The organism is Micromonospora sp. WMMD712, from assembly GCF_029581295.1.
Classification (GTDB): domain Bacteria; phylum Actinomycetota; class Actinomycetes; order Mycobacteriales; family Micromonosporaceae; genus Micromonospora; species Micromonospora carbonacea.
Genome location: NZ_CP120743.1, coordinates 287,985 through 403,327, shown reverse-complemented (window position 1 = coordinate 403,327; position 115,343 = coordinate 287,985). Strand labels below are relative to the sequence as shown.

Annotated in this window: 96 protein-coding genes (2 of these 96 cut by a window edge); 48 read left to right on the top strand and 48 right to left on the bottom strand. The window is 74.5% G+C overall.

Annotated elements, in window-relative coordinates:
* Positions 1-500, top strand: partial view of a LacI family DNA-binding transcriptional regulator gene (locus tag O7633_RS01640; protein ID WP_278134867.1) — the 3' portion only. It extends 517 nt beyond the left edge of the window; the window shows 500 of its 1,017 coding nt (coding positions 518-1,017); the start codon falls outside the window, past its left edge; the stop codon is at positions 498-500.
* Between the two features lie 191 nt (positions 501-691).
* On the opposite strand, the gene O7633_RS01635 is transcribed toward O7633_RS01640, so the two are convergent.
* From O7633_RS01635 to O7633_RS01600, 8 genes are all read right to left on the bottom strand, one after another.
* Positions 692-1,306, bottom strand: coding sequence for a bifunctional 4-hydroxy-2-oxoglutarate aldolase/2-dehydro-3-deoxy-phosphogluconate aldolase (locus O7633_RS01635; protein ID WP_278134866.1), 615 nt, complete (start codon positions 1,304-1,306; stop codon positions 692-694).
* Positions 1,303-2,496: a sugar kinase gene (locus O7633_RS01630; protein ID WP_282325585.1), complete on the bottom strand. Its 1,194-nt coding sequence runs from the start codon at positions 2,494-2,496 to the stop codon at positions 1,303-1,305. Before O7633_RS01630 ends, O7633_RS01635 begins: the two co-directional genes overlap by 4 nt.
* Positions 2,493-3,398 (bottom strand): PmoA family protein, encoded by a 906-nt coding sequence (locus O7633_RS01625; RefSeq protein ID WP_282325584.1) that lies wholly within the window; start codon positions 3,396-3,398, stop codon positions 2,493-2,495. The genes O7633_RS01630 and O7633_RS01625 overlap by 4 nt, the downstream gene beginning before the upstream one ends.
* Positions 3,395-4,012 (bottom strand): hypothetical protein, encoded by a 618-nt coding sequence (locus O7633_RS01620; protein ID WP_282325583.1) that lies wholly within the window; start codon positions 4,010-4,012, stop codon positions 3,395-3,397. Before O7633_RS01620 ends, O7633_RS01625 begins: the two co-directional genes overlap by 4 nt.
* Positions 4,009-4,770, bottom strand: a complete 762-nt coding sequence (locus tag O7633_RS01615) for a carbohydrate ABC transporter permease (protein WP_282328718.1) — start codon at positions 4,768-4,770, stop codon at positions 4,009-4,011. The genes O7633_RS01620 and O7633_RS01615 overlap by 4 nt, the downstream gene beginning before the upstream one ends.
* A gap of 122 nt (positions 4,771-4,892) precedes the next feature.
* Entirely contained in the window at positions 4,893-5,876 is a 984-nt protein-coding gene (locus O7633_RS01610; RefSeq protein WP_074476149.1) for a sugar ABC transporter permease, read from the bottom strand.
* Between the two features lie 32 nt (positions 5,877-5,908).
* Entirely contained in the window at positions 5,909-7,243 is a 1,335-nt protein-coding gene (locus O7633_RS01605; protein ID WP_178064686.1) for an extracellular solute-binding protein, read from the bottom strand.
* 19 nt (positions 7,244-7,262) lie between these two features.
* Positions 7,263-8,387 carry a LacI family DNA-binding transcriptional regulator gene (locus O7633_RS01600; protein WP_282325581.1) on the bottom strand — a complete coding sequence of 375 codons (1,125 nt, stop codon included), beginning with the start codon at positions 8,385-8,387 and terminating at the stop codon, positions 7,263-7,265.
* 238 nt (positions 8,388-8,625) lie between these two features.
* On the opposite strand from O7633_RS01600, the gene O7633_RS01595 reads away from it, so the two are divergent.
* From O7633_RS01595 to O7633_RS01570, 6 genes are all read left to right on the top strand, one after another.
* Positions 8,626-9,954: a Gfo/Idh/MocA family oxidoreductase gene (locus O7633_RS01595; RefSeq protein ID WP_282325578.1), complete on the top strand. Its 1,329-nt coding sequence runs from the start codon at positions 8,626-8,628 to the stop codon at positions 9,952-9,954.
* A gap of 116 nt (positions 9,955-10,070) precedes the next feature.
* Positions 10,071-11,501 (top strand): glucuronate isomerase, encoded by a 1,431-nt coding sequence (uxaC, locus tag O7633_RS01590; RefSeq protein WP_178064683.1) that lies wholly within the window; start codon positions 10,071-10,073, stop codon positions 11,499-11,501.
* Complete coding sequence (locus O7633_RS01585; RefSeq protein ID WP_282325573.1) at positions 11,498-12,802, top strand: enolase C-terminal domain-like protein; 1,305 nt, start codon at positions 11,498-11,500, stop codon at positions 12,800-12,802. Before uxaC ends, O7633_RS01585 begins: the two co-directional genes overlap by 4 nt.
* Positions 12,793-14,283 carry a mannitol dehydrogenase family protein gene (locus O7633_RS01580; RefSeq protein ID WP_282325571.1) on the top strand — a complete coding sequence of 497 codons (1,491 nt, stop codon included), beginning with the start codon at positions 12,793-12,795 and terminating at the stop codon, positions 14,281-14,283. Before O7633_RS01585 ends, O7633_RS01580 begins: the two co-directional genes overlap by 10 nt.
* Before the next feature lie 13 nt (positions 14,284-14,296).
* On the top strand, positions 14,297-15,517 hold the full coding sequence (locus O7633_RS01575; protein WP_282325569.1) for a Gfo/Idh/MocA family oxidoreductase: 1,221 nt from the start codon (positions 14,297-14,299) through the stop codon (positions 15,515-15,517).
* Positions 15,518-15,745: 228 nt separating this feature from the next.
* Complete coding sequence (locus O7633_RS01570) at positions 15,746-17,098, top strand: pectate lyase (RefSeq protein ID WP_282325567.1); 1,353 nt, start codon at positions 15,746-15,748, stop codon at positions 17,096-17,098.
* Between the two features lie 129 nt (positions 17,099-17,227).
* Here O7633_RS01570 and O7633_RS01565 read toward each other — a convergent pair whose 3' ends face one another.
* Positions 17,228-17,857, bottom strand: a complete 630-nt coding sequence (locus O7633_RS01565; RefSeq protein ID WP_282325565.1) for a DedA family protein — start codon at positions 17,855-17,857, stop codon at positions 17,228-17,230.
* A gap of 173 nt (positions 17,858-18,030) precedes the next feature.
* On the opposite strand from O7633_RS01565, the gene O7633_RS01560 reads away from it, so the two are divergent.
* Entirely contained in the window at positions 18,031-18,789 is a 759-nt protein-coding gene (locus tag O7633_RS01560) for an HD domain-containing protein (protein ID WP_278134840.1), read from the top strand.
* A gap of 96 nt (positions 18,790-18,885) precedes the next feature.
* Here O7633_RS01560 and O7633_RS01555 read toward each other — a convergent pair whose 3' ends face one another.
* Both O7633_RS01555 and O7633_RS01550 read right to left on the bottom strand, forming a co-directional pair.
* Positions 18,886-19,299, bottom strand: a complete 414-nt coding sequence (locus tag O7633_RS01555) for a barstar family protein (protein ID WP_282325563.1) — start codon at positions 19,297-19,299, stop codon at positions 18,886-18,888.
* 170 nt (positions 19,300-19,469) lie between these two features.
* The gene (locus O7633_RS01550; RefSeq protein ID WP_282325561.1) at positions 19,470-20,711 is read right to left on the bottom strand and encodes a cellulose-binding domain-containing protein; all 1,242 of its coding nucleotides are present in this window, start codon (positions 20,709-20,711) and stop codon (positions 19,470-19,472) included.
* A gap of 429 nt (positions 20,712-21,140) precedes the next feature.
* On the opposite strand from O7633_RS01550, the gene O7633_RS01545 reads away from it, so the two are divergent.
* Together O7633_RS01545 and O7633_RS01540 are read left to right on the top strand one after the other, a co-directional pair.
* On the top strand, positions 21,141-22,370 hold the full coding sequence (locus O7633_RS01545; protein WP_282325560.1) for an MFS transporter: 1,230 nt from the start codon (positions 21,141-21,143) through the stop codon (positions 22,368-22,370).
* Between the two features lie 331 nt (positions 22,371-22,701).
* Positions 22,702-24,330: a glycosyltransferase gene (locus O7633_RS01540; RefSeq protein WP_282325559.1), complete on the top strand. Its 1,629-nt coding sequence runs from the start codon at positions 22,702-22,704 to the stop codon at positions 24,328-24,330.
* A gap of 51 nt (positions 24,331-24,381) precedes the next feature.
* Here the strand turns inward: O7633_RS01540 and O7633_RS01535 are convergent, their stop codons facing one another.
* From O7633_RS01535 to O7633_RS01495, 9 genes are all read right to left on the bottom strand, one after another.
* Positions 24,382-25,356, bottom strand: coding sequence for a 2-oxoglutarate and iron-dependent oxygenase domain-containing protein (locus O7633_RS01535; RefSeq protein WP_282325557.1), 975 nt, complete (start codon positions 25,354-25,356; stop codon positions 24,382-24,384).
* Positions 25,353-26,639, bottom strand: coding sequence for a glycosyltransferase (locus tag O7633_RS01530; protein WP_282325556.1), 1,287 nt, complete (start codon positions 26,637-26,639; stop codon positions 25,353-25,355). The genes O7633_RS01535 and O7633_RS01530 overlap by 4 nt, the downstream gene beginning before the upstream one ends.
* A 126-nt stretch (positions 26,640-26,765) precedes the next feature.
* Positions 26,766-27,818 carry a VOC family protein gene (locus O7633_RS01525; RefSeq protein WP_282325553.1) on the bottom strand — a complete coding sequence of 351 codons (1,053 nt, stop codon included), beginning with the start codon at positions 27,816-27,818 and terminating at the stop codon, positions 26,766-26,768.
* A complete protein-coding gene (locus O7633_RS01520) occupies positions 27,815-28,390 on the bottom strand; it encodes an NUDIX hydrolase (protein ID WP_282325552.1) in 576 nt (191 codons plus the stop codon). The genes O7633_RS01525 and O7633_RS01520 overlap by 4 nt, the downstream gene beginning before the upstream one ends.
* Positions 28,387-29,283, bottom strand: a complete 897-nt coding sequence (locus O7633_RS01515; RefSeq protein ID WP_282325551.1) for a sugar nucleotide-binding protein — start codon at positions 29,281-29,283, stop codon at positions 28,387-28,389. Before O7633_RS01515 ends, O7633_RS01520 begins: the two co-directional genes overlap by 4 nt.
* The gene (locus O7633_RS01510) at positions 29,261-30,328 is read right to left on the bottom strand and encodes an ROK family protein (RefSeq protein ID WP_282325549.1); all 1,068 of its coding nucleotides are present in this window, start codon (positions 30,326-30,328) and stop codon (positions 29,261-29,263) included. The genes O7633_RS01515 and O7633_RS01510 overlap by 23 nt, the downstream gene beginning before the upstream one ends.
* A complete protein-coding gene (locus O7633_RS01505; protein WP_282325547.1) occupies positions 30,325-31,440 on the bottom strand; it encodes a sugar phosphate nucleotidyltransferase in 1,116 nt (371 codons plus the stop codon). The genes O7633_RS01510 and O7633_RS01505 overlap by 4 nt, the downstream gene beginning before the upstream one ends.
* Complete coding sequence (locus O7633_RS01500; RefSeq protein WP_282325546.1) at positions 31,437-32,717, bottom strand: sedoheptulose 7-phosphate cyclase; 1,281 nt, start codon at positions 32,715-32,717, stop codon at positions 31,437-31,439. The genes O7633_RS01505 and O7633_RS01500 overlap by 4 nt, the downstream gene beginning before the upstream one ends.
* Positions 32,717-33,055, bottom strand: coding sequence for a DUF4286 family protein (locus tag O7633_RS01495; protein ID WP_282325545.1), 339 nt, complete (start codon positions 33,053-33,055; stop codon positions 32,717-32,719). Before O7633_RS01495 ends, O7633_RS01500 begins: the two co-directional genes overlap by 1 nt.
* 307 nt (positions 33,056-33,362) lie before the next feature.
* Between O7633_RS01495 and O7633_RS01490 the strand changes: the two genes are divergently transcribed.
* The 8 genes from O7633_RS01490 to O7633_RS01455 all read left to right on the top strand — a co-directional run bounded on the left by O7633_RS01490 (position 33,363) and on the right by O7633_RS01455 (position 42,892).
* Positions 33,363-34,880, top strand: coding sequence for a S8 family peptidase (locus tag O7633_RS01490; protein WP_282325544.1), 1,518 nt, complete (start codon positions 33,363-33,365; stop codon positions 34,878-34,880).
* Positions 34,881-34,988: 108 nt separating this feature from the next.
* Entirely contained in the window at positions 34,989-37,715 is a 2,727-nt protein-coding gene (locus tag O7633_RS01485) for a hypothetical protein (protein WP_282325543.1), read from the top strand.
* Between the two features lie 214 nt (positions 37,716-37,929).
* A complete protein-coding gene (locus O7633_RS01480; protein WP_256095694.1) occupies positions 37,930-38,055 on the top strand; it encodes a hypothetical protein in 126 nt (41 codons plus the stop codon).
* A gap of 218 nt (positions 38,056-38,273) precedes the next feature.
* Positions 38,274-39,347, top strand: coding sequence for a TauD/TfdA family dioxygenase (locus O7633_RS01475; RefSeq protein ID WP_282325541.1), 1,074 nt, complete (start codon positions 38,274-38,276; stop codon positions 39,345-39,347).
* Between the two features lie 26 nt (positions 39,348-39,373).
* Complete coding sequence (locus O7633_RS01470; RefSeq protein ID WP_282325540.1) at positions 39,374-40,141, top strand: ABC transporter permease; 768 nt, start codon at positions 39,374-39,376, stop codon at positions 40,139-40,141.
* A 4-nt stretch (positions 40,142-40,145) separates the two neighbouring features.
* On the top strand, positions 40,146-40,967 hold the full coding sequence (locus O7633_RS01465) for an ABC transporter permease (protein ID WP_074476174.1): 822 nt from the start codon (positions 40,146-40,148) through the stop codon (positions 40,965-40,967).
* A 25-nt stretch (positions 40,968-40,992) separates the two neighbouring features.
* Entirely contained in the window at positions 40,993-41,772 is a 780-nt protein-coding gene (locus tag O7633_RS01460; protein WP_282325539.1) for an ABC transporter ATP-binding protein, read from the top strand.
* A gap of 142 nt (positions 41,773-41,914) precedes the next feature.
* Positions 41,915-42,892, top strand: a complete 978-nt coding sequence (locus O7633_RS01455) for an ABC transporter substrate-binding protein (protein WP_282325538.1) — start codon at positions 41,915-41,917, stop codon at positions 42,890-42,892.
* 52 nt (positions 42,893-42,944) lie between these two features.
* On the opposite strand, the gene O7633_RS01450 is transcribed toward O7633_RS01455, so the two are convergent.
* A complete protein-coding gene (locus tag O7633_RS01450) occupies positions 42,945-43,154 on the bottom strand; it encodes a hypothetical protein (RefSeq protein ID WP_282325537.1) in 210 nt (69 codons plus the stop codon).
* 794 nt (positions 43,155-43,948) lie between these two features.
* Positions 43,949-44,188, bottom strand: coding sequence for a winged helix-turn-helix domain-containing protein (locus O7633_RS01445; RefSeq protein WP_282325536.1), 240 nt, complete (start codon positions 44,186-44,188; stop codon positions 43,949-43,951).
* Between the two features lie 308 nt (positions 44,189-44,496).
* Here O7633_RS01445 and O7633_RS01440 point away from each other — a divergent pair, with 308 nt between their 5' ends.
* Genes O7633_RS01440 through O7633_RS01430 form a run of 3 tightly spaced genes read left to right on the top strand, consistent with a single transcriptional unit; the run spans position 44,497 to position 45,733 of the window.
* Positions 44,497-44,790 carry a DivIVA domain-containing protein gene (locus O7633_RS01440; protein ID WP_282325535.1) on the top strand — a complete coding sequence of 98 codons (294 nt, stop codon included), beginning with the start codon at positions 44,497-44,499 and terminating at the stop codon, positions 44,788-44,790.
* A 2-nt stretch (positions 44,791-44,792) separates the two neighbouring features.
* Positions 44,793-45,110, top strand: coding sequence for a hypothetical protein (locus tag O7633_RS01435; protein WP_282325534.1), 318 nt, complete (start codon positions 44,793-44,795; stop codon positions 45,108-45,110).
* Between the two features lie 59 nt (positions 45,111-45,169).
* Positions 45,170-45,733, top strand: coding sequence for a GNAT family N-acetyltransferase (locus tag O7633_RS01430; protein WP_282325532.1), 564 nt, complete (start codon positions 45,170-45,172; stop codon positions 45,731-45,733).
* Between the two features lie 7 nt (positions 45,734-45,740).
* Here the strand turns inward: O7633_RS01430 and O7633_RS01425 are convergent, their stop codons facing one another.
* Together O7633_RS01425 and O7633_RS01420 are read right to left on the bottom strand one after the other, a co-directional pair.
* A complete protein-coding gene (locus O7633_RS01425; RefSeq protein ID WP_282325531.1) occupies positions 45,741-48,449 on the bottom strand; it encodes a hypothetical protein in 2,709 nt (902 codons plus the stop codon).
* A 198-nt stretch (positions 48,450-48,647) separates the two neighbouring features.
* Complete coding sequence (locus tag O7633_RS01420; RefSeq protein WP_282328717.1) at positions 48,648-50,366, bottom strand: ABC transporter ATP-binding protein; 1,719 nt, start codon at positions 50,364-50,366, stop codon at positions 48,648-48,650.
* Positions 50,367-50,526: 160 nt separating this feature from the next.
* On the opposite strand from O7633_RS01420, the gene O7633_RS01415 reads away from it, so the two are divergent.
* Positions 50,527-50,976 (top strand): MarR family transcriptional regulator, encoded by a 450-nt coding sequence (locus tag O7633_RS01415; RefSeq protein WP_278134785.1) that lies wholly within the window; start codon positions 50,527-50,529, stop codon positions 50,974-50,976.
* A gap of 121 nt (positions 50,977-51,097) precedes the next feature.
* Here O7633_RS01415 and O7633_RS01410 read toward each other — a convergent pair whose 3' ends face one another.
* The 3 genes from O7633_RS01410 to O7633_RS01400 all read right to left on the bottom strand — a co-directional run bounded on the left by O7633_RS01410 (position 51,098) and on the right by O7633_RS01400 (position 53,657).
* A complete protein-coding gene (locus tag O7633_RS01410) occupies positions 51,098-51,877 on the bottom strand; it encodes a hypothetical protein (protein WP_282325529.1) in 780 nt (259 codons plus the stop codon).
* A gap of 176 nt (positions 51,878-52,053) precedes the next feature.
* Positions 52,054-53,301 (bottom strand): RNA polymerase sigma factor, encoded by a 1,248-nt coding sequence (locus O7633_RS01405; RefSeq protein WP_282325527.1) that lies wholly within the window; start codon positions 53,299-53,301, stop codon positions 52,054-52,056.
* Positions 53,302-53,306: 5 nt separating this feature from the next.
* Complete coding sequence (locus O7633_RS01400) at positions 53,307-53,657, bottom strand: YciI family protein (protein WP_074476191.1); 351 nt, start codon at positions 53,655-53,657, stop codon at positions 53,307-53,309.
* 151 nt (positions 53,658-53,808) lie between these two features.
* Here O7633_RS01400 and O7633_RS01395 point away from each other — a divergent pair, with 151 nt between their 5' ends.
* The 7 genes from O7633_RS01395 (at position 53,809) to O7633_RS01365 (ending at position 59,898) form a co-directional block, all read left to right on the top strand.
* Positions 53,809-54,267, top strand: coding sequence for a metalloregulator ArsR/SmtB family transcription factor (locus O7633_RS01395; protein ID WP_282325525.1), 459 nt, complete (start codon positions 53,809-53,811; stop codon positions 54,265-54,267).
* Positions 54,264-54,911, top strand: coding sequence for an SRPBCC family protein (locus tag O7633_RS01390; RefSeq protein WP_282325524.1), 648 nt, complete (start codon positions 54,264-54,266; stop codon positions 54,909-54,911). Before O7633_RS01395 ends, O7633_RS01390 begins: the two co-directional genes overlap by 4 nt.
* Before the next feature lie 86 nt (positions 54,912-54,997).
* Complete coding sequence (locus O7633_RS01385; RefSeq protein WP_282325522.1) at positions 54,998-55,549, top strand: NADAR family protein; 552 nt, start codon at positions 54,998-55,000, stop codon at positions 55,547-55,549.
* 157 nt (positions 55,550-55,706) lie between these two features.
* Entirely contained in the window at positions 55,707-56,222 is a 516-nt protein-coding gene (locus O7633_RS01380; RefSeq protein WP_282325520.1) for an NUDIX domain-containing protein, read from the top strand.
* A 220-nt stretch (positions 56,223-56,442) separates the two neighbouring features.
* On the top strand, positions 56,443-57,849 hold the full coding sequence (locus tag O7633_RS01375; RefSeq protein ID WP_282325518.1) for a selenium-binding protein SBP56-related protein: 1,407 nt from the start codon (positions 56,443-56,445) through the stop codon (positions 57,847-57,849).
* Positions 57,846-58,502 carry a hypothetical protein gene (locus O7633_RS01370; protein WP_282325516.1) on the top strand — a complete coding sequence of 219 codons (657 nt, stop codon included), beginning with the start codon at positions 57,846-57,848 and terminating at the stop codon, positions 58,500-58,502. Before O7633_RS01375 ends, O7633_RS01370 begins: the two co-directional genes overlap by 4 nt.
* 79 nt (positions 58,503-58,581) lie before the next feature.
* Positions 58,582-59,898 carry a molybdopterin-dependent oxidoreductase gene (locus O7633_RS01365; RefSeq protein ID WP_282325515.1) on the top strand — a complete coding sequence of 439 codons (1,317 nt, stop codon included), beginning with the start codon at positions 58,582-58,584 and terminating at the stop codon, positions 59,896-59,898.
* Between the two features lie 125 nt (positions 59,899-60,023).
* Here O7633_RS01365 and O7633_RS01360 read toward each other — a convergent pair whose 3' ends face one another.
* The 8 genes from O7633_RS01360 to O7633_RS01325 all read right to left on the bottom strand — a co-directional run bounded on the left by O7633_RS01360 (position 60,024) and on the right by O7633_RS01325 (position 73,448).
* Positions 60,024-61,877, bottom strand: a complete 1,854-nt coding sequence (locus O7633_RS01360) for an ABC transporter ATP-binding protein (protein ID WP_282328716.1) — start codon at positions 61,875-61,877, stop codon at positions 60,024-60,026.
* Positions 61,878-62,351: 474 nt separating this feature from the next.
* On the bottom strand, positions 62,352-64,109 hold the full coding sequence (locus tag O7633_RS01355) for a M28 family peptidase (protein WP_282325514.1): 1,758 nt from the start codon (positions 64,107-64,109) through the stop codon (positions 62,352-62,354).
* Positions 64,110-64,328: 219 nt separating this feature from the next.
* Positions 64,329-65,987: an FAD-binding dehydrogenase gene (locus O7633_RS01350; RefSeq protein WP_278134766.1), complete on the bottom strand. Its 1,659-nt coding sequence runs from the start codon at positions 65,985-65,987 to the stop codon at positions 64,329-64,331.
* Positions 65,988-65,996: 9 nt separating this feature from the next.
* Complete coding sequence (locus tag O7633_RS01345) at positions 65,997-68,933, bottom strand: DUF5682 family protein (RefSeq protein WP_282328715.1); 2,937 nt, start codon at positions 68,931-68,933, stop codon at positions 65,997-65,999.
* Positions 68,934-69,010: 77 nt separating this feature from the next.
* The gene (locus O7633_RS01340; RefSeq protein WP_074476200.1) at positions 69,011-70,123 is read right to left on the bottom strand and encodes an AAA family ATPase; all 1,113 of its coding nucleotides are present in this window, start codon (positions 70,121-70,123) and stop codon (positions 69,011-69,013) included.
* 12 nt (positions 70,124-70,135) lie between these two features.
* Complete coding sequence (locus O7633_RS01335; protein WP_282328714.1) at positions 70,136-71,482, bottom strand: VWA domain-containing protein; 1,347 nt, start codon at positions 71,480-71,482, stop codon at positions 70,136-70,138.
* A 101-nt stretch (positions 71,483-71,583) separates the two neighbouring features.
* Complete coding sequence (locus O7633_RS01330; RefSeq protein WP_282325511.1) at positions 71,584-72,990, bottom strand: hypothetical protein; 1,407 nt, start codon at positions 72,988-72,990, stop codon at positions 71,584-71,586.
* Positions 72,990-73,448 (bottom strand): hypothetical protein, encoded by a 459-nt coding sequence (locus O7633_RS01325; RefSeq protein WP_282328713.1) that lies wholly within the window; start codon positions 73,446-73,448, stop codon positions 72,990-72,992. The genes O7633_RS01330 and O7633_RS01325 overlap by 1 nt, the downstream gene beginning before the upstream one ends.
* 356 nt (positions 73,449-73,804) lie before the next feature.
* On the opposite strand from O7633_RS01325, the gene pgi reads away from it, so the two are divergent.
* The 6 genes from pgi to O7633_RS01295 all read left to right on the top strand — a co-directional run bounded on the left by pgi (position 73,805) and on the right by O7633_RS01295 (position 82,166).
* A complete protein-coding gene (gene pgi / locus O7633_RS01320; protein WP_282325510.1) occupies positions 73,805-75,442 on the top strand; it encodes a glucose-6-phosphate isomerase in 1,638 nt (545 codons plus the stop codon).
* A gap of 218 nt (positions 75,443-75,660) precedes the next feature.
* Positions 75,661-78,297, top strand: a complete 2,637-nt coding sequence (gene lanKC, locus O7633_RS01315) for a class III lanthionine synthetase LanKC (RefSeq protein ID WP_282325509.1) — start codon at positions 75,661-75,663, stop codon at positions 78,295-78,297.
* Between the two features lie 6 nt (positions 78,298-78,303).
* Entirely contained in the window at positions 78,304-78,423 is a 120-nt protein-coding gene (locus O7633_RS01310) for a SapB/AmfS family lanthipeptide (protein WP_074476205.1), read from the top strand.
* Between the two features lie 38 nt (positions 78,424-78,461).
* Positions 78,462-78,581 (top strand): SapB/AmfS family lanthipeptide, encoded by a 120-nt coding sequence (locus O7633_RS01305; RefSeq protein ID WP_043963346.1) that lies wholly within the window; start codon positions 78,462-78,464, stop codon positions 78,579-78,581.
* Between the two features lie 76 nt (positions 78,582-78,657).
* Positions 78,658-80,379 carry an ABC transporter ATP-binding protein gene (locus tag O7633_RS01300; RefSeq protein WP_282325506.1) on the top strand — a complete coding sequence of 574 codons (1,722 nt, stop codon included), beginning with the start codon at positions 78,658-78,660 and terminating at the stop codon, positions 80,377-80,379.
* Positions 80,376-82,166: an ABC transporter ATP-binding protein gene (locus tag O7633_RS01295; RefSeq protein WP_282325505.1), complete on the top strand. Its 1,791-nt coding sequence runs from the start codon at positions 80,376-80,378 to the stop codon at positions 82,164-82,166. Before O7633_RS01300 ends, O7633_RS01295 begins: the two co-directional genes overlap by 4 nt.
* Positions 82,167-82,197: 31 nt before the next feature.
* Here O7633_RS01295 and O7633_RS01290 read toward each other — a convergent pair whose 3' ends face one another.
* The 7 genes from O7633_RS01290 to O7633_RS01260 form a co-directional block, all read right to left on the bottom strand.
* Positions 82,198-82,794, bottom strand: coding sequence for a response regulator transcription factor (locus O7633_RS01290; RefSeq protein WP_282325504.1), 597 nt, complete (start codon positions 82,792-82,794; stop codon positions 82,198-82,200).
* Between the two features lie 124 nt (positions 82,795-82,918).
* Positions 82,919-83,524, bottom strand: coding sequence for a response regulator transcription factor (locus O7633_RS01285; RefSeq protein ID WP_074476269.1), 606 nt, complete (start codon positions 83,522-83,524; stop codon positions 82,919-82,921).
* A gap of 202 nt (positions 83,525-83,726) precedes the next feature.
* Positions 83,727-85,103, bottom strand: coding sequence for a hypothetical protein (locus O7633_RS01280; protein ID WP_282325501.1), 1,377 nt, complete (start codon positions 85,101-85,103; stop codon positions 83,727-83,729).
* A gap of 220 nt (positions 85,104-85,323) precedes the next feature.
* Complete coding sequence (locus O7633_RS01275; RefSeq protein WP_282325499.1) at positions 85,324-89,823, bottom strand: HAMP domain-containing protein; 4,500 nt, start codon at positions 89,821-89,823, stop codon at positions 85,324-85,326.
* Positions 89,824-89,998: 175 nt separating this feature from the next.
* The gene (locus tag O7633_RS01270; RefSeq protein WP_246384601.1) at positions 89,999-90,457 is read right to left on the bottom strand and encodes an ATP-binding protein; all 459 of its coding nucleotides are present in this window, start codon (positions 90,455-90,457) and stop codon (positions 89,999-90,001) included.
* A gap of 58 nt (positions 90,458-90,515) precedes the next feature.
* Positions 90,516-91,229, bottom strand: a complete 714-nt coding sequence (locus tag O7633_RS01265) for a DUF305 domain-containing protein (RefSeq protein ID WP_282325497.1) — start codon at positions 91,227-91,229, stop codon at positions 90,516-90,518.
* On the bottom strand, positions 91,214-91,957 hold the full coding sequence (locus O7633_RS01260; RefSeq protein ID WP_282325495.1) for a lytic polysaccharide monooxygenase: 744 nt from the start codon (positions 91,955-91,957) through the stop codon (positions 91,214-91,216). Before O7633_RS01260 ends, O7633_RS01265 begins: the two co-directional genes overlap by 16 nt.
* 798 nt (positions 91,958-92,755) lie before the next feature.
* Between O7633_RS01260 and O7633_RS01255 the strand changes: the two genes are divergently transcribed.
* The 8 genes from O7633_RS01255 (at position 92,756) to O7633_RS01220 (ending at position 101,049) form a co-directional block, all read left to right on the top strand.
* Positions 92,756-94,129 (top strand): aminotransferase class I/II-fold pyridoxal phosphate-dependent enzyme, encoded by a 1,374-nt coding sequence (locus tag O7633_RS01255; RefSeq protein WP_278134736.1) that lies wholly within the window; start codon positions 92,756-92,758, stop codon positions 94,127-94,129.
* A complete protein-coding gene (locus O7633_RS01250; protein ID WP_282325493.1) occupies positions 94,126-95,367 on the top strand; it encodes an MFS transporter in 1,242 nt (413 codons plus the stop codon). Before O7633_RS01255 ends, O7633_RS01250 begins: the two co-directional genes overlap by 4 nt.
* Entirely contained in the window at positions 95,364-96,305 is a 942-nt protein-coding gene (locus tag O7633_RS01245; RefSeq protein WP_278134731.1) for a sulfotransferase, read from the top strand. Before O7633_RS01250 ends, O7633_RS01245 begins: the two co-directional genes overlap by 4 nt.
* A gap of 5 nt (positions 96,306-96,310) precedes the next feature.
* Positions 96,311-97,141 carry an SDR family oxidoreductase gene (locus tag O7633_RS01240; protein ID WP_282325492.1) on the top strand — a complete coding sequence of 277 codons (831 nt, stop codon included), beginning with the start codon at positions 96,311-96,313 and terminating at the stop codon, positions 97,139-97,141.
* A 57-nt stretch (positions 97,142-97,198) separates the two neighbouring features.
* Positions 97,199-98,044, top strand: a complete 846-nt coding sequence (locus O7633_RS01235) for a methyltransferase domain-containing protein (protein WP_282325490.1) — start codon at positions 97,199-97,201, stop codon at positions 98,042-98,044.
* Positions 98,045-98,119: 75 nt separating this feature from the next.
* A complete protein-coding gene (locus O7633_RS01230) occupies positions 98,120-98,995 on the top strand; it encodes a family 3 encapsulin nanocompartment shell protein (protein ID WP_282325488.1) in 876 nt (291 codons plus the stop codon).
* 9 nt (positions 98,996-99,004) lie between these two features.
* Positions 99,005-100,315: an FAD-dependent oxidoreductase gene (locus O7633_RS01225; RefSeq protein WP_282325486.1), complete on the top strand. Its 1,311-nt coding sequence runs from the start codon at positions 99,005-99,007 to the stop codon at positions 100,313-100,315.
* A gap of 35 nt (positions 100,316-100,350) precedes the next feature.
* A complete protein-coding gene (locus tag O7633_RS01220) occupies positions 100,351-101,049 on the top strand; it encodes an aspartate/glutamate racemase family protein (protein ID WP_282325484.1) in 699 nt (232 codons plus the stop codon).
* A 21-nt stretch (positions 101,050-101,070) separates the two neighbouring features.
* Here O7633_RS01220 and O7633_RS01215 read toward each other — a convergent pair whose 3' ends face one another.
* The 4 genes from O7633_RS01215 to O7633_RS01195 are packed head-to-tail and all read right to left on the bottom strand — an operon-like array spanning position 101,071 to position 107,314.
* Entirely contained in the window at positions 101,071-103,458 is a 2,388-nt protein-coding gene (locus O7633_RS01215) for a GNAT family N-acetyltransferase (RefSeq protein WP_348776313.1), read from the bottom strand.
* On the bottom strand, positions 103,455-104,747 hold the full coding sequence (locus O7633_RS01205; protein WP_282325482.1) for a lysine N(6)-hydroxylase/L-ornithine N(5)-oxygenase family protein: 1,293 nt from the start codon (positions 104,745-104,747) through the stop codon (positions 103,455-103,457). The genes O7633_RS01215 and O7633_RS01205 overlap by 4 nt, the downstream gene beginning before the upstream one ends.
* Positions 104,748-104,793: 46 nt before the next feature.
* Positions 104,794-106,281 carry an aspartate aminotransferase family protein gene (locus tag O7633_RS01200; RefSeq protein WP_282325481.1) on the bottom strand — a complete coding sequence of 496 codons (1,488 nt, stop codon included), beginning with the start codon at positions 106,279-106,281 and terminating at the stop codon, positions 104,794-104,796.
* A 4-nt stretch (positions 106,282-106,285) separates the two neighbouring features.
* Positions 106,286-107,314 carry an ABC transporter substrate-binding protein gene (locus O7633_RS01195; RefSeq protein ID WP_278134713.1) on the bottom strand — a complete coding sequence of 343 codons (1,029 nt, stop codon included), beginning with the start codon at positions 107,312-107,314 and terminating at the stop codon, positions 106,286-106,288.
* 68 nt (positions 107,315-107,382) lie between these two features.
* On the opposite strand from O7633_RS01195, the gene O7633_RS01190 reads away from it, so the two are divergent.
* The 3 genes from O7633_RS01190 (at position 107,383) to O7633_RS01180 (ending at position 110,424) form a co-directional block, all read left to right on the top strand.
* Complete coding sequence (locus O7633_RS01190) at positions 107,383-108,492, top strand: iron chelate uptake ABC transporter family permease subunit (RefSeq protein WP_282328711.1); 1,110 nt, start codon at positions 107,383-107,385, stop codon at positions 108,490-108,492.
* Complete coding sequence (locus O7633_RS01185; RefSeq protein WP_074476225.1) at positions 108,489-109,514, top strand: iron chelate uptake ABC transporter family permease subunit; 1,026 nt, start codon at positions 108,489-108,491, stop codon at positions 109,512-109,514. The genes O7633_RS01190 and O7633_RS01185 overlap by 4 nt, the downstream gene beginning before the upstream one ends.
* 97 nt (positions 109,515-109,611) lie before the next feature.
* Positions 109,612-110,424 carry an ABC transporter ATP-binding protein gene (locus tag O7633_RS01180; RefSeq protein WP_282325475.1) on the top strand — a complete coding sequence of 271 codons (813 nt, stop codon included), beginning with the start codon at positions 109,612-109,614 and terminating at the stop codon, positions 110,422-110,424.
* 91 nt (positions 110,425-110,515) lie between these two features.
* Here O7633_RS01180 and O7633_RS01175 read toward each other — a convergent pair whose 3' ends face one another.
* A complete protein-coding gene (locus O7633_RS01175) occupies positions 110,516-112,006 on the bottom strand; it encodes a fatty acid--CoA ligase family protein (protein ID WP_282325473.1) in 1,491 nt (496 codons plus the stop codon).
* Complete coding sequence (locus tag O7633_RS01170; protein WP_282325471.1) at positions 111,996-113,543, bottom strand: NAD(P)-binding domain-containing protein; 1,548 nt, start codon at positions 113,541-113,543, stop codon at positions 111,996-111,998. Before O7633_RS01170 ends, O7633_RS01175 begins: the two co-directional genes overlap by 11 nt.
* Before the next feature lie 63 nt (positions 113,544-113,606).
* Here O7633_RS01170 and O7633_RS01165 point away from each other — a divergent pair, with 63 nt between their 5' ends.
* Together O7633_RS01165 and O7633_RS01160 are read left to right on the top strand one after the other, a co-directional pair.
* Positions 113,607-115,115, top strand: coding sequence for an aromatic amino acid ammonia-lyase (locus O7633_RS01165; RefSeq protein WP_282325470.1), 1,509 nt, complete (start codon positions 113,607-113,609; stop codon positions 115,113-115,115).
* Positions 115,105-115,343, top strand: partial view of an NAD(P)-binding domain-containing protein gene (locus O7633_RS01160; RefSeq protein ID WP_282325469.1) — the beginning only. It continues 1,327 nt past the right edge of the window; only the first 239 of its 1,566 coding nucleotides appear in the window; the start codon lies at positions 115,105-115,107; the stop codon falls past the right edge of the window. The genes O7633_RS01165 and O7633_RS01160 overlap by 11 nt, the downstream gene beginning before the upstream one ends.

Sequence of the window (115,343 nt, the reverse complement as noted above, 5' to 3'; positions counted from 1 at the left end):
TGATCGGCCGGGAGCTGCTGCGCCTCGGGCACCGGCGGGTCGGTGTCGTCGCCGGGCCCCGGGTGCTCACCACCATCACCGACCGGCTGACCGGGCTACGACGGACCCTCGCCGAGCAGGGCGTCGAGCTGCCCGACGAACGCATCCGGTACGCCGACTTCGACCGCGACGGCGGGGCCCGGGCCACGGCCGAGCTGCTGGACGCCAGCCCCGCGCCCACCGCGATCGTGGCGTTGAACGACTCGATGGCCGTCGGCGCGCTCGCCCTGCTGCGGGAGCGCGGCGTGCGGGTGCCCGAGGACGTCTCCGTCCTCGGCTTCGACGACATGCCGATCGCCGCCGACGTCACCCCCGCGCTGACCACGGTGCGGCTCCCCCTGGTCGAGATGGGGGTGCGGGCGATGACCCTCGCCCTCGACCCGGCCAGCGGCAGCCCCCGCGTCGAGACGCTGCCGGCGGAGCTGGTGCGCCGGGGCAGCACCGGCCCGGCCCCCGCCTGACCCGGCCCCCGGGTCCCCGCCCCGCCTGACCGGGCCCCGGCGCGGCCGGCGGGCCGGGCGGGCTCGGGCCCGGGCCCGGCCGCCATGTCGGCGACATCGCGCGATCAACTCGCCAGGATACCGCCATGTCGCCGACATGGAGTCGATCACCCGGCCCCGCACGCCCCGCCCCGCCCGCACGCCCCGGGCGGTCAGGCCGCCCGGTCGCCCCGGGCCAGCTCCGCGAGGCGGTCGATCTGGGCGGGATCGGACAGGGCCGATCCGACCGCCACCACCTTGACGCCGGCCGCCAGGAAGTCGGCCGCGTTGCCGGCGTCGATGCCGCCGGTGGCGACGAAGCGCAGCTCGGGCAGCGGCCCGGCGACGGCCTTGAACCACTGCGGCCCGAGGCTCACCGCCGGGAACGCCTTGAGCCAGGTCAGCCCGTGGTCGCGGGCGCGTTGCGCCTCGGTCGGGGTGGCCACGCCGGGCAGGTGCGGGATCCCGTAGGTCAGGGCCACGTCGGCCACCGCGAGGTCGAGCCCGGGGGCGACGGTGAACGCCGCGCCGGCCGACGCGGACTGCCGGACCTGCGCCGGGGTGAAGACGGTGCCCGCCCCGACGATCCGGTCACGTTCCCGCCCCGCCTCCACGGCCGCGCGCAGCGCGGTCACCGCCTCGGGGGTGCGTACCGGCACCTCCACGACGTCGATGCCGAGGTCCCAGGCCCGGTTGGCGAGCCGGACCGTCTCCTGCGGCGGCAGGTCACGCAGGATCACCATGACCCGCGCCCCGGCGAAGATCGGTGTGAAGTCGTGCGCCGTCACCGGCTGCCCCTTCCGTCTCCGGGGCCGGCCGCGCCGGTCCCCACGTGTGCGCTCCCGTCATCGGCGGCGGCCGTCCCGCCACCGCCGACCGGTCCGTCGGCGGCTGCGACGACCGCTCCGTCGGCCTGCCAGACCACCGCAGCGGCGACCGGGTCCGAAGCCGATCCGCCGACCGGTCCATCAGCCGGTCCGTCGGTCAGGCCGTGGAGCAGGCCGGCCGCGACCGGGTCGAGCGCCGCCCACCGGTCGGCGGTCAGGGCCACGACCCCGTCGAGGTCCCGCCGCCGCGGCGGGGGCGCGCAGTCCCCGGGCACCGCGAGGGCCCGGACCGCGACGACGTGGCCGCAGCGCAGCGCGGCCGCCTGGTCCAGCCCGCGCAGCGCCGCGGAGAGGTAGCCTGCGGCGAACGCGTCGCCCGCGCCGACCGGCTCGACCACCGGCGCGCGCAGCGCCGGCACGAACACCGCCGGTCCGGTGCGCGGCAGCGCCGTCGCGCCGACGGCCCCGTCCTTCACGACGACCGTCGCGGGGCGGGGCAGCAGCCGGCGTACCGCCTGCGGGTCGGCGGCGCCCCACAGCCGCTCGGCCTCGTCGAGCCCGACGAGAACGATGTCGGCCCGGTCGGCGAGGTCGCGCAGCACGTCGGCGGCCCGGTCGGCGGACCAGAGCCGGGGCCGGTGGTTGACGTCGAAGCTGACCAGCGCGTCGCCCAGCGGCCGGTCGTCGACCGCGTGCGCCACGAGGGCGCGGCAGGACTCCGACAGCACCGGCGTGATGCCGGACAGGTGCAGCAGCCGCGCGCCGGCCAGGCGCGGGTCGTCCAGCGCGCCGGGGCCGAGCCGGGACGCCGCCGAGCCGGCCCGGTAGTAGTGCACGCCGGTGGCCTCCGGCCGGGGGTCCTTGAAGTAGACGCCGGTCGGCGCGTGCGGGTCGAGCGCCACCGAGCCGACGTCGACGCCCCCGCCCGCGACCTCGCGCAGCACCATCCGCCCGAACGGGTCGTCGCCGACCCGGCTGACCCAGGCCACCCGGTGACCGAGGCCGGCCAGGCCGATCGCCAGGTTGGACTCGGCGCCGCCGACGCCGAGCCGGAGCCGGTCGGCGCGGTCCAGGGGCGCGGCGTCCGCCGGCGACATGACCACCATGGTCTCGCCGACGGCGACCACCTCGGGGCCGGGCGCGCCGGTCACGCGCGTTCCGTCGGGGTGGCGGCGAGGGCGGCGGCCGTGTCGCGGTCGAGGGCCCCGTCGGCCACGACGACGCCGTGCCGGCCGTGCCGGCTGCCGCCGGCGGGCACCACGGCCGGGGCCTCGAAGGCGAACGCCACGCAGACCCCCGGGTACATCGCCGTCCGGACGAACCACCGGTCGCCGGGCCCCAGGCCCGTGAAGACCAGGGTGTACGCGCCGCCGCCCGGCCCGGTGCCGGTCAGCGCGACCCACGGCTCGGCGCTGCCGTTGACGTGTTCCTCCCCGTCGGCGGAGGCGGTGAAGGCGTGCGGCGGCTCGGCGGCGACCGCCCGCCAGAAGAACCCGCCGTAGCCGGCGCCGCCGGGGCGGCCGTTGGTGGCGGGGCTGCCGAGGGGGACGTCCCGGGCGGCGGGGGCGGTCAGGGCGTAGCGCAGGTCCAGCCGCCAGGCGTCGGGGCGGCCGGGCACCGGCGCGGCGGCCAGCCGGCGGCGCTCGGTGAGCAGCACCGCGCCGGCCGGGTCGCGCCACTGGAGCCGGTGGGCCAGCACGTCGTCGCCGCGCTCCTCCCATCCGGTGTGGACGATCCGGCCGTGGTCGTCGCGCCAGGTGTAGCCGGCGTCGCGCACGTAGGTGCGCCCGCCCCACAGGTTGGTGCCGGCGACGTCCTGCACGGCCAGGGACGCGCCGAGGTGCCACACGTGGTCGGCCGGCAGCTCGTCGGTCACCACCGTCCCGCCCAGCGTCCGCACCGGGTGCAGGTAGGGGCGGGGGCCGTGGGTGGCGTCGAGCTCGGGGGCGAGCACGTAGCGGGCCACCTCGACGCCGCCGACGCGCAGCCGGGGGTCGTCGGGGCTGCCGGGGCCCGCGTCGTCGGTGCGGGGGCGGGGGCGGGGGTCGGTCACGAGGGCTCCACGGCGACGGCGGGGCGGCGGGCGACCGCGTGCAGGGCGGCCAGAGCGTACCCGGCGAGGATCGGCAGCGCGACCGGGATGACCAGCGCGGTCAGGACGCCGGCCACGCAGCACACGCCGCCGGCCGCCGCCCAGCCGCCCGGCCGGGCCAGGCAGGAGCGGGCGGCGGACCGGGCCGCGGACCGCCAGCCCCGCCCGCCGGCCCGCCCGACCTCGACGACGACGAGACCGGCGTACCCGGCCAGGGCCGCGGTGACGACGCCGGTGACCAGCAGGGCGGGCGCCCCGCCGGGGACCCGGCCGGTGGCCAGCGCGGCCAGGTCCGCCCCGAGCAGCACCGCGCCGGCCAGCGCGGCGAGGGTGACCGGCACGCCGGCCGGCAGCCCCCGCACGTACCGGCGCAGCGTGGTCCGCGCGTCGGGCCAGCCGCCGTCGGTGACCCGGTCGTGCACGGCGGCGCTGGCGGCGGCGAGCGCGGCGCCGGCGGTGACCACCGGCAGCGCGCCCACCACCAGCGCGAACCCGACCAGGGCCAGGTCGGCGGCGTCGCGGAGCACGTCCCGCCAGTCCCGGCGGGCCGGCGCGTCCTGCGGCACGGCGCTCATCCCTTGAGGCCGCTGGTGTTGATGCCCTCGACGAGCATCCGCTGGAAGGCCAGGAAGAACAGGAACACCGGCAGCAGGGACAGCACCGACATGGCGAACATCGGGCCGACCGCGCTCTGGCTGGTCGAGTCGATGAACAGGGTCAGCGCCACCGGCACCGTGTAGTCCTCCAGGCTGGACAGGAAGACCAGCTGCCGGAAGAAGTCGTTCCACGTCCAGATGAACGAGAAGATCGCGGTGGTGACCAGCGCGGGGCGGCTCAGCGGCAGGATGACGTGCCGGAAGATGCCGAACGCGCTGGCCCCGTCGATCTTCGCGGCCTCGTCCAGCTCGCGCGGGATGCCCCGCATGAACTGCACCATCAGGAAGACGAAGAACGCCTCGGTCGCCAGGAACTGCGGGATCAGCAGCGGCAGGTACGGCCACTCGCCGCCGACCAGGTTGAGGCTGCGGAACAGGATGTACTGCGGCACGATCAGCACGTGCCCCGGCAGGAGCAGGGTGCCGATCATGATCGCGAACCACATCCCGCGCAGCCGGAACCGCAGGCGGGCGAAGGCGTACGCGGCGAGCAGGCAGGAGACCGCGTTGCCGACGACGGTCAGCAGGCTGACCATCGCGCTGTTCAGGAAGAACCGGCCGAAGCTGAGGTCGAAGTTGGTCCACCCGTCGACGTAGTTGCCGGGGGTGAACTCCTTCGGCAGCAGGCCGATGTTGCTGACGATCTCCTGCTGGCTCTTGACCGAGGTGCCGATCATCCAGAACAGCGGGTAGAGCACGACCACCACGATCGCGATCAGGACGAGCAGGCGGACGGCCTGCCCCCGTCCGGCGCGCGGGCGGCGCGGCCCGGTCACCGGCGGTTCCGCGGTAGCCGTCGTCACCGGTCCTCCCCGTCGGAGTAGTGCACCCAGAACCGTCCGGTGCTGAAGAAGACCGCCGTGATGACGCCGATGGCGATCAGGAAGACCCAGGCCATCGCCGAGGCGTAGCCCATCTCCAGGTCGGTGAAGCCCTTGATGTAGAGGTTCAGCGTGTACATCAGCGTGGAGTCGACCGGGCCGCCGGTGCCGTTGCTGAGCACGAAGGCCGCGGTGAAGCCCTGGAAGCCGTTGATGGTCTCCAGCACCAGGTTGAAGAAGATGACCGGGGAGAGCATCGGCAGGGTGACGGCGCGGAACTGCCGCCACCTGCCGGCCCCGTCCACGGACGCGGCCTCGTACAGCTCGGTCGGCACCTGCTTGAGCCCGGCCAGGAAGATCACCATGGGCGCGCCGAACTGCCAGATGGCGAGCACCATCAGCGTCTCCAGTGCCCAGTCCGGGTCGTTGACCCAGGGTTTGCCCTCGATGCCGAACAGGGCCAGCATCGAGTTGAACGCGCCGTCGCGGTTGAACATGTTGACCCAGACGATGGCCAGCGCGACGCTGCCGCCGAGCAGCGACGGCAGGTAGAACAGGCTGCGGAACAGCCCGACCCCGCGCCAGGCCCGGTTGAGCAGCAGCGCCACGCCGAGCGCGGCGGCCAGCTTCAGCGGCACCGCCACCAGGGCGAAGGTCAGGGTCACCCGCACCGCGTGCCAGTACGAGGGGTCGCTGGTGAACATCCGCTCGTAGTTGGCGAGGCCCACCCACTCGACCTCGGAGAACGGGGTGAGGATGTCGTAGTTGGTGAAGCTGAGGTAGAGGGACAAGAGCATGGGAATCGCCGTGATGGCCATCAGTCCGACGAGCCAGGGCGAGAGGAAGACGTACCCCGCGAGACCTTCGCTTTGCCGGATCCGCCCGCCCGCGCCGTGGCGGGCGCGGGCGCGGGCGGATCCGGTGCCGCGTCGGGTCGGGTCGGGCACCGTGGTCAGGGCCACGAGCCGGCTCCTTTCCGAGCGTGTGCGGCGGTTCAGGCGATGGCGGACTTGCAGGCGTCCATGAACAGGGCCGCCGCGGCGGCCGGGGCGAGCCGGCCGTACTGCGCCTCCTCGGCCGCCTTGATGAGCTCGGCGCGGACCTTGCTGTGGCCCTTGATCGGCACCTGCGGCGACTGGCCGAACTTCTGGGCCAGCTCGGTCTCGACCGCGATGGACTGCTTCATCGCGGGGTCGGTGGTGTCGTCGCTGACGACGCGGCGCAGGTCCAGGTTGGACGGCAGCCCCCGGTCGGTGCCGAGGATCTTGACGGCCTCCGGGTCGTTGGCGAGGAAGTTGAGCACGTCGACGGCGATGTCCTTGTGCTTGCTGCCCTTGAACACCGACCAGTACATCGCGGCGCGGGCCCACTGGGCGCTCGGGTCACCCGGGTAGGCGACCACGCCCAGCTCGTCCTTGGTGTTCTTCTTCAGCTCCGGCATCTGGTTGACCCAGACCCAGGAGGTGCCGGCCTTGCCGGTGACCACGAGCTGCTTGGTGATGTCGGTGGCGTTGCCCTCGTGGATCACGTCCGGGGTCGGGGTCGCGCCCCGGTCGCGGGCGCCCTTCCACAGCTCGAACCACTTCGTGACGTCCTCGACGGTGAAGCCGAGCTCCGTGCCCTTGTACATGTCCTTGCCCTGCTGGCGCAGCCACACCCAGAACGCCTTGTAGTCGGCGCTGGGGTCCATGGTGCCGGGGACCTTGGCCTTCTTCGCCACCTGCTCGGCCCAGGCGATGTGCTCCTCCCAGGTCATGCCGGTGGTCGGCTCCGGGAGGCCGTTCTTGGTGAGCAGGGTCTTGTTGTAGACGAGGCCCTGGGTGTTCTCGCCGGCGGCCAGGCCGGCGAGCTTTCCGTCGACCACGCCGTACTGCCACAGGCTCTTGGGGAACTTCGACACGTCGAGCTTGCCGGAGTCGGAGTAGCTGGTCAGGTCGAGGGTGGTGTTGCGGGCCGCGTACTCGGCGAGGTAGTTGTCGTCGATCTGGAAGATGTCCGGCGGGTTGCCGCCGGCGGTGAGGGTGGCCAGCTTGTCGAAGTAGCCCTGGTTGGCCTGCCAGGTCTTCTCGAACGTGACGTTCGGGTTCTTCTTGGTGTAGAGGGCGAGGGCGTCCTCGGTCAGCTTGGCCCGGGCTTCGCCGCCCCACCAGAAGATGGAGAGCTTGATCTTGCCGTCGTCGCCGGCGGAGTCGTCGCCGCAGGCGGCGGCGCCGAGGACCAGCGGCGCGGCCACGGCGAGGGCGACGAGCCCGCGCAGCAGCCTACGGCGGGGGGTACGGTGGGAACGCCCGGCGGGTGCGCCGGCGGTGGGGGGTGTGGCGGGGTGCATGTGCGCTCACTCCTCGGCGTTAGGAGGCGACAGCGCCACCGGTGGCCGCCCTCGGGCGGCCCGGGTCCGCAGTGCGATGCGGATCCGGGCCGACACGGACGGCGTCGGGGCTACCGGTCCCAGGAGCGGGTCCGGTGGAGTCGCGGATGACCAACTCGGTCTGGAGCATTACCTGTGCGGTGGTGCGACGGGCGCCGACTGCCGTGCCCCTGCCGACGCCCCGGGGTCCCCGCGGCGCGTCGGTGTCCTGTTGCAGCAGCATGTCGACGGCCGTCCGGCCGGCGGCCGCGGTAGGCGTGGCCACCGTCGTCAACTTGGGCCGGGTGAGCCGGCTCAGGGCGATGTCGTCGATGCCGACGACGCTGACGTCCTGCGGCACCCGGGCCCCGAGGGCGTCGAGGCCCTCGATCAGCCCGATCGCCATCAGGTCGTTGTAGGCGAGCACGGCGGTGACGCCGCTGCGCTGGACGTGTTCGGCCAGCGCGAGGCCGCCGTGCTCGGTGGGCGGGTTGGGGCCGAGGACGGTCAGCTCCGCGCCGCCGGCCCGGGCCGCGGCGGCGGCCGAGCGGCGGATCTCCCGGCTGGTCCACGAGCCGCGCGGCCCGCTGAGCAGGCCGATCGCGGTGTGTCCGAGGCCGACCAGGTGCTCGATGGCCGAGCGGGCGCCCTGGCCGACGTCCATCATCACGCAGGGCAGGCCGGTCACCTGGCGGTTTATCACCACCAGCGGGACCTCGCGGCTGAGCTGCTCGATGAGGCTGTTGCTCATCCGGGGGCTGCACAGCAGCACCCCGTCGACCTGCTTGGCCAGGGCGTGGACCAGTTCCTCCTCGGCCGTCGGGTCCTCGTTGGTGTCCGCGACGAAGATGTGGTAGTCGCGGTGCCGGGCCTGCCCCTCCGCCGCCTTGATCAGCGGCGGGAAGAACGGGTTGGCGATGTCGGCGATGATCAGGCCGATGTTGTGGGTGCGACCGGTGATCAGGGCCCGCGCGGCGCGGTTGGGCCGGTAGCCCAGGTCTTCCGCGCAGGCCAGCACCCGGACCCGGGTCTCCGGGTTGACCAGGTGCGGCGCGGAGAACGTGCGGGATACCGTCGAGATGTGCACGCCGGAGGCCCGTGCGACGTCCCTGATGGTGACTGGCACGGCGGCCCTTTCGTCCGGTGTGGCTGCGGTCACGTGGGGTGCCGCCAATTAATGCAAACGGTTGCTCCAGTGTCAACGCTCGAAGGTTACGACCAGGTTTCGAACGGGCACGCATCATGCGTTCGTATGGTGCGAAAGTAGGACGAGGCACGCGGATTTTGTTTCCGTCGTTGACTCGCTGCGATCGATCGTGGTTTCTTCACTGCAAACCTTTGCAGCCAGCCAGGAGGCCCACGCGATGTCTTCCAGAACCGGCGGACGGACCCGGCACGCCGTGGTGGGCACCGGGGCCCGGGCCGAGATGTTCGTCCGGGCGCTGGTGCGCGACCACGCCGACACCGCCGAGCTGGTCGCGTTCGCCGACGTCAACCAGGCCCGGATGGACGCGCACAACCGGTGGCTCGGCGAGCTGGGCCACCCGCCGGTGCCGACGTACCGCGCCGACGAGTTCGCCGCGATGCTGGCCAAGGAGCGGGTCGACACGGTCCTGGTCACCACCGTCGACGCCACCCACGACGAGTACATCGTCGCGGCCCTGCACGCCGGCTGCGACGTGGTCTCGGAGAAGCCGATGACCGTCGACGCGCCGCGCTGCCGGCGCATCCTGGACGCGGTCGCCGAGACCGGCCGGCACGTCACCGTCGCGTTCAACTACCGCTACAACCCCCTGCACGAGCAGCTGCGCCGGCTGCTCGCCGACGGCGCGGTGGGCGAGATCGGGTCGGTGCACTTCGAGTGGCTGCTCGACGTGCGCCACGGCGCGGACTACTTCCGGCGCTGGCACCGCGACAAGGCCAACTCCGGCGGGCTGATGGTGCACAAGGCCAGCCACCACTTCGACCTGGTCAACTGGTGGCTCGACGCCACGCCGGTCGAGGTCTACGCCGCCGGCCGGCTGTTCTTCTACGGCGACGCCGGCCGCCGGCACGGCTACGCCCGCGACTACGAGCGCGCGCACGACGCCCCGGCCGCCGACGACGACCCGTTCGCGCTGCGGATGGCCGAGCACCCCCGGCTGCGGGAGCTGTACCTCGACGCCGAGGCCGAGGACGGCTACCACCGTGACCAGAACGTCTTCGCCCCCGGCGTCACCATCGAGGACGACATGGCCGTGCTGGCCCGCTACTCCACCGGCGCGACGATGACCTACCACCTCACCGCGTACGCCCCCTGGGAGGGCTACCGGGTGATGGTCAACGGCAGCCGGGGCCGCCTCGAACTGGAGGTCGTGGAGAGCGAGTTCGTCAGCCCGCAGGCCGCCGGCGCGCTCAAGGGCGCGGCGCTGCACGGCGCCGAGGCCGCCGCCGAGGGCGGCTCGGCCACGCTCACGCTGCGCCCCTACTGGCAGCCGCCGCGGCGCATCGAGGTCGAGGGCTACACCCGGCAGGGCCACGGCGGCGCGGACGCCCGGATGACCCGGGTGCTCTTCGGCGGCGCGACGGACCCGCTGCGCCGGGCGGCCACCGCCCGCGACGGGGCCCTCGCGCTGCTCACCGGCCTGGCCGCCAACCGGTCCTTCGAGACCGGCCAGGCCGTCCGGGTGGCCGACCTGCTCTCCCTGCCCTGACCGACCGCGCGCCGGGCGCGCCGCCGTCGCGGCCCGCCCCGGCGGGGCCGGCCGGCGCTGCCCGGCCCCGCCGGCCCGTCCCCGCACCATCGACCGCATCCGAGGAGCCATCCGACGTGCCGACCACCTCCCGACCCGACCTGCTCCTCCCCGCCGACCCGGGCCTGCGCGCCCTGGCCCGGCAGCTGTACGCGCTGGCGGCGGAGCAACCGATCATCTCCCCGCACGGGCACGTCGACCCGGCCCTGCTGGCCGAGGACCAGCCCTTCCCGGACCCGTCCCGGCTGATCATCGTGCCCGACCACTACCTGACCCGGATGCTGCTCAGCCAGGGCGTGCCCCCGGCCGAGCTGGGCGTCCCGACGGTGGACGGCAGCCCGGTGGAGACCGACGGCCGGAAGATCTGGCGGCGCTTCGTCGACGGCTGGCACCTGTTCCGGGGCACCCCGTCGCGGCTGTGGCTGGAGCAGACCCTCACCGAGGTCTTCGGGGTCGACACCCCGCTGTCCCCCGCCACCGCCGACGCCGTGTACGACGAGGTCGCGGCCCGCCTCGCCGAGCCCGCGTTCCGGCCCCGGGCCCTGTTCGACCGGTTCCGCATCGAGGTGCTGGCCACCACCGAGTCGCCCCTGGACGACCTGGCCCAGCACGCGAAGCTCGCCGCCGACGGCTGGGGCGGCCCCGGCGGCAAGGTGGTCACCACGTTCCGCCCGGACAACGTGGTCGACATGGAGTTCGACAACTGGGCCGGCAACGTCGAGCGGCTCGGCGCGGTCGCCGGGGAGGACACCGGCACGTACGCCGGCTTCCTGGCCGCCCTGCGGCGACGCCGGGAGGCGTTCATCGCGGCCGGCGCGACCTGCTCCGACCACGGCCACCCGACCGCGCAGACCCTGGACCTCGACGCCCGGGAGGCCGCGGCGCTGTTCGAGCGGGGCCTGCGCGGCACGGCCGACGCCGCCGACGCGGAGGCGTTCCGGGCGCACATGCTGCTGGAGTTCGCCCGGATGTCGCTCGACGACGGCCTGGTGATGCAGCTGCACCCCGGTTCGGTGCGCAACCACAACCGCTGGCTGTACGCCCGGCACGGCCGCGACGTCGGCGGGGACATCCCGCAGGCCACCGAGTACCTGCACGCGCTCACCCCGCTGCTGGACGCCCACGGCAACGACCCCCGGCTGCGGGTGGTGGTCTACACCCTCGACGAGTACACGTTCACCCGGGAGCTGGCCCCCCTCGCCGGCGGCTACGCGGCCCTCTACCTCGGCGCGCCCTGGTGGTTCCTGGACTCCCCCGAGGTGCTGCGCCGGTTCCGGGAGGCGGTCACCGAGACCGCCGGCTTCTACAACACGGCCGGGTTCGTCGACGACACCCGGGCGTTCTGCTCCATCCCGGTGCGGCACGACGTGGCCCGCCGGGTCGACGCCGGCTTCCTCGCCCGGCTGGTCGCCGAGCACCGGCTGACCGAGGACGAGGCCGCCGAGACGATCGTCGACCTCGCCTACCGCCTGCCCAAGAGGGTCTACAAGATCGGGGAACAGCTGTGAGTGTCAGGATCACCTCCGTCGACGTGCACGACGTGCGCTTCCCGACCGCGGCGGCCGGCGACGGCTCGGACGCGATCAACAAGGGCGACTACTCGGCGACGTACGTCGAGCTGGGCACCGACGCCGGGGTGGTCGGCGCGGGCTTCACCTTCACCAACGGGCGGGGCAACGAGATCACCTGCGCCGCCGTGCGGGCCCTGGCCCACCACGTGCGGGGCCGCACGGTCGAGGAGATCGTCGCCGAGCCGGTGACGTTCTGGCGCTCGCTCAGCGCCGACGTGCAGCTGCGCTGGCTGGGCCCGGAGAAGGGCGTCATCCACATGGCGACCGGCGCGCTGGTCAACGCCGTGTGGGACCTGCGGGCCAAGCTCGCCGGCAGGCCGATGTGGCGGTTCCTCGCCGAGCTGCCCACCGAGGAGCTCGTGGCCAGCATCGACTTCCACCACATCACCGACGCCCTCACCCCCGACGAGGCGGCGGCCATCCTCGACAAGGGCCGCGACGGGATGGCCGACCGGGTCGCCCTGCTGGAGCGCGACGGCTTCCCCTCGTACACCACCTCGGTCGGGTGGCTGGGCTACCCAGACGAGAAGGTCCGGGCGCTGACCCGGGAGGCGTACGCGGCGGGGTGGCGGGCGATGAAGATGAAAGTGGGCGGCCCGCCGGCCGACGACCTGCGCCGGGCGCGGATCATCCGCGCCGAGATCGGCCCGGACGCGCTGCTGATGATGGACGCCAACCAGGTGTGGGACGTCGACGAGGCGATCACCAACATGACGGCGCTGGCGGAGGTCGACCCGTACTGGATCGAGGAGCCGACGCACGCCGACGACATCCTCGGCCACGCCCGGATCGCCCGCGCGGTGACCGAGCTGACCGGCGGCCGGTGCCGGGTCGCCACCGGCGAGGTGGCCGCCAACCGGGTGATCTTCAAGCAGCTGCTCCAGGCCGAGGCGATCGGCGTCATGCAGATCGACGCCTGCCGCGTCGGCGGGGTCAACGAGGTGCTCGCGGAGATCGTCATGGCGGCGAAGTTCGGCGTGCCGATCTGCCCGCACGCCGGCGGCGTCGGCCTCTGCGAGTACGTGCAGCACCTGGCCGTCTTCGACTTCCTGCGCGTCGGCGCCAGCCTCGACGGCCGGATGGTCGAGTACGTCGACCACCTGCACGAGCACTTCGTCGACCCGGTCCGCACCCGCGACGGGCGCTACCTGCTGCCCGCCGCGCCCGGCTACAGCGCCACCATGCGCCCCGAGTCGATCGCCGAGTTCCGCTTCCCGGACGGCCCGGCATGGCGGTGACCGTGGGCGCGTCCCGCCTCGGGCTGGCCGCGCTGCGCCGGCTGCCCGAGGCCAGCCGACCGCTGCTGCGCCCCGGCACCGTGCCGGCCGGCATCGTGCACCTGGGCCTCGGCGCGTTCCACCGCGCCCACCAGGCCGTCTACACGGAGGAGGCGGTCGGCGCGGCCGGCGGCGACTGGGGCATCGTCGGCGTCGCCCCGCGCAGCACCGACCTCGTCGAGGCGCTCGCCGCGCAGGACAACCTGTTCAGCGTGACCACCCTGTCCGGCGAGGGCGACAGCACCCGGGTGATCGGTGCCCTGGCCGGGGTCCGGCACGCGGCGAGCGACCCGGACGCGGTGGTCGCGCTGCTGGCCGACCCGGCGATCCGGGTGGTCACCCTGACCGTCACGGAGAAGGCGTACCAGCTCGACCCGGTGACCGGGCGGCTGGGCCCCGACGCGGCGCTCGCCGCCGACCTGGCCGGCGACGCGCCGCCGACGACGGTGCCCGGCCTGCTGGTGCGCGGGCTGGCCGCCCGGGCGGCGGCCGACGCCGGGCCGGTCGCGCTGGTCAGCTGCGACAACCTGCCCGCCAACGGGGCCCGGCTGCGCGGGCTGGTCGAGCAGGCGCTGGCCCGCTCCGGCGCGTCCGACCGGGTGCTGTCCTGGGTGGCCGGGCAGGTCACGTTCCCCGGCACGATGGTGGACCGGATCGTGCCGGCCAGCACGGCCGAGACCCTCGCCGCGGCCCGCGACGCGCTGGGCTTCGCCGACCTGGCGGCCGTGGCCGCCGAGCCGTACCGCCAGTGGGTGATCGAGGACGACTTCCCGGGCGGCCGGCCGGCGTGGGAGGTGGCCGGCGCGGTGCTCACCGACGACGCCGGGCAGTGGGAGCGGGTGAAGCTGCGCGGCCTCAACGGGCTGCACTCGGCCACCGCCTACCTGGGCGCCCTCGCCGGGCGGGAGACCGTCGCCGACGCGCTGGGCGTGCCGGGGCTGACCGGGGTGCTGCGCCGGCTGGTCGCCGAGGAGGTGGCGGTCAGCTTCACCCCGCCGGACGGGTTGTCGATGGTGGCGTACGGCGACGAGGTGCTGGCGCGGTTCGCCAACCCGGCGATCCGCCACCGCACGCTCCAGATCGCCATGGACGGCTCGCAGAAGCTGCCCCAGCGGGTGCTGCACACCATCGTGGACCTGCGCGCGGCGGGCCGGTCGGCCCGCTGGTCGGCGCTGGTGGTCGCCGCGTGGATGCGGTTCGTGTGCGGGACCGCCGACGACGGCACGGCGCTGCCGCTGGCCGACCCGCTCGCCGACCGGATCACCGGGGCGCTCGCCGCCTCCGGCGGCACCCCGGCCGGGGTGGTCGAGGCGCTGTTCGGGCTGCGGGAGGTCTTCCCCGCCGAGGTGACCGGCGACGACGAGGTCCGCGCCGACGTCACGGACTGGCTGACCGCCCTGCACCGGCACGGGGTCGCGGCGACCCTGGCGGGGGCGGCATGAGGACGGTGCCGGCATGAGCGCCGGGGCGACCGGCGCGCCGCCCCGGGTGGCGGTCATCGGCGCGAACGGGCACGGCCGCTGGCACCGCCGGGTGATCGCGCCGCTGCACGAGGCCGGCCGGCTGCGCCTGGTCGCGCTGGTCGACGTACGCCCGATCGAGCCGGAGCCGGCGGCGGCGCTGCCGGCGGACGCGGCGGTCTTCACCGACCACGCGGAGATGCTGGCGGCGGCGAAGCCGGACGTGGTGGTGGTCTGCACCCCGCCGCACACCCACCTGCCGATCGCCCGGGACGTGCTGGCCGCCGGGGCGGACGTGCTGCTGGAGAAGCCGCCGGTGCTGTCGATGGCCGAGCACCGGCTGTTGGCCGCCGCCCTGGCCGAGACGGGCCGGGCCTGCCAGGTCGGTTTCCAGGCCCTCGGCTCGGCGGCGCTTTCCGAGCTGACGGCGGCGGTGGCGGCGGGGCGGCTCGGCACGGTCACCGGCATCGCCACGGTGGCCGCCTGGCAGCGCTCGGACGGCTACTACGCGCGGGCGCCCTGGGCGGGCCGGCGCACGCTGGACGGCCGCCCGGTGCTCGACGGGGCGCTGGCCAACCCGCTCGCCCACGCCGTGATGCAGTGCCTCGCCGTGGCCGAGGCCGTCACCGGCGCGCCGGTGCGGCCGGCGACGATCGAGCTGGAGCGCTACCGGGTGCGCCCCATCGAGGTGGACGACACGGCGGCCCTGCGGGTCGTGCCGCGCGCCGGGCCGCCGATCGTGGCGGCGGTGACCCTGGCCGGCGAGGACTTCGTCGCCGGGGAGGTGCTCGTGACGGGCTCGGCCGGGCGGGCGGTGCTGGAATATCCGACGGACCGGCTGCTGCTGCCCGGCGACGACGCGCCCCGCGAGGTGCCGGGGCGGCGCGGGCTGCTGGAGAACCTGCTGGCGCACCGGGCCGACCCGGCCGGGACGCCGCTGATCGCCCCGCTGGCGCGCACGGCGCCGTTCACGGCCGTGCTGGAGGCGGTCCAGGCCGCGCCCGAGCCGACGCTGCTCGGCGGCGACCTGGTGACCGCGACCGGCCGGGGGCCGGACCGGGTGCTGACCGTGCGGGGCATCAACGCGGCGCTGCGGGCGGCGGCCGCCTCCGGGGCGCTGCTGTCGGAGCTGGGTGTGCCGTGGGCGGTGCCGCCGGTGCGCACCGAACTGGCGCGGGAGGGGGCGGCCGAGGCGGGCCCGGTGCCGGGCCACTGAAAACGCGCTGCAAACGACGGGCGACGGCCGGTCCCGCATATCGGGCGCAACCACCGCGTTCGGGGCCGCGAATGGTCGGGTGAATGCCGCTTGTCACAATTCGGTGCAACATAGCTGCATATAGAAAGCATTGACTCACTTGAGTGATTTTCCTTACGGTCAGTCGTACCGGCGTCCCGTGCCCGTCACGGGATCCGCCGCACCGACAGACCCCTTCGGAGAGTCCTCATGCGTCACCGCATTTCCGGGGCGGCCCTGGTCGCCCTGTCCCTGCTGGTCACACCGGGCGCGGCGGCGGCCGCCCCCGCCGACGCCGCCGGCCCGGTGCCCCGGCCCGTCGAGCGCTTCGCCCGCCAGACGCTGCCGCCCGGCGACGGCTGGGCGGCCGACGGCGTCGGCACCACCGGCGGCTCGGCCGCCGCCGCCGACCAGGTCCACCTCGTGCGCACCCGCGCCGAGCTGGTCGACGCCCTCGGCGGCGACAACGCCACCAACCGCGCCAACGCCACCCCCAAGCTGATCGTCGTCGACGGCGTGGTCGACGGCTTCGAGGCCGCCGACGGCAGCCTGCTCGGCTGCGCCGACCTGGCCGACCCGGAGTACTCGCAGGCGGCCTACCTGGCCGCGTACGACCCGGCGGTCTGGGGCATGGTGCCGCCGACCGGGCCGCTGGAGGCCGCGCGGGTGCGCTCGGTGGCCAACCAGACGAAGCAGACCCAGATCAACGTCGGCCCGAACACCACCATCGTGGGGCTGCGCGGGGCGACGCTGACCGGGCTGACCCTGATGATCGACACCGCGGACAACGTGATCGTGCGGAACCTGACCTTCGACGACGCCCGGGACTGCTTCCCGGCCTGGTCGCCGACCGACGGCGCGACCGGCAACTGGAACTCCCAGTACGACCAGGTCTCGGTGCGCCGCAGCGAGCACGTCTGGGTCGACCACAACACGTTCACCGACGGCGACAACCCCGACAGCGCGCAGCCGGTGTACTTCGGCCGCCCCTACCAGGTGCACGACGGGTCGCTGGACGTCACCCACACCGCCAGCCTGGTCACCGCCTCGTACAACCGGTTCGTCGGCCGGGACAAGCTCATGCTGATCGGCTCGTCGAACACCGTCGGCCCGGACGTCGGCCGGCTCAAGGTGACCCTGCACCACAATATGTTCGACCGCGTGCTCCAGCGGCTGCCGCGCGTGCGGTTCGGCCAGGTCGACGTCTACAACAACTGGTACCGGCTCTCGGGCGAGGGCTTCGAGTACGCCGTCGGCGTCGGGGTGCAGTCCGCCGCGTACGTGGAGAACAACCACTTCACCCTGGGCGCGGGCATCGCCGCCGGGGACCTGCTCTACGACTGGGGCGGCACCGCCGTCACCACCCGGGGCAACTGGGTGCGCGCCGACGGCGACCGGGCCCGCCCGGTCGACCTGGTGGCCGCGTACAACGCGGCCCACGACCCCGACCTGGGCGGCGACGCCGGCTGGACGCCGACCCTGCGGCACGGCCAGGTGCTGCCCGCGCCGCTGGTCCCGCTCGTGGTCGGCGCGCTCGCCGGCGCGAACCGCCTGCCGCTGTGAAAGGAGGGGCCCTTGTTAACGCATACGGTCGAGAAGGGTCCCCTTCTCACCTGACTCGGCGTGCCGGGGCGGGGGCCCCCTCTCTCCCCCGTCCCGGCACGTCGACCCCCCGATCAGGGCGCGCAGGGGTCAGCCCCGGCGCGGCGGGGCGGTCCGGCGGGTCGCCCGGCGGTGCCGCCACAGCCGGACCGTCACCAGGACCACGAGCACGGCCAGCACCGCCTCCCCGCCGAGGCCGAGGCGGCGCTCCAGCAGCCGGTACGAGGCGCCCGCGAGGAACCCGAGCACCGCCACCGCGACCGACCAGAGCACCCCGCCGGCCACGTTGGCCAGGGTGAACGTGGCCCGCGGCACCCCGCTGAGCCCGGCGATCCCCGGCACCAGCGCCCGCAGCGCCGCCGCCCAGCGGCCGATCAGCACGGCGAGCGCGCCCCGGCGGCGCACCAGGTCGAGCGCGCGCCGCAGCTCGCCCGAGCGGACGAACCGCCGGGGCGTGCGCGCCAGCAGCCGGCGGCCGTAGCGGCGGCCGACCAGGTAGCCGGCCTGGTCGCCCAGCACCGCCCCCGCCACGGCGGCCGCGATCACGGCCCACAGCGGCAGCCGCCCGGAGTGCGCCACCACCCCGCCCACCAGCACGGCGATCTCCCCCGGCACGAACAGCCCGAGGAACGTCGACGCCTCCAGCGCGGGAAGCAGGAAGACCAGGGCGAGCACCAGCGCGGGCGGCAACGCCACCAGCACCGCCAGCACCCGGTCCACCCCGATCATTCTGCCCGGCCGGGCCCCGGCGCGGCCCCGTCCGGCCGACTCGCCCGGAGCACCCCCGGACGTGCGCGGCGACCGCCCGACCGGCGACGCCGGGTCGGCCACGGTCGGCGTCACAAGGCCGACGGGAAGGCCCACCGCCGGTGAAGATCAGCTATAAGTGGTGGATGGACTTCCCGCCGTACCTGGCCTCGATGCCCATGCACGCGATCACCGAGATCCACGGAGAGCCGGGCCTGCGGGAACGGTTCCGGCTGGAGATCCACGCGTTCGACGAGGAGGCCCGCGCCCGGCTCACCGCCGCCCTCGACCTCGCCGCCGAGCTGCACCGCGACGACCGGCGGGTGCGCGAGCCGTACCTGAACCACCTGCTGCGGGTCGCGATCCGGATGATGCACCACTATCAGGTGCGCGACGTGGACGTGGTCGTCGCCGGCCTGCTGCACGACGCGGTGGAGGACCACCCGGCGGAGCTGGCGGGCCAGCACCGGGCGGGACCGGCGACCGGCGGCGACCGCACGGCCGCGGCGCTGGCGACGCTCGCCGCGCGGTTCGGCCCGCGGGTCGCGCGGCTGGTCGCCGCGGTCACCAATCCGGCGTACGACCCGGACCGGGACCGGCACGCGCAGTACCGGGAGCACGTGGCGGCCAGCCTGGACCGCGAGCCGTGGGCCCGGGTCGTCAAGGTCTCCGACTTCACCGACAACGGGGTCGGGTTGATCCACACCGTCGGGCCGCGGGTCTACTCCCTGGCGGCGAAGTACCGCCCGCTTGTGCCGGTCCTGCGGGAGCTGGTCGCCCGGCCGGACACCCCGCTCGCGCCGGAGGTCAAGGAGCACATCTTCGGCCAGCTCGACCTCGCCGAGGAACGCTTCGCGGCGATCCTCGACGAGCCGGTGGAGGCCGGGGCCCCGACCGGCCGGTGAGCCCGCGGGCCCGGGGGGCGCGGGCTCCGGTGCGACCCGCCCAGCGGCGCGGCAGGGCGCCGGTCGGCTCAGCGGCCCGGCAGGGCGCCGGTCGGCTCAGCGGCCCGGCAGGGCGCGCGTCGTGCGGCGGCGCACGTCCGACACGCGTTCCGGTGCGTCCCGCAGCACCACGCGCAGCGGGTGCGGGGCGTCACCGGCGGCACCGCCGAGGACCGCCAGGAGCAGGCCGAGGTGGCCGACGGGTTCGTCGGCGAGCAGCTGCGCGGCCTCGTCGACCACCAGGGTCAGCGGGCCGGCGTCGAGCCGGTCGCGCAGGCTGTCGGCGAGCGCGTCCCAGTTGCGCCCGACGTGGCCGGGCAGGTCGAGCGCGCCGACCAGCGCCGTGAACAGGCCGGACCGGCTGCGGGCGCTCGCCGCCACCAGCACGGCCCGCTCCCCCGACGCGTCCGTGGGGCCGGTATCCGCGATGCTCAGCCACGACGGCAGCCCGATGGCGTACCCCTCGGTCATGGTGCCCTCCCCGGTGCGGCGCCGGACCGCGCGGACCGGCGCCGGGGAACAGTCTGGGCCCGGCGGGCCGGCGCGGGCCAGGGGCGGCGGGGGAACTGATCCGCACACGGCGGTGAAATCCGCGCCAACGCGGGTCGGGCGGCCCGGTCCGGGCCGCCCGACCCGGGCGGTCAGCAGCCGATCCGGCTCGCCCCGACCGCGACGTCGTCGAACCAGAGGGTGTCGGCCCCCTCACCGTAGCTCTCCCAGCCCAGCCGCAGGTCGGTGAGCTGCGGACGCCACGTGCGGTTGAGCCACTGCCCGTCGATGTCGTGGGTCGGGGTGCCGTCCACGGTCAGGCCGGTGACCGCCGTGCCGTCGACCCAGGTGTTCAGCCGGCCCTGCGCGCCGTCGACCATGAACTCGACGCAGGACCAGCGGTTAGTGGCCAGTGGCAGGCTCAGCGCCACCCCGGACGGGCTCTGCTCCGGCAGCGTCGCGTCGTCGGAGGCCCGGTTCCACTGGAGCGCGCCGTTCTGGCCGCCCATCCGCAGGTCCTTGCCGCCGTCGGCGGAGTCGGCCATGGCCAGGAACGTGACGTGCGAGGTGGGCAGAGCGGTGGTGTGCCGCACCCAGAGCCGGGCGTAGCGGACCGCGCCGAGGGTGCTCAGGCCCTTGGTGGTCCGGGCGAACACGTGGTTGCAGTAGCCGACCGTGCCGTTGATGCGCAGCGAGCGGCTGCCGCTGTGCGTCGTGGCGGTGTCGATCGCCGCCGTGCCGGTGCCGGAGCAGTCGGGGTTGACCACCGCCCAGTCGCCGGACGGCGTCGACCCGGTCTGGTTCTCGAATCCGTCGCAGAGCACGGCCGTGCCGCAGCCGGCGGGCGGCGGGGTGGTGGGCGGCGGCGTCGTGGGCGGCGGGGTGGTCGGGGGCGGCGTCGTGGGGGGCGGGGTGGTGGGCGGCGGCGTCGTCGGGGGCGGCGTGGTCGGCGGCGCGGTCGTCGTCGGAGGCGGGGTCGCGCCGTTGCACGGTACGCCGTTGAGCGCGAACCCGGTCGGCCCGGCCGTGTTCGCGCCGACGGTGCCCTGGACGCCGAACTCGGTCGACCCGCCCGCCGGGACGGAGGCGTTCCAGGCGACGTTGCGGGCGGTCACCGCCGCGCCGGACTGGCTGACCTCGGCGCTCCAGCCGTTGGTGATCCGCTGGTCGCCGCCCCACGTCCAGGTGACGGTCCAGCCGTTGACGGCGGTGTCGCCGGGGCTGATCCGGATGTTGGCGGTGAAGCCGCCGGTCCACTGGTTGGGCACGTAGTCGATCCGGCAGCCGGCGGCGGCGGTCGCGGGGGCGGTGGGCAGGCCGACGCCGGCCAGGGCGGCGGCCAGGACCGCCCCGGCGGCGACGATCGGGGTGAGACGGGCGCGGGAGATCCTCATCGGGTTCCTTCCGGGGGTGTGCCGCCGCACGGGCGCGGAGCGTGGCCGACGGCGGCACGGGGGAACTGCGGGAACGCTCGCATGGCGGCGCGACCGGCGGCGCGACGCGGATGCCCGGCTCCGGGCGGACCATCAGCCGTCGGGCCGGTCGGCGATCGACGGCACGGCGGCGCCCGTCGACCAATCTAGTGATGCCCACCGATGGATAGCAAGGTGGCGGCAGCGCGCCGACCGCCGCCGGGGCCGCGGGCGCGCCCGGCATGCGGACCGGGCCCTACCGCCGGCCCGGGTCGCGTCGCCACGTCGGCGATAACCGGCCCCGGATCCATTCCCGTCAACCGGATTCGCCGTCGAAACCCGCGCTGTCGGCTCGTGGCGTATCCCTGCCGGGCACGGTAGTGTCGGGGCCTGCCTTGGGTAGGGGGCCCTGTGGACAACGCACCAGTCGACCGCCGTCGGATTCGTCGCGGGAGAATCGCCACGTCCCTGGCGTTCCTGCTCTTCGGAACAGCGCTCGGGGTGTGGACGGCGCGGATTCCGGCGGTGAAGGAGAAGCTCGGGCTCAGTGACGGCCGGTTGAGCGTCGCGCTGCTGGCCTTTGCGGCCGGCTGCATCGTCGGCATGGCGATGCTCGGTCGCCTCACCGACCGTTTCGGCAGCACCCGGGTGTTCATTCCGTCGGCGATCCTGGAAGGGGTGCTGCTCGTCCTTCCCGGATACAGCGACACCCTGGTGGTCCTGTCGGTCACCCTGTTCCTCTTCGGGGCGACGCACGGCACGCTGAACATCGCGATGAACGCCAATGCGCTTGAGGTGCAGCGGGCCTGGGGAAAACCGATCATGTCGTCGTTCCACGCCATCTACAGCATCGGCGGTTTCCTCGGGGCCATCGTGGGCAGCTTCTTCGCGCGCAGCGGGGCCAGCGTCGGCGTCACCTTCCTCACCGTCGGCGCGGGGGTGCTGGTGCTGGCCGTCTGGGCGGCGCTGTGGGTGCTGCCCGCGGCGGACGCCCCCGAGGCCTCCGCCGGCTCGCCGACCGCCGAGCAGGGGCCTTCCCGCCGTTCCCTGCTGCTGGTCTTCTTCGGCGTGCTGGTGCTGTGCACGCTCGTCGGCGAGGGCGCGGCCGCCGACTGGAGCGCCGTCTACCTGCGGGACAACCTGGAGACGAGCCCCGGCTTCGCCGCGTACGGATTCGCCGCGTTCTCGATCATGATGACGGTGGGCCGGCTCTTCGGCGACCGGCTGGTGCGCGCCCTGGGACCGGTCACGCTGGTGCGGTTCAGCGGCGCGCTCGCGGCGTGCGGCCTGGGCGCGGCACTGCTGGTGCACCACCCGGTCGCCGGCGTCGTCGGGTTCGGGCTGCTGGGTGCCGGCCTGTCGTGCATCGCCCCGCAGGTCTACTCCGCGGCCGGGAACCAGGATCCGAGCCGCGCCGGCCGGGCCCTGTCGACCGTGGTCAGCATCGGCTATCTGGGATTCCTGTTCGGCCCTATTCTCATCGGTGCCGCAGCGACCGTGGTGGGATTGCCGTCGGCGTTGTGGATTCCCGTGGTGCTGGCAGTTTTCGTCGCGGCGGGCGCCACCGCGATGCGGGCACCGAGCCGCGCCGGCGAGAAGCAGGACAATGCCCCGGTCCCGTCAGCGGGGGTCGAGCGCTGACGGTTGTCCGCCGGGGACGGATGTCACCTGGAAGGAACCGCGCTTGCACATCATCGAATGCCATTTCGAGTGCACCGGATTCGACGACTCTCTGGTACAGGCGGGCACCTCCGTCTATCTGTGGAATCTGCTCCGGCAGTTCCGTGACCGAGGGCACCGGGTCACCGCGTTGACCGCGGCGCACGGGCTGATCCCACTCCTGCGGCGGAACCACGACGTCGTCGAGACGGATTGGCGGTCCACCGGCGAGATAACCATTCCGGTCGACCCCGAAAGATGGCCGGGTCATCCCGGTGGCGTCACGGTGGACGGATCCGCGCGCGCCTATCGGATGACCGTCGAGGGAATCGACGTGATCCTGCTCGGCAACGAGATTCTCGACTCCCACACCGACACGCTGCACCCACCGGCGGCCGCCGAGGGGACGGACCCGACGTTCCTCAAGCCGCTGGTGTTCCAGATCCTCGCCGCCCGCTTCCTCTCCGGCCAGGAAACCGCGCAGACCGTCGTGCACCTGCACGAGCCCGTCCTGCACCACCTGCTGCCCGCGGCGCTGTCGGCGTACGGCTTCCCCGTCGTCTCGACCGTGCAGACGAACCTTCCGGTCAACACCAAGGTCTACGCGCCGCAGGCCCGGGCCCTGCTGCGCGACCTCGACGCCGACCCCACGGTCGTCGACGGGCTCGCGGACCCGCCCCTGGACGCGCCGCTGCACCGGGCCATGCGGGCGTTCCTGCCGCAGACCCTGCTCTACCGCGACCAGCCGCAGCGGCCGGGGCACGACTACGTCAGCGCGCTGGCCCTGGTGGCCCGCTCGGCAGACGCCGTGGACTTCCTCTCCGAGGGGCAGCTCGAACACGCCCTCACCCAGGCCGAGACGCCGTTCGCCCAGCTCTTCGCCGAGCTGGCCGTCCGCCGCGAGCTGTGGTCGCGGGCGGACCGGCTGATGGTCGGCGGGTGCGCCATCGGCGACGAATGGCTGGACGTGGCGCGCGACGACGAGCGGCGGCGGCGGACCCTGACCGCGCTCGGCCTCGACCCGGCGCTGCCGACCGTCTACCACAACGGGCGGTACTCGGTGGAGCACAAGGGGCTGCGGGAGCTGTTCCGGGGGGCGCGGCGGCTGCTGGACGAGGGCGAGCGCTTCAACCTGCTGCTGCACTGCCTCGCCCCGCACCCGCCGCAGGACGCCGACCTCGCCGCGCTGGCCGCCGACCACCCCGGGCAGGTCCGGATCCGCACCGGGCCGATGGCGCCCGCGGAGCTGATGGACTGGGCTGCCTCCAGCGACCTGTGCGTGTTCCCGGCGAAGTTCGAGATGGACACCTTCCTGATGGCGATGGGCGAGGCCATGGCCAGCGGCGCCGTGCCGGTCGCCACGGCGCAGCGGGGCATGCGCCACTTCCGGCACTCGTTCGACCTGGACGCGCCGACGGCGACCGGGCTCGCCCTGCCCCGCTCCTTCCGGGTCGCCGACCCGGACCTGACCGACGCGGTGCACGACGGCCTGGCCCGCATGCTGGCGCTGGTCCGCGCCGGGTCGCCGCTGGTCGACACGCTCCGCTCGCGGGCCGTGGCGACCGCCCGCGAGTTCACCTGGTCCCGGGCCGCCGACCGGTTCCTCGCCGTGTTCGCGGCGTGCGTCGCGGGCACCTGGCCCGGCGGGCGGTCGGGCCCCGACGTCCTGCCGCCGACGTCCTCCCCCGGCCACGACGGTGGCGTCGGCACGGCGGTCGCCGGCCCGGACGGGGTCTCGGTGCGCTGGGCCCACCCCGAGGCGGCCCGGGTGGAGCTGGTGTATCCGGGTGACCCCGTGGCGGTGGTCGCGCTGGACCGGCAGGACGACGGTTCGTTCGCCGGCCTCGGCCCGGCGACCGCGGGCCCGGTGGCCGTGCTGGTGACCTGCCGGGACGGCCGCTGCGTGTGGGCCGGCGTCCCGGTCGCGGCCACGACCGGCTGACGCACGGCCGGGGACGGGGCGTGTGCCCCGTCCCCGGCCGTGCGTGGCGCGTCAGTCGGCGAGGGTGAGGGTGACCCCCACCTTCTCCAGGATCGACTCGCCGGCGACGACCGGCGCCATGCCCTCGCCGCCACCGGCGGGCGGGGCGAGCGGGCGCACCTCGGCGTCCGGGTCCGCCTCGAAGAAGAAGACCAGCGACACCAGTTCCTCGTCGGGGTCGCTGGCCGGGGGCGCCAGGACGCGGTGGCGCAGCGCCCGCCACCGGCCGTCGGTCCACAGGTTCATCATGTCGCCCAGGTTCACCACCAGCGTGCCGGGCACGAACGGCGGCTTGAACCAGCCGTCCTCGGCGTTCCACGCCTCCAGCCCGCCGACGCCCTGCTGCCGGTCGAGGAAGGTGATCGTGCCGAAGTCGGAGTGCGGCCCGACCCGCATCTGGCCCTCCTCCAGCCGCCCCACCGCCGACAGCGGCGGGTACCAGTTGACGTTCTGCGTCCACGTCGCCCGCTGGGAGCGGGAGGTGAAGTGGTCGGCCGGGACGCCGAGGGTGACGGCGAGGACCTCCAGGACCTCCAGCGCGAGCCGGTTGAGGTGGCCGGTGTACTCGGTGGCGACCTCGCGCAGCTCCGGCAGCTCCGTCGGCCACTTGTTGTCCGGGTAGTAGAGCCAGTCGAACCTCGCGTCCCCGGTCCGGTGCTGGGGGCCCATGTGGTACGCCTCGTGCAGGTCGGGGGCGCTGACCATGCCGTCCACCGCGCTGGCCTGCAACGCGCCCAGGCCCCGCCACCCGTTGTCGTACGGGCGGCTGACCGCGTAGCGGCGCTTCTGCTCGGGGGTCAGCCGCATGAACGCGTGCCCGACGGCGCGCATCCGCGCGGTCAGGTCGGCCGGCACGCCGTGGCCGGCGAGGAGGAACATGCCGGTCTGCCGGAGCGCGGCGTCCAGCTCGGCCGACGTCCGGGCTCGCTCGTCCGGGTCCGCCGACCGCCAGCGCGTCAGGTCGAGGGTGGGGATTGCGGTTGTCATGCGCTGCTCGCCTCTCGTTCGGTGATGCCGGTCATGACCTGGGTCGCGAGTCGCACCTCGCCGTCGTAGGAGGCGGGCGCGGGGCCGTCGACGAAGCGCTTCGGGTCGCCGATCGGCGTCTCGGCCCGCCAGGTCAGCGCGGGGATGTGGGCGTTGATGAGTTCGCCGTCGGCGCGCAGCAGCGCCGACGACGGGTGGTACATGTGCAGCAGCGGGTCGTCGTAGGAGTCGAACGCCGAGTTGGTGTCCATCCGGTAGCTGAAGTCGTTGTCCTCGCCGCCCCAGCCCTCGAACCGCTCGTCCATGCCGTCGATGCGCAGGAACGCCGACTTGCGCACCCAGACACAGCAGCCGGGCGGGCGGCGCAGCACGAAGGCCCGTAGCCGGTCCGGGTCGACCTGGGCGCTGCCCTGGGCCAGCCGCTGCTCGATGGCGTAGGCGGTGGACTCGGCGTCGAGGCACCACATGTCGCGGTAGCTGAGGTGGCCCATGGTGCCGGGGCGGTTGAACCGGCGCGCGTTGCGGGCGACGAAGTCGCGGTCGGCCAGCACGTCCGCGTCGAGGATGCACACCACCTCGGGGTCGCCGGGGGCGTTGACCACCCCCACGTTGACCGCCCACGACTTGTTGAACAGGCCGTCCTTGTGCACCCACAGGTAGTCGTCGGCGTACGGCTCGATCACCTGCTGCGAGCGCGGCTCGGTGTCGGCCTCGACGACGAGGACCCGGTACTCCTCGCGCGGCGCGGACTGGTCGCGCAGCGAGGCGAGGCAGGCGAGCAGGTTGCGCAGCCGGGTCCGGTCGGGCGTCCGGTCCCGGAACGGGACGACGACGAGGATCTGGGCGCGTGCCGGGTCGCCCGGCGGGGGCCCCGGCGGGAGGGTGCGCAGCTCCTCGAAGGACGCCCAGCGCCGCACCGGCCGGGTGCCGTACAGCGCGCCGAGGTGGCTGCCGAGGCGGCAGTTGGACTCGGCCCGCCAGCCGTGGGCGAACAGCGCGGCCACCTTGTCCGACGGCGGCGCGGCGGCCAGCGCGGTCAGGGCCCGGTGCAGGGCGGCGTACGCCCGGGGGTTGCGGGTGTCGGCGAGCAGGGCCTCGGCCAGCCGGCGGACCTCGGCGTCGTCGACGTCGCGCACCGCGTCCACCACGGCCCGGGTGTAGGGGCGTCCGCGTTCCCAGTAGAAGATGCTGGACTCGGGCGCCTGCGGGTCGGCGGCGACGACCAGGCTGTCGGCGACGGCCGACGCGAGGGTCTGCGGATGCGACGGTTGGACGAGGGACATCGTCAACTCCCCGGGTAGTGGCCGAAGGTCGGGCCGGTCATCGGGCCGCCCGGATGGCGGGACCGGGCGGGCGTCCGACGCCGGTGCCGCGGCGGGGGCGCGCGGCGTCGACGCCGGCGGCGCGGGTCACCGGTCCGTCCAGCTCAGGGCGCCGGCCGGGGCCCGCCGTGCCGCGGTGGTCCGCTCGTAGGGCAGCGCGCCGTCGGGCATCCGGACGACCTCGACGTGCAGGCCGATCGGGCTGCGCACGTAGACCCACCGGTCGCCGGCGATCGGCCCGTCGTCGATGGTCTCGGGCGCGCCCAGGACGGTGAACCCGGGACGGGCCGCGAGGTGACGCGCGGCGGCGTCGACGTCGCGGACGTGCACGGCGAGGTGCCGGCCGCCGACGTCGCAGTTGCGCGGCGGCGGGACCGCCCGGTCGGTGCCGGCGAAGGTCCGCAGCTCCACGTTGTCGGTGGGGCCCATCCGCAGGGTGGCGACCTCCACCGGGCCGTCGGGGTCGGTCTCGGCGGCCCGGTGCAGCAGCTCTCCGCCGAGCACGTCGGCGAACACGGCGAGCGCCTCGTCCAGGTCGGCGACGGTGTAGCCGATGTGGTCCACCCCACGCAGCCCGGTGATCGGCGGCGGACCGGGCGGAGCGCCGTCGCGGTTGGTCCAGGGCCCGTCCGGGCGGTGCCGGGCCGCCGGGTCGGTGGCCCCGGGCGGCGGCGACCGCAGCTCGAACGCCAGCCCCCACGGCGTACGGAAGCGGGCCCGGCACGCCCCGGCGAGCGGTGACCGCCCCCCGGCGGCCTGGACGGGGCCCTGCGGGGTGAGCCCGCTGAGCCGGTGCACGGCGGCGGCGGCCTCGGCGACGTCGGCCACGAGGAAGCCGAGGTGCTGGTGGCCGGGGTCGTGCCGGCGCGGCGGCGTGGTGGCCTGCCCGGCGACGGCGTACTGGAAGAGTTCGAGGTTGGTGGTGGGGCCGAGGCGGATCAGCGCGATCTCCGCCGTGGCCCGGGGCGGCACGTCGAGGTGCTCGCTCATCCAGTCGTCGCTGCGGGCCAGCGGCGGCAGGCGGTACACGACCTCGCCGCCGAGGACGTCGACGGCGAACGCGGTGGCCGCGTCGAGGTCGGCGACCGTGAGCGCCACGTGGTCGACGCGCTGCGCGCCGGGTATGCCGGGGCCGGTCATCGGTATCTCCCGTCGAGCAGGGTGAGCGCCGCCAGCGAGACGGCGTCGGTGAAGCTGCCGTCGGCGACGAGCTGCCGCAGCTCGGCGTGGGTCACGAACCGGTGCACCAGGTCGCTCTCGCTGGCCTCCCGCGCGGGCGGCCCGGCGACCAGGTCGGTGGCGAGGAAGATGTGGCAGCCCTGGCTGGCGTAGCCGTACGCCACGTGGACTCGGCCGAGGTGGCGCATGCTGCCGGCGGTCAGGCCGGTCTCCTCGCGCAGTTCGGCGGCCGCGAGCTCCTCGGCGCTGCGCCCGCCGGCCGGTTCGGGCCACGAGCCCTGCGGGAACTCCCAGTACCGACCGCCCACCGGGTAGCGGTACTGCTCGACGAGGTGGAACCCGTCCGGCTCGGCCGGGACGACGAGGGCGAAGTCCGGCTTGTCGACCACGCCGTAGACGCCGCGGGAGCCGTCGGGGCGTTCCACGGCGTCCTCGCGCACCGTCATCCAGGCGTTGCGGTAGACGGTGCGGCCGGTGATCCGGCGGGTCACCGGGCCACCCGGGGCGCCCACCGGGCCGTCCGGGGCGCTCACCGGGCCGCCCACACGCCGTCGGCGACCAGGAGCCGGGCGGCCTCGCGGACGCCCCGGACGGTCACGCCGGCGGTGGCGGGGGTCCGGGACAGCAGGGTGCTGGTCAGGCAGGTGTTCTCCGGCCGCCCCGCGTAGCGTCCGGCGGCGCGCGGCTCGGCGACGACGAGCCCCGGGTCGACGCCGAGCTCCGCCGCGATGAGCAGCGCCCAGCCGGCGCGCGAGATCCGGTCCGGTCCGCCGAGGTGCAGCAGCGGGAGGTCGCGGGCGGCCAGCACGGCGGCCGTCACCGCGGCGACGTCGTCGACCAGCACCGGGGTGGTCCACTGGTCGTGGGGGACGGCCACCGGTTCCCCGGCGAGCAGGCGGTGCGCGCAGGCCGCGAAGAAGTTGAGCCACTTGGCGCTGTCCGCCGGCTCCCAGCCGTAGACGAGGCTGACCCGCAGCACGGTGGCGGCGGCGTGCCCGGCGAACACCTGTTCGGCGGCGAGCTTGGCGCGGCCGTAGGCGTTCGGCGGGGCCGTCGGCGTCGACTCTGCGCAGTCGGGCCGGCTGCCGTCGAAGACGTTGTCGGTCGAGATGAGCACCACCCGGCGGTCACCGGCGGCGGCGAGCATGTTGCGGGCCGCCGTCCGGTGGCCGGCCATCGCCTCGCCCGGGTGCCGGTCGCACCAGGTCACGTCGGACGGACCGTGGACCAGCACCACCTGCTCGGCCGCCGTGTCGGCGAACACGCGGGCGCAGGAGGCCGGGTCCGTGACGTCGAGCGGGGTCCACGGGGCCGCCGCGTGCTGCGGCGGGTGTCGGGACGCGAGGACGGGTCGCTCGCCCGCGCGGGCGAGCCGGTCGGCCACCGCCCTGCCGACGAATCCACTACCAACGATCAACGTACGCATGCGCGGCCTCCGCTGCGAGTCGGGGATCCGCGCCGGCCGCGGCGAGCATCCGGCCGACACCGATCAGGCTGTGGTCGTCGTCGGCCGCGCCCAGCATGAGCATCGCGCGCACCTGGGGCGGGGTCAGGCCGAAACAGCCCAGTTCGGTGAGTTCGTCGCCGAGGATGTCCACGAACGGCTGCCCCACGGCGACCGCGAAGCCGCCGATGAAGATGTACCGGCGGATGCCGATCGAGGAGAAGACGCTCGCCACCGCCAGCGCGAGCGGCCGGAGCGCAGCGCGCAGGACGTCGACGGCGAAGCCGTCCCCGCGCCGCACGGCCCCGGCGACGGCCTCGTTCGTGATGCCCTCCGGGCGGCCCGCCGACGACGCGGCCAGCGCCGAGCCGGCGAACTCGCCCGGCCGCTGCCGGGCGGCGACCCGCACGGCCCGCAGGATGCCGCGTCCGGAGGCGATGCCGCCGAGGTGTCCGCGACCGCCGCAGTCGCACGGCGGGGCGGTGCCGCTCCAGTCGACCCGCCAGTGGCCGAGTTCGCCGCCGAAGCCGGCGTCGTCGACGAGCACCTCGCCCCGGCGGAAGACCTTGCTGCCGACGCCCGAGCTGACGGTGAACAGGCAGAAGGCGTCGTCCTCGGCGCGGGCGTAGCGCCACGCCGCCGCGGTGATGTCGTTGACGGTCAGCACCGGGAGCCCGAGCCGCGCGCCGAGGTGGGCGTTCAGCGCCACCGACCCGCCGCCCTCGCCCCAGATGGTCGGGGCGGCGAGGGCGACGCCGTCGGCGGTGGTCGGCCCGGCGAACGACAGGCCCACCGCCCGGCTCCCGGCGGCCTCGGACCTGACGAGGTACGCGGCGAGTTCCGTGGCGAGCTGACCCAGCACCCGCTGCTGGAGCTCGGCCGCGGGGGCGTCGGGATAGCGGGCCAACCCGTCGGTCGCGACGCGGCGCACCCCCCGTACGACGGGGTCGCCCGCCGTCACGTGCCCGATTCGCAGGGTCGTCCCGCCGATGTCGGCGACGACGAACAGGCCGCCCCGGTCGGTCATCGGTGGGCCTCGGCGGCGGCATCGGCGGCGCACTGCGCGACGGCGCCGTCCTCCAGGACGATCGCCCCGTCGATCCGGGCCCCGGCCGCCACCGTCGCCCCCGGCAGCAGCACGCTGTCGTGCACCACCGCGCCCGCGCCCACGCGGGCGCCGGGGTAGACGACGCTGTGCGTGATCTCGCCGTGGTTGACCAGGTCGGCCGGGACGAGCGAGCGACGGATCCCCGGCGCCTCGTCGACCATCCGCCGCGCGACCTCCGGCCGCACGGTGGCGGGCAGGTCGGCGAGGGGGATCGACGGCGGCCGCGCCAGCAGCGAGCGGTGCGCCAGGTGGTAGCGGTCGACGGTGCCGATGTCCTCCCAGTAGCCCGGCACCCGGTGGCCGCGGATGAGCTCCCCGCCGGCCAGCATGGCGGGGATCACGTCGCGGCTGATGTCGTGTTGCCAGGCGGTGCCGGCGAGCTGCTCCAGGTAGCGGCGCAGGATCCGGGCGTCGAACAGGCAGAACGCCGCGAACACCAGGTCGCTCGTGGGCTCGGCGGGCTTCTCGACGAACGCGGTGAGGTGGCCGGCGTCGTCGAACTCGACCATGCCGAACAGGCGCACGAAGCGGCGTTCGATCCGCTGGTACGCGACCGTCAGCGCGGCCTTCGACGCCCGGTGCTCACGCAGCATGCCCCGGTAGTCGAAGCGGTACACGTGGTCGGCGTGCAGCACCAGGATGTCGCGGGGCGCGCCGCCGAAGACCCAGCGTTCCTTGCTGATCAGGGCGTCTGCGGTGCCCCGCTCGGCGGGCCAGGTCCGTTCCGGCAGGGCGGCCGGGAGGGTGCCGGGCGCGGCGCGGCGGTACGCCTCGTCGTAGGGCCCGAAGTGGGCGCGGAACCCCGGTGTGCGGTTCCAGACCCGGTGCAGGTCGTCCATCAGCATGCGTTCCTCGTACTGCGACAGCAGCAGCACCTCGTCGAGGCCGGAGTCGCAGGCGTTGCGCAGGCTGAAGTCGATCAGCCGGCTCGTCCCGCCGAACGGGATCAGCGGCTTGAGCCGGCCGGCGCCCAACGGGCCCATCCGCTCCCCCCGGCCGCCGGCCAGCAGCACCGCGCGTACGCCGTTCATCCGTGGCTCCCCTGCGTCGGCGCGGACGGGGCCGCCGCCATCGACGTCCAGTTCGGCTCCAGGCCGGCCAGGGCCGCGGTCAGCTCCGCGGGGGTCACGTCGTCGACGAAGCGGGCCTGGCCGATGCCGGCCGTGAGGGGGATGAGCTGCCGGCCGTCGCGGTGGCGCACCGTGTCGGCCAGCGCCTCGGTGAGCAGCTCGGTGGAACAGACCGGATGCCAGGTCGGCAGGCCGAGCTCGCCCAGGACCCGGCGCGCGCGGGTCAGCTCCTCGGGGGAGAGCAGGCCGCGGTGGTGGGCGAGCACGAGCGACAGCGCCATGTCCACGGCGACGGCCTCGCCGTGCAGCAGCTCCGGAAGCGCCCGCATCTCGATCACCGGCGAGAACGAGTGGCCGTAGTCGACGACCCGTTCGAGCTGGTGTTCCCAGAGGTTCGGCTGCAACTCCTGGAGCATGCCGCCGATCGCGAGGCGGATCACGGCCAGCGCCGCCGCGCCGCCGTCGGCGCTGTCGGCGGGCTGCATCCGCTCGGCGACGATGCGGGCGCCGTGGTCGGCGAGGAGCTCGAACAGGCGGCGGTCCTTGATCAGCGCCATCTTGAGCACCTCGGCGAGCCCGTTGCGCAGGTGCCGCGCGGGCAGCGTGGCCAGGAAGCCCGGGTCGATCAGCGTGGTCGCGGAGGGGTGGTACGTGCCGAGCCGGTTCTTGTGGTCGCTGAAGTTGACGCCGGTCTTCGAGCCGATCCCGGCGTCCACCATGCCGATCAGGGTGGTCGGCACCCGCACGTACGGCGTCGAGCGGCGGTAGAGGCTGGCGGCGAGCCCGACGATGTCGGTGAGCACTCCCCCGCCCACCGCGATGACCGGCTCGCGGCGTCGGGCCACGCCGAACGCGTCCATGGCCGACACCACGCGGAACACCGACGCCATCGTCTTGCGGCGCTCGTCGGCCTCGATGACGCACAGCTCGTAGGTCACCCGGTGGGCCTCGAGGTAGGCCCTGATGCGTTCGCCGAACAGGACGTCCACCTGGGAGTCCAGCACGACGAGGCGGCGTCGGCCGGGGCCGCCGTCCGCGCTCGCGGCGGTCACCATCAGGTCGGAGGCCGGGTCGAGCAGCCCCCGGCACAGGCGCACCTCGTAGCTCACCGCCTGCGAGGCGTCGACCCGCCAGCTCGGGTTCTCGTCGTGGTCCAGGGTCGACAGCCCGTTGCCGGTGGCGGACTGCCCTTCGGATACCGGTGTCGTCGATTCGATGAGTCCGTCCTCCGTCGTCACTACGGTTGCCCTGGTGTCACCATCGGGGTCACTGCGGTCAGCAGCTCGACGGTGACGCTGGCCGGGTCGAGGGCCGGCGTGGTCGACATCGTTGGTCGTGCCTTCTCGAACCGCTCCATGGTGGCCGCGACGTCGTCGGATTCGAGCTCGTAGATCGCGACGTACCGCCGGCGTTCGCCAGGGGCCTGCGGGAGGATAAAACGCTGCGCCCCGACGAAACCGGGGACAGCGAGAACCTCGGCGAGATGAACACGGTCGTACCAGTGATTGAACTCGTTCTCACAACCGTGGAACGGACTGGTGTGGATCAGCAGCAGGTGACGATTGTTCACGGCCATCGCGCATTACTCCAACTATGACAGGGATGGCGGTTACGTGGCCTGGATCGCCGGGATCGACAGCAATATCCATGATATGCAGACAAGGACCATAACCGATCGACCCGCACCCGGCAATGCTCCACCAAAAAGGATCTAGCCGGCACCCGTCGACGCCGACCACATACACCTGACCAGCAAAACCATTCTAAAATATTGACACGCAGCTATTGTTGCTGAATCATGCACGACCATGGATCATTTCCGAGTGCGCCGACCGAATGTGGCCGGGCTCGCCGCGTTCACGGCAGTGACAACCATCCTGGCAATGGGAATCGCATCTCCGGCAAATGCTGCGGGCGAGGTGCGGGGAACCGGAGATCCGGGCGTCATCGCCGACAGTTACCTCGTCGTCTTCGACGACCGGGCCGCCGGCGACAGCCGCGCGGACGTCGCGGCCCGGACCGGACGCCTGGCCGCGAAGTACGCCGTCGGGGTGGAACACACCTACGCGCACGCGCTGCGCGGTTTCGCCGGCACGATGAGCCGCGCCGCGGCCCGCCGGCTGGCGGCCGAGCCCGGCGTGTCGTACGTCGAGCAGAACCGCGCCGTGCGGGCGCTGGACACCCAGCCCAGCCCGCCGTCCTGGGGCCTGGACCGGATCGACCAGCGCGACCTGCCGCTGGACGCGAGTTACTCGTACCCGACGACGGCGTCCGCCGTCCGCGCGTACGTGATCGACACCGGCATCCGGACCACGCACACCACCTTCGGCGGCAGGGCCACCTGGGGCACCAACACCACCGGCGACGGCCGCGACTCGGACTGCTCCACCAACGGCCACGGCACCCACGTCGCGGGCACCATCGGCGGCGCCCAGTACGGCGTCGCCAAGGGCGTCTCGCTGGTCGCGGTCAAGGTGCTCAACTGCGGCGGCAGCGGCACCCTGGCCGGCGTCACCGCCGGCGTCGACTGGGTGACCGGCCACCACGCCGCCGGCGTGCCGGCCGTGGCCAACATGAGCCTCGGCGCCAGCGGCGCGCAGGGCGCCCTCGAGGACGCCGTGCGCAACTCGATCGCCGACGGCATCGTCTACGCCATCGCCTCCGGCAACAGCAACCTCGACGCGTGCAACTACTCCCCCGCGCGGGTCGCCGAGGCGATCACCGTCAACGCCAGCACCACGGCCGACGCCCGCGCGTCGTTCTCGAACTGGGGCACCTGCACCGACATCTTCGCCCCCGGCGACGGCATCGTCTCGTCGTCCAACGGCAGCGACACCGCCACCGCCACGCTCAGCGGCACGTCGATGGCCACCCCGCACGTCGCGGGTGCCGCCGCGCTGGTCCTCGCCGGCAACCCCGGCCTGACCCCCGCCCAGGTCGCCAGCGCCCTCTTCGACGCCTCGACCCCCGGCAAGATCAGCAACCCGGGCACGGGCTCGCCGAACCGCCTGCTCTACACCGGCGCCGCGCCGCCGTCCCCCGGCACCGCCACGCTGACCCGGTACTACGGGGCCGGGGACCACGTCAGCTCCACCACCCACCCCGGCGGCAGCTACCAGGCCGAGGGCCCGCTCGGCAAGGTGCACACCAGCGCCGTCGCCGGCACGCACGCCCTCTACCAGTGCCGGGTGGGCAACGACAGGTTCACCTCCGCGGCCGCCAACTGCGAGGGTCAGGTCTTCCTCGGGGTGATCGGCTACGCCTACGACTCGCCGTCGGCGACCGCCAGCCAGCCCCTCTACCGCTGCCTCGTGCGCGGCAGCGGGGAGCACTTCGACTCGCCGGACGCGAACTGCGAGGGGCAGATCGTCGAGGGGCCGCAGGGATACCTGCTCCCCTGACCGTCGCCCGCCCCACCTGCCGACGGGCGGGGCGCGACCCGGTCCCGTGGCCGCGCCCCGCCCGTCCCCGCCCGTCCCCATCTGCCCCGCGCCGCGTCGGGAGGACACATGAGACGACTGCTCGCCGTTCTGGCCGCGCTCATCGTGCTGCCGTTCACCCCCGTCCTGCCCACCGCGTACGCCCACGCCGACGGCTGGTCCGGGCCGCAGTCGACGATCGTCAACCGCAACGGCCGCAAGGTGATCCAGCTCTGCGACCAGGGCGGCGGCTGCCGGACGACCACGCCGTTCTTCATGGCGCTCAACACGCAGAGCGCCCCGATCGGGCAGAACGACTGGTCGTACTTCAACTACCAGGCCCAGCTGGCCGCGGCGAACACGGCCGCACCGGAGATGAACGTCGCGCCCATGCTCCAGGTGCACCTCAACAACACCAGCGACGCGTTCATCGACCAGCTGGCGGGCCGGCTCAACCAGCTCAACCCCCGGCCGTACCTGATGGTCCGCATGTACCTCCAGGACGCGCCGCCCGGCGCCGAGCCCATGCGGATGAAGGACCTCCAGGGCAACGTCCGCGACGACACGAACGGCGCGGGCCACCCGTGGACGTTCAGCGAGGCGTGGCTGGCCTACCAGGAGCAGCAGATCAGCCGGGTGCTGACGCGGATGGACGCCCAGTATCCCGGGCGGGTCATGTCGGTGCTGATCGCCTACGAGAACGGCGGCGAGTGGTTCTACCGGCCCTACGGCTACGACGACACCGCCAACAGGATGCTGGACTGGGGCAGCCCGAGCCTCTGCGCCACCGGCCCGGACGGCGTGCGGGTCTGCCAGCTCTACCCCTGGACCAACGACGCGGGCACCCGGCCCGGCCCGCGCGGGCGGCACTCGTTCTACCTGGACGACTACTCCGCCAGCGCCGAGGCCGGCTTCTGCGCCTGGAGCGCGCTGCCGGCGAGCCTGGTCCCGGGCTGCCGGTCGGCCACCCCCACCGAACGCAACAACGCCGTCCCCGGCCAGTCACCGCCGGCCTCAGGCGCGTCGCGCGGCACCGTGCTGGACCCGGCCGACCTCAACTCGCTGCGCGCCGCCAAATACCACCAGTACCTGTCGTCGCGCAACGTCGCGGCCATCACCCGCCTGCTGGCCAAGGCCAAGCAGGTGACCGGCAACCGCATCCTCACCGCCGTCTTCTACGGCTACCTCTACGGCCTGCGCACCGAGCTGGGGATGAGCGGGAGCAACGACCTGGCGACGCTCGTCGACAGCCCGTCCGTGGACATCATCGGCGTGCCCTACTCGTACGGCGACAGCCGCAGCCTCGGCAACGGCTTCGTCCAACAGGGGCCGCCGGACACCATGCGGCTGGCCAACAAGCTGTGGCTGGACGAGGACGACACGCGCACCCTGCTGGCCTGCGCGCCGGCGAACTGCCAGCCGATCCCGTTCCAGACCGCCACGAACCTGTGGGACAGCATCCGCCTGCTGCGCCGCAACCTGACCACCGCCGCGATCGGCGGCCGGGCCCTCCACTTCCTCGACCTACAGGGCGTCGGCTGGTTCGGCGACCCGGCGCGCGCCGCCGACTCGGAGACCCTGTGGGCGAACCTCCAGTCGGTGTTCCGGGCTGCCGACAAGATCCAGCACGGCGGGGCGAACGCCTACCAGCCGCAGGTCGCGGTGTTCGTCGACGACGTGTCGGCCAACTACCAGCCCGCCCTGACCCCCGCCGGGGAGAACTCGTACGCCTTCGCCAGCGACCAGCTCTCCAATCTGATGGACGACCTGACCCGGCTGGGCACGCCCGTGCGGCACTACCTGCTCAGTGACCTGACCAAGGGCACCCTCGACCTGAGCGCCGTCAAGCTCGCCGTCCTGCCCAACGCCTACGCGGTCTCCCCGACGGTGCGCTCGGCGATCGACACCAGGCTGAAGACGCCCGGCCGCACCGTGCTGTCGCTGTACGCCGCCGGATACGTGCAGGGCGACCAGGCCGCCTCCACCGCCTCGATGGCCGCGCTCACCGGCATCACGGTCGCCAAGGGCACCGGCACGCCCAACCTGGGGCAGAACTACTCGTTCGTCGGGCAGAGCGGCGGGCCGGCGTACCCCCTGACGCCGTGGTTCACCGTCACCGACGCGGGCGCGACGACGTTGGGCACCTACCAGGCGGGCGGGGTCTCCCTGGCCCGCAAGTCCGTCCCCGTCGCGGGCGAAAGCTGGACGTCGGTGTACGCCGCCGCGCCCAAGCTGCCCCTGGCCGCGTTGCGCCGGATCAGCGAGGACGCGGGCGTGCACCACTTCGCGCCGGCCGGCGACGTCGTGGAGGCCGCCGGCAACACGCTGATGGTGCACGCCGGCACCACCGGCACGAGGACCATCCGGCTGCCGCAGGCCATGCCCCGGGTGTACGAGACGGCGCTGTACCCCAGCGACGTCGAGCTGTGCCGCACCTGCGCGCAGCTGGCGAACCTGCCGTTCAACGCGGGCGACACCCGGGTGTTCCGCTGGACCTCGCCCCCGCGCGGCAACTTCGAGCTGCTCACCGGCTCCACAGTGGAGGGCTGGGCGGTCGACACCGACCAACCGGGGACCTCCTCGACGGTGGCCGTCTACCGGGGCGGGCCGGCGGGCGTGGGAACGCACCTGGGCGACTTCCCGACCGCGACCAACCGGCCGGACGTGAACGCGTACTTCGGCATCGGCGGGGTGCACGGGTTCCGGTTCACGATCTCCGGGTGCACGCCGGGCACCCAACTTCACGTCTACGCCCTCGACCCGGAGGGCGGCACCGGCGACGGCAGCACCTACCTGGGGGCGCGCCCCTGCACCTGAGGCGCGTCGGCGGAGCGCCGGGCGGGCGGCACGACGCCCGCCCGGAAGCACCGACGGGTCGCCGCCTCCCGCGGTTCGGCCAACCGCCGTGCCGCGCGGCCCGCCAGGGCCACCGGCTGACCTGCGGTAACGAGTTTGTTTCCACCCCTTGACACTAGGGCTTGCTGATTACAAGATGTCGTCTTGTAAGGCGAGACAACCGGGAGGTGAACCGATGTTGACCAGGGCCGAAAACAACTCCCCTGCCGTCCCTCCGGTGCACACCCGGGCCCGCAACAATCCGAAGCGACACGGAATCCGCTTCGGCGCCGCCGTCGGCGGCATCATGATCCTGTTTTGACTGTGCCGCCCCGAAACCCGCACCAGTGCGGGTCGCCCGACGCTGCGCACTCCACGGTGGCGCCGTCGGGCGAGAAGCTGAGGGGCTTCTGACCCGCCCGCGGCGAATCGCCCTGGCGCGCAATCCAGTGTCGGCCCGCACCAGCGGGGTCGATGATTCGCGCCCGCCATTCCCTCATGGCCTTATCAGCGGCACACCAGTCAATTTCGGGAGTTCCCATGTCAATCCTCAAGCCGATCTCGGGTCCCGCCGCCTGGCGCGGCGACGAGATCGCCGACGACCCCTCCTGGCAATACCAGCTCAGTGACGCGGAGGTCGCGGAACTGGAGCGGGTCGGCCGCCGGTTCGTCGACGACGATCCGGACCTGCGCACCGTCACCGCCGGGCAGTACCCCCTGCCGACCCTGGCCGGCGGGCTGGCCCGGTGGGCCGCCGACCTCGACTCGGGGCCCGGCTTCGTCCTGGTCCGGGGGCTGCGGGTGGAGCACTACAGCGACGCCGTGTCGGCGGCGATCTTCTTCCTGCTCGGGCTCCACCTGGGCAGCCCCATGCGGCAGAACGAACTCGGCGACCTGATCGACCACATCCTGGCGACCTCGGACAAGTCCAGGACCGACCCCACCGCCCTGGGCTCGAAGATCCGCGACAAGCTCGACTTCCACTCGGACAGCTCGGACGTGGTGGCCCTGCTCTGCCTCCGCTCCGCCCGCGCGGGCGGAGCGAGCAGCCTGGTCAGCGGCGCCACCCTCTTCAACGAGGTGCTGGCCCGCCGGCCGGAGCTGGCCCCGCTGCTCCTGGAGCCGTGGTATTTCGACTGGCACAAGCAGGACCACGACGCGCCGACCCCCTACTACACCTCCCCGATCGTCAGCTACGTCGAGGGGACCTTCAGCATCTACGCCGGCAGCAAGATCATATTCTCGGCGCAGGACTACCCGGAGGTGCCCCGGCTGACCGAGGAACAGGTCGAGCTGCTGCACCTGCTCGACGACATCGCCCGGGAACCGGGGGTCGCGCTGGACATGGACTTCCGGCCCGGCGACATCCAGTGGCTGCTGAACTATGCCGCCCTGCACTCGCGTACCGCCTTCGTCGACTGGCCCGAGCAGGGCCGCCGCCGCCACCTGCTGCGGCTCTGGCTCCAGCGCGACGTCGGACGCCCACTCGCCCCGCGCTTCGGGCGGCACGTCGTGAAGTCCCGGTCCGAGACCCGGGACGGGAGCACCGACGACGACCGGGGCCGGTTCAGCATCCGGCTGGCGGCACTGCCCCGATTCGACTGGGGCCTGTAGGCCGGACCGGCCGGGAAGGGAGAGAGATGGACATCGCTCGACGCGGCAGGCCCGTCGCCCTCGGGGCGCTGGGGGTGGCCACGGTCCTCGTCGCCTGGCAACTGATCCGGGTGACGGACACCCTCCCCGAGAACTCCCTTCCCGGCCCGATCCCGGTCCTGCGCAACCTGCCGGGGCTGCTCGTTTCGGCCGAGTTCCGGTCCGGCCTGCTGGACACCCTCTGGACGTGGGCGCTGGCCCTCGGGCTGGCGACGGTCGCCGGAGTGCTGGTCGGGGCGCTGTCCAAGGCGATCCCGGGGCTCGCCGCCCCGACCTCGGTCGCGGTGGACGCCTTCCGGTCGGTGCCCTCGACCGCGCTCATTCCGATCTTCATCCTGCTGCTCGGCCTGGGCACCGGAATGAAGACGGCAGTGGCGGTCTACGCCATCGTCTGGCCCATCCTGATCAACACCATCTACGGACTGTCCGGTGTCGAGCCCACCCGGATCGACGCGGCCCGGTCGATGCGCTTCTCCTGGCTGCGTACCCAACTGGTGGTCGCCCTGCCGAGCGCACTTCCCTCGATCTTCACCGGAGTCCGGATCGCCTCGGGCGCCGCCCTGGTGGTGGTGATCAGCACCGAGTTGCTCGGGGCGTTGAACGGGGTCGGCACGGTGCTGGTGGCGTATCAGCGGGCGGGTCGCGCGGACTACGTCATCGCCGGAACCCTGATCGTCGGCGTCGTGGGGGTCTTCGTCTACGCCGCCATAACCTGGCTGGAGGACCACATCGTGAAGTGGAAGTCCATTGACTAGCGCCGTGGCGTCGACGCGGTCGACGGCGTCGCGGGCCGGGGCCCTGCGCCCGCTGGCGAACCTCTGGCTGCTCGGCGTCCTGCTGGTGGCCTGGGAGATCTACGCCCGGGCGCGGCCCACGATCTTCTTTCCGCCGCTCACCTCGATTCTGGTGCAGTTCCGCCAGGACTGGCTCTCGGGACCGCCCGCCCGGGCCTTCCTGTCCGACCAGTTCTGGACCGCCGTGCTGCCGAGCATGTCCCGGCTGGCCCAGGCGATGCTGCTGGCCCTCGTGCTGGGGGTGGCCGGCGGGGTCCTCGTGGCCCGCAGCCCGATCATCCGGGACATGTACAGCCCGATGATCCGGTTCTGGCTCGCCACCCCGAAGGTGGTGCTGCTGCCGGTCGCGCTACAGGTCTTCGGGGTCTCCGAGGCGCTGAACATCTTCGTGATCTTCTTCGGCACCGTCTGGCTCATAATGATCAACACCGCCGACGGGGTGGGTGGGGTGAACGCCGCCTGGCTGCGCAGCGCCAGCAGCATGCGGCTGTCCCGCTGGCAGCTCTATCGGCACGTCATCCTTCCCGCCGCCGCTCCTCAGATCATGGCCGGCGTGCGGGTCAGCATCGGCGTCGGTCTCATCATGGTGATCGTCTCCGAGTTCTACGCCACGACCGCCGGTGTCGGCTACGAGGTGATGCGGTTCCAGGAGACCTTCAGCTATCTCCAGATGTGGTCGGCCTTCCTGCTGATCGCGGTCATCGGCCTCGTACTCAACCTCGCCACCGCCCTGCTCGAACGCCGGACACTGCGCTGGCAGCGCCGCACCGGCCTGGGCGCCCTGTGAAGCCCGGCCCGACGGGAGGACCATCATGACCCTGACCATCGACAACGTCACCAAGAGCTACCCCGCCGCGAAGGCCGCCCCGCGTCTCGCGCTCGCCGAGACCTCCCTGACCATCGGCCGGGACGAGTTCGTCTGCGTGGTCGGGCCCTCGGGCTGCGGCAAGTCGACCATGCTGATGATGATGTCTGGGCTGCTCACCCCGACCGCCGGGCAGGTCCGCCTGGGTGACAAGGTGGTGACCGGGCCCCCGGCCGGCCTGAGCGTCGTCTTCCAGGACTACGGCCGGTCCCTCTTCCCCTGGATGACGGTCCGCCGCAACCTCGCCATCGCGGGCAAGGCGGCACGGCTGCCCAGACCCGAGATCGCGGCACGGGTTGCCGAGGCCCTGGCCGCGGTGGGCCTGCACGGGGCCGACAACCTCTACCCCTGGCAGATGTCCGGCGGAATGCAGCAGCGGGTCGCGATCGCCCGCGCCCTGGTCCTGCGCCCCGAGGTGATGTTGATGGACGAGCCCTTCGCCGCCGTCGACGCCCAGACCCGCGCGGACCTGGAGGACCTGGTGCTCAAGGTCCGGCACGAATACCAGATGACAGTCGTCTTCGTCACCCACGACATCGACGAGGCCGTCTACCTCGCCGACCGGGTGCTCGTGCTCCAGGCCAACCCGGGACGGCTCGTCCGCGACCTGCCCATCGACCTGCCCCGCCCCCGGGACCAGGTGACCACCAAGCTCGAACCCCGGTTCGCCCAACTCCGCAGCGAGATCTTTCGCCTGGTGATGCGCCCGACCGACGCCGCCGCCTGAGCTGTCGCAGCTCGGGCCACACCCCTTCCGCCACCGCCAGTCGCACCGCCACCGCGGTGAGGTGCCGTCGACCTCACGACAGGATATATCCCTTAATTCACCATCCAGCAGCATTCATGAATGCGTCAAGGAAGAGGAAGAGATGCTTCTTGGGAAGAAGACAGCGGCGGCCCTGAGCGGCCTCCTGCTGATCGCGGCCGTGACGGCCTGCTCCTCGGACGGGGCGGAGGGCTCCGACGACTCCGGGAAGACCAGCATCCGGATGACCAGCCTGTCCCTCTGCAACGAACTGTCCCTCTACGCCCTCGACAAGGGAATCTTCGAGAAGAACGGGCTCGACATCGAACTCGTCAGCGTGCAGTCCGGCTCCGCCGGAATCGCGGCGGTGCAGGGCGGCGCGGCCGACATCGCCTTCGTCAGCCCGCAGGGCCTGCTCACCGCGATCGACAAGGGCGTCGACCTGAAGATCATCTCAGACAGCGGGGAGACCACCAAGGACAGCCAGGGCATCATCGTCAACAACAGCTCCGGCATCAACGGGCCCGCCGACCTTCAGGGGCGGACCATCGCCGTCAACGACCTCGGCGGCACCATCGTCACCCTGGTCAACCGGTGGATCGAGAAGGCCACCGGGCAGAAGTCCACCGCCAAGTTCGTCGCCCTCGGCTTCGCGGACATCGAACCGGCCGTGGAGAACGGCAAGGTCGATGCCGGCGCCGTCACCGCCGCCGACGTACAGAAGATCACCGCGAGCGGAAAGGGCCGCGCCATCGGCAACCCGACCTGGGAGGGGGTCGGTGCCACCCCCAACGCCCTCTACGCGGTGACCTCCTCCTGGCTGAAGCAGAACCAGGGCTCCGCCGAACGGTTCGTCGCCGCCATGCAGGAGGCCGCCGACGCGGCCAAGCAGCCCGCCAGCAACACCGACAAGTTCGCCATCTACGCCAAGTACTGCAAGAAGCCCGCCGAGGACCTCGCCGCGATCCCCGAGCTGGCATACAGCGGGTATGTCGACATGGCCGCCCTGGACAACGCCGTCAAGCTGTTCAAGGAGGCGAAGATCCTCACCCCGGACTTCGACGCCACCGCCGCCGTCGCCGAGTTCGCCCGCGCCCGGTGACCCACCGGCGGCAGGTCCGGCGACGACCCTGCGGACCTGCCGCCGCCTCGGCTCACAGGCTCCAGCCACCGACCGCACCGCTGCCGGTGCCGCTACCGTCGCTTCGGTTGCGATGCTCGTCAAGCCTTCTCCGGGCCTCGGTCGACGCCTGCTGATCGAGCAGTTGGCCGGAGGCGTCGATCGATGCCCGCCGGGAGCGGCGCCACAGCCAGACGGCTGCCGCAGCTACCAACACGATGATGAAGATGATGAGCCAACGCATGTCAGCCTCCGTCCATCGGGCGACACGGACCCGGTTAGCGGCCCGTAGGCAAATCGCTACCTCCAGTATGCGCAGCCCCAGTCAAGCGAGCGGCCTGCCGAGGCGTAGCGGTCTCACCGCCAGGATCGAGGCCGCCGAACACCCGAGCACGTCCCCGCACCTCAGCATCCAGCTTGTTCGGTGACGTGCGGCGGGGCGCGACCGGTCCCGTGGTCGTTCCCCTCCGCCCCCGCCCATCGTCCGAAGCAGCGTCGGGAGGACGCAGTCGCGCTTGTCCTGGTGTCGCTCACCCCGAGCGGGCGGAACGACTGGTCGTGTTCAACTACCAGAGCTTGCCCCTGCACGTAAGGCACTGAAGGACCTGGCGAGCCGACGAGCACGCCCGTCGGCGGCCGTGGGCGGCGGTACGCCCGACGGTCAGCCGACTGAGCCGGTCGGGTCGTGCGGTGGGCCACACGACCAACCGGGACACCGACTTGGTCCCCCTGTCGGCGTTTGAAGGGCGACGGAGCGCTTGGCAGGCTTGACAAGCGTGCAGGTTCCTCACGCATACCGATCATCCGGCGGATAGTTCGAGCACCACAAGAACGCACTTTCGAGGCACTACGGATCGCCACGGATACCTGCGATATGCCGCGCGTCGACAGCGCATTAGCTCCTGCCAGGCCCCGCTTCACCGACCTTGCCCCGCCCGAAGTTGAACCCCGGGCGGGCCGCAGGACGCACAGGCCCCAGCATCGCATTGCACCCTGCGGTTACCCGACTCGTTGAGGTGCCGCCGCCCCGTGTCGGGATCAAGGCTCGCGCATCCAGGTTTCCGGATCGGTGACAAAGATGCCCTTGCCCTGGTGGCGCCGGATCACCCGCAGCGCCTCCAGTCGCACGTAGACCATCTGGATGGTGGACGTGCCGACCTTGTAGTCCGCCGCCATCTGCGCGATCGATGGCAGCTTGTCCTCGGGCTTGAGCTCGCGCGCCTTGACAGCAGCGACGATGTCGTTGGCGATGCGGATGTAGTCGGGCGTTGTAGGCATGGCGCTCCTTGCGTGGCTCGCCAATTCGATCACGAAACGCCCACAAACGACAACAGCCAGTGGTTGACTTAAACGACTAAGCCGTTAGTGTTGGTGCTGGGCCGCTCCTCGCGTGGCAACGAGATCGGCTCTCCCCCTGGTCGGGGCGGGTGTGCACGCCCGCCCCGGTCCTCGGCCGCCCCGCCGCCGCACCTCCCGACCCGGGCGGCGGGGCCGGGCGGGCCGTCCGTTGTCGGCGCGGACGGCCCGCTCCTTCCCCGACCCGTCGCACGGCCCCCGCCCGCTCCCCTGCCCCGGAAAGGATCGTCGTGGCCCACGTGTATCGAGGCGGCCGGCTCTACGGCACGGGCCGGCCCGACCGGCTGACCCCGCACGAGGTGCGCACCTGTGTGTTCGACCCGCGTCGGCGGGGCGTCGACGCCGACCAGGTGCGCGAGTTCCAGGCCCGGTTGGCCGACGAGCTGGCCGGGTTGCACGAGGACGTGCGGCTGCTGACCCAGGAGAACGACCGGCTGAAACGGGCGCTGCGCGACTGGCAGGTCATGCACGCCCGGGAGTGCGTCCCGCCGGACGACGCCCGGCCCAACCGGGGTCGCTGGTAGCGGTGCGCCCGGCCCCCGGTGACCTGCTGACCGTCGACGGCCGGGCCTCGGTGCAGTTCGCCGGGGACCGGGCCGTCGCCTTCCGCGTCGTGTCGGTGCCCGACCTGCCGACCTACCACGGCTGGATCTGGCTCGCCGGCTACGTCCTCGACCAGCGCGGCCTGGCCACCGCCAAGCGCGAGATCTACGTCCAGCTCGCCGGGCTCCGGCCTGCAGCCCCGGCGACGGCGGCCGTCCCGCGTCGCCCGCCGTCACGACCCGCGCAGCGGTCCGCGTCGACCCCCTCGGGAGTCGGCCGGGTCTCCGGGCGACGAAGGTGAGGGCGCGGCGTCGGGAAAACCCGTTGGGCTGCCCGCCGCGCCTCGGGCACGATCGGCGCGTGGACACCTATCTGGACACCGAGCGGCTGGCGCTGCGCCACTTCACCGCCGACGACGCGGACCTGCTGATCGAGCTGGACAGCGACCCGGAGGTGATGCGCTACCTGAGCGGCGGGGAGCCGACCCCGCCGGAGATCGTCCGCGAGCGCCACCTGCCGAACATCCTCGCCGGCTACCAGAAGTGGGGCGGCAACCTCGGGCTGTTCGCCGCGCACGAGAAGGCCGGCGGCGCGTTCGTCGGCTGGTTCATCCTGCGTCCCGAGCCGCAGGGCCCGCTGGACGAGGTCGAGCTCGGCTACCGCCTGCGGCGGGCGGCCTGGGGCAACGGCTATGCCACCGAGGGCTCCCGGGCCCTGCTGGGCAAGGCGTTCACGGAGCTCGGTGTGCGCACGGTCTGGGCGGAGACGATGACCGTGAACCGCGCCTCGCGCAACATCATGGAGAAGCTCGGCATGACGCTCACGGAGACCGCCCCCGTCCCCGACGACATGGCGACGATCGAGGGTGCCGAGCACGGCGGCGTACGGTACGAGATCACCAAGGAGCAGTGGGAGCGGCGGTAGCCGCTGTTCAGCCCTGCGTGGTGCACGCCCGGCGGTCGGGGGGCGGGGTGCCGTACAGCTTGTTCTCCGCCGGGTCGATCGGGTGCCGGTCGATCTCCCTCGGCACGTCCGACGGCGAGTCGAACGCCTTGCGGATGTCGGGCACGCAGAGCAGCGTGAGCCGCTTGCCGACGGCGATGCCGTTGGCGTCGAACCGGATCAGCCCGGTCACCCCCTGGTAGGCGGGGTCGGCGACGTCGCGGATGGCGACGTACACCGTCGTGGGGGTGACCTCCCGGGGGTTCCACTCGCGGCCGGCGGGGGCGGAGAGGTTGCCGGCGATGGTGCGCACCGCCCGCAGGTGCAGCCGGGTCGCGTCGTAGGCCAACCCGACCCGCTCCCCGATGTGCGAGTTGGACTGGCACAGCGACAGCACCGTCCGCACGTCGGTGAGGAAGAGCTTGCGCTCGATGTCGGTCGCCCCGAGGATCCGGTGGCAGTAGGCCAGTTCGCCCTTGACCACGTACGCCAAGGGCAGGTTGTCGGGCGCGGGCCGGCGGGCGGCGGTGTTCGCCAGGTAGCGGTTGACGGAGTCGTCGCCGATGAGCAGCGGCACCCGGCCGCTGCAGTTCTCGGCCAGCCGGGCGGCGAACGCGCCGAACTCGGTGTAGCGCCCACCGAAGAAGACCACGCCGTCGCCGAAGCGGTCGGCGCAGACCGGGGTGAGGTCGACCCCCTGCCGCCAGTACGTCTCCTGGTAGGCGTCGCCGCCGAAGCGGGACCGCAGCCCGTCGCGCAGCGTGTTGACGTACAGGTCCTCGCGCGCGCCCACGTCCGGGTCGACGTTGCCGTACGTGTAGAAGTTGAAGATCCGCTTCTTCTTCAGCACCTCGGTGACGTGGTCGTGCACGAGGGTGGCCTCGTCGATGTTCGGCGCGGAGATCTGGAGGTAGCGGCTGGAGGCGTCGGCGATCCGGTCGGCCGACAGCGTCGGCGCGATGACGGGCAGGTTCAGGTCGCCCAGTTCCTTGATCGCGTCCTGCACCGCCTTGCGGCTCTCCACCAGCCCGACCACGCCGAGCACCGTCGGCTCGTCGCGGGCCAGCTCGGCGAGCATCCGCACCACGTCGCCGGCGTACCGCATCTCCTGGCCCGCGTTGGCGACCACGATCCGCAGGTACGGGTTGGCCCGGTCGTCGTTGGCCTCCAGGTACGCGCGGCGCTGCGCCGCCGCCATGCCCTGCAACTCCTCCCGCTCCCCGGCGAAGGTCTCCTCGCCGGGCAGCGCGTCGGGCTTGGTCAGCGACCCGAAGTAGACCAGGGTGACCCGGGGCCGGTCCCGGCGGACGGCCCACGCCGCCTCGACCTCCCGGTTCTGGTCGAAGATCTGCCGCTGCACGGCGAGCAGGGACTCGTCGCGGCTGAAGAGCTGCCGCCCGTGGTCGCTGTAGCCGATGCACTGGCCGTCGCGGACCGCCGTGTGCACCAGCCCACCGCCCCGGGCCGACGGCGGCCACTCGCAGTCCGCCCGCCACCGCTGCGCCTGCCCGGGGATCTGCCACACGCCGAACGTGGTCAGCACGACCGCGACCAGCGCCACGAGGGCGACCGGCCGGGCCAGCCACGGTGGGCGGGGCGGCACGATCCGCGACAGCCGGTTGCGGAACGGGGTGAGGTCGGCCGCAGGGACCTCCACCTGGAGGTACCAGGCGTTGTCCTCCCGCGCCCGCCGGGCCCGGGGCAGGCCGCTGCGCCACGCCCGGTACGCCCCCTCCACCCCGTCGAGCGGCACGAGCTGGCCGGCGACGGCCGGGTCGGTGGGCGACAGCCCGTCCGGCGGCACGTCGTGGCCGTTCGAGATGACCAGCAGGGGATCCGAGCGGCCCGTCTCGTCGCGCACCGCGTTGATGAGCCTGACCAGGGCGTATCCGCCGTTGCCCGGCGCGAGACCGTCGAGCAGGAGCACCGGGCAGGCGGTGCGCCGCCACGGCCGCAGCCGCCACGGCCGGCGACGGTGTTCCACGCGCAGGTCCTGGAGGAACGCGTGCACCAGCAGCAGGTCGATCTGCTCCTGGTCCTCGGTCTCCCGGGACGGGACGGTGAGCCGGCTGGCGAAGGCGACGAAGTCGCCGGCCGCGAGCTCGGGGGCGAGGTACTGCTGGCGCAGGAACCAGCGGAACCGACGCCCCGCCCCGAGCAGCCACCCGTTGGTCAGCAGCCAGAACGACACGCCGGGCAGCACGCGCAGGACGAACCACAGCAGCACCCCGAGCCAGCCGCCCGGGTCCGGCGGGGCCTGTTGCCCGCCGGTGGCCGCCCGCTGCGAGATCCGCTCACGCAGTTGCCGGGTCAGCTCCCGGCGACGCCGGTTCGTCGCCACGCCGGTCAGGTCCACCTGCATGAGCCCGTCGGCCAGCGCGTAGTGGCGGAACGCCAGCCGGTCCGCGCCGCCGAAGTTCCCGGCGACGAGCCCCGTGTACGCCTCGTGCAGCAGGGCGCGCACGTCCCGGCCGGTGGCGTCGAGGCGGACGTGCGGCACCCGCCGCTCCTCGCCGGCGAACACGTGCGCCAGCATGGCCAGCGGCGACGGCGTGCCGGGCCGGGAGACCAGGCACAGCAGCGGAAGCCGCCAGCCGCGCCGCGCGGGCCGCAGCACCATCGACTCGATCAGCTCCACCAGCCGGTGGAACTCGGCGTACGCCCGCCGGCCCTGCTCGGGCACCCTCTCGTCGGCCATTCTCCCCCGTCTCGAACCCGCCGAAGAATCCGCGCGATCGTCGGTCCCGCCGCCCCGCCGCCCCGCCGGAAAGGAGCACCCCGTCGTGCCGCACGACGCACAGTGAAACCGGTCGCTCGATGGTAGGCGGCGATCGAGGCCCCCGCCACGACGGCGGAGCCTGCCGCCGCAACTGTCGACTTTCCGATCCCGGCGGGATCAGGTGGCGAGAGCGGCGTAACGGCCGGCGCGGTCGAGCAGGGCGGTGTGGGTGCCGGACTCGACGATGCGGCCGTGGTCGAGCACGGCGATCTGGTCGGCGTCGCGCACGGTGGACAGCCGGTGGGCGATCGTGATCGTGGTACGTCCCCGGGCCAGCTCGTCGAACGCCCGCTGCACCGCGCGCTCCGTCTCGGTGTCCAGCGCGCTGGTGGCCTCGTCGAGGATCAACACCCGGGGGTCGCGCAGCAGGGTGCGGGCGATGGCGAGGCGCTGCTTCTCCCCGCCGGAGAACCGGTGCCCACGCGAGCCGACCATGGTGTCGTACCCGTCGGGGAGGGCGGCGATGAGATCGTGGATCTGCGCGGCGCGGGCCGCGTCCTCGATCTCGGCGTCGGTGGCGTCGGGTCGGGCGTACCGCAGGTTTTCGCGCACGGTGGTGTGCAGCAGGTAGGTCTCCTGGCTGACCACGCCCACGACGGCCGCCAGGTCGGTCAGCCGCATCTCGCGCAGGTCGACGCCGTCGATGGTGACCCGGCCGGCGGTGGGATCGTGCAGGCGGCTGACCAGGGCGGCGAGGGTGCTCTTGCCGGAGCCGGTGTGTCCGACGACGGCGAGGCCGGTGCCGGCCGGCACGTCGAGGGTGACCCCGGCGAGGGCGGCGGTGTCGCTGCCCGGGTAGGTGAAGGTGACGTCCTCGAACCGCACGTGGCCGCGCACCCGGCGCGGGTCGACGTCGACCGGGTCGGCGGGGTCGTCGACCTCGACGGGCAGGTCGAGATACTCGAAGATCCGGGCGAACAGCGCCATCGACGCGGTGACCGAGACGCCCACGTCGAGCAGGCCCATCAGCGGCCGGAACAGCCCGCCCTGGAGGGCGGTGAACGCGACCAGCGTGCCGATGCTGAGCGTGCCGGCGGCCCCGGGCAGGCCCGCGCCGAGGTAGATGAACGCGGGGATGGCGGCGAAGATGACGCTCATCGAGGCCATCCGCCAGCGGCCGGCGAGGTCGGAGCGCAGTTCCAGGTCGACGAGGCGGGCCGAGGAGGCGGCGAACCGGTCGACGAGCGCGCCGCCCGCGCCGAGGGTCTTGCTGAGCTGCACGCCGCTGATCGACAGCCCCTCCTCGATGGTGACGTTGAGGTCGGCCAGCTCGCGCTGCCGCTGGGCGGTGATCTCCCGCCGCATCCGGGCGACCCGGCGGGTGAGCCAGATCGACGGCGGCAGCACGACCAGGGAGATCAGCGACAGCCGCCAGGACAGCGCCACCATGGCCACGGCGGTGGCGACGACCGTGGTGAGGTTCGACGCGATCGAGGTGGCGGTCGAGGTGACCACCGTCTGCATGCCGCCGATGTCGTTGGTGATCCGCGACTGCACCTCGCCGGTGCGGGTGCGGGTGAAGAACGCGATGGACTGCCGGTGCAGGTGGGCGAAGACGTCGGTGCGCAGCCGGTGCATGACCTGCTGGCCGACGCGGGTGGAGAGCCACGTCTGGACCACGCCGAGGGCGGCGGTCACGACGGCGACGGCGACCATGCCGAGGACCAGCCGGGCCAGCAACGTCAGGTCGCGCTCGGGCAGGGCCCGGTCGATCACGGCGCGCAGCAGGAACGGCGAGGCCATGGCGACGATCGAGGAGACCACGATGATCGCGGTGACGGTGGCGAGCTGCCAGCGGTACGGGGCGAAGAGCCGGCCGACCCGGCGCAGCGGCACCTGGCGGGCCTGGGCCTTCTCGGCGGGGCTGACGGTGCGGGGGCCGCCCCGGCCCTCGCGGTGGGTGGTGGGTGCGTCCAAGGGACCGCCCTTCGTCGGGAACAATGCTGAGGTTACCTCATCATGAGGGAGCAACAGCATTCTCTGCTACCGTATTCCGGTGAGCGCCGACATCCCGGTGAGCCCCGCCACCGCGGCGGGTCCCGACGAGGAGGGCCTGGCCGAGGGCTTCTGGGCCGTCGCCCGCCGGCTGCGCCAGCTGTCCCGGCAGACCCTCGAACCGTGGCAGGTCAACCCCGGGCAGGCGCGGGCGCTGGGCATCCTCACCCGGCACGGCGCGCTGCGGCTCAGCGCGCTCGCCGACCACCTGCGCATCGCGCCGCGCTCCGCCACCGAGGTCGTCGACGGCCTCCAGGAGCGCGGCCTGGTCGCCCGTCGCCCCGACCCGGCCGACCGGCGGGCCGTCCTGGTCACCCTCACCGACGAGGGGGTACGCGTCGGCGCGGCGATCCACGCCGCCCGGCACGCCGAGGCCGAGCGCCTCTTCGGCGGGCTCGACCCGACCGACCGGGCCCACCTGGCCCGCATCCTGCGGACCCTGCGCGACTGACCACCGACCTCCCTGCCTCCTTCTGCGCGTGGCCGGACTTCTGCGCCCGGCCGGTCCGACCGGCCGACCCCGGTCAGCCCGTCAGCCCGCTTGGCAGCCCACCAGCCCGCCCGGCGGTTCGTCAGCCCGCCGGCCCGTCATTCCGCCCGGCTGCTGGCGAGGATGGCCAACGCCTCGGCGCGTACCCGGTCCGGCTCGCGCACCAGCCTGCGGTGGGCGAAGCGCACCACGAGGATGCCCCGGGTCGCGCCAGCCGGGGCGCCTCCGCCAGCGCCTCCCCGACGCGCGCCGGGGTGGTCAGACCGTCGTTGACGGCGCGGATCAGCGGGGCGGTGCGGTCCACGGCCGGCAGCAGCGGCCAGGCGTCGACCAGTGCCCGGTCCAGCCGGACGACGGGCAGGCCCCGGCGGGTCACCGCCTGCGGCGGCTCGGGGCGGAAGCCGTGCCGGTGGTGCAGCACCAGGTGCGGCGGCCGGGAGCGGAGCCCTGATCGGGCCGGCACGTCGAGGTGCACGGGCTCGTCGTCGGGTTGCCGGCGCACGCCCCAGGCGTGCAGCGCGGTGGGTCCGCCGAGCGCGCCCCGCCCCTGCGCGTACGCCACGGCGGCGCGGTGCCGCAGCTCCGGCCGGAGCGCAGCGAGCCCAGCCGAGCCGGACAAAGGCGCAGCCAGCCCAGCCGAGCCGGGCGGGAGCACGGCAACTTCAGCAGAGTCAGGCGCGGCGAGCCCAGCACGGCCCGGCCGCGTCCGGCACGACTCGACGTAGACGCCGGGCAGCACGCGGAGCAGGTCGCCGGTGTCCACCGCGTGTCGCAGCACCCAGGCGGGCACCACCTGGGTCGCCAGCGTTCGGATGAGCAGGCCGCCATGGCGGTCCAGCAGTGCTCGAAGCGGTTCGTCCACGGCATGGACGGTGTCGGTGACCGTCCCCGCGTCGCAACCCCGCCGGCGGCCGGCTGTGGACAGGGGCTCCGCTGTGGACGGGGCCCGCTCGGGGCGGGGAGGTGGTAGGGCGTCCTCGATCGGCTGCTGATTTCGGAGACGGTCGTCGGCGTGTCGGCTCACTTTTCGACAGACGATCACGGGGGTACGAGCGCCGCCAGGCGGCGGGCGAGGTGGGCGCGTTCGCGGGTGTTGGCGGTGTGGGCGATTGCTGTCTCGTACGCCTTCCGGGCCTCCCCTACGCAGGCCAGGCGGCGCAGCAGGTCGGCGCGGACGACGTGGTAGACGTGGTAACGGAGCAGCGGCGGGGCCGCGCCGCCCAGCTCGTCGACGGCGGCCAGCGCCTCGGCGGGGCCGCATACCTCCGCGAGGGCCACCGCCCGGTGCAGGGCGACGACGGGGCTGGGCGCGAGGGCGGCGAGGTGGTCGTACAACTGGAGGATCTGGACCCAGTCGGTGTCGGCGGCGCTGCGCGCGTCGCCGTGCACGGCGGCGATCGCGGCCTGGATCTGGTAGGGGCCGGGGCGGGCGCGGCGCAGGCAGTGGCGCACGAGGGCGTGCCCCTCGGCGACGAGGGCGTGGTCCCAGCGGCTGCGGTCCTGCTCCGCCAGCGGGACCAGTTCGCCGTCGGGGGACGTGCGGGCGGGGCGGCGGGACTCGGTGAGCAGCATCAGGGCGAGCAGGCCGAGCGTCTCGGGCTCGTCGGGCATCAGCTCGACCAGCAGCCGGCCGAGCCGGATCGCCTCGGCGCACAGGTCGTCGCGGACGAGGTGCTTCCCGGCGCTGGCGGTGTGCCCCTCGGTGAAGATCAGGTAGACCACGGCGAGCACCGCGCGGAGCCGGTCGGGCAGGTCCGCGTCGCGGGGGATGCGGTACGGGATGCCGGCGTCACGGATCTTGGCCTTGGCCCGGACCAGGCGCTGGGCCATGGTGGCCTCGGGCACCAGGAAGGCGCGGGCGATCTCGGCGGTGCTCAGCCCGCCGAGCAGCCGCAGGGTCAGCGCGACCCGCGCGGCCGGGGCGAGCGCCGGGTGGCAGCAGGTGAAGAGGAGCCGGAGCCGGTCGTCGCGCACGGGCCCCTCCTCGGGCGGTTCGGCGGGGGCGTACAGCAGGGCCGCCTCGGCGTGCCGCCGCTCCCGCGTCGCCTCCCGGCGGAGCCGGTCGACGGCCCGGTTGCGCGCGGTGGTGATGATCCAGCCGTCGGGGCTGGGCGGCGGGCCGTCGACCGGCCAGCGCCGCACCGCCTCGACGTACGCCTCCTGGACCGCCTCCTCGGCGAGGTCGATGTCGCCGAGGAGGCGGATCAGCACCGCGACGGCGCGACCGTGGCCGGCCCGGAAGGCACGCTCGACGTCGGTGGACTCGACGCCGGTGAGCCCGGGCACGCCGGTCAGGATCCGCCCACGAAGGGACGGACCTCGACCGGCAGGGTGGTGGCCCGCGCGTAGCGGCGGCCCCAGTCGAGGGCGGCGTCGAGGTCCGGCACCGACACGATCGTGATCCCGCCGAGGTATTCCTTGCCCTCGGCGTACGGACCGTCGGTCACCAGCGTCTCGTCGCCGTCGGCACGCAGCACGGTGGCCGTCTCCGGCGCGTGCAGGCCCTGACCGAAGACCCAGGAGCCGGCCTCCACCAACTCGTGGTGGATGGCCTCGACCTCACGCATCACCCCGGCGAGGAACTCCGGTTCCGGCTGCCCCGTGCCGGCCGGATGGTAGATGCTGATCAGGTACTGGCCCATGGTGTCCTCCTCGGTCGCGGCCGGCGCGGCGCCGGCCGCCCCTCTCCACCCTTCACCCTCCACACGAACGGGGCCGCCCGGGATCGACACGCCACCCGAGGATTCTTTGACATTTTCGGCTTATATAAGGCGGGTCTGATATAAAGGCGGGGTGCATGCCTTCGACGTGCTGGGCGATCCCGTGCGCCGGCGGATCCTCGAACTGCTCGCCGAGGGCGAGCGGAGCGCCGGGTCCGTCTGCGAGGTGATCCAGGCCGAGTTCCGCATCTCCCAGCCGGCCGTGTCCCAGCACCTGCGGGTGCTGCGCGACAGCGGCTTCGCCACGGTGCGCCCCCAGGGGGCCCGCCGGCTGTACGCGGTCGACCCGGAGCCGCTGCGCGAGGTCGACGACTGGCTCGGCCACTTCCGCCGGTTCTGGACCCCGCCCCTGCACGCCCTGGCCACCGAGCTGGCCCGGGGCAGCCGGCAACGCCGGCTGGCGGCAGCACCCGAGCAGCCCGCACAGCGCGAGAAGGCCGCGCAGCGCGAGCAGCCTGCGCAGGCCGCACAGCCCGAGAAGGCCGCACAGCCCGAGAAATCCGAGAGTTCCGCGAAGAGGAGACCAGAATGATCGACGCTACGCACCAGATCAGCGCCGTGGAGCGTCGGGTGGGCAGCCGCGTGCTCCCCGCCGGGCAGGCCCGCGTCATGACCATCAGCCAGACGTACGACGCGCCGATCGAGGACGTCTGGGACGCCTGCACCAACGCCGAGCGCATCCCGCGCTGGTTCCTGCCGATCAGCGGCGAGCTGCGGCTGCACGGCCGGTACCAGTTCGAGGGCAACGCGGGCGGCGAGGTGCAGCGCTGCGACCCGCCGGAGAGCTTCGCCGCCACCTGGGAGATGGGCGACCAGGTGAGCTGGATCGAGGTGCGGCTGTCCCCGGAGCCCGGCGGCCGGACCCGGTTCACGCTGGAGCACGTCGCGCAGGTCGACGACGCGATCTGGGACCAGTTCGGGCCGGGGGCGGTCGGGGTCGGCTGGGACATGGGGCTGGTCGGGCTGGCCACCTACCTGCACGCCGGGGACGGCGCCGACGACGATCCCGCCGCGCGGGGCGCCGAGTGGGCGGCATCGGCCGAGGGGCGGGAGTTCCTGGTGACCGCCAGCCGGCTCTGGGGCGAGGCGAGCGCGGCGGCCGGCACCGATCCGGCCGAGGCCGCCGCGGCGGCACAGCGGACCACGGAGGCGTACACGGGGGCGTCGGCCGGCTGACCGCGAGGGGCCGCAGGCCGGCCGGAGCGGGCCGGCGACGGGTAATCCGGTGGCCCGGTGTCGGGGTCCTCGGCAGACTGTCGGCCATGTCGCCCCGCTCCGTCGCCGACCTGGTCGCCCTGCACGAGTCCGACGCCCGCGTGCGCTACCTGCACTTCTGGGGGCACCGCCCCCGGCCGGACGGCACGGCCGGGGCGGGCTGCCTGAGCCAGTGGTGGCCCGCGCCGTTCACGGTGGACGGCCGGGTCTTCGCCACCGCCGAGCACTGGATGATGTGGCACAAGGCCACCCTGTTCGGCGACCACGACACGGCGGCGCGCGTCCTCACCGCCGGGCACCCGCAGCGGGCCAAGGCCCTCGGGCGCATGGTCCGCGGTTTCGACGACGCCACCTGGGCGGCCCACCGGTACGACATCGTGGTGGCCGGCAGCGTCGCGAAGTTCGCCGCGCACGACGACCTGCGCGCGTTCCTGCTCGGCACCGGCGAGCGGGTGCTGGTCGAGGCGAGCCCCGTGGACCGGGTGTGGGGCATCGGCCTGGCCGCCGGCGACCCCGACGCGCAGGACCCGGCCCGCTGGCGCGGCGACAACCTGCTCGGCTTCGCCCTGATGGCCGCCCGCGCCGCCCTGCGCCCCTGACCCGCGCCACACCTGACCGGCGCTGCCCCGCGCCCCGACCCGTGCCGCCCCTGACCGGCCGCGCCCCACGCCGCACCTGGCCCGCCCCCGGCCCGCTCCCCCGCCCGGCGTACCACCCGGGCCGGAGGCGCGTGGGCGAGGCGGTAACGTGCCGGGCGTGACCGGCGCACCGTACTCCCACTGTTCCTACTGCGGCGCGGGCTACCCGGCGGCGGCCGACTGGCCCCGGGTGTGCGCGGCCTGCGGCCAGACCGTGTGGCGCAATCCGACGCCCGTGGCGGTGGCGGTGCTGCCGGTGCGCACCGACGCCGGCCTCGGCGTGGTCGTGGTCCGCCGGGACATCGAGCCGGCGCGCGGGCTGCTCGCGCTGCCCGGCGGCTTCATCGAGTACGGCGAGGCGTGGCAGGAGGCCCTCGTACGGGAGCTGCGCGAGGAGACGGGGCTGGTGGCGTCCGCCGACGACGCGCAGCTGTTCGCGGTGCACGGGGCACCGGCCGGCGGCACGATGATGGTCTTCGGGACGCTGCCGGAGCGGGCGGCCGGGCTGCTGCCGGCGTCGACGCCGACGGAGGAGGCCACCGAGTGGCTGGTGGTCACCGAGCCGGTGGAGCTGGCGTTCTCCACGCACACCCGGGTGCTGGCCGACTTCTTCGCCGCCCACCGGACTGCCTGACGGGCCGCCGGCCACCGGGCTGCCTGACGGGCCTGCGGACATCGGCTGCCCGACGGGCCTGCGGCCACCGGCCCGCTGTCGCCGGCCGCCTCCTGAGGGGTGGGACGACCACGTCGGCACACTACCCACATAACCTATCGGGTTAGTAGGCTGCTCTCGCTCGCCGGCCGCCCCGGCGTGCCCGCACCTGGAGCCGCCCACCACCCGACCCGGAGACCCGATGACCCGCTGGACCCCCGACCCGTCGTTCTACCCGTCGCCCCGGCAGGCGGCCCTGGCCCCCGCCGAGAAGCTGGCGTACGTCGCCGCGTTCGACCGCGCCGCCGAGCGGCCCGACGCCCTCGCCGTGCTCGACACCGACCCCGACTCCCCCGAGTACGGGCGGGTGGTCGGCTGGACCGACCTGCCGCACACCGGCGACGAGCTGCACCACTTCGGCTGGAACGCGTGCAGCAGCGCGCTCTGCCCCACCGCGCCGCACCCGCACGTCGAGCGCCGCTACCTGATCGTCCCCGGGCTGCGCTCGTCGCGGGTGCACGTGTACGACACCAAGCCCGACCCGCGCGCGCCGAAGCTGGTCAAGGTGATCGAGCCCGGGGAACTGGCCGAGCGGGCCGGGTACTCCCGCCCGCACACCGTGCACTGCGGGCCCGACGGAATCTACCTGTCCGCGCTCGGCGGGGCCGGCGACGCCGACGGCCCCGGCGGCATCGCGATCCTCGACCACACCACCTTCGACGTACGCGGGGCGTGGGAGGCCGACCGGGGCCCGCAGCACCTCGCGTACGACTTCTGGTGGCACCTCAACCACGACGTGCTGGTGACCAGCGAGTGGGGCACCCCGTCGATGATCGAGGACGGGATCGTCGGCGAACTGCTGCTCGGCCGCCGGTACGGGCACGCGATCCATTTCTGGGACCTGGCCAAACGGCGGCACGTGCAACGGGTCGACCTCGGCGACGCGTACCAGATGCCCCTGGAGCTGCGCCCGGCCCACGACCCGACGCAGACGTACGGCTTCGTCGGCGTGGTGATCAGCGTCGAGGACCTGTCGGCCTCGATCTGGCTGTGGCACCGCGACGGCGAGGAGTGGGCCGTGACCAAGGTGATCGACATCCCCGCCGAGCCGGCCGACCCGGCGGACCTGCCCGACCTGCTCAAGCCGTTCGGGGCCGTGCCGCCGCTGGTCACCGACATCGACCTGTCCGTGGACGACCGGTTCCTCTACGTCTCCTGCTGGGGCACCGGCGAGCTGCGCCAGTACGACGTCGGCGACCCGTTCCACCCGGTGCTGACCGGCTCGGTGCGCCTCGGCGGCATCGTGCGGCGCACCCCCCACCCCGGCTTCCCCGACGAGCCCCTGGCCGGCGGCCCGCAGATGGTGGAGATCAGCCGCGACGGCCGCCGGGTGTACGTGTCGAACTCGCTCTACGGCTCCTGGGACGACCAGTTCTATCCCGACGGGGTGGGCGCGTGGCTGGCCAAGCTGGACGTCGACACCGAGGCGGGCGGCCTCACCCCGGACGCCCGGTTCTTCCCACGCGGCGAGGAGTTCCGGGGGCTGCGGGTGCACCAGACCCGGTTGCAGGGCGGCGACGCGTCCTCCGACTCGTACTGCTTCCCGTGACCACGGCGACCTGGCTGACCCTGGCCGGGCTCGGCGCGTTCCACGGCTTGAATCCGGCGATGGGCTGGCTGTTCGCGGTGGCCCGCGGGTTGCAGGAGCGCAGCCGGCGGGTGCTGCTGGCGGCGCTGCCGCCGATCGCGCTCGGCCACCTCGCCTCCGTCGGTGTGGTGGCCGCTCTGGTCACGGCGACCCGGTCGGTCGCGGCGAGCACCGCCGTGGCGGTCACCGGCGGCGTGCTGCTGGTCGGGTTCGGGCTGTGGCGGCTGCTGTCGCGCCGGCACTTCCGCTGGGCCGGGATGCGGCTGTCGAACGCGCAGCTCGCCGGCTGGTCGTTCCTGATGTCGTCGGCGCACGGGGCGGGGCTGATGCTGCTGCCGGTGCTGCTCGCCGGGCCGGTCGCCGGTGGCGGGCACGCCGGGCACCTGACGGCGGCCGGGGCGCTTCCGGGGCAGGCCGCTGTCGGGGCGCTGCCCGGGCTGGCCGCCGCCGGGGTGCACACGGTGGCGATGTTCGGCGTCGCGCTGGCCGCCGCCGTGGCCGTGTACGAGGTGCTCGGCGTCGGCGTGCTGCGCCGGGCGTGGTTCAACGTGGACCGGTTGTGGGCGGGGGTGCTGGTGGCCGCCGGGTTGGTGACTCTGGTCGCGGCGACCTGAGGGCGGCGCGGCGGTGCCCGCCGGCACGAACTCCTACTGATTCAATAGGAGTTTGTGCCGCCGTGCCGGAGGAGACCCGATGCCGCACTCCCTGTCGTACGACGAGGCCGACCACGACGCCCGGCGGGCCCGCCAGTGGCTCGCCGGGCGGGCCCGGGGCGAGGGGTTCGCCCGCCCGCGCCTGCTCGAACTCGGCACGGCGATGACCGCCCTCGCCGCGGCCGAGCGCGAGCCGGTCGCCGTCGCGCCCCGACCGGTCGGCGCCGCCGGACCCGGCTCCCGCCCCGCCGCGCACGCGGGCGGCGGCCCGGCCGGCATCGTCAAGCCGCTGCCGCCGGGGCTGTTCGACCGGCACGACACCAACGCCGAGATGCGCTGGGAGGCGATGGCCGGGCAGGGGTACGTCGTGCCGACCGACCGGTTCTTCGTCCGCAACCACACCCGCACGCCCCGGATCGACGCCGGCACGTGGCGGCTGCGCCTGTTCGGCGACGGCCTGCGCGGCGCGCCCACCCGGGACCGGCCCGTCGAGTTCGGCTACGACGACCTGCGCGGGCTGCCCGCCGAACGGGTCACCGCGCTCGTCGAGTGCGCCGGCAACGGCCGCCGGTTCTTCGCCGGGCAGCAGGGCCGGCCGACGCCCGGGGTGGCGTGGGGGCTCGGCGGCGTCGGCGTGGCGCACTGGCGGGGCGTACGCCTGGCGGAGGTGTTGCGCCGGGCCGGGCTGACCGGCGGGGCCGTCGACGTGATGCCGGAGGGCCTGGACCCGGAGTACGTCACGGGCGGCGTGAACCTGGGCCGGGTCCGCCGCCCCCTGCCGGTCGGCAAGGCCCTCGACGACGTGCTGCTGGCGTACGAGATGAACGGCGAGCCGTTGCCGGCCGACCACGGCCACCCGGTGCGCGTGGTGGTGCCCGGCTGGATCGGCATCTCCTCGATCAAGTGGGTCGGCCCGGTCGAGGTCTCCGCCACCGCCCTGTTCTCGCCGTGGAACACGCAGCTCTACCGCATGTTCGGCCCCGGCTACCCGGCCGGCGGCGCGACGCTGGGCGCGCAGTCGGTGAAGAGCGCCTTCGAGCTGCCCTGGGACGCGCGCGTGCCGGCCGGCGCGGAGGTGCTGCTGCGCGGCCGGTCCTGGTCGGGGGCGGGCCCGATCCGGTCGGTGCAGGTGCACACCGGCGACGGCGGCTGGCGACCGGCCGAACTGGTCGACGCCGACGCGGGCGGCCCGTGGCAGCGCTGGACGGCACGCTGGCGGCCGGCGGGGCCCGGCCCGGTGACGCTGCGCGCGCGGGCCACCGACGCCACCGGCGTCGGCCAGCCGGCGCGTGCCCGGCACAACGACCTCGGGTACCTCTTCGACGGCGTCGTCCGGCACCCGGTGACGGTCTGCTGACTCCGCCCCGCCGACGGTCCCGGCGCGGCGCAACGCGCCTACGGTGCCGGGGCGGCGACCCCAGCATCGGCGGGGCCACGCCCCGGCGTCGGCGGTCTACACGCGCCGGCGCCGGGGGGCGGCGGTCAGGGCGGCGGGGCGGCGCCCTCGGTGTCGGCGACGTAGCCGCTGGCCTGGAGGCGGAACAGCTCCCGGTAGAGGCCGTCGGCGGCGACCAGCTCGTCGTGGGTGCCCTGCTGCACGAGCCGGCCCCGTTCCATCACGAAGATCTGGTCGGCGTGCCGGACGTTGGCCAGCCGGTGGGTGATCAGCACGACCGCCCGGTCCGGCCGCCGCCGCAGGTGCTGGAACAGGGCGTGCTCCGCGCGGGCGTCGAGCGCCGCCGACGGCTCGTCGCAGATCAGCAGCGGGGCGTCCCGGTAGAGGCCACGGGCGGCGACGAGGCGCTGCCACTGGCCGCCGGAGAGGTCGTGGCCGTCCTTGAACTCACGGTCGAGCAGCGTGTCGTACCCGAAGGGCAGGCCGACGATCATCTCGTGCGCGGCGGCGGCCCGGGCGGCGTCCTCCATGGTGGGACCCCGCTGCCCGGCGGCCCGGTCGTGCCGGCCCACCCGGATGTTCTGCCCGGCGGTGAACGGGAACTTCCACCAGTCCTGGGTGAGCACGGCGACCTGCGCGCCGGCCTGGCGCGGATCGAGCTGGGTCGTGTCGACCCCGTCCCAGTGGATCGTGCCGCCGGTGGGCCGGTACAGGCCGGCGATCAGCTTCGCCAGGGTCGTCTTGCCGGAGCCGTTCTCGCCGACGAGCGCGACCACCTGCCCCCGGCGTACGGTCAGGCTGACCTCGTCCACCGCCGGGCGGTCGGTGTCCGGGTACCGCAGGCTCACCCGGTCCAGCGTGATGACGTCGAACCCGTCGGTCGGCCGGTCGCCCCCGGCGGCGGTCCGGCTGACCGCGCGGTCCAGGAAGTCCCGGTAGTCCTGGTAGTAGAGGGCGTCCTCGTAGAGCGAGTTGGTGGCGAACACGGCGACGCCGAGGCTGGATCGGGCGGACTGGAGGGCGATCAGCGCCGTCGCGGCGGCGGCGAGGGCCACCATGCCGGCCAGCAGCAGGCCGGCGAGCACGGCGTACACGCCGAAGGTGGCCAGGCCGGCGGTGGTGGTGCCGAGCACCCTGGTCCGGGTCTGCGCGCGGACCAGGCGCAGGTGGGCCCGCGTCTCGGTGGCCATCATCTTGCGGTATTCGCCGAGCAGGAAGTCGCGCATCTGGTACGCCCGGATCTCGGCGGCGGTGTGCCGGTTGGCCATCAGGTTGGCCAACATCCACATCCGGCGACGCCGGTTGATCCGGGCCAGCATCTCCAGGTACTGCCGGCGGGCCATCTTCACGGCCGTCGCGGCCTCGGGCACGGCCGCCAGCAGCAGGCAGGGCAGCAGCAGCGGCTGGATCACGGTGACCGCCGCGGCGGTGGCGAGCACCCCGACCACTCCGGTGATCAGGTTGACGGTGTGGTCGACGATGAACGCCGCCTCCGTCACCCCGCGGTCGCGGGCCCGGTCCATCTCCTCGGCGAACCCGGCGTCGTCGAACGCGGCGAGGTCGACGGCCGTGGTCGCCTCGAACAGCCGTAGCTCGACCTGGTAGTTGATCTGGGGGGTGAGGCGGGCCTGCGCCCAGCCGGCCGCGATGGTCAGCGCCCCCTTGGCCGTCACGGCCGCCGCCGCCAGGGCCAGGGCCGGCAGCGCCGCCCGGATCCGGTCCGGCGTCGGGCCCGCCGCGAACAGCTCGCGCAGCACGCCGGTGGTGGCCAGCAGGCCGAGGGTGGTCATCACCCCGGCGGCCACGTTGAGCCCGATGGAGGCGGCCGTGTCCCGGCGGCTGGTCGCCCAGGCCAGGGCGACCGCCTCGCGGACCAGCCGGGGCAGCCGGCGGGCCACCGCCCAGAAGGTGGTGTGGGCGAACTCGGTCGCGTGGTGCATCCACGCGCGGTCCTCCAACTCGGGCAGCACCGACGCGTCGCCGTCGGCGGCCGCGCCTCCCGGCGACCCGGCACCGCCCGACGCTGCGCTGGCGGAGTTGGTGGCCTCGGCGGGGCTGGTGGCCTCGGCGGGGCTGGTGGCCTCGGCGGAGCTGGTGGCCTCGGCGGGGCTGATGGCCTCGGCGGGGCTGATGGCCTCGGCGGGGCTGGCGGCGTCGGGCGACCGGCGTTGGCGGACGGCTCTCTTCACGGGCCCCTCCAGGCAGGCGCGGGCCGCGACCGGCGGCACACCGACAACCATCGAGGAGCCTACTGTGCGCGACGGCCCGAAGTCAGCGCGTCATCGGCGTGTCGAACACGTGTCGCAACCGAGCCCGGGCGCGGCCCGGCGCGGGGCGGCTTCGCGCCGCCCCGCGCCGGTGAGAAGGGAACCCTGCTATACCGCAGGCGTTAACAAGGGGCCCTTCCTTGCACCTCAGCTGGCGGTGAGGGTGACGTCGTCAACGACGAAGCTCGTCTGCAACGACGCGTCCTCCACGCCGGTGAACGTCAGGGTGACGGTCTGCCCGGCGTAGGCGGCGACGTCGAAGGTGCGCTGGACGTAGCCGGTGGCCTTGTTCAGGTTCGAGTACGTCGCCAGGGTGGTGCCGCCGACGGCGACGGTGAGCTTGTCGTACTGCCTGGTCGAGGTGGTCTCGGCGGTGTCGATGTGCAGCCAGAACGACAGCGTGTAGGTGGCGCAGCCGGCCGGGACGGCCAGCGACTGCGACAGCGTCTGCGTGCGGCTGGCGCCGTAGCCGCCGAGCCACGCCTTGTAGGAGCCGGCGTGCGCGGCCTGGCTGGCCGAGTTGGTGATCACGCCCGACGAGGCGGTCCAGACGGTGGCGCCGCTCTCGAAGCCGGAGTTGCCGACCAGTTGGCCGCCGGCGCAGCCGCCCGTGCCGGTCACGGTGACGCTGTAGGTGGCCGTGCGGGTCGCCGAACCGGTGCCGGTGACCGTGACGGTGTAGGTGCCGGTGGCGGCCGACGCGGAGGCGGCGATCGTCATGGTGGACGAGCCGCCGGAGGTCACCGACGACGGGCTGAACGAGACGGTCACCCCGCTGGGCGCGCCGCTGGCGGACAGGGCGACGGTCTGGGCGCTGCCGGAGGTGGTGGCGGTGGAGACCGTGGCGGTGGTGGACGCGCCCCGGGCGACGCTGCCGGCCGTCGGGCTCACCGCGACGGAGAAGTCGTTGGTCGGGGTGCCGCCGCCGACGGCCTGGTCCCAGATCGCGTACGCGACGCCGTCGGCGCTGCGGTCGAGGCCGGTGGCGTTGATGTTGCTGGTGGTGTCGCAGGACCGGTGGTAGCAGGGGTCGTAGGAGGCGTTGGCGGTGCCGCCCCACTTGGCGGCCTGGGCGCTGGTCTTGCGGGCGCTGGCCCCCATCGCGTAGCCGGAGGTGGGGATGCCGCCCTGCTGGAAGGAGTAGTCGTCGGAGCGGCCCTGGCCCTCGACGTTCTCCTCCGGCGACAGGCCGAGGGAGTCCCAGTACGCCTTCAGCGGCGCGGCCGTGGTCGAGGTGACCCGGTTGATGAAGTAGCCGCCGTTGGTCGAGGCCACCATGTCGAAGTTGTAGTACCCCTTGATGTAGCCCTTCTGGGCGGTGCTGAGCGAGTTGACGTAGAACTTGGAGCCCTGCAGGCCCTGCTCCTCGCCGTTCCACCAGGCGAACCGGACCCGCTTGGTCAGGCTCGGGTTCTGCTGGGCCAGCACGAGGGCGTTCTCCAGCAGCACGGACGAGCCGGAGGCGTTGTCGTTGATGCCGGGGCCGGCGGTGACGCCGTCGAGGTGCGCGCCGAACATGATGACCTGGTCGGCGGGGGCGCCGCCCGGCCACTCGGCGATCACGTTGTTGCCCGGGTAGGTGCAGTTGGTGCAGTTCTGCTCGGTGACCGTGTAGCCGGCGGCCTGGAGCTTGCTCTTGACGTAGTTGACGGAGGCCGTGTAGCCGGCGGAGCCGGAGCGGCGGTTGCCGCCGTTGCTGGTGGCGATGCTCTGGAACTGGCTCAGGTGGGCCTGGACGTTCGTCACGGAGATGTCCGGCGCGGCCAGCGCCGCGACGGCGGGGGCGGCGGCGGGGGCGGGGGCGGCCGGAGCCTGGGCGGCGGCGGCCGGCAGGGTCGCCGTCGACGTGGTCAACGCGAGGGCGGCGGCGAAGGCCAGGCCCGCGGTCACTGTGCTGCGTCTCATGGGTGCTCCTCGGTGCAGGTAGGGGGTGTCGTGCACCTGGGCGTGACCGGACCCCGCTCGCGAGGGTGGGGCGAGCGGGGTCCGGCGGCGTGGCGAGGGGGCGCCGCGACGTTCGTTCCAGGGAAGGAAACACTTACACGCGTCGATTCAGCGGTCAATATCCATCATTGGTCATACCGGTGAGCTGATCACCCCAGGTCGGGGCGGGCACCGGCGGCGTCAGCGCGTGGCGGCGGCGGCCGCCCGGCCCGCCTGCCGGCCCGAGAAGAGGCAGCCGCCGAGGAAGGTGCCCTCCAGCGAGTTGTAGCCGTGCATGCCCCCGCCGCCGAAGCCGGCCACCTCGCCGGCCGCGTACACGCCGGGCAACGGCTGCCCGTCGGGGCGCAGCACCCGCCCGTCCAGGTCGGTGTGCAGGCCGCCGAGGGTCTTGCGGGTCAGGATGTTGAGCCGCACCGCGATGAGCGGCCCCGCCGCCGGGTCCAGCAGCCGGTGCGGCGGGGCCACCCGGATCAGCCGGTCCCCCCGGTACGCCCGCGCGCCCCGGATCGCCGTGACCTGGGCGTCCTTGCCGAACGGGTGGGCGATCGCGCGGTCGCGGGCCTCGACGGTCCGCCGCACCTGGGCGGCGTCCAGGGTCGGGCCGCCGTCGGGGGCGACGAGGTCGTTCATCCCGGCCACCAGGGCCTCCAGGGTGTCGGCGACGACGAAGTCCGCGCCCCGCTCCAGGAACGCCGCCACCGGGGCCGGGGTGCCGGCGCGGGCCCGCTCGATCACCTGCCGGACGCTACGGTTGGTCAGGTCCGGGTTCTGCTCGGAGCCGGAGAGGGCGAACTCCTTGGCGACGATCCTCCTGGTAAGCACGAACCAGCTGTGGTCGTGGCCGGTGGCGCGCAGGTGGCGCAGCGTGGCGAGGGTGTCGAAGCCGGGGAACAGCGGCGCGGGCAGCCGCCTGCCGGTGGCGTCCAGCCACAGCGACGACGGCCCGGGCAGAATCCGGATGCCGTGCTGCGGCCAGATCGGGTCCCAGTTGCGCAGCCCCTCGACGTAGTGCCACATCCGGTCCGGGTTGATCACCTGCCCGCCGGCGGCCTCGGTGATGCCGAGCATCCGCCCGTCGACGTGGGCGGGCACGCCGGAGACCATCCGCTTCGGCGGGTCGCCGAGCCGCGCCGGCCAGGCCGCCCGCACCAGGTCGTGATCGCCGCCGATGCCGCCCGAGGTGACGACCACGGCCTGCGCCGCGTAGGCGAACTCGCCCACCTCGACCCGGGAGCTGGACGCCCCGCGCGGGACGTCGCTGGGCTCCAGCACCGCCCCGCGTACGCCGGTGACCGCCCCGCCGGTGGTGACCAGGCCGTCGACCCGGTGCCGGAAGCGCAGCCGCACCCGGCCGGCGTCCACCGCGGCGGCCAGCCGGCGGGCGAACGGCTCGACCACGCCGGGGCCGGTGCCCCAGGTGACGTGGAACCGGGGCACCGAGTTGCCGTGCCCGTCCGCCGCGCCGCCGCCCCGCTCGGCCCAGCCGACGACGGGGAAGAACCGGTGCCCCATGGACCGCAGCCAGGAGCGCTTCTCCCCGGCGGCGAAGTGCACGTACGCCTCGGCCCACCGGCGCGGCCAGTGGTCCTCCGGACGGTCGAACGCCGCGCTGCCCAGCCAGTCCTGCCAGGCCAGCTCCACCGAGTCGCGCACCCCCATGCGCCGCTGCTCGGGCGAGTCGACCAGGAACAACCCGCCGAACGACCACCACGCCTGGCCGCCGAGGTTCTGCTCAGGCTCCTGGTCGAGCAGCAGCACCGTCCGGCCCGCGTCGGCGGCCTCGGTGGCGGCGACCAGACCGGCCAGGCCGGCCCCGACGACGATCACATCCGCATCCATGCCGGAACCCTACGGACCCGGCGGCGCTGCCCGCCATGTAGGCGGCACGAGCAGGGCCGCGAGCGCGTCGGCGGTCGCCGGGTGCGCGGTGAGCAGCCCTGCGGCCTCGACGGCGACCGCCGAACCGGTGCCGCCCGGACCAGGGCCGCCCGACCCGATGCCGCCCGGACCGGAGACGGCCGGACCGGTTCCGGCCGAGCCGAGGGCCCAGTCGCCGGCGCAGCCGAGCAGGTCCGCCACGGCGTCGCAGGTCGCCGGGTGGCCCGCCAGCAGATCGGCCACCGGGCCGGCCACGGCGGCCACCGGCTGCGCCGCCGACCCCGGTCCCCGGGTCGGCACCGCCCCGCCGGCCGGCCGGTGCGTCCACGGGGGCACCCAGGCGTCCAGGGCGGGCAGGGCCGCCGGGAACGTGCGGCCGGCCTCCCGGACCAGGGTCGGCACCAGCTCGCCGGCCTGCGCGCGCAGCGTGGTGATCAACGTCGGCAGCCAGGGCAGCAGCACCGGGTCGGGCAGCCGGGCGAACGCGGTGGACATCACCTCCACCACGAACGGCGTCAGCCCGGGCACCGGCTCCAGGGCCTGCACGAACCCGCTGAGGTACTGCGGGAAGGCCGGCACCACCAGCGGGTTGGCCAGCAGTTCGGTGCTGCGGGCGCGCAGCTGCGCCAGCGGCAGCAGGCCGAGGTGGTGCTGGGCGGCCCAGTGCAGCGCCACCCGGGCCGGCGCCTCCGGCCGGGACTGGCGCACGGCCAGTTCGAGCTGCGTACGGTCGCAGCCGAGGGACAGCGCGAGGCTCTCCATGCCGAACAGGAAGCCGAGCATCGCGCCCACCTGCCGCACCCCGGTCTCGGCGTCGACGAACGCGCTGGGCAGCAGGGTGCAGTAGTGGGCGTACCCGGTGGTGACGAATGCGGCGCACCAGGGCGGCAGGGTCGGCTCGGTGGCCCGGTAGTGGGCCAGCAGCCGGCGGATGCGGCGCAGCACCTCGGGGGCCTCGTCGACGGTGCGCTCGGCCGCGAGCAGCTCCACCGCCCGGGCGCCCAGCTCGTCGACGAGCCGGCGGCCGTCGAGCAGCAGGAGCGCGTCCTCGACGGCTTCGAGGGCGACGGCGGCGGTGGCCCGGGGCCCCCACGCCCGGCGGCGCAGCCGCTGTTCGAGCACCTGCTCGATGGTGACGCCCTCGTAGCCCAGCTCGATCAGGGCGCGCTGGTGGCGGCCGAGGGCCAGGTCCCAGCTCTCCTGCGTCGACCGTTCCCCGAGCCGGCGCTCCCCCATGATCGGACGGACGGCGTCGTGGGGCAGCAGGTGCCGCAGCCGCCACAGCAGGTCCGAGCAGCCGGCCACGGCCGGGTCGGCGGTCAGGTCCAGCAGGGCCCGCTGGATGGTGCGCTTGTCCAGGTCGAGCCCGAGCGGGGCGAGCCGGTCGAGCACGTCGCGGGCCAGCGGCGGCAGGGCGTCGTAGCCGACCTGGCCGATCCGGTCGCCGCCGAGCAGGATCTCGCAGAGCCGGCGCACGTCGCGCCGGCCCGGGACCACGTCCTTCTCGATGCAGGTCACGGCCGCGTCGGCGAAGTCGTACGGGGTGGGGCGGGCCCGGTTGCGCAGCCCGGCGAGCAGGATCGACGTCTCGAACACGGCGATCGCGTCGGCGGTGCTGGCCAGGTAGCCGTTGCGGCGGGCCAGCCGGACGATGTCCACGCACCAGCCACGCAGCTCCGCCTCGTCGAGGTCGTCGAGGACCGGGGGCCGGGCCAGGAAGTCCGACAGCCGGTCGGTGACCCGCCCGTCGGCGGCCTCGGCCGGGGCGGCCCGGCGGGCCCGGCCCTTCGCCGGCCTGCCGCCGGCCTGCCCGGCCAGCCGGAACGGGGCCACCCCCGAGCGGGACACCGCCTTGGCCCAGGTGGCCGCCGCGACGGAGACCGAGCCGGGCGCCAGCCCGAACTGCGCCTCGATGGCGGAGTGGCTGGACGGGATCAGCCCGTACAGCCAGCGGGTGGCGGTGCGCGGGCTGATCTCGTACGGCGCGGCGTCGGGCCCGGTGCCGAACTGTTCGACGGGGCTCGCGGCGTGGAACGCGCCGCAGACGTAGAGGCAGTCGGCCGGGTCGACACCGGAGGCGGCGAGGTGCTGCCGCATCCGGGTCCACATGTAGCGCTCGCGTTCGACGTCGCGGTCGAGGCGGTCGGCGTCGGCCGGGCGCAGCCGCCGGAACAGGCTGCCGATGAGGACCATCACCTGCCGGTACGTCTCGTGGTCGGCGGCGACGAGGGGCTGCTCGACGTACTGGTCCCACCACTCCGACCAGTGCCGGACCTTGCCGTGGTGCAGCAGGTAGGACTCCAGCTCGGCGAAGCGAGGCCGCAGGTCGCCGATCTCCACGCCGACGGCGTCGCCGTGCAGCGCGGCCTCCTCCTCGGCCGCCGCCGGTGCGTCGGAGGAGGACGGGGCCGGACCCTCGGCCGGGTCGCGGGGCGCCCACTGGAAGACGTGGTCGACCGAGCGGTCCACCAGCACCAGCTCCACGCCGGGGGTCTCCAGCGCGTACGCGATGGCCTGGTATTCCGCCGACGCCTCGGTGATCGGGGCGACGACGCTGAGCGGGGCCCACTCGGCGGGGAACCCGTCGAGTTTCGACGCGAACGCCTGCACGGCCACGGGCAGGCGGCAGTTGCGCAGCTCCCCCAGCAGGGGTTGCAGGTCCTCGCACAGCTCCAGGTAGACGACCTTCGGTCGCTTGGCGCGCAGCCGGCGCGCCATGGCCAGGGCGGAGGCCGGCGAGTGGTGGCAGACCGGGAAGATCTCCAGCCGCTCGCCGAGTGCCCGGTCGACGTCGTCGATCATCCCGGTGAGGATCTCGGCGAGCGCGCCGGGGCTGCCGGCGAAGGCCGCGGCGGCGTCGGTGAGCTGGTCGCGCAGCGCGCCGAACGCCCCGGGGCCACCGGGCACCCGCGCGGGGGTCGGCGCGACGACGCCGGGCGGGTGCACCCCGGGGCCCGCACCCGGCGGGGTGGTCGTCGGGCCGGTCACGACAGGGTGGCGATCGTCTGGCGGCCGCCGTCGAGGAAGCCCTCCCACGGGCCGCCGTCGGCCTTGGCCCGGGGCTCCACCACGCCGTGCAGGTATTTGTTGAGGATCGCCAGGTCCTCCGGGGTGCGCCGGGCCAGCGAGCCGACCAGCGAGCCGGCGAGGGTCTCGGCACGCAGGACGCGGTCGCCGAAGAACTGGCTGTGCAGGATGGCGTCCTCCAGGACGCCGATCTGCTCGGCGGTGGACAGCGCCGACTCCAGCTTCTCGTCGTCGCTCGTGGCCGACGCGGCGGCGGCCCGCAGGTCGGCGAAGCTCTGCAACAGGATGTCCAGCAGGGTGGGCGGGACGTCCAGCTCGATGCGGTGCCGGCGCAGCAGCTCCTCGGTGCGGAACCGGACGATCTCCGCCTCGCTGCGCTTGTTGGTCACCACGGGGATGCGGACGAAGTTGAACCGCCGCTTCAGCGCCGAGGAGAGGTCGTTGACGCCCCGGTCGCGGCTGTTGGCGGTGGCGATGATGGAGAAGCCGGGCCTGGCGAAGACGATGTTGTCGGCGTCCAGCTCGGGGATGGCGACGTACTTCTCGGACAGGATGGAGATCAGGGCGTCCTGCACGTCGCTGGTGGAGCGGGTCAGCTCCTCGAAGCGGCCGATGACGCCCTGCTCCATCGCGGTCATGATGGGCGACGGGATCATCGACTCGCGGGACTGCCCCCGGGCGATGACCATCGAGACGTTCCACGAGTATTTGATGTGGTCCTCGGTGGTGCCGGCGGTGCCCTGCACCACGAGGGTGGAGTTGCCGCAGATCGCGGCGGCGAGCAGCTCGGCGAGCCAGCTCTTGCCGGTGCCCGGGTCGCCGATGAGCAGCAGGCCCCGGTCGGAGGCGAGGGTGACGATCGCGCGTTCGACGAAGCTGCGGTCGCCGAACCACTTCTGGGCGACCTCCCGGTCGAGCCCGTCGGCCCGCTCGGAGCCGAGGACGAACAGCCGCACCATCCGGGGGCTCAGCCGCCACGAGAACGGCTTCGGGTCGGTGTCGACCGACTCCAGCCAGGCCAGCTCCTCGGCGAACGTGACCTCGGCGGGGGCGCGCAACATCTCGGACATGTCAGGGGTCTCCTAGGTGAGGAAGTTCTTCAGCTCGAAGACGAGCTTGCGGATGTGGCCGGAGACGACCGGGGTGCCCAGGTCCTTGAAGCGCTGCCGGAACCAGGGGTTGACGATCTGGCTGCCGGAGCTGTTGACCGAGCCGACGGGGATGAACTTCACCCCGGAGCGGTGCACCGCCTCAATGCCGTCGAACAGCGGCTGGGAGCGGTCGAACTCGTAGAAGTCGGAGATCCAGACCAGCACCGTGTTGCGCGGCTCGGTGATCTTCGGCCGGGCCATGGCCATCGCCACCGGGCCGTCGTTGCCGCCGCCGAGCTTGGTGCGCAGCAGCACCTCGAACGGGTCGTGCACCCACGGGGTCAGGTCCAGCGCCCGGGTGTCGTACGCGATGAGGTGCACGTCGACCTTGGGCAGGCCGGCGAAGATGGACGCCAGGATCGTGCAGTTGACCATCGAGTCGACCATCGAACCGGACTGGTCGACGACCACGATCAGCCGGGCCGGGCTGGTGCGCCGGGCGGTCTGCCGGTAGAAGAGCCGGTCGACGTAGAGGCGCTGGTCCTCCGGGCTCCAGTTGGTGAGGTTCTTCCAGATCGTGCGGTCCAGGTCGAGGTTGCGGAACACCCGCTTCGGCGGCACCGACCGGTCGATCGCGCCGACGCTGGTCTGCTCGACCTGGGTGCGCAGCACCTCGGCGACCTCGTCGACGTAGCGGCGGATGAGCGCCTTGGCGTTGGCCAGCGCCGCCCCGGACAGGTTCGACTTGTCGCGCAGCAGCTGCTCGATCAGCGACATGCTCGGGGTGAGCTTCGCGGCCAGCTTCGGGTCGGCGAGGACCTCGCGCAGGTGCATCCGGCGCACCAGGTCGCCCTCCAGCCCCGCGAGCACCCCGCCGAGGCCGCCGTTCGGCCCGTCGCCGGCCTGCCGGCGCAGCTCGCCGGCCTCGCAGCCCAGGGCCCGCTCGAACCAGCCGGCGTCGGACTGCCACCGGGCGAGCTGGGTGGCGCTGACGCTGCCGCCGCCGGTGGCGAACACGTTGAGCAGCAGCTTCGACACCAGCGCGGCCCGGCGCACCTCCGCGCCGCCGGCCGGCTCAGCCGCCGCCGTTGGCTCGGTGGCCGCAGGCTGCTCGGCCTCGGGCGGGGTGAGCAGGCCGGTCAGCTCCCCGGCCAGGTCGGGGAAGCGCTGCACGACGGTGTCGACGGAGACCGCCGGGTCCAGCAGCGCGGCCGGCAGGCCGAGGTCGTCGACGACGGCGACGCTCGCCGCCTCCAGCGCCGGCTGCTCCTCGGGGTCGAACAGCCGGGCCAGCAGCCGCCAGTAGAGCACCTGCCGGCGGTTGGCATCGGCGTTCACGGGCGGGCCCGCAGCGGCGTCGGTCCCGGGAGCGGGCTGGCCCACAGCGGCGTCGCCGGACCCCGGAACGGGCGGGCCCTGCGGGGTGTCGGGGGTCGTGGTCATCGGCGCAGCAGCCGTCCCGCGCGTTCCCGCAGCACGGCGACGGAGTCGCCGGCCTTCGCCTCGGCCTTGGCGACCTTCGCGTCGGTGGGGCCCTGCGCCCAGTCGCCGGTGTGCGCGACGACGGTGGCCCGCTTGACGGTGCTCTGCACGGCCAGCGGCTGCACCGTCCACCGGCCGGCGTCCCAGCGCAGCAGGCCCAGGCAGGCCGTCGAGGCGGCGACCAGGGCGGGGGTGAGCGGGCCGCAGGTCGGCAGCCGGTCGACGTCGACCGCGACGCTCACCCCGTCGACGGTGAACCGGACGTCGTCGCCGGTGGCGTCGACCGCGTAGCCCTCCAGCAGCACCGGCTCGGCGACGGCCACGGGGTGCCGGTCCAGCGGCGGCGTCGGCGCGGACGCCGCGGCGGGCAGCAGCACCCGGGCGGTGGCGAACGGGTCGGCCGGCTCACCGACCCGGGCCTGCCCGTCGCGCCACCACAGGTCGCCGCCGGTCAGCGGCAGGTCGGTCACCTCCAGGGCGCGGCGGCCGGCCAGCGCGGCCAGCAGGACCGGGTGGTCGGCGAGCAGCCGCCACAGCGCCGGGCCGACGATCGTGTCGACCTTCGTCGCGGCGACGGCGGTGCGGACCAGCCGCGGCGGGGTCCCGCCGGACGGTTCGAGGACGGCGTGCACCTGCGCCTGGACGGCGGTGGCGTGCTCGTGCACGTCGACGCCGAGCACCAGCAGCCGGCCGGAGACGCGCTCGGTGGCGGCCGGGTCGGCCACCCGGGCGTCGTCCTGGGCGAGCAGCACGGCGCGGGCCCACAGGTCGGCCCACCGCCGGGCCGGCACCGCCGGCATGGTGGCCACCGGGCAGGACGCGGCCAGCTCGCCGGCCAGGCCGTCGAGGAGCACGGCGAGCCGGCGCAGCGGCGCGACGGCGAGACTCGCCTCGATCGGCCGGGCCCCGGCCGCCGCCAGGTCGTGACCGACCCCGCGCCAGCCGGTGATGGCCAGCTCGGTCAGCCAGGACCGGGCGGCGGGCAGCGGGGCGGCGGCCCCGGCCGGCAACGGCCCGGCCGGCGGGGCGGGCAGCGCGGCGCGCTCCCGGCCGAGCGCGGCGTCGGCGGCGGCGAGCAGGGCGTCGTGGGCCGCGCCGAGCAGGGCGGTGCGCGCCCCGGCCAGGGCGGCGAGGTGCTCGTCGGCGGGCGCGCCGGCGGTGACCTGCGCTACCGCCTCGGCGACCCGGCCGCCCAGCGGGGTGACGGCCAGGGCGGCGGCGAGGTCGCCGAGCGCGGCGAGCTGCGCCTCGCCCGGGCGGGCCAGGCCGGTGACCAGGGCGTCGTCGAGGCCGGCGACCACGTCGAGGGCCGCGTCGACGCCGGCCGGCGCGTCGGCCAGCGCGCTGAGCTGGGCCCCCCGCATCAGCGGCCCGCCCCGGTCGCCGGGAACCAGTGCAGCTCGGGCAGCGGCCCGTCGGCCGCCGGCAGCTCCAGGTAGGCCAGGTGGCGCAGGAACCGGCTGAACACGACCGCCGCCGGGGTGGGCTCGTGGTGGCCGTGCAGCGCCCCGAGCAGATCGCCGCCGGTCTGCGCCCCGTCGGGGACGTCGACGCGCAGGTAGCGCCCGACGCGGGCGACGCCGTATTGCAGGACGGCCTCGTCGAGCAGCGCGTGCAGGTGCTTGCAGGGCGCGCCGCGCAGACCGCCGCAGGGCCGGTTGTTGTTGGTGGAGCAGTGGTAGGCGTGGCTGCCGGCGGCGACCGAGGAGACGTAGACCCGCTCGATGTCGGAGCCGCTGGACACCACGCCCTGCAACCGGCCGTCCGCCAGCTCGACGAAGGGGACCTTCGCCAGCTTGCGGGGGCGCACCGCGGGCAGCACCGGCGCGAGGCTGCGCCGCTCCCACGGTGCGTGCTGCGTCTGCGGCACTGCGACCTCCGTACCCGGTGCGCCCGAGGGCGCGCCGACTGGGGCGCCGGCGGTGGGCCGGCGCACGACGACAGGGGGATGGCGGAGCACGGTGGCCCGCCGGAACCGGGCCCCGCAGCGCCCGTCCTGGGAAAGATCATGCCCCGGGGGTACGACAGGTTCGCCTCCGGGCCGGACGGGCGGTGGCGGACCGCGCGCCGGGGGTGCGCCACGTCCCGGCTGGTGGCAGTCTGGCCCGGGCGGCCGGGCACACGCAGTACGGTTACGGCCGCGCAACGGTTGTGAGCAGGTGCGGGAGGAGAGCCGTAATGGCCGAGGAGATCACCACCACCGACGAGTGGCGGGCGCTGGCGGCGCACGCGGAGAAGCTGCGGGACGCGCACCTGCGTGACCTGTTCGCCGCCGACCCGGACCGCGGTGAGCGGCTGGCCGGCGAGCTGGCGGACCTGCACGTCGACTACAGCAAGAACCTGGTCACCGACGAGACGTTGGCCCTGCTCGCCGCCCTGGCGGGGCGGGCCCGGCTGACCGACCGGATCGCGGCCATGTTCGCCGGGGCGCACATCAACACCACGGAGGACCGGGCGGTGCTGCACACGGCGCTACGCGCCCCGGCGGGCGCGGCGCTGACCGTGGACGGCCGCGACGTGGTGGCCGACGTGCACGCGGTGCTGGACCGGATGGCGGCGTTCGCCGACCGGGTCCGCTCCGGCGAGTGGGTCGGGCACACCGGCGAGCGCATCCGCACGGTGGTCAACATCGGCATCGGCGGCTCCGACCTGGGGCCGGTGATGGCGTACGAGGCGCTGCGGGCGTACCGGGACGCGGGGATCTCCTGCCGGTTCGTCTCCAACATCGACCCGACGGACATCGCCGAGGCGACGGCCGACCTGGACCCGGCGAGCACCCTGTTCGTGGTGGTGTCGAAGACGTTCTCCACCCAGGAGACGCTGGCCAACGCGGGGCAGGCCCGCGACTGGCTGCTCGCCGGCCTGGGCGGCGACGCCTCGGCGGTGGCCCGGCACTTCGTCGCGGTGAGCACCAACGAGCAGCGGGTGCGCGACTTCGGCATCGACCCGGCGAACATGTTCGGCTTCTGGGACTGGGTGGGCGGGCGCTACTCGCTGCCCTCGGCCGTCGGGCTGTCGGTGATGCTGGCGGTCGGGCCGGCGCGCTTCCGGGAGCTGCTGGCCGGCTACCACGCCGTCGACGAGCACTTTCGCACCACGCCGGTGGAGCGCAACGTGCCGGCGCTGCTCGGGCTGCTCAACGTCTGGTACACCAACTTCCTGGGCGCGCAGACCCACGCGGTGCTGCCGTACTCGCAGTACCTGCACCGGTTCCCGGCGTACCTGCAGCAGCTCACGATGGAGAGCAACGGCAAGTCGGTGACGCTGGACGGCACCCGCGTGTCGTACGACACCGGGGAGATCTTCTGGGGCGAGCCCGGCACCAACGGTCAGCACGCCTTCTACCAGCTCATCCACCAGGGCACCCGGCTGGTGCCGGCGGACTTCATCGGGTTCAGCCGGCCCCGGCACGACCTGGGCGACATGCACGACCTGTTCATGTCGAACTTCTTCGCGCAGACCGCGGCGCTGGCGTTCGGGCGCACCCGGGAGCAGGTGGAGGCCGAGGGCACCCCGGCGGAGCTGGCGGAGCACAAGGTGATGCCGGGCAACCACCCGACCACCTCGATCGTCGCCGCCGAGCTGACCCCGGCCGTGCTCGGCCAGCTCATCGCGCTCTACGAGCACATCGTGTTCACCGGGGGCGCGATCTGGGACATCAACCCGTTCGACCAGTGGGGGGTGGAGCTGGGCAAGGTGATGGCCAACCAGCTCGCGCCGCTGCTCACCGGCGACGAGGCCGACCTGTCCGGCCTGGACTCGTCGACCCGCGCCCTGATCGCCCGCTACCGGGCGCAGCGGCACGCCACCGACTGACCGGTCCGCGGTTCTCCGGAACCGGCCGACGCCCCCGCGGCGTCGGCCGGTTCTTTCTTTCGAGGCGGCACGGGTCGCCGGTGACTTTTGTCACCGCGGGCCGTGCGCCCCGCATCCATGGTCATGACTAACTGCACTGGGGGCGGGCGGGTCCGGTCCACGAGACTCGTATCCGTCGCCGGGCAACGGAACCGGCCGAGATCGCGGAGGGGGTCACGGTGGACGAGCGCTACGACAACTACTGCGCCGCGGACCGGATCTTCTACGACTCGCCGGGCAGCGCGGTCGCGCAGCCGGCGTTCGCCGCCGCCGGGCGGGACGTGCCGGCCGGCTGGCGTCGCGAACCGCTCGACGACTGGCTGATCCACGCGCCGGAGGGCGGCTCGCTGCCCCAGCAGGGCTGGAAGATCCACGTGTCGGCGACCCTCGACAACGCCGAGCGGGTGCTCGACGCGGTGTGGGACTACTGCGTGCCGCGCGGAATGTCGTTCAAGTTCCTGCGCGGGCCGCGCACCCTGCTGCTGCGCAACTCGAAGTACGCCTCGCGGTCGGCCAGCGGCAAGTTCGTCACCATCTACCCGCAGGACACCGCCGAGCTGGAGCTGGCCTGCAAGGAGCTCGACGCGCTGCTCGCCGGCGAGGCCGGGCCGTACATCCTCAGCGACCTGCGCTACGGCGCCGGGCCGGTGCACGTGCGCTACGGCGGCTTCGCCCGCCGCTACTGCCTCTCCCCGGACGGGCAGGTCGTCCCGGCGATCGCCGACGCCTCCGGCACCCTGGTGCCCGACCGCCGCGACCCGGTGTTCCACCTGCCCGACTGGGTGTCGCTGCCGGACTTCCTGGCCCCGCACCTGGCCGCCCGCAACGCCACCAGCACCACCGAGGTCCCCTACAAGATCGAGAAGGTCATCCACTTCTCCAACGGCGGCGGCCTGTACGTGGGCCGCGACCTGCGCACCGACGCCCAGGTGGTGCTCAAGGAGGCCCGCCCGCACGCCGGCCTCGACGCCGACGGCGTCGACGCGGTGGCCCGGCTGGCCCGGGAGGCCGCCGCGCTGCGCCGGCTCGCCGACCTGCCCCAGGTGCCCGCCGTGCACGACGAGTTCGCCATCGGCGACCACCGGTTCCTGGCCCTGGAGTTCGTCGAGGGCCGGTCGCTGAACAAGGTGGTCGTCGAGAAGTACCCGCTGATCGACTCCGACGCCACCGACGCCGACCGGGCCGACTACGCCCGCTGGGCGCGCGACGTCCTCACCCAGGTCGAGGCGATCGTCGGCGCGATCCACGAACGCGGCCTCGTCTACGGCGACCTGCACCTGTTCAACATCATGGTCCGCCCCGACGGCCGGGTGGCCCTGGTCGACTTCGAGGTCGCCGCCCCGATCGAGGGGCACCGCCGCCCCGGCCTGCGCAACCAGGGGTTCGCCGCGCCGAACGACCGCACCGGCCCCGCCGTCGACCGGTACGCGCTGGCCTGCCTGCGCCTGGCCCTGTTCCTGCCGCTGACCCAGCTCGTCCGGCTCGCCCCCGACAAGGCCGCCCACCTCGCCGACGTCGTCGCCGAGCACTTCCCGGTGCCCCGCGAGTGGCTGGCCGAGGCGGTCGCCGAGATCACCGGCGGCGGACGCGCGGACGCCGGCAGCGGCGGGGACACCGTGACCGGCCCCGACCAGGCGGGCGACGACGCCTTCGACGCGACCGGCGACTGGCCCGGCACGCGTCGGCGGATCGTCACCGCGATCCTCGCCAGTGCCACGCCGCAGCGCGACGACCGGCTCTTCCCCGGCGACATCGAGCAGTTCCGCAGCGGCGGGCCCAACCTGGCCCACGGCGCGGCCGGGGTGCTGCACGCCCTCGCCGTCAGCGGCGCGGGCCGGTTCCCCGAGCACGAACAGTGGCTCGTGCGGCGGGCCACCGCCCCGGCGTCGGGCACCCGGATCGGCTTCTACGACGGCCTGCACGGGGTGGCGTACGCGCTGGAACACCTGGGCCGCCGCGCCGACGCCCTCGACGTCCTCGACGTCTGCCTGCGCCAGTCCTGGACCGAGCTGGACCTGAGCCTGGCCAACGGCCTGTCCGGCATCGCCCTGAACCTCGCCGAGCTGGCCGGGCGCACCGGGGAGACCGCGCTGCGCGACGCCGCCGACGAGGTCACCGCCGCCGTGCTCGACCGGCTCGCCGACGACCCCGGCCCGGACATCAGCGGCGGCCGGAATCCGTACGCGGGGCTGCTGCGCGGGCGCACCGGGGCGGCGCTGCTGCTGGTGCGGATGCACGAGCTGACCGGCGACCCGGCGCTGCTGGAGCACGCCGCCACCGCGCTGCGGCAGGACCTGCGCCGGTGCGTGGTGCGCCCGAACGGGGCGCTGGAGGTCAACGAGGGCTGGCGCACCATGCCGTACCTCGGGCAGGGCGGCGTCGGCGTCGGCCTGGTCCTCGACCAGTACCTCCGCCACCGCGCCGACGAGCGCTTCGCCGAGGCCAGCGCCGGGGCACGCCGGGCCGCCCGGTCCCCGTTCTACGCCCAGTCCGGCCTCTTCGCCGGCCGGGCCGGGATCATCGCGTACCTGGCGACGCTCCCCGACGCGGAGAGCCGCCGCGAGCTGGACGCGCAGCTGCGCCGGCTCGGCTGGCACGCCCTGCCGTACGGCGGCGGGACCGCCTTCCCCGGCGAGCAGCTGCTGCGGCTCTCCATGGACCTGGGCACCGGCGCCGCCGGGGTGCTGTTCGCGCTGGCCTGCGCGCGGCACGACGAGCCGGCGACCCTGCCCTTCCTCGCGCCGCTGGCCGGCGCGCCCGAACTCCCCCGCAGCGGCGGGGGCGGTCACGACCCGCTACCCGACGGGGGGAGGTGATTCGACATGGCACTCCTGGACCTCCAGGGCCTCGAGCTGGCCCCGGCCGACCGCACCAGCGGCGACTCCCGGGCGAGCCTGCTGCTCTGCGGCGACAGCGGCCTCTCCGTCACCACCTGCAACTGACCCCATCCACCGCACCATCTCCGAAAGGACTGATCAACATGGCGCTCCTCGACCTCCAGGGCCTCGAGATGGCCCCGGCCGACCGCACCGGCGGCGGCTCCAGCGCGAGCCTGCTGCTCTGCGGCGACAGCGGCCTCTCCGTCACCACCTGCAACTGACCCAGGCCGTTCCGCGGCGCCCCGGGTGGACAGACGTGTCCACCCGGGGCCGCCCGCCGTTATGCGGGGAGGCGCGATGCGCAGGGGCGACGGGCCGTTCCGCCAGGCCGCCCGCGACGCCGGGGGCTGGGCCTGGGCGCTGGGCGCGGTCACCCTGGCCGGCGCCGTCGCCGAGCTGCTGCTGCCGGCGGCGCTCGGGCTCGCCGTCGACGCGGCCCTGACCGGTGGGAGCCGCTGGTGGCCGGTGGCCGTCTGCGCCCTGGTCGCCGTGCTCGTCGCCACCGACACCCTCGGCGACCTGGCCGGCGGCTACGGGGCCGCCCGTGCCACCGCCCGGCTACGCGGCCGGCTGCTGCGGCACCTGTTCGCCCTCGACGTGCGCGCCGCCCGCCGGTACCCGGTGGGCGACCTGGTGGGCCGGCTGGTCGGGCAGGCCGCCGACGCCGGCCAGGCCGGCAACACCGTCGTGCTGGGCGCGATCGCGCTGCTGCCCCCGCTGGGCAGCGTCGTCGCGCTCACCCTGATCGAGCCGGCGCTGGGGATCACCCTGCTCGCCGGCCTCGTGCTGCTCGCCGGCCTGATGCGCGCGTTCGTCACCGACGCGTCGGCCGCCACCGCCGGCTACCAGAAGGCCCTGAACCGGATCGCCGGCCGGCTGCTGGAGTCCCTCGCGGGCGCGCGGACCATCGCCGCCGCCGGGACCCGGCGACGGGAACAGGCCCGGGTGCTCGCCGCCCTGCCGGAGCTGGGCGGGTACGGCCGGCGCGGCTGGGAGCTGCTGGCCCGCGCCAGCGCCCGCACCGCCGCCGTCGCGCCGCTGCTGCAACTGGCCGTGGTCGCCGTCGGCGGGTACGCCCTGACGGCCGGCTGGCTCACCCCCGGCCAGCTCGTCTCGGCGGTCCGCTACGCGGCGACCGGGGCGGGGCTGGGCGCGGTGCTGGCCACCCTGAACCGGCTCGTGCGCAGCCGCTCCGGGGCCGCCCGGGTCGCCGAGCTGCTCGCCCTGCCCGCGCCGGCCGACGGCGACGCCCCGCTGCCGCCGGGCGCCGGGGCGCTGCGGCTGCACGGCGTGACCGTCCACGGCGACGACGGCCGGCCCGTCCTCGACGGCGTCGACCTGGACGTGCCGGCCGGCGCGACGGTGGCGGTGGTCGGCCCCTCCGGCGCCGGCAAGTCCACCCTCGCCGCCGTCGCCGGCCGGCTGCACGACCCCGACGCCGGTCAGGTGCGGCTCGACGGGGCGCCGCTGCCCCGGCTCGACCCGGCCGAGCTGCGCCGCGCCGTCGGCTACGCCTTCGACCGTCCCGCCCTGGTCGGCGCGACCGTGCACGACGCGGTCGGCCTGGCGTTGCCCCCGCAGCAGGCCGCGCCCCCGGCCGACGGCTCGCCGGCGACGGTCGCCGTGCGGCGGGCCGCCGAGGCGGCGGCCGTGGACGACGTCGTCGCCCGGCTGCCGCAGGGCTTCCGCACCCCGCTGGCCGACGCGCCGTTCTCCGGCGGCGAGGCGCAGCGCCTCGGGCTGGCCCGGGCGTTCGCCGGTGCGCGCCGGCTGCTGATCCTCGACGACGCCACGTCCAGCCTGGACACCGTCACCGAGCACCGGATCTCCCGGGCGGTGACCGGGGGCCCGGGCGGGCGTACCCGCCTCGTGGTCACCCACCGGGCCGCCACGGCGGCGGCGGCCGACCTGGTGGCGTGGCTCGACGGCGGGCGGCTGCGGGCCGTCGCCCCGCACTCCCGGCTCTGGGCCGACCCGGCGTACCGGGCGGTCTTCCGCACCGACGGGGAGGCCGGGTGAGCGCCCGGGGCGGCCGCGCGGGCACGGCCGGGGTGGGGCGCGCGACGTGGGCGGCGCTGCGCGCCCGGCGTGCGGCCGTGGCGCGGCTGGCCGGCTGGTCGGCCCTGGAGGCGCTGCCGGCGCTGCTGTCGGGCGCCCTGGTGGCGCGGGCCGTCGACGGGGGCTTCCTGGCCGGTCGGCTCGGCACGGGGCTCGGCTGGCTGGCGGCGCTGGGCGCGGCGGTGCTCGTCGGGGCGGTGGCGACCGGCCGGACGTACCGCAGCCTCGGCGCGGTGGTCGAACCGTTCCGCGACGACCTCGCCGCCCGGGTGGTCCGGGCCGCCCTGCACGACGCGACCCGGCCCGGCGGACGCCCGGACAGCGCCGCCGCGGCCCGGCTGACGCACCAGGTGGAGCTGGTCCGCGACACCTTCGCCGGCCTGCTCCTGGTGACCCGGGGGTTCCTCTTCGCCGCCGGCGCGGCCCTGATCGGGCTGCTCGCCCTCGACCCGGTGGTCGCGGCGCTGGTGGGCGCGCCCCTCGTCGCGGGGCTGGTGGTGTTCCTCGCCGCGCTCCCGGCGATGGCGGGGCAGCAGCGCCGGTACGTGCGCGCCGGGGAGGAGCTGGGGCGGGCAGCCTCCACCGCGCTGGCCGGGCACCGCGACGTGCGGGCCTGCGGCGCGGCCGGGCGGGTCGTCGCCGACGTGGGCGCGCGGGTGGCCGACCAGGCCGCCGCCGAGCGCACGCTGGCCCGGATGTCCGCCGTGCGCAGCCTCAGCCTCGGCCTCGGCGGTTGGCTGCCGCTGGCGGTGCTGCTGCTCGCCGCGCCCTGGCTGGTCGACCGGGGCCTCACCGCCGGGGCGGTGCTCGGCGCGCTGGTGTACGTCTCCACCGGCGTCCAGCCCGCCCTGCACGCGCTGGTGCAGGGCGTCGGGGGCGGCGGGCTGCGCTACGTGGTCACCCTCGACCGCATCCTGCGGGCCTGCCCCGACGAGGCGGGCGGCACACCCGTGGAGCGGCCCGACGCCGCCCCCGTCCCGACCGGCGCCACCCCCGTCCCGGCCGACGGCGAGCCGCCCGCCGTCTGCGCCCGGCGGCTGACGTTCCGGTACGGCGTCGCGGCGCGGCCGGTGCTCGAGGACGCGGGCGTGACGCTGGCCGCCGGGGAGCACCTCGCCGTGGTCGGGCCGAGCGGGGCGGGCAAGTCCACCCTGGCCGCCCTGCTGTCCGGGCTGCTCGCGCCGCAGGCCGGCAGCGTGCGCCTCGGCGGGGTCCCGGTCGCCGACGCCCCGCCCGAGGCCCTGGCCCGGCTGCGGGCGTTGGTGCCGCAGGAGGCGTACGTCTTCACGGGGTCGCTCGCCGACAACCTGCGCTACCTGCGGCCGGACGCCGACGACGCCACGGTCGCCGCCGCCCTCGACGCCCTCGGTGCGGGCCCGCTCGCCGCCCGGCTCGGCGGGCTGGCCGGGGAGGTGGAGCCGGCGGCGCTCTCGGCCGGCGAACGGCAGCTGATCGCGGCGGTGCGGGCGTACCTCTCCCCCGCCCCGCTGGTGCTGCTCGACGAGGCGACCTGCCACCTGGACCCGGCCGCCGAGGCGCGGGTCGAGGAGGCCTTCGCCCGACGCCCGGGCACGCTGGTGGTGATCGCCCACCGGATCAGCTCGGCCGTGCGGGCCCGCCGGGTGCTGGTGCTCGACGACGCACGGCCGGTGGTCGGCACCCACGAGGAGCTGCTGGCCCGGTCGGCGACGTACCGGGAACTCGTCGGCCACTGGGACGACCGGCCGGCCGCCGCCGCCCGGAGCTGACCGCCCCGGGCGGCGGCGGGCCGGGCCGGCCTCAGATCCAGCCGGACTCGCGGGCGAACCGGACCGCCTCGATCCGGGTGCGGGCCCCGGTCTTGCGGGCGATCCGCCCCAGGTGGTTGCGGACGGTGCCGCAGGACAGCCGCAGCGACCCGGCCACCTCGGCCACCGGTGCGCCGGCGGCGGTCAGCCGCAGCACCTCGGTCTCCCGGGCGGTCAGCGGGCAGTCGGCGGCGAGCGCCGCCATGACGAGCTCGGCGTCGACCACCGACTCCCGGCGGGCGAGGCGGCGGACCCCGTCGACCACCCGCTGAGGCGCGACGTCGCTGGCGAGGATGCCGACGGTGCGCCCGGGGGCGAACACCCCGTGCAGGCCCCGGGCGCGGCGCGGGTCGGCGAGCACCAGCAGCGGGCACGGTTGTGCCGTCGCCGGACCCACCACCGCCGGGGTCTCGTTGATCAGATCGAAATCCACCACGGCGACGTCCGGCCGGCCGGCGCGGAGCGCCCGGTCGACCGCGTCGCCGCGGCCCACCTCCCCCACCACGTGGATGTCCTCCTCGGCTGCGAGGACGAGCGACAACGCGCCCCGGACCAGGGCACCGTCCAGGGCGAGCAGGGTACGGATCACGTTGGACCTCTCCCAGGCGTCTCGGCGCATCACAGATCGTGAACATTCAAACACGAATTACAATGCGTCGCTCGATCGGCGAACGGGGTACCGGATCGCCTCGTCGGTACCCCGTCCGGGGTCGTTACAACCATCCCTCCCGTTGCGCCACCCGGACCGCCTCCATGCGGTTGCGGGCCCCCGTCTTGTGCAGGATCGCCGACAGGTGGTTGCGCACCGTCCCGTGGGCCAGGTAGAGCCGGCGGGCGATCTCCTTCAGCGGCACACCCTCGGCGGCCGCCCGCAGCACCTCCTGCTCCCGGCGGGTGAGCGGGTTGACCGGCGGGCTGAGCACCGCGACGGCGGCGGACGGGTCGATCACCCGTTCCCCGGCGGCGGTGGTGCGCACGGCGCGGACCAGCTCCGACAGCGCGACGTCCTTGCTGACCAGCCCGCGCGCCCCGGCGGCCAGGGCGGCCTCGACCAACGGCGGGCTCCACCGGTGGCTCATCGCCAGCACGGCCGTCCCCGGCGCCTCGACGACCACCTTGGCCACCACCTCCGCCGACTCGGGAAACTCCGGCTTCAGGTCCAGCACCAGCACGTCGGGGCGTTCCCGGCGCAGCACCGACCACAGCTCGCCGACGTCGGCGGCGTCGGCGATCACCTCGATGTCCTCCTCACTCGACAGCGCGGCGCACAGCGCGCTGCGCAGCAGTCCCATGTCCTCGGCCACGACGACGTGGATCACCACGGATCTCCGATCTCGGGTACGCGGCACGTCGCCCCGGCCACGCCGGCTCGGGGGAGGGCGGGGTGGGGTTCGGTGCGCGCGGAACGGGCGGCGTCGGCCCACGGCGGTCCCTGGTGGACGCCCGCAGGCCCCGTACGGCCACGTCGGCGGTGCGGCACGGCACGGGGCCGTGGACCGCGGGACGGGCCCTGCCGAGACCTCAGCCGGGACGGGCGGCGACCCCCGGAGCCCGGCTCTGGGCCGAGACCGGCGGGCGGGCGGTGCGGTGCCGGCCGGCGACGCGCACCGACGCGCGCGAGGCGTCGGCCGCGGCGGGCGTGGGCCCGGACCCGGTGCGCAGATCGTCGGCGCGGTCGCCCGTGGGCGACACGGGCCGGCCCGGGCCACCCGCCGACGTCGGCCCCGCCGCCGCCCGGACGGAGGCGGACGACGAATCCGACGACGCGCCGGCCGGGGCGGCCGGCCACGCCGCCAGGAACGTCCCGGCCGGGGCCTCGGCCGCGCCGCCGGACCGCCCGGACGGGATCACGGGCCGCGCTTCACCACCGGGGACCGCCGCCGGGGCGTCCACCGGGTCGACCGGCCCGCCCCCGGGTGCCGGCCCCGCCCGGGGCGGCGCGGACACCGCCGGGTCGGCGGGATCGGACGGGACCAGGGGCGGCATCGGCAGCACCCGCGGAAGCAGGTTGCCCACCAGGCCCAGGACCGGGGCCACGAGATGCTGGTCGAGCCCGGACAGGGCCGAGGCGAGCAGGGCGCCGAGGGAGCTCGTCAGGCCACCGACGACCTGCGGCAGGCAGTGCGCGAGCCGCCCGTCGCCGCCCCGACCCGGTCCCACGGACGGCACCGCCGCAGCGGGGTCGGTGGGCGGGACCGCGGGGTGCTGCGGCGCCCCGTCCGGCGCGGCCGGTCCGCCCGGCGCGACCGCGACCCCGCCGGGCGACGTGCCCGGACCGGCCGGGCCGCCGGGGACGGGGGTGACGGCGGCGGGCCGGCCCGCCGCCGACCCGGGCTCGGCCGGCCCGGGTGGCACGGCCCCGGCCGGCGCGCCCGGCTCGGAGGGCCTGCTCGGCGCAGACGGCTCGGACGGCCTGCTCGGCGCGTCCGGCTCGGCGGGCGCACCCGGCGGGGACGGCTCGGGATCGGTCGGGGCGGGCTTCGACGGGCCGGGATCGGTCGGGCCGGGATCCGACGGGCCGGGGGTGGACGGGACCGGGGTCGGCGGGGGCCGGAGCACCCCCCGGAGCGGGCCGGGACGCTCCCGGTCGGGCCGCGCGGGATCCCTCAGGGACGAGCCGGTACGCGGCCCGTCGGGCGACGCGAGGCCCGCCCGGCCGGCCTCGTCGGGGGCGGGAGCGCCGGCGGACGGGTCGGCGTGGCGGGGTGACCCCCGGCCCTCGTCCGCCGCCGCCGGGCCGGAGAACAGGACCGCCGTGACGATGCCCGCGCCCACCGCCGCCAGCAGCAGCCCGGCCAGCCGCCACGGTCGGGCCGACCCGGGGGCCGGCGCGGCCCCGGCACGCCGCGGCGCCACGGCCACCACGGCCGGGACGGAGCGGACAGCGGGACAACGCACGCGGGCCGACCTCTCTGCTCGGAAGGCGTCGACACATGGTAGCCACGCCGTAACCCCCCTGCAGCGTCGTCGCGCGTCCGGTTTCCGACTGATCGGGCGGGAGGTCAGTGGGGCGGAAGGTGGTCGCGGAGCGCGGCGAACTGGGCGACCGTGAGGTACGACGGGTTGGCCGCCTGCGGCTGGCGGAGCGGCGATGCGGCCCGCCGGACGGGTCGGGGCGTCAGCCGTCGAGCCAGCGGCGGATGCAGTGCAGCAGGTCCTCGGCGTCCACCGGCTTGGTGACGTAGTCGCTGGCGCCGGAGGTGATGCTCTTCTCCCGGTCGCCGCGCATCGCCTTGGCGGTGACCGCGATGATCGGCAGGTCCGCGTAGCGCGGCATGGCGCGGATCGCGGCGGTGGCCGCGTAGCCGTCCATCTCGGGCATCATCACGTCCATCAGCACGAGGTCGATGTCGTCGTGGCGCATCAGCGTCTCGATGCCCTTGCGGCCGTTCTCGGCGTAGACCACGTCGAGGCCGTGCAGCTCCAGGATGTTGGTCAGGGCGAAGACGTTGCGGGCGTCGTCGTCGACCACCAGCACCTTGCGGCCGGCGAGGCCGACGCCGAAGCCCTCCCCGGGCGCGGCGGCCACGGGCAGGGGCCGGGCGAGGGGCACCACGTGCCCGGCGGCGTCCGCCGACAGGTGCAGCACGATCCGCTCCCGCAGGTCGTCCAGGCTGCCGAGGATCTCCAGCGGACGGTCGCCGGCCACCGCCCGCAGCAGCGCCTCCTGGCCGGCCGCCAGCGGGCGCGCGTGGTACGCCAGCACGGGCACGCCCCGGTGCGCGGGGGCGTCGTGCAGCGCCCGCAGGAGCACCGCCCCGCTGTCGTCGGGCAGGTCGAGGTGGACGACCAGGCAGTGCTGCCGGCGCGCCGCGACGGCCTCCAGCGCAGCCGGGGCGTCCAGTGCGGTGGCGACCTCGACCGGCGGGCCGGCCAGCCCGGCCGTCACGCCGTGGACCAGCATGGTCAGCAGGCCCTTGTCGTGGTGTTCGAGGACGAGGACCCGCCGCGGCCCGGTTGGGGGCTCCACGGCCGGCGCCGCCCCCGGGTGCGGCCCGGCGGCCCGGTCGCGCTCCGCGCGGCCGGCGGGGGACGCGGCGGGCGGCGGGACGGGGGACGTGGGCGGGGGCGCGGGGGCGACCGGGCCGGTGAGCGTGGCCGGCAGGTAGAGCGTGAAGGTGCTGCCCCGGCCGAGGACGCTGCGCGCGGCGATCCGGCCGCCGAGCAGGTGGGCGATCTCCCGGCTGATCGACAGGCCCAGCCCGGTGCCGCCGTAGCGGCGGCTGGTGGTGCCGTCGGCCTGCTGGAACGCGTCGAAGATGGCGGTGAGGTGCTGCTCGGCGATGCCGATCCCGGTGTCGACGACCCGGAACGCCAGCACGGTCTCCCCGGGGGTGAACCCCTCCGGCAGCTCGTCGGGGCGGGCCCGCTCGATGCGCAGCTGCACCCGGCCCTGCTCGGTGAACTTGACCGCGTTGGAGACGAGGTTGCGCAGCACCTGCCGCAGCCGCTGCTCGTCGGTGTGCAGCCACTGCGGCACGTCCGGGCCGGTGCTGATGTCCAGCTCCAGGCCGCGCGGCGTGGTCAGCGGCCGGAACGTCGCGTCGACGTAGTCGCGCAGCTCGCTCAGCGCGAACGTCTCCGGGTTGACGTCCATCTTCCCGGCCTCGACCTTGGACAGGTCGAGGATGTCGTTGATGAGCTGGAGCAGGTCGGTGCCGGCGGAGTGGATGACGGTGGCGTACTCGACCTGCTTGGCGGTGAGGTTGCGGTTCGGGTTCTGCGCCAGCAACTGCGCCAGGATGAGCAACGAGTTCAGCGGCGTACGCAGCTCGTGGCTCATGTTGGCGAGGAACTCCGACTTGTACTTCGAGGCCAGCGCGAGCTGCTGGGCGCGGGCCTCCAGCTCCTGACGGGCCTGCTCGATCTCCGAGTTCTTGGTCTCGATGTCGTGGTTCTGCCGGGCCAGCAGCGCCGCCTTGTCCTCCAGCTCGGCGTTGGAGCGCTGGAGCTCCTCGGAGCGGGCCTGCAACTCCTCGGAGCGGGCCCGCAGTTCGGCGGCGAGCCGCTGGGACTCGGTGAGCAGCACGTCGGTGCGGGCGTTGGCGACGATGGTGTTGACGTTGACGCCGATGGTCTCCATCAACTGGTCGAGGAAGTTGCGGTGCGTCTCGGTGAACCGGCTCATGCTGGCCAGCTCGATGACGCCGAGCACCTGGCCCTCGAAGGGGATCGGCAGCACCACCAGGTGCCGGGGCGTCGCCGCGCCGAGGCTGGAGGAGACGGTGACGTAGTCGGCCGGCACGGCGTCGACCACGATGGCCCGCCGGCTCGCGGCGGCCTGTCCGACGAGGGAGTCGCCGAGGGTGAACCGGCGGCCGGAGGCGCGGTGGCCGTACCCGCCGACCACCCGCAGGGTCGGCTCCCCGACGCCGTCCTCGACCAGCAGGAACGTGCCAAGCTGGGCGGAGACCAGCGGGGCCAGCTCGTCCATCACGAGCCCCGCGACGACCTCCAGGTCCCGGTGGCCCTGCATGAGGCCGGAGATCCGGGCCAGGTTGGTCTTGAGCCAGTCCTGCTCCTGGTTCATCCGGGTGGTCTCGCGCAGCGACTCCACCATGGAGTTGATGTTGTCCTTCAGCTCGGCCACCTCGCCGGAGGCGTCGACGGTGATCGAGCGGGTCAGGTCACCGGTGGCCACCGCGCTGGTCACCTCGGCGATGGCGCGGACCTGCCGGGTGAGGTTGCCGGCCAGCTCGTTGACGTTCTCGGTGAGCCGCTTCCAGGTGCCGGAGACCCCCTCGACCTCGGCCTGGCCGCCGAGCCGGCCCTCGCTGCCCACCTCGCGGGCCACCCGGGTCACCTCGGCGGCGAACGACGAGAGCTGGTCCACCATCGTGTTGATGGTCGTCTTCAGCTCCAGGATCTCGCCCCGGGCGTCCACGTCGATCTTGCGGGTCAGGTCGCCCTGGGCCACTGCCGTCGTCACCTGGGCGATGTTGCGGACCTGGCCGGTGAGGTTGTTGGCCATCGAGTTGACGTTGTCGGTGAGGTCCTTCCAGGTGCCGGCCACGTTGGGCACCCGGGCCTGCCCGCCGAGCCGGCCCTCCGTGCCGACCTCCCGGGCCACCCGGGTCACCTCGTCGGCGAACGCGCCCAGGGTGTCCACCATCGTGTTGATGGTCTGGGCGAGCACGGCGACCTCGCCCTTCGCCTCCACCGTGATCTTGCGGCTGAGGTCGCCCTGCGCGACGGCCGTGGCCACCAGCGCGATCGAGCGCACCTGGTTGGTGAGGTTGTTGGCCATCTCGTTGACGTTGTCGGTGAGGTCCTTCCAGGTGCCGCCGACGTTGGACACCCGGGCCTGCCCGCCGAGCCGGCCCTCCGTGCCCACCTCCCGGGCCACCCGGGTCACCTCGTCGGCGAACGCGGAGAGCTGGTCGACCATCGTGTTGATGGTCTCCTTCAGGGCCAGGATCTCGCCCCGGGCGTCGACGCGGATCTTCTGCGTCAGGTCGCCCTTGGCCACGGCCGTGGTGACCTCGGCGATGCTGCGCACCTGGGCGGTGAGGTTGTCGGCCATGACGTTCACCGACTCGGTGAGGTCCTTCCAGGTGCCGGAGACGCCCTTGACGTCGGCCTGCCCGCCGAGGCGGCCCTCCGTGCCGACCTCCCGGGCGACCCGGGTCACCTCGTCGGCGAACGACGACAACTGGTCCACCATCGTGTTGATGGTGCTCTTCAGCTCCAGGATCTCGCCGTGCGCCGTGACGGTGATCTTCTGCGACAGGTCGCCCCGCGCCACCGCAGTGGCGACCTGGGCGATGCTGCGGACCTGGTCGGTGAGGTTGCCGGCCATCGAGTTGACGGAGTCCGTCAGGTCCCGCCAGGTGCCGGCGACGCCGCTGACCTGCGCCTGACCGCCGAGGCGGCCGTCGGTGCCGACCTCCCGGGCGACCCGGGTCACCTCGTCGGCGAACGACGAGAGCTGGTCCACCATCGTGTTGATGGTGCTCTTGAGCTCCAGGATCTCGCCCCGGGCGTCCACGGTGATCTTCTGCGACAGGTCGCCCCGCGCCACCGCCGTGGTCACCTGCGCGATGTTGCGGACCTGGCTGGTGAGGTTGCCGGCCATGAAGTTCACCGAGTCGGTGAGGTCCCGCCAGGTGCCGGCCACCCCGGGCACCTCGGCCTGCCCGCCGAGGCGGCCCTCGCTGCCGACCTCCCGGGCCACCCGGGTCACCTCGTCGGCGAACGACGAGAGCTGGTCGACCATCGTGTTGATGGTGACCTTCAGCTCCAGGATCTCGCCGCGCACGTCCACGGTGATCTTCTGCGACAGGTCGCCCCGCGCCACCGCCGTCGCCACCTCGGCGATGTCGCGGACCTGGTCGGTGAGGTTGCCGGCCATGGCGTTGACGGAGTCCGTGAGGTCCTTCCAGGTGCCCGACACGCCAGGCACCTCGGCCTGCCCGCCGAGCTGCCCCTCGGTGCCCACCTCGCGGGCCACCCGGGTCACCTCGGAGGTGAACAGCGACAGCTGGTCGACCATGCCGTTGAAGACGGTGGCGATCTCGCCGAGCAGGCCGTCGCCGTCCTCCGGCAGCCGGGTGCCGAAGTCCCCGTCGCGGACCGCGGTCAGGCCCGCCAACAACTGCCGCAGCCCGGGATCGGTCACCGGGCCGGGGGGTGCGAGGGGGGTCCCACCACCGTGCCGTGCCGCAGACCGCTCGACCATCGCTACCCCCGCACCGCGACCAGCCGGACGGCCCGCCCGTCCGGCAGCGACACCAAACCCGCGCAAGTATGCCCGGAAGGTCGCCCAAGCCGCATTGGGGGCGGCCGGCGGGTCGTCAGCGGCGGTCGGCCGCCGGGGTCGGCAGGCGGGCGCTGACCCAGGCGGTGGTGCCGCGGCCGTCGGCCCGGATCTCCAGCCCGTCGGTGAGCTGCTGGGCCAGCCACAGGCCACGGTGGCCGACCTCGTGGGGCGCGGGCAGGGCGACGCGTACGTCGCCGAGGCCGGGGCCGTCGTCGCCGATCTCGCAGGTGAGCAGGTCGCCGTCACGCCGCAGCCGCAGCCGGCCGCTGCCGCCGCCGTGCCGGACGACGTTGGTCACCAGCTCGTGCACCGCCAGCACGAAGTCCTCCAGGGCGACGTCGGCCAGCCCGGCCGCGCCGGCCGCGGCGGTGACGGCGTGGCGCAGGGCCGTCACCCGGTCGGCTCTGATGACCTCCGCCAACAGCGTCGCCCCGGCCCTCCCGCTGGACGCGCCGGCCCCCGCGCCGTCGCCGTCACCCCCACCGCTGCTCATGGCCGGACCGTACACGTACCGCCCCTGACGTGGGCGGGCCCGGGCAGTTTCCCACAGGTCAGGCCGCCGGGAGCCCGGCCATCAGCCGGATCTGCGCGGCGCGCGAGCGGGCGACGCGGTCGGCGAGGTCGCGCACCTCGGGGCCGACCGCCGCCGGCAGGTGCCGCCGGGCCAACGCGACGGCCGCGCGCTGATGGGCCGTGAGCACCTCCACGAGTACGGCGTCGAACCGGCCCGGCGGCGCGGCGCGCAGCCGGGCCAGGTCGGGGTCGGCGGTCGTCGGCGCGTCGCGGGTGGCGCTGGCGTCGCGGGTGGCGCTGGCGCCCTGGGCATCGCCGGTGTCGTGGGTGTCGTGGTGCGGATGGTGGCCCGGCGATCCGGGTGCGTCGCCGTCCGGGGCCGCGGCCAGCCAGCGCCGCATGGTGGCCAGCTCGTCCGCCTCGGTCACGTCGACGGCCGCCACGAGGGTGCGCAGCTCGGCGTCGGTGATCCGCCCGGTGGCCGCGGCGGCGATCACCCTGGTCCGGTCGTGGTGGGCCACCATCGCCCGCAGGAACGGCACGTCGGCCGGGGCGGGGGCCGACACGGCCGGCGGGGCCGGCAGCGGGCCGCCCGACGGGGCCGGGGTGGGCGGGCCGGGGTCCGGCGCGCAGCCGGCGACGGCCAGGAGAGCGGCGAGCGCCAGCGCCGCCCGGCGGGAGCGCGGCCGCCCCGCCCACCTCGGCCCCGTGCCCCCGGGCCGCACCCGGCGGCGGGTCAGAGCCGGGCCCACAGGGCGGGCACGTTCGGCGGCTCCCAGCCGGGCAGGGCGGTGTGGGCCTGCACGCACCGGTACGCCGCCCCGCCGTAGGTGACCTGGTCACCCACCCGGTACGCCTGACCGGCCGTCCAGGTGCCGCCCGGCGCGGGGGTGGTCGGCGCGGGGGTGGCCGTCCTCGTCGGCGACGGGGACGGCGTCGGGTTGGTGGGCGTGGGCGTGGGGGTGCCGCCGGTGCCGATCTGGAGGTCCACGCAGGAGTAGAACGCGTTGGCCGTGTCGGCGATGTTCCAGATGGCGAGCACCTTCTGCCGGCCCGACCAGCCGCCCAGGTTGACGGTGTGCGAGACGGTGGCGTCGGGCTGTCGCCCACCACCGTCGACGACGGCGAGCCGGGTCCCGCCGATCCAGTACTCCCAGTTGCTGGTGGCGTGCCGGGCGGTGTTGGTCCAGGTGAAGGTCACCGAGCTGCCGACGGGGGTGGCCGGCCAGCCCCGGGCGTCGTCGTCGAGGACGGCGAACTGGCCGATCCCGGCGCTGCAACTGCGCAGCCCCTTCGGGCCCTCGACGCTCTGCGGCTCGTACTTGATCTGGCCGCAGTCGGGGACCCGGCCCTGGGCGCAGAGCGCCTGCCGGCTCGGCGGTCCCGACACGTAGCCGTGCGCCTGGGCGGGCGCCGCGACGGCCAGGGAGGCGACGACGGCACCCGCCGACGCCAGCGGAAGGACGACCCTTCGACGCATGTGACGCTCCTTCGTTCGGGGCAGGCGTCGGCACACCGCGCCGAGCTGGTCCGATACGCCCGCCAGCGACATGCAAGAAACATAAATTAAACTTTCTTAACAGTAAACCCCCACCCCGCCCCGCCGCCCCGCCGCCACCCTCGGCGACCAAGAGAAGAGCGTCGGGCTGGAGATCAACCTCGACGCCCCTCCCTGACCACCGGGGGCGGCAGGGGGAGGACGGGCCCGGGAGGCGAGGCGGGCGGGGCAGGCGTTCTTTGTCCCTGGGCGAGGTCTCGAACAATTGATTCAGGTGGCGGCGTAGGCACAGATAGTCGGTTCCGCTCGGACAACACGCCATTGATGGCTGTTGACCGACTTTGCACCCTGCCGAAGACAGGAAAGTCTGCCTATCCGATAGGGAATCGGAATTGCGGTTCCGGCATTCCGGCCGCCCCAAAGAAACCGCCGGGACACCCTGACCGAGGGTGATCGTCACCAAAGCGAACCGGAGGACAGCCGCCCAGCTCAGGAGCGCTCCGACCGGCCGGGCCCACCGCCGACGACAACCGGTGGTCACCGGATCCTTCGCAGCCGACCGGACGGCGGCCGGCGGGCACCACAAAGACGGGTTGACGGGCCGCACCCCCAAGGCAATCATGACTGTCACTGGGCGGCGATTGACGCGATTCCGGATCGACGAATTCTCCCACGTCAGTGGGCTATTCGTGCTGTCCGCAGGACGCGCGCCGGCCACCGTTCCGCGGGCCGGAGAAAAGCCGGCGGAACACCCGTCAGGAACGAGCGAGGAGTCCGCCGGTGAACGGGAACGACGAAGCTCCCGCGCCGCCCCGGCCACGGCCGGCGACGCGCCCTGATCGACCGGAGGACCGCCTCGCCCTGCACGGCGGCGCGCCCGTCCGGAGCACCCCCTGGCCCACCTACGACAAGGGCGCGGTCTTCGTCCACCCCGAGGACGAGGAGGCCGCCTGCCGGGCGGTGCGCAGCCACCTCTACTTCCGCTACGACCACCGGCCGCAGCACGAGACCGAGTGCGGCCGGTTCGAGGACGAGCTGTGCCGCTTCTTCGGCACCCGGCACGCGCTCGCCGTGTCCAGCGGCACCGCCGCCCTCGCCCTGGCCATCATGGCGGCGCGGGTGCCCCCGGGCTCCCTGGTCGCCTGTCCCGGGTTCACGTTCGTCGCCACGCCGAGCGCGATCGTCATGGCCGGCTGCCAGCCGTTCCTCGTCGAGGTGGACGAGGACCTGCGGATGGACCTCGACGACCTGCGCCGCCGCTGGCAGCCGGGGATCGGGGCGATCCTCGTGGTGCACATGCGCGGCTTCGCCGCCGACGCCGAGGCCCTCGCCGCGTTCGCCGCCGAGATGGGCGTGCCGCTGATCGAGGACGCGGTGCCCGCGCTCGGCGCGGAGCTGCGCGGGCGCAAGCTCGGCACGTTCGGGGCGGCGGGCGCGTTCAGCACCCAGTCGGACAAGGCGCTCAACTGCGGCGAGGGCGGCTTCCTGGTCACCGACGACACCGAGCTGTTCGCCCGCGCGGTGGCGCTGTCCGGGGCGTACGAGGGGCGGCTGCGGCGACACTTCCCCGACGCCGAGCCGCCGCTGACCGGCCTCGACCTGCCCCTGCTCAGCCTGCGCATGGACGAGATCCGCGCGGCGCTGCTGCGCGCCGAGATGGCCCGGCTGCCGCAGCGGCTGCGGCTGTTCCACCGCAACTACGACCGGGTCGCCGCCGCGCTGGCCGACGTGCCGGGCATCGCGATCCGCCGCCCGGTCGCCCCCGGGGCGTACCTCGGGGAGGCGTTCGTGTTCCGGGTGCCCGGCGGCGACGCGGGCTGGTTCGCCCGCGCGCTGTGCCGGGAGGGCATCGACGCGCGCAACATCGGCGCCGACGACGACCTCAACGTCCGCGCGTTCTGGAACTGGCGGTTCGCGTACGACACCGACGACGTCGACGTGATCCGGGCGATGCTGCCGCGCACCGCCGGCTACCTGCGCGAGGCCGTCGACGTGCCGCTGTCGTCGAACCTGACCACCGACGACTGCGACGACCTGGTGCGGGCGGTGCGCAAGGTGGCCGCCGCGCGGGACGCGGCACCCGTCGGGCCGCCGTCGGACGGGGCGGGGCCCGTGGTCGCGCCGGCCGGGGCGGCGGAGCCGGTGGGCCGATGACGGACGACCCCGGCCGCGCCGTGCCGCGCCCCGCCCTGGTCGGCATCTTCGGCGGGTTGTTCGCCGGCTACCTGGGCCTCACCGCCGTCATCCCGGTGCTGCCGGCGTTCCTGCGCGACCGGCACGCCGCCGGGGACCTGGTCGTCGGCCTGGTCGTCACGGTCACCGCCGGGACGGCGCTGCTCGTGCGGCCCGTCGCCGGTGCGCTGGCCGACCGGTACGGCCACCGCACCGTGATGCTCGTCGGCGCGCTCGTCGCGGCCCTGGGCGGGCTGCTCTACTTCCTGCCGCTCGCGGTGCCGGCGCTGGTGGCGGTGCGGCTGCTGCTCGGCGCGGGCGAGGCCGCCCTGTTCACCGCCGGGGCGGTGTGGACGGTGGCGCTCGCCCCGCACCACCGCCGGGGCCAGCTCATCGGCCTGTACGGGGTGAGCATGTGGGGCGGCATCTCCGCCGGCACCTTCCTCGGCGCGACCCTGCAACAGGTCTCCTTCACCGCCGTCTGGGCGCTCGCCGCCGCCGCTCCCCTGCTGGCCGCCGCCCTGATCGCCGTGGTCCCGGCGCCCCACGGGGAGCCCGGGGCCGCAGCGCGCGGGGAGCCCGGGGCCGCAGCGCGCGGGACATCCAGGGGCGGCGGTGGGCTGCTGCTGCGCCCGGCGCTGCTGCCCGGCACGGCGCTCGCCCTCGGCGCCGCCGGTTACGCCGGCCTGGCCGCGTTCGTCGTGCTGCACCTGGACGCGCGCGGCATCGGCTCCGGCGTGCTGGTGCTGAGCTGCTTCAGCGCCGTGTACGCCGGCACCCGCCTGGTCATCGGCCACCTGCCCGACAAGCTGGGCCCCCGCCGGGTGGCGGCCTGGTCGGCGGCCGGCGAGGCGGTCGGCCTGACGATCGTCGCGCTCGCGCCGAACCTGCCCGTCGCCGTGGCCGGGGGCGTGGTCACCGGCGTCGGCTTCTCGCTGCTGCACCCGTCGCTGGCGTTGATGGTGATGAACCGGGCCGAGCCGACGCGGCAGGGGGCGGCCATCGGGGCGTACACCTCGTTCTGGGATCTGGGGCTCGCGGTGTGGGGTCCGGTGACGGGCCTGGTGGCCGCAACCCTCGACTACCCGGCCGTGTTCGGCGTCGGTGCGGTGTGCGCCGTCGCGGCGGCGGCCATGGCGGCGTGGATCGGCCGCCCGGCGGCCGACCCCGGCAGTCCCGGCGGGCCCGGCGGCGCACGGACGGAGGCCCGCGCGGCATGAGCGACCTGACGGTCCTGTGCGTCACCGGCTGGTGCCGCAACGGCAGCACCATCATCGGCAACGTCCTCAACGAGGTGCCCGGCTTCTTCCACGTCGGCGAGCTGCACTTCCTGTGGAAGAACTCCACCGGCCGGGGCGTCAACGGGCTGTGCGGCTGCGGCCGGGAGCTGACCGCCTGCGACATCTGGTCGCGGGTGCTGCCCGTCGGGCGGCCCGCCGGCCTGTCGGCCGACGCACACGCCGAACAGGTGATCGGCCGCCAGCGGTCCCGGGTACGCACCCGGCACACCTGGCGGGTGCTGCGCCGGGGCCTGTACGACGACGAGATCCGCGCCCACGCCGAGCTGATGGGCCGGGTCTACCGGGCGGTCGCCGAACGCACCGGCGCGCACACCATCGTGGACACCACGAAGATCCCCGGCGAGGCGGCCCTGCTGGCGCACCTGCCCGGGATCACCCCCTACTACGTGCACCTGGTGCGCGACCCGCGCGCCGTGGCGCACTCCTGGCGGGAGCCGAAGCAGTACGTGTACGCGATGTCGGCCGCCCGGAGCACCGCGTACTGGCACGGGTTCAACCTGGCCTCGGCGGCGATCACCCGGCGGCACCCGCAGCGCTCGACGCTGCTGCGCTACGAGTCGTTCGCCGCCGACCCGGCCGGCACGGTCGACGCGCTGCTGCGGCTGTGCGGGGCCGACCCGGCCGGCAACCCGGTGCGCGGGCGCACCGTCGAACTGGGCACCAACCACACGGTGACCGGCAACCCCGACCGGTTCCGCAGCGGCCCGACCGTGATCCGCGACAGCGACGAGGCGTGGCGGCGCACCCTGTCGGCCGCCGACCGGCTGGCCGCCACCGCCCTGGCCCAGCCCCTGTTCACCCGCTACGGCTACCGGTCGGCCGGGGCGGGCCGGCTGTCACCGACCGGCGGAAGGTAGGAGACGTGGATCTGGGGCTCACAGGACGGGTGGCGCTCGTCGCGGGCGGGTCCAGCGGCATCGGGCTGGCCTGCGCGAAGGAGTTCGCCGCCGAGGGCGCGCACGTGGCGATCTGCGGCCGGGACCCGGACCGGCTCGCCGCCGCCGAGCGGGAGCTGGCCGGGGTGGCGAAGGGCCGGGTCAGCGCCACCGCGGTGGACGTCACCGACGCCGACGCGGCCCGCCGCTGGGTCGACGGGGTGGCCGCCGACCTCGGCGCGGCGCACGTGCTGCTGGTCAGCGGCGGCAGCCCGCCGATCGGCCCGGCCGCCCTGTTCGAGACGGCCGACTACCGGGCCGCCGTCGACCGGGTACTGCTGCCGGCCGTCGGGCTGGCCCTCGCGGCGCTGCCGCACCTGCGCGCCGCCGGCTGGGGGCGGCTGATCTTCGTCGCCTCGGAGACCGCCGCCGTGCCGATCGCCCCGCTGCTGCTGTCCGGGGTGACCCGGGCCGCGCTGGTCCGCTTCGCCCAGGGCCTCGCCGTGGACGTGGCCCGCGACCGGATCACCGTCAACGTGCTCGCCCCCGGCTCGGTGCGCACCCCGCCGATGGAGCGGGCCGCCGCCCGGCTCGCCGGCGACGACGGCGACGTCGAGGGGCAGCTCGCCGCCATGGGCCACCACAGCGCGCTGGGCCGGCTGGCCCGCCCCGAGGAGGTCGCAGCGGTGGCCGCGTTCCTGGCCAGCGAGCGGGCCTCGTTCGTCACCGCCGGGGTGCACCTGGTCGACGGCGGCGCGAGCGCCACCGGACCGGACCTGCCGCACCTCACCGGCGTCCGGAAGGACACCTACGCCTGAGATCCCCATCCCGGCGGCGGCCTCGCCGGCCGGCGGCACAGCACGAAGGAGTGCGCGATGTCCACGACCAGCCCCACGTTCACCGAGCGGGACGTCTCCGAGTTCTTCGACCAGACCACCCAGACGTACCTCAGCTTCTGGGACAGCGAGGGCGTCCTGCACACCGGCTACTTCGCCGACGACGCCGACACCGACTACCACGCCGCCGCCGACCGCACCTCGGACCTGCTGGCCGCCGAGGCGGGCATCGACGCCGGATCGACGGTGCTCGATGTCGGCTGCGGCTGCGGCAACTTCCTGCTGCGGCTGGCCGGGCAGACCGGCTGCCGGGGCGAGGGCCTGGACCTGAGCATCGAGCGGGTCCGGCTCGCCCAGGCCAAGCTCGCCGAGCGGGGCACCGCGGGCGTCACCTTCCGGCACGGCTCGGCCACCGCCATGCCGTACGACGCGGGGGCCTTCAGCCACCTGGTCAGCCAGGACGCGCTGTTCCTGGTGCCGGACAAGCCGCGCAGCCACGCCGAGATGCACCGGGTCCTCGCCCCCGGCGGGATCCTCGCGGTCACCGACTTCCTCCAGCCCACCACCGACATCGGCGAGGCCGCCCGCCGGCACGTCTACGACCGGGTGCGGTGGAGCGGCGGCTACTCCCTCGACGGGTACGCCGAGGCGCTGACCGCCGCCGGCTTCGAGGTGCTGACCGCCCGCAGCCTCGACAGCCACATCCGGCAGACGTACCGGGTGCTCGGCGAGACGGCCCGGCAGCGGGCCGCCGCCACCGACGACCCGGCCGCCCGGGAGTGGATCCTCGGCTTCGCCGCGTCCTGCGGCGAGATCCAGGCCGCCATCGACCGGGGCGAGTTCGGCTGGGGCATGTTCGTCGCCCGCAAGCCCGCCGCGCGGTGACGACCCGAACCGACGCGCAGTGACGACCCGAACCGACGCGCAGTGACGACGAACCGACCGGAAGGTGTGCGCCCGATGCAACGAACCGACGTCATCAAACGGACCATCGCCGAGGTCGTCGAGGACCGCCGCAAGCAGCTCTCGCCGGGGCAGGTCTTCGTCGACGCCTTCGCCGAGGGCGGCTTCGACACCCGCGTCGACTACGACGTCACCATCACCGACTCCCTGACCAGCTCCCGGCGCAAGCCGCGCTACCCGTCGCGCAACATGCTCAAGGTGGTGGACCTGTCCCGCGACCCGCAGGAGTTCTACTGGCACGAGAGCCCCGCCCGCCCCGACGACCCGGCCGTGGACGGCGCGGACCTGCGGCGGGAGGCCGCCAACCACTTCCACCGCTCCCCCATCCCGCCGCTGTTCACCACGAAGGCGTGGGTGCAGGTGCCCGACGGGCTGTGGGACGACCCGACCAGCTTCGCCGAGTTCATCAACTACCGCCTGGTGGTGCGGCTCGCCACCGCCGAGAACGTCACCATCCTGCGCGGCGAGGGCGGCCTGCTGACCATGCCGGACATCGCCCGGCTCACCGACGGAGGCCCGTTCGGCTCCACCATCCTGTCGGCCTGCAACGAGGTGGAGCAGAACGGCAGCACCGCCGACGGGCTGATCATCAACCCGGCCGACTACTACCGGCTGCTCGGCTCCGGCACCCTGATGCGCGACGTCGAGGAGAACGGCGTGTTCATCGTCCGGACCCGGCTGGTCGACCCGGGCACGGCGATCGTCGGCGACTTCGGCCACGGCGCGCTGCTGTTCGACGCCGGCCGGTCGATGATCTCCTTCGCCGAGCCGCCGCCGGGCACGTTCGCCGAGCCCGGGGTGGCGCTGACCGCCGAGATCTACGAGCGGGTGGTGCTCAACCTGCCCACCTGCTTCTTCGTGGTCAGCCTCTAGGCCGCCGCGATGTCGACGCCGCCCGCGCCGCGCCCACCCGGCGACGACCCCGACGTGCTGGTGGTCGGCGCGGGCGTCGTCGGCCTGTTCTGCGCCTGGTTCCTGGCCCGCGCCGGGCACCGGGTCACCGTCGTCGACCGGGGCGAGATCGGCGACCCGGCGGCCTGCTCGTCGGGGAACACCGGCTTCGTCGGCACCCAGGGCGCCGCGCCCCTGGCCGAGCCGGGCGTGCCCGCGAAGGGGCTGCGCTACCTGCTCGACCCGGAGAGCCCGTTCCACGTGCGCCCCCGCCCCGACCCGGCCCTGCTGGCCTGGCTGTGGCACTTCCGCCGCCGCTGCACCGAGCAGCACGCCCGCGCCGCGTTCGACGTGCTGCTCACCCTCAAGCAGCGCAGCCTCGCCATCCTGCGCGAGGTGTGCGCGACCGGCCCGCTCGCCGACACCCTCACCGCCCAGGGGATGCTGCTGGCCTGCAAGACCCCGGAGGGCTTCGCGGCGGCCCGCGCCTCCGTGCCGGCGGCCGTCGCCCGGGGCGTACCGCTGCGGGTGCTCGACCCCGGCGAGCTGGCCGCCCTCGAACCGGGCGTCGCGTTCGACGTGGCCGGGGCCCTGCTCAACGCCGAGGGGGCCGCGCTGCGCATCCCCGCCTTCCTGGTCGCGTTCGCCGACGCGCTGCGGGCCGCGGGCGTCGACATCCGCACCCACACCGAGGTACGCGACTTCGAGGTGACCGGCGGCCGGGTGCGGGCCGTGCGCACCAGCGGCGGCGACCTGCGCCCCGCCGAGGTGGTGCTCGCCGCCGGGGTCTGGTCGGTGGCCTGCGCCCGCCGGCTCGGCGTCGACCTGATGCTCCAGCCCGCCAAGGGGTACGCGGTCGACGTCGCCGCCGGCGCGCACCCGCCCCGGCTGCCGGTCCTGCTCAGCGAGGGCAAGGTGGCCGTCATGCCGCTGGGCGACCGGCTGCGGCTGGCCGGCACCCTGGAGCTGGTCGGCATGGACACCAGCGTCTCGCCGCGCCGCGTCGACGGCATCGTGCGCACCGTCGCGGCGTACCTGCCGGGGCTGGACACCGACCGGCGGGTGCGGGTGTGGAGCGGGCTGCGCCCCTGCACCCCGGACAGCCTGCCGCTGCTCGGCCGGCCCGGGGCGTGCCGCAACGTGGTCGTCGCCGCCGGGCACGGCCACATCGGGATGGGCCTGGCCCCGGCGGGCGGCCGGCTCGTCGCCCAGCTCGTCGGCGGCGAACGCCCCGAGCTGGACCTCGCGCCCTTCGCCGTGGACCGCTGGCGGCGTCGCCCGTTCGCCCGGAGGAACCGATGATGCCGTCGCGGCGCAACCGACTCGCGGAGGAACCGATGACCGACGCCCCGATCGGCGTGCTCTGCCTGGACACCTCGTTCGAGAAGATCCCCGGGCACATCCGCAACCCGGCCACCTTCGACTTCCCCGTCGTCTACCGGGTCGTCGAGGGGGCCACGCCGCAGCGGCTCGTCCGGGAGGCCGACCCGACGCTGCTGGAGCCGTTCGTGGCGGCGGCCCGGGACCTGGAGGCCGCCGGCGTCGCCGGGATCACCGGGGCGTGCGGGTTCCTGGTGCTGTTCCAGGCCGAGCTGGCCGCCGCCGTGTCGGTGCCGCTGTGGTCGTCGAGCCTGCTCCAGCTCGACCTGGCGCACCGGATGGTCGGCCGGCCGGTCGGGCTGCTCGTCGCCGACTCCGCCGCGCTCACCCCGCGTCACCTCGCCGCGATCGGCGCGGAACACGTGCCGGTGCGGGTGACGGGCATGGCCGGGCAGCCGGAGTTCACCGAGGTGATGCTGGAGGGCCGCCGCGACGCGCTCGACGCCGACCGGCTCGAACGGGAGGTGCTCGACCGCGTCGACCAGCTCGCCGGGGCGCACCCCGAGCTGGGGGCGCTGGTGATCGAGTGCACGGACCTGGTGCCGTTCGCGCACGCCGTCCAGGCCCGCCTGGGCCTGCCGGTGTTCGACATCGTCACGCTCACCACCATGCTGCACGCGACGCTGACCCGCCGCCCGTACCCCCGCAAGGGCTGACGGCACGGGCGGCGGCGAAGGTCAGGCGCGGCGGGCGTACGGGGCGATGGGGTTGGCCAGGGTGCCGGCGAACTGGAGCGCCGCCGACGGGTCGGACAGGTCCACCATCTGCTGGTTGTCGCGGAGCTGGAGCCGGTTGAGGCAGGAGTGCGCGAACTCCGGCGCGAACAGGTCGTAGCGGGCCAGCCGGTCGGCCAGGTGCGGCACCCGGGCGGCGTAGTCGGCCGCGCAGTCGGCGACCGCGCGCCAGAACTCCTCCTCGGTGAGCAGCCCCGCGTCGGTGCAGACCACGTTGAGGTGGCGCAGGAAGCAGGAGAACACGTCGGTGAAGATCGACAGGATCTTCTCGCCCTCGGGGATGTTCGCCCGGACCCGGTGCACCGCCTCGGGCAGGTCGGCGTCCGGGTCCATCACCACGATCTCCTCGGCGATGTCCTTGAAGATCGCCCGCTCCACCGCCCCGTCGCGCAGCACCAGGATGACGTTCTCGCCGTGCGGCATGAACGCCAGGTCGTAGGCGTAGAGGGAGTGCAGCAGCGGGGTGAGGTACGCGTCGAGGTAGCGGCGCAGCCACACCGGCGCGGGCAGCCCCGACTCGGCGACCAGGGCGGCGACGAACGACCCGCCGGCCGAGTCGACGTGCAGCAGCGACGCCATGGTGGCCAGCCGCCGCCCCGGCTCCAGGCCCGGCACCGGGCTCTCCCGCCACAGCGCCGCCAGCATCTTGCGGTACGGGGAGTACCGGTCGGTGGCCGCCTCGAACCGGCGGTTGCGGTAGCCGATCGCGGCCTGCTCCCGCAGGATCGTCAGCCCGGTGGACCTGAGCACCTCGTCGCGTTCGATCAGGTCGGCGAGCCAGTCGTTGATCGCCGGGGTGGCCTCCATGTACGCCGCCGACAGGCCCCGCACGAAGCCCATGTTGAGCACGGACAGGGCCGTCTTGACGTAGTGCCGCTCGGGCCGGGTGACGTTGAAGAACGTCCGCACGGACTGCTGGGCGAGGTGCTCGTCGGGGCCGGGGCCGAGGCAGACCAGCCGCTGCTCGGCCACGTCGGCGGCGAACGTGACGGCGGTCCGGTTCCACCACTGCCACGGGTGCACCGGCAGGTAGAGGTAGTCGGCCGGATCGAGGCCGAGGCCGGTGAGGGTGGCGGCGAACCCGGCGAGCGCATCGTCGCCCAGCTCCGCCCGGTACAGGGCGTCCGCGTCGGTGTCGGCCGTGCAGGTGAAGGTGGTGTGGTCGCGGTGGGCGGCGAGCCAGAGCAGCCGCACGGGCCGGCCCACCTCCGGGGCGTACCGGTGATATTCGTCGATGCCGAAGCCGATGCGGCCGTTGTTGGCGACGAAGCCGGGGTGGCCCTCGGTCATCCGGGTCTCGACCGTCTGGAAGTCGGCGCGGGCCAGCTCGGCGGCGGGGATCTCGGGCCGGTCCAGCTTGTACGCCCAGCCGGCCAGGGTGGAGGTGATCTCCTCCAGGTAGACCGGCAGCACGCGGTCGGTGAGGCCGAGCGTGCCGCGCAGCTCCACGCACAGGTCGAGGGCGTCCAGCGGCAGCTCCACGCCGTCGCGGCGGCGGGTGATGCTGGCCGGGTCGACGTGCCAGTGGTCGAGGGCGAGCCGGCGGGCGGCGAACCGGTAGGCGACGGCGCCGTCGTCGCTGCGCACCTCGTAGACGGCGGACGCGCCGGGCTCCGGGGCCGCGCCGACGGGCTCGGGGGTGAGCAGCCGCTCGTGGGAGAACTCGGCGAGGGCCTTGCGGACCAGCAGCCGGTTGGCGCGCGCCCACGTGCCGGGGGTGAGGTGGGCGACGGCGTCCTGCGGGTCCACGGTGTCCGGTCCTTGGGGCGGAGCCGCGGTGGCGGCGGCGAACTGGGCGCGGGTGCAGAACGAGAGCAGGCCGGTCTTGGCGGGCAGCGCGACGGTGCCGGCGGGGGTGAAGCCGACGGCGGCGTTGAGGGCGTGCACGGCGGTGTTGCGCACGTCCGGCTCGACGACCACCCGGCGGTGCGCGGGGTCGGCGAACAGCCACGCCATCACGGTGGTGATGACGGCGCGGGTGAAGCCGGAGACCGGGGTGTCGGTGGGCGCGCAGAGGAAGTGCATGCCCACGTCGCCGGGGCGGGCCGGGTAGCGCCCGGCCAGCTCGACCCGCGCCGGGTCGTAGCGCTCGACGAGGAACGCGGGCTCGCCGCGCCACAGGCCGACGAACGCGTCGTGGTGCGGGTCGGCGGCGATGCGGGCGTACTCGGCGGCGACCCGGGCCACGTCGGCGTCGCCCATCAGCCAGAACGCGGCCTTCGGGTGGGTCACCCACGAGTGCAGCAGCGCGGCGTCCGCGGCCGGGTCGAGGGTACGCAGGGCGAACTCGCCGAGCCGGGGGTCGGTGCGGGTGTAGAGGGTCCCGGTCACGCCCCCACCCCCGCCGGGACGCCGAACTCCTGGAACGCGATGCGCCGCTCCACCGGGTAGGGCTCGCGGCCCAGCAGCTCCCGGATGATCACGGAGTTGCGGTACGGGCCCATGCCCAGGTCGGGCGAGGTGACGCTGTGGGTGTGGGTGCCGCCGTTCTGGAGGAAGATCCGGCCGGCGTGGTCGACGCGGTAGTCGCGGGCCACGTCGAGGCGGCCGTGGGAGTCGAAGCGCAGCAGGTGGCGCACCGGGTCGAGGAAGTCCGGCACCTGGAAGCGGTAGCCGGTCGCCAGCACCAGCCCCTCGGTGGTCAGGTCGAACTCGCCGCCCTGCTCGACGTGGCGCAGCCGCAGCGCGTACGCGCCGTCGGCGGGCTCCGCGCCGGTCACCTCGGTGTTGGTGAGCAGCCGGGTGTCCACCGGCCCGGCGATGCTCTTGGCGTACAGCAGGTCGAAGATGTCGTTGATCAGGTCGGCGTCGATGCCCTTGAACAGGCCCTTCTGCTCGGCTTCGAGGCGGTAGCGGGTGGCCTCGGGCAGGGCCCGGAAGTAGTCGACGTAGTCCGGGGACGTCATCTCCAGGGTGAGCTTCGTGTATTCCAGGGGGAAGAACCGGGGCGAGCGGGTGACCCAGTTCAGCCGGTAGCCGTACGTGTCGATGTCGGCCAGCAGGTCCTGGTAGATCTCGGCGGCGCTCTGCCCGGAGCCGACGACGGTGACGCTGCGGCGGCGGCGCAGCGCGTCGCGGTGCGCCAGGTAGTCGGAGGAGTGCACGACGCCGTCGCCGCCGAGCCCGGCGCAGGCCGCCGGCACGTGCGGCGGGGTGCCGGTGCCGAGCACCAGGTTGCGGGCATGGTGGGTGACGGTCTCGCCGGTGGCGGTGACCGTGGCGGTCACCGCGAACACGTCGTCGGCCGGGTCGTGGGTGACGGCGGTGACCCGCTGGCCGAGGCGCACGCTGGTCAGCTTCTGCACCGCCCACCGGCAGTACGCGTTGTACTCGCTGCGCAGCGGGTGGAACCGCTCGCGGATGTAGAACGGGTAGAGCCGACCGGTCTCCTTGAGCCAGTTGAGATACGAGAACGGCGAGGTGGGGTCGGCGAGGGTGACCAGGTCGGCCAGGAACGGGGTCTGCAACCGGACGTTCTCCAGCAGCATCCCGGGGTGCCAGTCGAAGGTGTCGCGGGCCTCCAGGAACAGGCAGTCCAGGTCGGACAGCGGCTCGGCGAGGCAGGCCAGGCCCAGGTTGTACGGGCCGAGCCCGACGGCGACGACGTCACGGGTGGGCATGGGGTCGCTTTCTGCGCGGGGTCGGGGTGGTGGGCACGGTCGCCGGTCAGCCGACCGGGCAGGGGGCGACGGCGGCCCGCTCGCACACGTACCGGTCGGCGTGCGCGGCGATCAGGTCGACGACGTGCGCCACGTCGTCGAGGGTGGTCTCCGGGTTGAGCAGGGTGAACTTGAGATACTGCCGGCCGTCGACCCGGGTGCCGGCGACGACGGCCGCGCCGGAGGCGGCCAGGGCGCGGCGGGCGTGCCGGTTGGCGTCGTCGGCGAGGTGGCCCGCCGGGGCCGGCGGCAGGTAGCGGAACACGACGGTGCTCAGCGTGGGCCGGGTGACCACCTCGAAGCGGGGGTCGCCGGCCAGCAGCCGCCACGCCCCGTCGGCCCGGTCGATGACCTCGTCGAACAGCTCGCCGACCGCGTCGGGGCCCATCATCCGCAGGGTCAGCCACAGCTTCAGCGCGTCGAAGCGGCGGGTCGTCTGGAGGCTCTTGTCGACCTGGTTGGGCAGTTGCTCCCCGCTGGCGCGGGGGGCTGGGTTGAGGTAGTCGGCGTGGTAGGTGGCGTGCCGCAGCACCTGCCCGTCGCGCACCAGCAGGGCGCTGGAGGAGACGGGCTGGAAGAACGACTTGTGGTAGTCGACGGTCACCGAGTCGGCGCGTTCGATGCCGGCGAGCAGGTGCCGCCGGGTGGGCGAGACCAGCAGCCCGCAGCCGTACGCGGCGTCGACGTGCAGCCGCGCCCCGGCGGCGGCGCACCGGTCGGCGATGGCGTCGAGGGGGTCGATGGAGCCGAAGTCGGTGGTGCCGGCGGTGGCGACGACGGCCATCACGGTGTGCCCGTCACGGTGGCAGCTCGTCAGTTCGGCGTGCAGCGCGTCGGGGCACATCCGGCGGTCGGCGTCGGTGGGCACCGTGCGCACGGCGTCGGCGTCGAGGCCGAGCAGGGTGGCGGCCTTCTGCACGCTGAAGTGCCCGGCGGCGGAGGTGAGCACCCGCAGCCGGGGCAGCAGCTCGCGGCGGGGGGCCGGGTCGCGGGCGCACGCCTCCTCCCGGGCCAGCAGCAGGGCCTGGAGGTTGGACTGGGTGCCGCCGCTGGTGAAGACGCCGTCGGCCGCGGGCCCGAGGCCGATGCGCCGGGCCGTCCAGTCGATGAGGCGGCGCTCGATGAGGGTGCCGCCGGCGCTCTGGTCCCAGGTGTCCAGCGAGGAGTTCACGGCGGTGAGCACGGCCTCGCCGAGCAGCGCCGGGATCACCACCGGGCAGTTGAGGTGGGCCAGGTAGCGGGGGTGGTGGAAGTAGACGGCGTCGCGGAGGTACACCTCCTCCAGCTCGTCGAGGGCGGCGGTGGCGTCGGCGAGCGGCCGGTCCAGGTCGACGGCGGCCACGGCCGGGGCGAGCGCGGCCGGGGTGACGCCGCTGAACGGCCGGTCGGTGCGCGCGATGCGGGTGCCGACCCGGTCGATGCCCTCGGCCAGCACCCGCCGGTAGTCCTCGGCGGTGCCGGTGGTCAACAGGTGGGAGCGGGGGGTGCCCGCCACGGCGTCAGCTCACCTTCTTCGCGGCGGCGATGGCCTTCGCCAGGTTCTCCAGCAGCGGCGCGGCGCCGGCGTAGGAGAAGCGCGGGACGGCGTCCCACGGCGTGACCTGGTTGGCCTTGACGGCCGGCAGCGCCGCCCAGGTGGGCTTCTTCGCCAGGTCGGCCGGTTGCAGGGCGGTGGTGCGGTTGTCCAGCAGGATCAGGTCGGCCGGGAACTTGTCGGCGTTCTCCCAGCTCAGGGCCTCGAAGTAGTCGCCCTGCTCCAGCTTCGTCGGCACCACGATGTCGACGCCCAGCTCCGCGAAGTACATCAGGTCGGTGCTGACCTTCGGGTTGGAGGCGTAGAACACGTCGGGGCTGCCGGACGCGGCGAGGACCTTGATGCCGGGGTTGGCCTTGACGGCCTGCCGGACGCTCTCGGCCGCCGCCTCGAACCGGGCCTTCGCGTCGGTGACCTTCTTGGCCTTCAGGTCCGCGCCGAGCGCGGCGGCCAGGGCCGCGTACCGCTCGATGGGCTGGCTCATCGGCACCCGGGCGGTCTGGATGGCGACGGCGGGCGCGAGGGCGAGGATCTTGTCCTTGCTCTCGTCGGGGACGTACCAGAACGCGCCCGGGTCGTACATGTGGGTGACCAGCAGCTCGGGGCGCAGGGCGGCGTACTTCTCGATGCTGAACTCGCCCCAGACGTTGCCGAGCACCGTCACCTTGCCGACGTCGAGGTCGCCGGCCTGCGGCTCCTTCGAGCCGTCGGCGCGGGTGGTCTCGCCGAACACGCCGACGAGCTGGCTGTCGAGTCCGAAGTCGACGAGCGCCGCGGCCACGCCGGTGAAGGCGACCACGCGGGTCGGGGTGGCGTCCCGGGTCACCTTCTCGGGCCGGTCGTCGGTGAACGACCACGGCCCGCCGGTGCCGGCCGGCGACGCGGAGTCGTCGGAGCCGCCGCAACCGCCGAGCAGGGCGCTGACGGCGAGGGCGCCGCCGGCGGAGAGCAGGCCGCGGCGGGTCAGGCGCGGGCGGGACACGGGTACGGGCATGACGGCTTCTTTCCGCTCCGGGGTGGTCCGATGACCAAGGGCGAGGTTAAGTTACCCTAACCTAAGTTATTGTCAACAGCCCTCAGCGATCGATTTCCACCACACAGGAGCTTCCGCTGTCCGTCACCGACTCGTCGCCGAACGCACCCGCGCCGGCGGCGACGCCCCCCGCCCCGCCACCGCGACGCGGCCGACCCGCGGCCCGGGTCGCCGGGCTGCTGGCCGCGTCAGCCCTGCTCACGGCCGTGTGCGCGGTCAGCCTCGCCGTCGGCGCGCGGCAGCTCGGCCTCGCCGACGTCTGGGCGGGACTGTGGGACCCCGCCGCCCCCGCGCACGCGGTGGTGCAGCAGATGCGGCTGCCGCGCACCCTGCTCGGCCTGCTCGCCGGGGCCGCCCTCGGGGTGGCCGGCGCGATCATGCAGGCCGTCACCCGCAACCCCCTCGCCGACCCCGGGCTGCTCGGCATCAACGCCGGCGCGTCCGCCGCCGTGGCCAGCTCCGCCGCGTTCCTCGGCGTCGCCACCGTCGGCGGGTACGTCTGGTTCGCCCTGGCCGGCGCGGCGGCCGTCACCGCCCTCGTCTACACCGTCGGCGGCGGCCGGGGCGCCACCCCCGCCCGCCTCGCCCTCGCCGGGGCGGCGCTCAACGCGGCCCTCTACTCCTACGTCAGCGCGGTGATGCTGCTCGACGCGGCCTCGCTGGAGAAGATGCGGTTCTGGACCGTCGGCTCGCTGGCCAGCGCCGACCTCGCCACGGTGGCCCGGGTGCTGCCGTTCGTCGCGGTCGGACTGGTGATCGCTCTCGCGGCGGCCCGCCCGCTCAACGCCCTCGCCCTCGGCGACGACCAGGCCCGCGCGCTGGGCGCCAACCCCGCCGTGGTCCGCGCCGCCGTCATCGTCGCCGTCACCCTGCTCTGCGGCGCGGCCACCGCCGCCTGCGGGCCGCTCGTCTTCGTCGGGCTGCTCGTGCCGCACCTCGTGCACGCCCTCACCGGGCCGGACCTGCGCTGGCTGCTGCCGGCGTGCGCGCTGCTCGCCCCCGTGCTGCTGCTCGGCGCCGACGTCGCCGGCCGGGTCCTCGGCCGCCCCGGCGAACTCCAGGTCGGCATCATGACCGCCGTGCTCGGCGGGCCGCTCTTCCTGCACCTGGTCACCCGCACCCGGGCGGTGCGCGCGTGAGCGTCGTCCGCGTCCGAGGCTGGTCGGTGCGGTTCCGGGCCCGCGCCCTGCTCGTCGGGATCGGCTGCGCCCTGGCCGCCGGCGCGCTCGGCGTGCTGTCGATCGGCGGCGGCGACTACCCGATGAGCCCCGCCGACGTGCTGCGCACCCTTGCCGGCGGCGGCACCCCCGCCGAGGACTTCATCATCGGCGAGCTGCGGCTGCCCCGGCTCGTCACCGCGCTGCTCGTCGGTGCCGCCCTCGCCCTCGGCGGCGCGGTCTTCCAGGCCCTCGTGCGCAACCCGCTCGGCAGCCCCGACATCCTCGGCGTCACCCAGGGCGCGGCCACCGGCGCGCTCCTCGTCGTGGTCGTCGGCGGCGGCACCCTCGCCCTGGCCGGCGCGGCCGTGGCCGGCGGGCTGGCCACCGGCGTCCTGCTGTGGGCGGTGGCCTGGGCGCGTGGCGCGCACGGCCACCGGCTGATCCTCGCCGGCATCGGCGTCGCCGCGATCCTCACCGGCGTCAACGGCTGGCTGTTGACCCGCGCGCAGCTCATGGACGCCGCCCGAGCCGTGCTCTGGCTCACCGGCAGCCTCGACGGGCGCGGCTGGGCGCAGGCGGTGCCCGTCGCCGTCACCCTCGCCGTGGCGGTGCCGGTGGTGCTGTTCGCCTGCGGGCCCGCGCTGCGGATGACCGAACTGGGCGACGACACGGCCGCCGCGCTCGGCGTCCCGGTGCGGGGCCTACGCACGACGCTGCTGGTCGCGGCGGTGCTGCTGGTCTCCGTCGCCGCCTCGGCCGCCGGGCCGGTCAACTTCGTCGCGCTCACCGCGCCGCACCTGACCCGCCGGCTCACCCGCGCGCCCGGCCCCAACCTGGCCGCCGCCATGGCGCTGGGCGCGGCGATGCTGGTCGCCGCCGACCTGATCGCCCAGCGCGGCTTCCCCGGCCACCAGCTCCCCGTCGGCGTCGTCACCGGCGCGCTCGGCGGCGGCTACCTGGTGTGGCTGCTGGCCACCGAACGCCGCGCCGGCCGGCTGTGAAAGGAGGGGCACCTTGTTAACGCATCCTGTAGAGGAAGGGCCCCTCATCAACACCCGCCCGGCCCACCGTCCCCCGACAGAGAACGGAGCACCGCCCATGCGGCCCGGCACCCCCCGGCTCAGCGGCGACGGGCTGACCCTCGCGTACGACAAGCGGACCATCGCCCGGCAGCTCGACGTGACCGTCCCCGACCGGTCGTTCACCGTGGTCATCGGCCCGAACGCGTGCGGCAAGTCCACGCTGCTGCGGGCCCTCGCGCGGATGCTCAAGCCCACCGCCGGCACCGTGCTGCTCGACGGGCGGGACATCCACGCCCAGCCGGCCCGCAAGGTGGCCCGCACCCTCGGCCTGCTCCCCCAGACCTCCACCGCCCCCGACGGCATCACCGTCGCCGAGCTGGTGGCCCGGGGCCGCTACCCGCACCAGGGGCTGCTGCGCCAGTGGTCCCGCGACGACGAGCGGATCGTCGACGATTCGATGGCCGCCACCGGCGTCGCCGACCTCGCCGACCGCCTCGTCGACGAGCTGTCCGGCGGGCAGCGGCAACGGGTGTGGATCGCCATGGCCCTCGCCCAGCAGACCGAGCTGCTGCTGCTCGACGAGCCCACCACGTTCCTCGACATCGCCCACCAGATCGAGGTGCTCGACCTGTGCGCGACGCTGCACGAGGAGCAGGGGCGCACCCTCGTCGCGGTGCTGCACGACCTCAACCAGGCCGCCCGGTACGCCAGCCACCTCATCGCCATGCGCGACGGGCAGGTGGTCGCCGCCGGCCCGCCCCGGGAGATCGTCACCGCCGACCTGGTCGAGCGGGTGTTCGGGCTGCCCTGCCGGGTCATCGACGACCCGGAGACGGGCTCGCCGCTGGTGGTGCCGGCCGCCCGGCGCGTACCGGCCCCACGCCCCTGACCGCCCGGCACCCGCACCCCGGTCGCGCCCCCGCCCGGCGGGTGCTTCGGACAAGATCGTGCTCGATCCGGAGGTGGCGGCGGGGAGGGCCTCACCCGTGCGGGCCGGTCGACGTCAGCGCGCGCTTGTCCGGCTTGCCGCTGGGCGCCAGCGGGACCCGGTCGATCGGCTGGATCGTCTTCGGGGCCGCGGCCTCGCCCAGCGCCTGCGCCACGCGGGCGCGCAGGCGGGCGACGTCCGGGGTGCGGCCGGCGGCCGGCACCACGTACGCGTGCACCGCCTCCCCGGTGGCGTCGTCGGGGCGGCCGACGACGTACGCCTCGGCGACGTCGGGGTCGGCGGCGAGGACCCGTTCGACCGGGCCGGCGTGGACCAGGTTGGCGTTGACGATGACGACGTCCCGCGCCCGGCCGAGCAGGTGCAGGTAGCCGTCGTCGTCGAGGCGGGCCAGGTCGCGGGTGCGGACCCAGCCGTCGGTGAAGACGTCGGCGGTCTCGGCCGGGTCCGCCCAGTAGGCGGTGGCCTGCGCCGGGGTCCGCACGAACAGCTCACCCTCGGCGGCGGGGCGGCCGTGGGCGTCGCGGATGGACAGGTCGGTGACGGCGGGCGGGCGACCGACCGAGGCGAGCGCGGTCGGGGTGGCCAGCATCTCGGCCGGCGTCACCATCGTGATCATGCCGGTTTCGGTCTGTCCGTAGCCGTGGAAGACCACCGGGCCGAGCACGTCGAGGGCCTCGGCGAGGCGGCTCGGAGTCAGCGGGGAGCCGGACACCACGAGGGCCCGCAGGCTGCTCAGGTCGGTCGGGTCCGCGCGCTGGGCCTGGACGAGCTGGTGCAGCTTGCCGACGGTGATGACGCTGGCGGTCGCCCGGTGCCGGGTGATCATGCCGGGGAAGCCAGGGGGACGGGCGGCGACGAGGGTGCCGCCCGCGGTGAGGGCGAGGATGCCGTACTCCAGCATCACCTGACTGCTCAGGGAGCCGAAGACGAGGTAGCGGTCCAGACGGGAGGCGAGGTCGGCGATCGCCGGGGGCCAGCGGTCCGGGTACGGGGACCAGGCGGCGCTCATCGCCGCGTACGTCTGGGCGCAGCCCTTGGGGTTGCCGGTGCTGCCGCTGGTCCAGATGATCCGGGCGACGTCGCCCGGTCGGCCGGCGGCGACCAGCGGACGGCCGTCGTCGCCGGTGTCGACGAGCTGGGCGAGGCGGGCGTCGTCGACGAGCGGCCCGGGGTCGCTGCCGAGCAGGTGGGCCTGCTGCGCCGGGGTCAGCTCGGGGCGGACGCCGGAGACGCGGGCACCGACGGCGAAGGCGGCGACGGTGGCCGCGAAGGCCTCCGGGGTGACGCCGAGGCGCAGCGCCAGCCCGGTGCCGGGGCCGACCCCGGCGGCGCGCAGCCCGGCGGCGACGCGGCGGACCAGCGCGGACATCTCGGCGGCGGTGACGATGCGGTCGCCGTCGGCGAAGACGGGCCGGTCGCCGCCGGTGGCGAGCAGGTCCAGGAGGGGCTGCGGCCAGACCTCGGCCGGTGCCGGCCAAGCCCGGGCCCGGGCCGGATCAGCGGATGTCGGATCAGTCGGCATCGGACAGGACGCCCTTGACGAAGTGCGCGAGCGGCTGCTGGTGCACGGCGGGCAGGTTCCAGTGGTTCTCCAGGTTCTCTGCCATGTGGTGCGTGGCGACGACCCGGCCGCCCCGGTGGACCCGTACGACGGGGTGCAGGTAGCTGGCGTCGTGGGCGTGCTCGGCGTCGTTCTCGGCGATCCGGGGGATCGTGACGTCGAAGGGGTCGACCTGGTCGTGGTCCGGGCCGTACTCCAGGGTGACCACGAAGGCGAACGGCTCGGGGCCGAGGCCGCCGTCGCCCAGGTAGGCGACGGGCACCTCCTCGTGGTAGCGGGCGGTGTCGCCGTCGACGGTGACGACGTCGCCGAGCACGGCGAACTGCTGCCACAGCGCGGAGGTGCGGTTGATGCGGGCGATGATCGCGTCGGTGATCGCCTCGGGGGTGGCGTCGAGCGCAGCGGACGGCCACGGAACGCCGTGGTGGCGGGCGTTGAGGATGCGGTGCAGGGCCCGCGTGCCGTACCGGAAGCCGTGGATGAAGCCGCTGGTGGAGCGCTTGAAGTCGCGCTGCTGGGTGAGGGTGCCGGCGAAGTACAGGCCGGGCACGTTCACCGACTCGTACGCCGGGGTCTGCTCGGGGAAGCGGTCGTCGATGACCAGGCGCGGCCGGGCCGACGGGTCGAAGATGCTCGCGTCGAACCGGAAGCCGGTGCACAGGATCACCCGGTCGTAGTCGATCTGCCGGATCGCCTCGACGGAGCGGGCGTAACGGAAGTCGATGCGGTAGCCGCCGTCGTCCCGGCGGGCGATCCGCTCGATCGTGCCGTCGAGCACCGCGTTCTGCGACTTGAGCTGGTACGTGTCGAGGAAGTTGTTGTTGACCGCGCGCAGGTGCCCCACGTAGTGCGACTGCCACGCCAGCTTGATCGAGTGCGGGCCGGCCACGTGGATGACGGCGGCGGTCTCGACGAGGGCGTCGGCGGTCTCGAAGGCCGAGTTGCCCTTGCCGACGATGAGCACCCGCTGGTTGGTGAAGTCGTCGGGGTCGACGCTGACGGTGTCGTACCGCTCGGCGAGGTCGGCGCCCTCGATCGGCGGGACGTGGAGCTGGGAGACGCCGGTGGCGACGACGACCCGGCGGGCGGTCAGGGTGTCGCCGCCGGCGACGTCGACGGTGAACAGCTCCCCGTCGCGGGCGATGCGGGTGACGCGGGTGTCGTAGCGGATCCGCAGGCCCCGGGCGAAGTCGGCGAGGTAGCGCACGAGGTCGTCGGCGTGGGGGAAGTAGCGCCGGCTGTAGTGGCGGAACAGCAGCGCCTGGTCGTCGGTGAGCAGCGAGTTCCAGTCGGCGCGCAGGTTGAACTCGGTGTCGTCGGAGCCGGTCCAGACCTTGTTGATCGAGATGAGCTGCCGGTGGCGGGGGTAGGTGGCGAAGAACGTGCCCGGCCCCGGGCCGGCCTCCAGCACCAGGTGGTCGCGGCCGTCGCGCTCCAGCAGGGCGGCGAGCTGGAGCCCCGCCGGCCCGGCTCCGATGATCAGGTAGTCGAGCGTCATGCGGCGAAACGTAATCGCCCGATCTCAGAGCGTTCTGAGAATCCGTCTCTAGGGTGCGGTCGCATGACGACAGAGGTAGATCTCGCCGCCCCGCTGCGGATCGCCGACCTGCGCGCCGCCCGCGACCCGGTCCGGGTCGTGGTCCCGCCGCAGGTCCGCGACCGGGTCGCGACCGCCCGCAGCTTCCTGTCCGAGGTGCTCGGCGACGACCGCGCGGTGTACGGCAGCACCACCGGCTTCGGCGCGCTCGTCGGGTACGCGGGTCGGGCCGACCTGCGCGACCAGGCCGACAACACCCTCGCGCACCTCGGCGCGGGACAGGGCCCCGACCTCGCGCCGGAGGTGGTCCGGGCGACGCTGCTGCTGCGGGCCTGGTCGCTGGCGCGGGGCGTGTCGGGGGTCTCCCCGCACGTCGTCGACGCCCTCGCGGCGATGCTGGCGACCACGTTCGTGCCGGCGGTGCCGCGCCTCGGCTCGGTGGGGGCCAGCGGGGACCTGATCCCGCTGGGCGCGGCGGCGCAGGCGTTGCGGGGCCGGGGGCACGCCTACGTGGACGGGGTGCGGCTGCCGGCGGCGCAGGCGCTCGCGCAGGCGGGCCTGGAACCGCTGCCGCTGGACGGGCGGGACGCCCTCGCCCTGGTCAACGGCACGTCGCTGACCACGGCGGCGACCGCGCTGGCACTGTGGTCGGTGCGCGCGTCGCACCGGGCGGTGCAGGTGCTCACCACCCTGCTGGCCGACCTGCTCGGCTGCGATCCACAGTTCCTCGACGCCCGGCTGCTGAACGCGTACGGGCACCCGGGGGCGATCGACGTGGGCGCGGCCATGCGGCGCGTCGGCGACGGGATCGTGGCGTCGGGCAAGCGCCCGCTCCAGGAGCCGTACAGCATCCGCTGCGCGCCGCAGCTGCTCGGCGCGGCCGAGGACGCGCTGCGCCACGTCGACGCCGTCGTCGCCGCCGACCTGGGCAGCGTCAGCGACAACCCGCTGTTCTTCCCCGACGACGACGCCGTCGTGCACGGGGGCAACTTCTTCGGGCAGCCGGCGGCGTTCGCCGCCGACCTGCTGTCGATGGTCGTGGCGCAGGTCGGCAACCTCGCCGAGCGGCAGCTCGACCTGCTCGTCGACCCGAACCGCAACGGTGGGCTGCCGCCGATGCTCGCCGCCGGGCCGGGACAGCAGCACGGGTTGCAGGGGGTGCAGTTGGCGTCGACCGCGCTGATCGCCGAGATCCGCCGGGACACGATGCCGGCGAGCATGCAGAGTCTGCCGACGAACCTGCACAACCAGGACGTCGTCCCGCTGGGCACCCAGGCCGCGCTGCGGGCGCTGGACCAGGCGCGGTTGCTGCACCTGATCGTCGGGTCGCTCGCGGTGGGGCTACGCCAGGCCGCGTACGTGGGCGCGCGCACGCCGTCCGCGCCCGGGTGCGCCGAGGTGCTGGCGGCGCTGGCGGAGGCCGTACCGCCGGTGGACCCGGACCGGCCGCTGGACGGCGACGTGCGACGCGCCGCCGATGTCGTCGAAACGCTCGTGACTTCTCTTCCCTGGGGTGACCGCCGTGACGCTTGATTACCTGATCATCGGGGCCGGGCCGGCCGGCCTCCAGTTGGCCGCCCTGCTGGAGGCCGACGGAAGGCGCGACTACCTGGTGCTGGAGGGCGCGGACTCCCCCGGCGCGTTCTTCGCCACCTTCCCCCGCCACCGGCAGCTCATCTCCATCAACAAGCCGCACACCGGCTCCGACGACCCGGAGCTGAACCTGCGGCTGGACTGGAACTCGCTGCTCAGCGACGACCC

Excerpts from the sequence above, each read along its gene's own strand:
- O7633_RS01450 (WP_282325537.1), bottom strand. The coding sequence starts at position 43,154 with ATGCGTTGGCTCATCATCTTCATCATCGTGTTGGTAGCTGCGGCAGCC.
- O7633_RS01375 (WP_282325518.1), top strand. The coding sequence starts at position 56,443 with ATGACCCGCTGGACCCCCGACCCGTCGTTCTACCCGTCGCCCCGGCAG.
- O7633_RS01260 (WP_282325495.1), bottom strand. The coding sequence starts at position 91,957 with ATGCGTCGAAGGGTCGTCCTTCCGCTGGCGTCGGCGGGTGCCGTCGTC.
- O7633_RS01245 (WP_278134731.1), top strand. The coding sequence starts at position 95,364 with ATGAGCGACCTGACGGTCCTGTGCGTCACCGGCTGGTGCCGCAACGGC.
- O7633_RS01310 (WP_074476205.1), top strand. The coding sequence starts at position 78,304 with ATGGCACTCCTGGACCTCCAGGGCCTCGAGCTGGCCCCGGCCGACCGC.
- O7633_RS01305 (WP_043963346.1), top strand. The coding sequence starts at position 78,462 with ATGGCGCTCCTCGACCTCCAGGGCCTCGAGATGGCCCCGGCCGACCGC.
- O7633_RS01300 (WP_282325506.1), top strand. The coding sequence starts at position 78,658 with ATGCGCAGGGGCGACGGGCCGTTCCGCCAGGCCGCCCGCGACGCCGGG.
- O7633_RS01360 (WP_282328716.1), bottom strand. The coding sequence starts at position 61,877 with ATGCACCACGCGACCGAGTTCGCCCACACCACCTTCTGGGCGGTGGCC.
- O7633_RS01620 (WP_282325583.1), bottom strand. The coding sequence starts at position 4,012 with ATGAGCGCCGTGCCGCAGGACGCGCCGGCCCGCCGGGACTGGCGGGAC.
- O7633_RS01605 (WP_178064686.1), bottom strand. The coding sequence starts at position 7,243 with ATGCACCCCGCCACACCCCCCACCGCCGGCGCACCCGCCGGGCGTTCC.
- O7633_RS01460 (WP_282325539.1), top strand. The coding sequence starts at position 40,993 with ATGACCCTGACCATCGACAACGTCACCAAGAGCTACCCCGCCGCGAAG.
- pgi (WP_282325510.1), top strand. The coding sequence starts at position 73,805 with ATGGCCGAGGAGATCACCACCACCGACGAGTGGCGGGCGCTGGCGGCG.
- O7633_RS01195 (WP_278134713.1), bottom strand. The coding sequence starts at position 107,314 with ATGCCCGTACCCGTGTCCCGCCCGCGCCTGACCCGCCGCGGCCTGCTC.
- O7633_RS01560 (WP_278134840.1), top strand. The coding sequence starts at position 18,031 with ATGGACTTCCCGCCGTACCTGGCCTCGATGCCCATGCACGCGATCACC.
- O7633_RS01400 (WP_074476191.1), bottom strand. The coding sequence starts at position 53,657 with ATGGGCCAGTACCTGATCAGCATCTACCATCCGGCCGGCACGGGGCAG.
- O7633_RS01165 (WP_282325470.1), top strand. The coding sequence starts at position 113,607 with ATGACGACAGAGGTAGATCTCGCCGCCCCGCTGCGGATCGCCGACCTG.
- O7633_RS01365 (WP_282325515.1), top strand. The coding sequence starts at position 58,582 with ATGCCGCACTCCCTGTCGTACGACGAGGCCGACCACGACGCCCGGCGG.
- O7633_RS01180 (WP_282325475.1), top strand. The coding sequence starts at position 109,612 with ATGCGGCCCGGCACCCCCCGGCTCAGCGGCGACGGGCTGACCCTCGCG.
- O7633_RS01220 (WP_282325484.1), top strand. The coding sequence starts at position 100,351 with ATGACCGACGCCCCGATCGGCGTGCTCTGCCTGGACACCTCGTTCGAG.
- O7633_RS01575 (WP_282325569.1), top strand. The coding sequence starts at position 14,297 with ATGAGCGCCGGGGCGACCGGCGCGCCGCCCCGGGTGGCGGTCATCGGC.
- O7633_RS01530 (WP_282325556.1), bottom strand. The coding sequence starts at position 26,639 with ATGTCCCTCGTCCAACCGTCGCATCCGCAGACCCTCGCGTCGGCCGTC.
- O7633_RS01505 (WP_282325547.1), bottom strand. The coding sequence starts at position 31,440 with ATGAACGGCGTACGCGCGGTGCTGCTGGCCGGCGGCCGGGGGGAGCGG.
- O7633_RS01490 (WP_282325544.1), top strand. The coding sequence starts at position 33,363 with ATGGGAATCGCATCTCCGGCAAATGCTGCGGGCGAGGTGCGGGGAACC.
- O7633_RS01350 (WP_278134766.1), bottom strand. The coding sequence starts at position 65,987 with ATGGATGCGGATGTGATCGTCGTCGGGGCCGGCCTGGCCGGTCTGGTC.
- O7633_RS01535 (WP_282325557.1), bottom strand. The coding sequence starts at position 25,356 with ATGACAACCGCAATCCCCACCCTCGACCTGACGCGCTGGCGGTCGGCG.
- O7633_RS01385 (WP_282325522.1), top strand. The coding sequence starts at position 54,998 with ATGTCGCCCCGCTCCGTCGCCGACCTGGTCGCCCTGCACGAGTCCGAC.
- O7633_RS01580 (WP_282325571.1), top strand. The coding sequence starts at position 12,793 with ATGGCGGTGACCGTGGGCGCGTCCCGCCTCGGGCTGGCCGCGCTGCGC.
- O7633_RS01205 (WP_282325482.1), bottom strand. The coding sequence starts at position 104,747 with ATGCCCACCCGTGACGTCGTCGCCGTCGGGCTCGGCCCGTACAACCTG.
- O7633_RS01235 (WP_282325490.1), top strand. The coding sequence starts at position 97,199 with ATGTCCACGACCAGCCCCACGTTCACCGAGCGGGACGTCTCCGAGTTC.
- O7633_RS01230 (WP_282325488.1), top strand. The coding sequence starts at position 98,120 with ATGCAACGAACCGACGTCATCAAACGGACCATCGCCGAGGTCGTCGAG.
- O7633_RS01495 (WP_282325545.1), bottom strand. The coding sequence starts at position 33,055 with ATGGCCGTGAACAATCGTCACCTGCTGCTGATCCACACCAGTCCGTTC.
- O7633_RS01470 (WP_282325540.1), top strand. The coding sequence starts at position 39,374 with ATGGACATCGCTCGACGCGGCAGGCCCGTCGCCCTCGGGGCGCTGGGG.
- O7633_RS01170 (WP_282325471.1), bottom strand. The coding sequence starts at position 113,543 with ATGACGCTCGACTACCTGATCATCGGAGCCGGGCCGGCGGGGCTCCAG.
- O7633_RS01485 (WP_282325543.1), top strand. The coding sequence starts at position 34,989 with ATGAGACGACTGCTCGCCGTTCTGGCCGCGCTCATCGTGCTGCCGTTC.
- O7633_RS01510 (WP_282325549.1), bottom strand. The coding sequence starts at position 30,328 with ATGACCGACCGGGGCGGCCTGTTCGTCGTCGCCGACATCGGCGGGACG.
- O7633_RS01270 (WP_246384601.1), bottom strand. The coding sequence starts at position 90,457 with ATGAGCAGCGGTGGGGGTGACGGCGACGGCGCGGGGGCCGGCGCGTCC.
- O7633_RS01445 (WP_282325536.1), bottom strand. The coding sequence starts at position 44,188 with ATGCCTACAACGCCCGACTACATCCGCATCGCCAACGACATCGTCGCT.
- O7633_RS01570 (WP_282325567.1), top strand. The coding sequence starts at position 15,746 with ATGCGTCACCGCATTTCCGGGGCGGCCCTGGTCGCCCTGTCCCTGCTG.
- O7633_RS01595 (WP_282325578.1), top strand. The coding sequence starts at position 8,626 with ATGTCTTCCAGAACCGGCGGACGGACCCGGCACGCCGTGGTGGGCACC.
- O7633_RS01550 (WP_282325561.1), bottom strand. The coding sequence starts at position 20,711 with ATGAGGATCTCCCGCGCCCGTCTCACCCCGATCGTCGCCGCCGGGGCG.
- O7633_RS01455 (WP_282325538.1), top strand. The coding sequence starts at position 41,915 with ATGCTTCTTGGGAAGAAGACAGCGGCGGCCCTGAGCGGCCTCCTGCTG.
- O7633_RS01175 (WP_282325473.1), bottom strand. The coding sequence starts at position 112,006 with ATGCCGACTGATCCGACATCCGCTGATCCGGCCCGGGCCCGGGCTTGG.
- O7633_RS01480 (WP_256095694.1), top strand. The coding sequence starts at position 37,930 with ATGTTGACCAGGGCCGAAAACAACTCCCCTGCCGTCCCTCCGGTGCAC.
- O7633_RS01425 (WP_282325531.1), bottom strand. The coding sequence starts at position 48,449 with ATGGCCGACGAGAGGGTGCCCGAGCAGGGCCGGCGGGCGTACGCCGAG.
- O7633_RS01250 (WP_282325493.1), top strand. The coding sequence starts at position 94,126 with ATGACGGACGACCCCGGCCGCGCCGTGCCGCGCCCCGCCCTGGTCGGC.
- O7633_RS01555 (WP_282325563.1), bottom strand. The coding sequence starts at position 19,299 with ATGACCGAGGGGTACGCCATCGGGCTGCCGTCGTGGCTGAGCATCGCG.
- O7633_RS01340 (WP_074476200.1), bottom strand. The coding sequence starts at position 70,123 with ATGTCCGAGATGTTGCGCGCCCCCGCCGAGGTCACGTTCGCCGAGGAG.
- O7633_RS01515 (WP_282325551.1), bottom strand. The coding sequence starts at position 29,283 with ATGCGTACGTTGATCGTTGGTAGTGGATTCGTCGGCAGGGCGGTGGCC.
- O7633_RS01330 (WP_282325511.1), bottom strand. The coding sequence starts at position 72,990 with ATGCGGGGGGCCCAGCTCAGCGCGCTGGCCGACGCGCCGGCCGGCGTC.
- O7633_RS01390 (WP_282325524.1), top strand. The coding sequence starts at position 54,264 with ATGATCGACGCTACGCACCAGATCAGCGCCGTGGAGCGTCGGGTGGGC.
- O7633_RS01525 (WP_282325553.1), bottom strand. The coding sequence starts at position 27,818 with ATGACCGGCCCCGGCATACCCGGCGCGCAGCGCGTCGACCACGTGGCG.
- O7633_RS01540 (WP_282325559.1), top strand. The coding sequence starts at position 22,702 with ATGACCGTCGAGGGAATCGACGTGATCCTGCTCGGCAACGAGATTCTC.
- O7633_RS01225 (WP_282325486.1), top strand. The coding sequence starts at position 99,005 with ATGTCGACGCCGCCCGCGCCGCGCCCACCCGGCGACGACCCCGACGTG.
- O7633_RS01615 (WP_282328718.1), bottom strand. The coding sequence starts at position 4,770 with ATGATCGGCACCTCGGTCAAGAGCCAGCAGGAGATCGTCAGCAACATC.
- O7633_RS01475 (WP_282325541.1), top strand. The coding sequence starts at position 38,274 with ATGTCAATCCTCAAGCCGATCTCGGGTCCCGCCGCCTGGCGCGGCGAC.
- O7633_RS01355 (WP_282325514.1), bottom strand. The coding sequence starts at position 64,109 with ATGAGACGCAGCACAGTGACCGCGGGCCTGGCCTTCGCCGCCGCCCTC.